General features: G+C 67.4%; 72 protein-coding genes, 2 tRNA genes and 1 pseudogene. 42 read left to right on the forward strand and 33 right to left on the reverse strand.

Features of this window, described 5'->3' with window-relative positions; translation table 11 throughout:
* The 7 genes from dnaE to F4Y45_00050 all read left to right on the forward strand — a co-directional run.
* Positions 1 to 3,001, forward strand: a 3,001-nt coding sequence (dnaE, locus tag F4Y45_00020) for a DNA polymerase III subunit alpha (GenBank protein ID MXY22899.1), incomplete at its 5' end; no start/stop codon positions are given.
* 176 nt (positions 3,002 to 3,177) lie between these two features.
* On the forward strand, positions 3,178 to 3,600 hold the full coding sequence (locus F4Y45_00025) for a hypothetical protein (GenBank protein MXY22900.1): 423 nt from the start codon (positions 3,178 to 3,180) through the stop codon (positions 3,598 to 3,600).
* 45 nt (positions 3,601 to 3,645) lie between these two features.
* Positions 3,646 to 4,524 carry a hypothetical protein gene (locus F4Y45_00030; protein MXY22901.1) on the forward strand — a complete coding sequence of 293 codons (879 nt, stop codon included), beginning with the start codon at positions 3,646 to 3,648 and terminating at the stop codon, positions 4,522 to 4,524.
* A gap of 145 nt (positions 4,525 to 4,669) precedes the next feature.
* Complete coding sequence (locus F4Y45_00035; GenBank protein ID MXY22902.1) at positions 4,670 to 5,485, forward strand: ATP-binding cassette domain-containing protein; 816 nt, start codon at positions 4,670 to 4,672, stop codon at positions 5,483 to 5,485.
* Between the two features lie 2 nt (positions 5,486 to 5,487).
* Positions 5,488 to 8,133: an ABC transporter gene (locus F4Y45_00040; GenBank protein MXY22903.1), complete on the forward strand. Its 2,646-nt coding sequence runs from the start codon at positions 5,488 to 5,490 to the stop codon at positions 8,131 to 8,133.
* Between the two features lie 7 nt (positions 8,134 to 8,140).
* Positions 8,141 to 9,541, forward strand: a complete 1,401-nt coding sequence (gene leuC, locus F4Y45_00045) for a 3-isopropylmalate dehydratase large subunit (protein ID MXY22904.1) — start codon at positions 8,141 to 8,143, stop codon at positions 9,539 to 9,541.
* A gap of 79 nt (positions 9,542 to 9,620) precedes the next feature.
* Positions 9,621 to 10,214, forward strand: a complete 594-nt coding sequence (locus tag F4Y45_00050) for a 3-isopropylmalate dehydratase small subunit (GenBank protein MXY22905.1) — start codon at positions 9,621 to 9,623, stop codon at positions 10,212 to 10,214.
* A 39-nt stretch (positions 10,215 to 10,253) separates the two neighbouring features.
* On the opposite strand, the gene leuB is transcribed toward F4Y45_00050, so the two are convergent.
* Together leuB and F4Y45_00060 are read right to left on the reverse strand one after the other, a co-directional pair.
* A complete protein-coding gene (leuB, locus tag F4Y45_00055) occupies positions 10,254 to 11,321 on the reverse strand; it encodes a 3-isopropylmalate dehydrogenase (GenBank protein ID MXY22906.1) in 1,068 nt (355 codons plus the stop codon).
* Positions 11,322 to 11,335: 14 nt separating this feature from the next.
* Positions 11,336 to 12,538, reverse strand: a complete 1,203-nt coding sequence (locus tag F4Y45_00060; protein ID MXY22907.1) for a 2-isopropylmalate synthase — start codon at positions 12,536 to 12,538, stop codon at positions 11,336 to 11,338.
* A gap of 285 nt (positions 12,539 to 12,823) precedes the next feature.
* Here F4Y45_00060 and F4Y45_00065 point away from each other — a divergent pair, with 285 nt between their 5' ends.
* From F4Y45_00065 to F4Y45_00105, 9 genes are all read left to right on the forward strand, one after another.
* Positions 12,824 to 15,661 carry an outer membrane beta-barrel protein gene (locus F4Y45_00065; protein ID MXY22908.1) on the forward strand — a complete coding sequence of 946 codons (2,838 nt, stop codon included), beginning with the start codon at positions 12,824 to 12,826 and terminating at the stop codon, positions 15,659 to 15,661.
* A 32-nt stretch (positions 15,662 to 15,693) separates the two neighbouring features.
* Complete coding sequence (locus F4Y45_00070; GenBank protein MXY22909.1) at positions 15,694 to 17,097, forward strand: hypothetical protein; 1,404 nt, start codon at positions 15,694 to 15,696, stop codon at positions 17,095 to 17,097.
* Positions 17,098 to 17,103: 6 nt separating this feature from the next.
* A complete protein-coding gene (locus tag F4Y45_00075; protein MXY22910.1) occupies positions 17,104 to 17,625 on the forward strand; it encodes a hypothetical protein in 522 nt (173 codons plus the stop codon).
* 183 nt (positions 17,626 to 17,808) lie between these two features.
* A complete protein-coding gene (locus F4Y45_00080) occupies positions 17,809 to 18,717 on the forward strand; it encodes a LysR family transcriptional regulator (GenBank protein ID MXY22911.1) in 909 nt (302 codons plus the stop codon).
* Between the two features lie 106 nt (positions 18,718 to 18,823).
* On the forward strand, positions 18,824 to 21,901 hold the full coding sequence (locus F4Y45_00085; GenBank protein ID MXY22912.1) for a hypothetical protein: 3,078 nt from the start codon (positions 18,824 to 18,826) through the stop codon (positions 21,899 to 21,901).
* A 76-nt stretch (positions 21,902 to 21,977) separates the two neighbouring features.
* Complete coding sequence (locus F4Y45_00090) at positions 21,978 to 23,117, forward strand: sorbosone dehydrogenase family protein (GenBank protein ID MXY22913.1); 1,140 nt, start codon at positions 21,978 to 21,980, stop codon at positions 23,115 to 23,117.
* 137 nt (positions 23,118 to 23,254) lie between these two features.
* Positions 23,255 to 24,586: an aminopeptidase P family protein gene (locus F4Y45_00095; protein MXY22914.1), complete on the forward strand. Its 1,332-nt coding sequence runs from the start codon at positions 23,255 to 23,257 to the stop codon at positions 24,584 to 24,586.
* A 76-nt stretch (positions 24,587 to 24,662) separates the two neighbouring features.
* Positions 24,663 to 25,091, forward strand: a complete 429-nt coding sequence (locus F4Y45_00100) for a type II toxin-antitoxin system HicB family antitoxin (protein ID MXY22915.1) — start codon at positions 24,663 to 24,665, stop codon at positions 25,089 to 25,091.
* Between the two features lie 21 nt (positions 25,092 to 25,112).
* Complete coding sequence (locus F4Y45_00105; protein ID MXY22916.1) at positions 25,113 to 26,060, forward strand: hypothetical protein; 948 nt, start codon at positions 25,113 to 25,115, stop codon at positions 26,058 to 26,060.
* Positions 26,061 to 26,062: 2 nt separating this feature from the next.
* Here F4Y45_00105 and F4Y45_00110 read toward each other — a convergent pair whose 3' ends face one another.
* Positions 26,063 to 27,241 (reverse strand): ATP-binding protein, encoded by a 1,179-nt coding sequence (locus tag F4Y45_00110; GenBank protein MXY22917.1) that lies wholly within the window; start codon positions 27,239 to 27,241, stop codon positions 26,063 to 26,065.
* A 143-nt stretch (positions 27,242 to 27,384) separates the two neighbouring features.
* Here F4Y45_00110 and F4Y45_00115 point away from each other — a divergent pair.
* Positions 27,385 to 27,478 (forward strand) — tRNA-Ser (locus tag F4Y45_00115).
* A gap of 156 nt (positions 27,479 to 27,634) precedes the next feature.
* Here F4Y45_00115 and F4Y45_00120 read toward each other — a convergent pair.
* Together F4Y45_00120 and F4Y45_00125 are read right to left on the reverse strand one after the other, a co-directional pair.
* On the reverse strand, positions 27,635 to 28,945 hold the full coding sequence (locus F4Y45_00120; GenBank protein ID MXY22918.1) for a hypothetical protein: 1,311 nt from the start codon (positions 28,943 to 28,945) through the stop codon (positions 27,635 to 27,637).
* Between the two features lie 2 nt (positions 28,946 to 28,947).
* Positions 28,948 to 31,146: an AAA domain-containing protein gene (locus tag F4Y45_00125; protein ID MXY22919.1), complete on the reverse strand. Its 2,199-nt coding sequence runs from the start codon at positions 31,144 to 31,146 to the stop codon at positions 28,948 to 28,950.
* 105 nt (positions 31,147 to 31,251) lie between these two features.
* Here F4Y45_00125 and F4Y45_00130 point away from each other — a divergent pair, with 105 nt between their 5' ends.
* Both F4Y45_00130 and F4Y45_00135 read left to right on the forward strand, forming a co-directional pair.
* A complete protein-coding gene (locus tag F4Y45_00130) occupies positions 31,252 to 31,923 on the forward strand; it encodes a hypothetical protein (GenBank protein ID MXY22920.1) in 672 nt (223 codons plus the stop codon).
* 56 nt (positions 31,924 to 31,979) lie between these two features.
* Positions 31,980 to 33,494 carry a beta-lactamase family protein gene (locus tag F4Y45_00135; protein ID MXY22921.1) on the forward strand — a complete coding sequence of 505 codons (1,515 nt, stop codon included), beginning with the start codon at positions 31,980 to 31,982 and terminating at the stop codon, positions 33,492 to 33,494.
* Between the two features lie 141 nt (positions 33,495 to 33,635).
* Here the strand turns inward: F4Y45_00135 and F4Y45_00140 are convergent.
* The 4 genes and pseudogenes from F4Y45_00140 to F4Y45_00155 all read right to left on the reverse strand — a co-directional run bounded on the left by F4Y45_00140 (position 33,636) and on the right by F4Y45_00155 (position 36,467).
* Positions 33,636 to 34,249: pseudogene (locus F4Y45_00140) on the reverse strand (DUF488 domain-containing protein).
* Positions 34,250 to 34,494: 245 nt separating this feature from the next.
* The gene (locus F4Y45_00145; GenBank protein ID MXY22922.1) at positions 34,495 to 34,959 is read right to left on the reverse strand and encodes a hypothetical protein; all 465 of its coding nucleotides are present in this window, start codon (positions 34,957 to 34,959) and stop codon (positions 34,495 to 34,497) included.
* A gap of 4 nt (positions 34,960 to 34,963) precedes the next feature.
* Positions 34,964 to 35,677, reverse strand: coding sequence for a DUF1295 domain-containing protein (locus F4Y45_00150; protein MXY22923.1), 714 nt, complete (start codon positions 35,675 to 35,677; stop codon positions 34,964 to 34,966).
* A gap of 40 nt (positions 35,678 to 35,717) precedes the next feature.
* On the reverse strand, positions 35,718 to 36,467 hold the full coding sequence (locus F4Y45_00155) for a hypothetical protein (protein MXY22924.1): 750 nt from the start codon (positions 36,465 to 36,467) through the stop codon (positions 35,718 to 35,720).
* Between the two features lie 244 nt (positions 36,468 to 36,711).
* Here F4Y45_00155 and F4Y45_00160 point away from each other — a divergent pair, with 244 nt between their 5' ends.
* A complete protein-coding gene (locus tag F4Y45_00160; GenBank protein ID MXY22925.1) occupies positions 36,712 to 37,191 on the forward strand; it encodes a hypothetical protein in 480 nt (159 codons plus the stop codon).
* A 368-nt stretch (positions 37,192 to 37,559) separates the two neighbouring features.
* Complete coding sequence (locus F4Y45_00165; GenBank protein MXY22926.1) at positions 37,560 to 39,254, forward strand: DUF2075 domain-containing protein; 1,695 nt, start codon at positions 37,560 to 37,562, stop codon at positions 39,252 to 39,254.
* A gap of 49 nt (positions 39,255 to 39,303) precedes the next feature.
* Here F4Y45_00165 and F4Y45_00170 read toward each other — a convergent pair whose 3' ends face one another.
* From F4Y45_00170 to F4Y45_00185, 4 genes are read right to left on the reverse strand one after another with little or no spacing between them, the layout of a single operon-like run.
* Positions 39,304 to 41,709: a TonB-dependent receptor gene (locus F4Y45_00170; GenBank protein ID MXY22927.1), complete on the reverse strand. Its 2,406-nt coding sequence runs from the start codon at positions 41,707 to 41,709 to the stop codon at positions 39,304 to 39,306.
* 60 nt (positions 41,710 to 41,769) lie between these two features.
* Positions 41,770 to 42,819 carry a hypothetical protein gene (locus tag F4Y45_00175; protein ID MXY22928.1) on the reverse strand — a complete coding sequence of 350 codons (1,050 nt, stop codon included), beginning with the start codon at positions 42,817 to 42,819 and terminating at the stop codon, positions 41,770 to 41,772.
* A 46-nt stretch (positions 42,820 to 42,865) separates the two neighbouring features.
* A complete protein-coding gene (locus F4Y45_00180; protein MXY22929.1) occupies positions 42,866 to 43,201 on the reverse strand; it encodes a DUF4258 domain-containing protein in 336 nt (111 codons plus the stop codon).
* 52 nt (positions 43,202 to 43,253) lie between these two features.
* Positions 43,254 to 44,171, reverse strand: coding sequence for a hypothetical protein (locus tag F4Y45_00185; protein MXY22930.1), 918 nt, complete (start codon positions 44,169 to 44,171; stop codon positions 43,254 to 43,256).
* A gap of 86 nt (positions 44,172 to 44,257) precedes the next feature.
* On the opposite strand from F4Y45_00185, the gene F4Y45_00190 reads away from it, so the two are divergent.
* Positions 44,258 to 45,175 carry an NUDIX hydrolase gene (locus F4Y45_00190; GenBank protein MXY22931.1) on the forward strand — a complete coding sequence of 306 codons (918 nt, stop codon included), beginning with the start codon at positions 44,258 to 44,260 and terminating at the stop codon, positions 45,173 to 45,175.
* Between the two features lie 37 nt (positions 45,176 to 45,212).
* On the opposite strand, the gene F4Y45_00195 is transcribed toward F4Y45_00190, so the two are convergent.
* Positions 45,213 to 46,634, reverse strand: coding sequence for an amidohydrolase family protein (locus F4Y45_00195; GenBank protein ID MXY22932.1), 1,422 nt, complete (start codon positions 46,632 to 46,634; stop codon positions 45,213 to 45,215).
* Between the two features lie 134 nt (positions 46,635 to 46,768).
* Here F4Y45_00195 and F4Y45_00200 point away from each other — a divergent pair, with 134 nt between their 5' ends.
* Positions 46,769 to 48,112, forward strand: coding sequence for an aminotransferase class I/II-fold pyridoxal phosphate-dependent enzyme (locus F4Y45_00200; GenBank protein MXY22933.1), 1,344 nt, complete (start codon positions 46,769 to 46,771; stop codon positions 48,110 to 48,112).
* A 54-nt stretch (positions 48,113 to 48,166) separates the two neighbouring features.
* Here F4Y45_00200 and F4Y45_00205 read toward each other — a convergent pair whose 3' ends face one another.
* Entirely contained in the window at positions 48,167 to 48,490 is a 324-nt protein-coding gene (locus tag F4Y45_00205; GenBank protein MXY22934.1) for a transcriptional regulator, read from the reverse strand.
* Positions 48,491 to 48,818: 328 nt separating this feature from the next.
* Complete coding sequence (locus tag F4Y45_00210; protein MXY22935.1) at positions 48,819 to 51,017, reverse strand: peptidoglycan DD-metalloendopeptidase family protein; 2,199 nt, start codon at positions 51,015 to 51,017, stop codon at positions 48,819 to 48,821.
* Between the two features lie 150 nt (positions 51,018 to 51,167).
* Here F4Y45_00210 and F4Y45_00215 point away from each other — a divergent pair, with 150 nt between their 5' ends.
* The 3 genes from F4Y45_00215 to F4Y45_00225 all read left to right on the forward strand — a co-directional run bounded on the left by F4Y45_00215 (position 51,168) and on the right by F4Y45_00225 (position 53,264).
* Positions 51,168 to 52,094, forward strand: a complete 927-nt coding sequence (locus F4Y45_00215) for an MBL fold metallo-hydrolase (protein ID MXY22936.1) — start codon at positions 51,168 to 51,170, stop codon at positions 52,092 to 52,094.
* A 135-nt stretch (positions 52,095 to 52,229) separates the two neighbouring features.
* A complete protein-coding gene (locus tag F4Y45_00220) occupies positions 52,230 to 52,448 on the forward strand; it encodes a hypothetical protein (protein MXY22937.1) in 219 nt (72 codons plus the stop codon).
* A 12-nt stretch (positions 52,449 to 52,460) separates the two neighbouring features.
* Positions 52,461 to 53,264, forward strand: coding sequence for a hypothetical protein (locus F4Y45_00225; GenBank protein ID MXY22938.1), 804 nt, complete (start codon positions 52,461 to 52,463; stop codon positions 53,262 to 53,264).
* 113 nt (positions 53,265 to 53,377) lie between these two features.
* Here the strand turns inward: F4Y45_00225 and F4Y45_00230 are convergent, their stop codons facing one another.
* The 7 genes from F4Y45_00230 to F4Y45_00260 form a co-directional block, all read right to left on the reverse strand.
* Complete coding sequence (locus tag F4Y45_00230; protein ID MXY22939.1) at positions 53,378 to 54,724, reverse strand: PQQ-binding-like beta-propeller repeat protein; 1,347 nt, start codon at positions 54,722 to 54,724, stop codon at positions 53,378 to 53,380.
* Positions 54,725 to 54,871: 147 nt separating this feature from the next.
* Positions 54,872 to 55,375, reverse strand: a complete 504-nt coding sequence (locus tag F4Y45_00235; GenBank protein ID MXY22940.1) for a hypothetical protein — start codon at positions 55,373 to 55,375, stop codon at positions 54,872 to 54,874.
* Positions 55,376 to 55,380: 5 nt separating this feature from the next.
* Positions 55,381 to 56,181: a DUF1295 domain-containing protein gene (locus F4Y45_00240; protein ID MXY22941.1), complete on the reverse strand. Its 801-nt coding sequence runs from the start codon at positions 56,179 to 56,181 to the stop codon at positions 55,381 to 55,383.
* A 13-nt stretch (positions 56,182 to 56,194) separates the two neighbouring features.
* Complete coding sequence (locus F4Y45_00245; protein MXY22942.1) at positions 56,195 to 57,226, reverse strand: class I SAM-dependent methyltransferase; 1,032 nt, start codon at positions 57,224 to 57,226, stop codon at positions 56,195 to 56,197.
* Complete coding sequence (locus F4Y45_00250) at positions 57,223 to 58,584, reverse strand: class I SAM-dependent methyltransferase (GenBank protein MXY22943.1); 1,362 nt, start codon at positions 58,582 to 58,584, stop codon at positions 57,223 to 57,225. The genes F4Y45_00245 and F4Y45_00250 overlap by 4 nt, the downstream gene beginning before the upstream one ends.
* On the reverse strand, positions 58,530 to 59,306 hold the full coding sequence (locus F4Y45_00255; protein ID MXY22944.1) for a DUF1365 domain-containing protein: 777 nt from the start codon (positions 59,304 to 59,306) through the stop codon (positions 58,530 to 58,532). Before F4Y45_00255 ends, F4Y45_00250 begins: the two co-directional genes overlap by 55 nt.
* Complete coding sequence (locus F4Y45_00260) at positions 59,303 to 60,634, reverse strand: NAD(P)-binding protein (GenBank protein MXY22945.1); 1,332 nt, start codon at positions 60,632 to 60,634, stop codon at positions 59,303 to 59,305. The genes F4Y45_00255 and F4Y45_00260 overlap by 4 nt, the downstream gene beginning before the upstream one ends.
* A gap of 133 nt (positions 60,635 to 60,767) precedes the next feature.
* On the opposite strand from F4Y45_00260, the gene F4Y45_00265 reads away from it, so the two are divergent.
* From F4Y45_00265 to F4Y45_00290, 6 genes are all read left to right on the forward strand, one after another.
* On the forward strand, positions 60,768 to 61,643 hold the full coding sequence (locus tag F4Y45_00265) for a helix-turn-helix domain-containing protein (GenBank protein MXY22946.1): 876 nt from the start codon (positions 60,768 to 60,770) through the stop codon (positions 61,641 to 61,643).
* 90 nt (positions 61,644 to 61,733) lie between these two features.
* Entirely contained in the window at positions 61,734 to 62,009 is a 276-nt protein-coding gene (locus F4Y45_00270; GenBank protein ID MXY22947.1) for a type II toxin-antitoxin system Phd/YefM family antitoxin, read from the forward strand.
* On the forward strand, positions 62,009 to 62,335 hold the full coding sequence (locus tag F4Y45_00275; GenBank protein MXY22948.1) for a type II toxin-antitoxin system RelE/ParE family toxin: 327 nt from the start codon (positions 62,009 to 62,011) through the stop codon (positions 62,333 to 62,335). The genes F4Y45_00270 and F4Y45_00275 overlap by 1 nt, the downstream gene beginning before the upstream one ends.
* 13 nt (positions 62,336 to 62,348) lie before the next feature.
* The gene (locus F4Y45_00280) at positions 62,349 to 63,047 is read left to right on the forward strand and encodes a class I SAM-dependent methyltransferase (protein ID MXY22949.1); all 699 of its coding nucleotides are present in this window, start codon (positions 62,349 to 62,351) and stop codon (positions 63,045 to 63,047) included.
* Positions 63,047 to 63,655 carry a methyltransferase domain-containing protein gene (locus tag F4Y45_00285; GenBank protein MXY22950.1) on the forward strand — a complete coding sequence of 203 codons (609 nt, stop codon included), beginning with the start codon at positions 63,047 to 63,049 and terminating at the stop codon, positions 63,653 to 63,655. Before F4Y45_00280 ends, F4Y45_00285 begins: the two co-directional genes overlap by 1 nt.
* 90 nt (positions 63,656 to 63,745) lie before the next feature.
* On the forward strand, positions 63,746 to 65,224 hold the full coding sequence (locus F4Y45_00290; GenBank protein MXY22951.1) for an argininosuccinate lyase: 1,479 nt from the start codon (positions 63,746 to 63,748) through the stop codon (positions 65,222 to 65,224).
* A 63-nt stretch (positions 65,225 to 65,287) separates the two neighbouring features.
* Here F4Y45_00290 and F4Y45_00295 read toward each other — a convergent pair whose 3' ends face one another.
* The gene (locus F4Y45_00295; GenBank protein MXY22952.1) at positions 65,288 to 66,514 is read right to left on the reverse strand and encodes a rhomboid family intramembrane serine protease; all 1,227 of its coding nucleotides are present in this window, start codon (positions 66,512 to 66,514) and stop codon (positions 65,288 to 65,290) included.
* 3 nt (positions 66,515 to 66,517) lie between these two features.
* Positions 66,518 to 66,877: an arsenate reductase ArsC gene (locus tag F4Y45_00300; GenBank protein MXY22953.1), complete on the reverse strand. Its 360-nt coding sequence runs from the start codon at positions 66,875 to 66,877 to the stop codon at positions 66,518 to 66,520.
* 110 nt (positions 66,878 to 66,987) lie between these two features.
* Between F4Y45_00300 and F4Y45_00305 the strand changes: the two genes are divergently transcribed.
* Positions 66,988 to 67,437 carry an FKBP-type peptidyl-prolyl cis-trans isomerase gene (locus tag F4Y45_00305; protein ID MXY22954.1) on the forward strand — a complete coding sequence of 150 codons (450 nt, stop codon included), beginning with the start codon at positions 66,988 to 66,990 and terminating at the stop codon, positions 67,435 to 67,437.
* A gap of 14 nt (positions 67,438 to 67,451) precedes the next feature.
* Here F4Y45_00305 and F4Y45_00310 read toward each other — a convergent pair.
* A tRNA-Gln gene (locus F4Y45_00310) sits at positions 67,452 to 67,525 on the reverse strand.
* 42 nt (positions 67,526 to 67,567) lie between these two features.
* Here F4Y45_00310 and F4Y45_00315 point away from each other — a divergent pair.
* Positions 67,568 to 69,064 carry a lipase maturation factor family protein gene (locus F4Y45_00315; GenBank protein ID MXY22955.1) on the forward strand — a complete coding sequence of 499 codons (1,497 nt, stop codon included), beginning with the start codon at positions 67,568 to 67,570 and terminating at the stop codon, positions 69,062 to 69,064.
* On the opposite strand, the gene F4Y45_00320 is transcribed toward F4Y45_00315, so the two are convergent.
* The 6 genes from F4Y45_00320 to mtgA form a co-directional block, all read right to left on the reverse strand.
* The gene (locus F4Y45_00320) at positions 69,048 to 69,896 is read right to left on the reverse strand and encodes a transglutaminase family protein (GenBank protein MXY22956.1); all 849 of its coding nucleotides are present in this window, start codon (positions 69,894 to 69,896) and stop codon (positions 69,048 to 69,050) included. The genes F4Y45_00315 and F4Y45_00320 overlap by 17 nt on opposite strands.
* On the reverse strand, positions 69,893 to 70,675 hold the full coding sequence (locus F4Y45_00325; GenBank protein ID MXY22957.1) for a peptidase: 783 nt from the start codon (positions 70,673 to 70,675) through the stop codon (positions 69,893 to 69,895). The genes F4Y45_00320 and F4Y45_00325 overlap by 4 nt, the downstream gene beginning before the upstream one ends.
* Positions 70,672 to 71,637 carry an alpha-E domain-containing protein gene (locus tag F4Y45_00330; protein MXY22958.1) on the reverse strand — a complete coding sequence of 322 codons (966 nt, stop codon included), beginning with the start codon at positions 71,635 to 71,637 and terminating at the stop codon, positions 70,672 to 70,674. Before F4Y45_00330 ends, F4Y45_00325 begins: the two co-directional genes overlap by 4 nt.
* Before the next feature lie 24 nt (positions 71,638 to 71,661).
* Positions 71,662 to 73,107, reverse strand: a complete 1,446-nt coding sequence (locus F4Y45_00335; GenBank protein MXY22959.1) for a circularly permuted type 2 ATP-grasp protein — start codon at positions 73,105 to 73,107, stop codon at positions 71,662 to 71,664.
* A 61-nt stretch (positions 73,108 to 73,168) separates the two neighbouring features.
* Positions 73,169 to 73,417, reverse strand: a complete 249-nt coding sequence (locus F4Y45_00340) for a ribbon-helix-helix protein, CopG family (protein ID MXY22960.1) — start codon at positions 73,415 to 73,417, stop codon at positions 73,169 to 73,171.
* Positions 73,418 to 73,486: 69 nt separating this feature from the next.
* A complete protein-coding gene (gene mtgA, locus F4Y45_00345; protein ID MXY22961.1) occupies positions 73,487 to 74,272 on the reverse strand; it encodes a monofunctional biosynthetic peptidoglycan transglycosylase in 786 nt (261 codons plus the stop codon).
* A 35-nt stretch (positions 74,273 to 74,307) separates the two neighbouring features.
* Between mtgA and F4Y45_00350 the strand changes: the two genes are divergently transcribed.
* The 8 genes from F4Y45_00350 (at position 74,308) to F4Y45_00385 (ending at position 82,503) form a co-directional block, all read left to right on the forward strand.
* The gene (locus F4Y45_00350) at positions 74,308 to 74,895 is read left to right on the forward strand and encodes a hypothetical protein (GenBank protein MXY22962.1); all 588 of its coding nucleotides are present in this window, start codon (positions 74,308 to 74,310) and stop codon (positions 74,893 to 74,895) included.
* On the forward strand, positions 74,895 to 75,776 hold the full coding sequence (locus tag F4Y45_00355; GenBank protein ID MXY22963.1) for a magnesium transporter: 882 nt from the start codon (positions 74,895 to 74,897) through the stop codon (positions 75,774 to 75,776). The genes F4Y45_00350 and F4Y45_00355 overlap by 1 nt, the downstream gene beginning before the upstream one ends.
* Positions 75,773 to 77,095 (forward strand): CBS domain-containing protein, encoded by a 1,323-nt coding sequence (locus tag F4Y45_00360; GenBank protein ID MXY22964.1) that lies wholly within the window; start codon positions 75,773 to 75,775, stop codon positions 77,093 to 77,095. Before F4Y45_00355 ends, F4Y45_00360 begins: the two co-directional genes overlap by 4 nt.
* A 9-nt stretch (positions 77,096 to 77,104) precedes the next feature.
* Positions 77,105 to 78,040, forward strand: a complete 936-nt coding sequence (locus tag F4Y45_00365) for a BON domain-containing protein (GenBank protein MXY22965.1) — start codon at positions 77,105 to 77,107, stop codon at positions 78,038 to 78,040.
* Positions 78,041 to 78,042: 2 nt separating this feature from the next.
* Positions 78,043 to 78,828, forward strand: coding sequence for an ABC transporter permease (locus F4Y45_00370; protein ID MXY22966.1), 786 nt, complete (start codon positions 78,043 to 78,045; stop codon positions 78,826 to 78,828).
* Complete coding sequence (locus F4Y45_00375) at positions 78,825 to 79,574, forward strand: ABC transporter ATP-binding protein (GenBank protein MXY22967.1); 750 nt, start codon at positions 78,825 to 78,827, stop codon at positions 79,572 to 79,574. Before F4Y45_00370 ends, F4Y45_00375 begins: the two co-directional genes overlap by 4 nt.
* Before the next feature lie 34 nt (positions 79,575 to 79,608).
* Positions 79,609 to 80,988 carry an MCE family protein gene (locus tag F4Y45_00380; GenBank protein MXY22968.1) on the forward strand — a complete coding sequence of 460 codons (1,380 nt, stop codon included), beginning with the start codon at positions 79,609 to 79,611 and terminating at the stop codon, positions 80,986 to 80,988.
* 153 nt (positions 80,989 to 81,141) lie between these two features.
* The gene (locus tag F4Y45_00385) at positions 81,142 to 82,503 is read left to right on the forward strand and encodes a mechanosensitive ion channel (protein MXY22969.1); all 1,362 of its coding nucleotides are present in this window, start codon (positions 81,142 to 81,144) and stop codon (positions 82,501 to 82,503) included.
* Here the strand turns inward: F4Y45_00385 and F4Y45_00390 are convergent.
* A partial coding sequence (locus F4Y45_00390; GenBank protein ID MXY22970.1) for a ferrous iron transporter B occupies positions 82,492 to 83,394 on the reverse strand: 903 nt, incomplete at its 5' end. The two genes, F4Y45_00385 and F4Y45_00390, sit on opposite strands and share 12 nt — an antisense overlap.

The raw sequence follows: 83,394 nt of genomic DNA on the forward strand, positions 1-83,394 counted from the left end.
CTCCAGGCCGGCACCGTCCACCACCACCGCCCCCACCTCCACCTGTGTCCTCCTCGCCGCGACCCGCGCCGGCTACGCCAACCTCTGCCGCCTGATCACCACCGGCCGCCGCCGCTGCCCGAAGGGATCGTCCATCGTCACCTGGCGGGAACTGTGCGAGCACGCTCCAGGCCTGATCGCGCTCTGGGGCGGTGATGGCAGCCTGCTGGTCCACGACAGCGACCCGCACGCCGCCACCGACACGGTCGCCGGCACGGCCGCCGTCGCCGGCATGCTCCGCGACGCGTTCGGCAAGCGCCTCTACGTGATGCTTCCGCGCCACCGCCGCCCGGAGGAGGTACGTCAGGAAGCGTGCGCGCGCCGCCATGCCGAACGTGCCCGCCTCCCCTTCGTGGCCACGACCGAAGTGCTGTACCACACGGCGGCGCGGCGCGATCTGCAGGATGTCCTCACCTGTATCCGGCACGGCGTCACGCTGACCACTTCCGGCCGTTTGACGAAGCCGAACACCGAGCATGACCTGAAGTCGCCCGACGCGATGACGCGCCTCTTCGCCGACGCACCGGCGCTCGTCGAGCGGACCCGCGAGGTGGCGGGGCAGTGCACGTTCTCACTCACCGAGCTCCGCTATCGCTACCCGGCGGAGCGGTTGCCCGACGGCCGGTCCGCTTCCTCCTGGCTGCGCGAGCTCACGCTGCGCGGTGCGCGCGAGCGCTTTGGGGCGGGCGATGTCGGCGGCGCGCCGCGCGCGATCCGCGAGCAGATCGATCGGGAACTGGCGTTGATCGACGAGCTCGACTACGGCGGCTACTTCCTGACGATGCAGGAGATCGTGCAGTACTGCCGGCGCGAGGGGATCCTCTGCCAGGGGCGCGGCTCGGCGGCGAACTCGGCCGTCTGCTACTGCCTCGGGATCACCTCGGTCGATCCGACCCGCGTCGAGCTGCTGTTCGAGCGTTTCCTCTCGCGGGAGCGGCACGAGCCCCCCGACATCGACCTCGACATCATGCACGCGCGCCGCGAAGAAGTGATTCAGCATGTCTACCGGACGTATGGCCGCGACCATGCGGCGCTGACGGCGAACGTCGTCCGGTACCGCGGCCGCTCGGCGGTGCGCGAAGTCGGCAAGGCGCTCGGTGTCGACGCCGGCGCGACCGACCGCCTCGCGCGGCTGCTGTCGCACCATGACCGGCTCGACCAGGCGCAGCTCGCGCGCGCCGGCTTCGACCCGGCGGATCCCGCGCCCCGCCACCTGTTCCGCCTGGCGTCGGAGATTCAGGACATGCCGCGGCACCTGTCGATCCATCCGGGCGGCTTTCTCCTGGGGCACGAGCCGGTGCACACCCTGGTTCCGATCGAGAACGCCACGATGGCGGACCGGACCGTCATTCAGTGGGACAAGCAGGACCTGGAGGATCTCGGCCTCTTCAAGGTGGACCTGCTGGGCCTGGGCGCGCTGACGCAGCTCGATCTCGGCTTTCGCATGCTCGAGCGTCACTATGGCCGGTCGCTGTCACTCGACCGGATCCCGCAGGACGATCCCGCCACCTACGATCAGGTTTGCCGATCGGATACGGTCGGCGTCTTCCAGATCGAAAGCCGCGCCCAGATGGCGATGCTGCCGCGGCTCCGGCCGCGCTGCTACTACGACCTGGTGATTGAAATCAGCATCGTCCGGCCCGGGCCGATCACGGGCGGCATGGTGCATCCGTTCCTCCGGCGCAGGAACGGCGAGGAGCCGGTGATCTATCCCCATCCGTCGCTCGAGCCGGTGTTGCGGAAGACGCTGGGTGTCCCGCTGTTTCAGGAGCAGGTGATGCGGCTGGCGATGGTGGCGGCCGACTACACGCCGGGCGAGGCGGATCAACTGCGGCGCGACATGGGGGCGTGGCGGCAGCGTGGCCGCATCGAGCGGCACCGCGAACGGCTCGTCTCGCGGATGGCGGCGAAGGGGATCGCGCCGGAGTTCGCCGAGCGGGTATTCGAGCAGATCCGCGGCTTCGGCGAGTACGGCTTTCCGGAGAGCCACGCCGCCAGCTTCGCGCTTATCGCCTACGGCGCCGCCTGGCTCCGCTGCCACTACCCGGACGTCTTCACCTGCGCGCTGCTGAATGCGCAGCCGATGGGCTTCTACACGCCGGCGACGATTGTCGATGACGCGATCCGCCACGGTGTCGAGGTGCGCCCGGTCGATGTCACCGCCAGCGAGTGGGACTGCACGCTGGAGGCTGCGGCCTCCACTGGTGCGCCGGCCTCCAGGCCGGCAAGACAGTCCGCCGCGGCCGCCCCCCGCTACGCCGTGCGGATGGGCTTCCGTTACGTGAAGGGCATCTCCGAGAAGCGCGATTTCGCACCGCTGGCCCGGGCGCGCGCCGCGCACCCGTTCACGTCAATGGCGGACGTCGCGCGCCGCGCGCGCCTTGACGAAGCCGCGCTCCGCCGCCTGGCTGAAGCGGGCGCCTTCGCCCCGTTCGAGAAAGCGCGCCGGGCGGCGCTCTGGGAGGCGCGCGGACTGGCCGCCACGCCCGCGACGCCGTTGCGGGTCGTCCCGAACGAGACGACTCCGGCGTTCGATCCGCTCAACGAACTGGAAACGATTGGCTGGGACTATGCCGCGAACGGCCACAGCACCGCCGGTCACCCGCTAGCGCCGTTGCGCGGCACGCTCGCCGCGCAGCAATTGCCCGACGCCTGCACCGTCGCCACCATGGGCGACGGCCAGGAGGTTCGCTACGCCGGCCTGGTGATCTGCCGGCAGCGCCCCGCCACCGCGTCGGGCGTCACCTTCATGACGCTGGAGGACGAGACCGGCTTCGTCAACCTCGTCATCTGGAAGCGGGTGTTCGAACGCTATGCAGTCCTGGCGAAGACCGCGACCTTCCTTGGCGTGACCGGCAGGCTGCAGGCAACCGACGGCGTCGTCCACATCGTCGCCGATACGCTCTGGGCGCCCCGTCTCGAGGCCACGCCGGCCAGTGCCGGCAGCCGCGACTTCCACTGAGAAGACCGGTCGCCTGCGGTGAAATCGCCGCTGCGTTCGAACGGCGCCGCTCCACCGCAGGCAGTCAGGCCCTGGCGCCAATGTTAAATCTCATTTACATATCCGTAACACTATAGTAACTTACGCCCCTGTGGGCGCCAGTGCCTGCCCAGGGCAGGACGACAGGAGGTGAAAGCATGCGTCAGTTGCTGCATTTTGCCCTCTGGATCGGCCTCGTAGCGGTGTTTGCAGCCCCGCTCGCGGCCACGGACCCGATTGCGCTGCAGTTGCAGTTACAGCAGCCGGAGCCGCCAATCGTCACGCGCGTAGCCGAACCTCAGGTGACACCCGCGCCCCTGGTGGTGCAGTCGCCCGGCACGGTCGAGATCGAGATCAAGATCAAGCCGACGGCCGACACCGAGGAGCTCCGCATCACCGCCGAGTCCGGCAATCACTATCGCAGTTCCACCATCTGGCTCACGGGCGCGGAATCCCAGAAGGTGCACACCTTCGAATGGCATGGGTTCCCGGCTGGCGAGTACGAAGTGGTTGGGGAGCTGATTGCCTCCTCCGGCCGCCGGGAAGTGGTGGTTCGCGGCGCGCTGCGCGTCGTCGAGTAGCCGCGCCCTTCCCGCCGGAGCCGCCCATCGGACAGAATGTCTGTCATGCGGCGTGGCACGGCTCGTGCGCTCACGCGCGCCCACAAGGGTGCGCTTGCGCTCATCGGTGCGCTGACGCTCGTCTGGGCGGCTGCCGGCCAACTCTCCGCCCAGTCGCGGGAAGGCGGCGAGGTCGATCGAACCGAGGCGTACGCGCTGATGGAGAAGGTGATCGAGCGCATCAACTGGTACAACGAGACCGAAGTCGATGCTCGCTTCCGCTCCCGCATGAGAAGGGAAGTACGCCGATTCCATGCCAACGGGGATGTAGAGAACGAGAGCTTTGGCGACTACGAGGTGATCCCGATCGAAGGGAAACCGTTCGAGCGCCTCTTCATGATCAACGGCCGCTTGCTCAGCGAGGAGGAACAGGGCTGGGAGGCGGAACGCGAGGCGGAATTCCGCAAGGAAGTAGTCGAACGCCGCAAGGCGGGCACGCTTCCGGAGGATGACGGGAGCACGGACTCGATTGTCTTTGACGACGCGCTGATCGCCCGCTATCACTTCACGCTGGAGGGGGAGGAAACGTTCCGAAACCGGCCCAGCTACCGGATCTCGTTCCGTCCCCGGCCCGGCCGGTTGCCGGTGGTCCGGCGCATCGACTACGCCCTCAATAGCGCGCGGGGTTTCGTCTGGGTAGACCGCGCCACGTTCGAGCCGGCTCGCGTCGAGTTCGAACTCATCCAGCCGGTCCGCCTCTGGTGGGGGCTGCTGGGCGTCATCAACCGTGCGCGGGGCTCGCTGGACCGCCGTCCGATCCTGGGGGACGATGACATGTGGGCTCGCATTCAGCTCGAAAGCTACAGCGACACCCGCGTCCTGTTCAGCCGGACCCTGCGCCGGGAGTTCCGGACATGGCGCGACTTCGAAGCAGTTGAACCCTGACCGCGCGCCTAGCTATGCTTTTTCGGCTGAGATCACGCCGCCGGACTTCATGCTGCCAACGGACGAAACTCCGCCGCCGGACCCGACACCACTCGAGAATCCGACCCTCGACTCGAAGGTTGCGCTCGCTGCGGCGCCGCCGCCGATGATCGAGGCGCGGGGGCTCTCGAAGTACTACGGGCCGTTTGTCGCCGTCGAGAACATTTCGTTCGTCATTCCCCAGGGGCAGGTCGTGGCCTTCCTCGGGCCGAACGGCGCCGGGAAGACGACGATGATGCGGATGCTGACCGGCTATCTCGCCCCCAGCGCGGGATCGGGGGCGATTGCCGGGCACGACGTGCTGGGCGACCGGATCGCGGCATCGCGCCACCTGGGATACCTGCCCGAGAACGGCCCGATCTATCCGGACATGACGCCGCTCGAGCTGCTGCGCTTCTTCGGCGAAGCGCGCGAGCTGCCGGCGGAACGCCTCAAGACGCGGATTGAAGACGTGATCGATCTCTGCGCCCTGGAGCTGGTGGTGGAAAAGCCGATCGGCAAGCTCTCGCGTGGCTACCGGCAGCGGGTCGGCATGGCCCAGGCCCTGCTGCATGACCCCGCGGTGCTGATCATGGACGAGCCTACCGCCGGACTCGATCCCAACCAGATCCGGCAGTTCCGCGAGAACATCCAGCGGCTTGGCCGGACCAAGACGCTGCTCATTTCGACCCACATCCTGCACGAGGCGGAGGCGGTGGCGGATCGCGTGCTGCTGGTCAACAACGGTCGGCTGCTCTTTGACGGGCCGGTGGACGAGCTGGCGGAGGGTGGATCGCTCGAGCGGCCGTTCTACCGGCTGACTGGCGGCGGCGCGGCGCCCGGTGACGGCGGCGAAGACCATGCGTCCGGCGGCGAGCCAGCGCAGGAGGCGGCGGAGGCAGAGGCAGACGCGGGCGCGGAGAAAGAGGAGGCAACGGGTTAACGATGCTGCCCCGAGTAAATGCGGCGGTCGTGAGGGCGGTGGCGCGTCGCGACCTCCGGCTCTACTTCAGCAGTCCGAGCGGCTACGTCTTCATAACGCTCTTCATTTTCCTGAGCGCGGCGGCGGCGTTCTGGCAAGACCGCTTCTTCCTGCAGAATCTCGCCAACCTCGATCAGTTGAACAGTGTCTTTCCCTACCTCCTTCTTTTCTTCGTGCCCGCCCTCACGATGGGGGTCTGGTCGGAGGAGAAGAAGCAGGGGACGGACGAGCTGCTGCTGACGCTGCCCGCGACCGACCTGGAGGTGGTGCTCGGGAAGTACGCGGCCGTGCTCGGCATCTATACCGTCTCGCTCGGGCTCTCGCTCAGCTACGTCCTCGTCCTCTTCTATCTCGGGAGTCCGGACCTGGGGTTGATGCTGAGCAACTACGCCGGCTACTGGCTGGCCGGCGGCGCGCTGATCGCGGTCGGCATGCTCGCGTCGCTTCTGACGCGCAACGCGACAGTGGCGTTCATCGCCGGCGCGCTCTTCTGCACGGCGCTGGTGATGGTAGGCGACGCCGTCGGCGCGGCGCTGCCGGCGCTCGAGGGCCCGGCCAACGCTCTCGGTGTCTTCTTCCACTTCGACGACTTCGCGAAGGGGATCATCAGCCTGACGGCGATCCTCTACTTCGATGCGGTCACCGCGTTCTTCCTTTATCTCAACGTCCTGGTGCTGAGCCGTCGCCACTGGGCGCCCAGAGCAGGCGGCTACCCGCTCTGGCTGCATCACGTCGTGCGCGCGGCGGCGGTAGCGGTGGCGTTGGTGAGCGTCGGCGTGCTCGTCGGCCGCGCGAGCGTCCGGCTGGACGTGACGGCGGAGCAGCTCCATTCACTCAGCCCCGAGACCCGCGCCCTGATCGACGAGCTGCCGGCGGACCGGCCGGTCTTCATCCAGGCCTACATCTCGCCAACCGCGCCCGAGCCATTCGTGCAGACGCGGTCGAACATCATCAGCATTCTGGAGGAGATAGACGCCATCGCGGGCCCGCGCGTCGAGGTTCTCATCCACGACACCGAGCCGTTCACCGACGCGGCGCGCGAGGCGCGCGAGACGTTCGGCATCCTGCCCCGCCCTGTCCGGAACGTCAGCTCGGCCCGATCCGAGGTGGAACAGCTATTCCTGGGCCTGGCCTTCACCTGTGGCGCCGAGGAGCAGGTGATCGGCTTCTTCGACGTCGGGCTGCCGGCCGAGTACGAAATCATGCGGAGCATTCGCGTGGTCGCCCGGACCGAGCGGAAGCGCGTCGGCGTCGTCGCCACGATGGCCAACCTGTTCGGCGGCACCAACTTCCAGCAGAGTCAGTTCACGCCCCAGTGGTCGGTGATCGCCGAGCTGCGGAAGCAGTACGACGTGGTGGAGATCAGTCCTGAGGCGGAGATCCGCCAGGAAGTGGACGCGCTGCTGGTGCCGCTGCCGTCGTCGCTCCAGACCGACGAGCAGGGCTTCGTCGCCGACTACATCCGGTCCGGCAAGCCGGCCCTCATCCTGGTCGATCCGCTGCCGGCGGTGGACCCGACGATCTCGCCCACCGAGTGGGTGGGCGACGGCAACCCGTTCACCTACGGACAGTCGGGCGCCCGGCCCGGTCCGCGCGGCAACGTCCGCGAATGGATCGGCACGCTCGGCGTCGACTGGGAGCCGACGCGCATCGTGTGGGACAGCTACAATCCCCACCCCGACCTCGCCCATATGCCCGAGGACGTCGTCTTCCTGGGGGCGGGAAACGAGAACGAGGCGACGTTCAACACCGAGAACCCGATGACGTCGCAACTGCAGGAGCTGGTGCTGCTCTATCCCGGGTTCCTGCACGCGGCCGACGAAACCGACTGGACGTTCGAGCCGCTGTTGCGGACCGGCCGGATCTCTGGCACCAACGGGTACTTCTCGCTGGTGCGCGGGACGCCGTTCGGGCCGCAGGTGAACCCGAGCCCGCCGCGCGAGCAGGATGACGACGACTACATCGTCGCCGCCCGCGTGCAGTCCGCTGGCAGCGACGAGTTGGACATCATCGTCGTCGCCGACCTCGACATCATCGGTGAGCAATTCTTCCAGATCCGGGAGCAAGCGCCAGGCGGGCTGAACTTCGACAACATCACGTTCTTTCTGAACGCCATGGACACGCTCCTCGAGGAGGACGCGTTCATCGATCTGCGCAGCCGCCGGGCGCGCCACCGGACGCTCGAGCGGGTGGAGGCGCAGACCGCCGAGTTCATCGAGCAGCGGACGGCCGAAGAGCAGCAGGCGGAGGCGGACGCCGAGGCGGCCCTCACCGAGGCGCAGCAGCGGCTGAACGACCGGGTCGCCGAACTGCAGGCGCGGACCGATATCGACGCGCAGACGAAGCAGATCATGGTGCGCAACCTCGAGGAGGTGGAGAACCGCCGGCTGGAGGTGCTCTCGACCAACATCAACACCGAGAAGGAAACGCGCGTGCAGGCGAGCCGCGAGACGATGGAGTCACAGATCCGGCGCATACAGACCACCATCAAGACCTTCGCCATCCTCCTGCCGCCCGTCCCGGTCGTGGCGTTCGGCGCCCTCGTCTTCGTCCGGCGCCAGCGGCGCGAGCGCGAAGGGGCCGCCGCCGCCCGGCGTCTGCGAGAATAGAAGCCGCATGGCACAGACACTCTTGCAGAAGGTGTGGGACCTCCACACGGTACGGAAGCTGCCCGACGGGAGAACGCAGCTCTTCATCGGCCTCCATCTGGTTCACGAGGTGACGTCGCCGCAGGCGTTCGACATGCTGCGCCAGCGCGGCATCGGCGTCGCCTTCCCGGAGCGGACCCACGCGACGGTCGACCACATCATCCCGACGCTCGATCAACGGCGTCCCTTCGCCGACGATCTGGCCGAGCAGATGATGTCGGCGCTCGAGCGGAACTGCCGGGAATTCGACATTCCGTTCTCGGACCTCTCGACCGACCGGCAGGGGATCGTCCACGTGATCGGCCCGGAACTCGGCCTGACGCAACCGGGCATGACGATCGCCTGCGGGGACAGCCACACGTCCACCCACGGCGCGTTCGGCGCCGTGGCGTTCGGCATCGGCACGTCGCAGGTGCGCGACGTCCTGGCGTCGCAGTGCCTGGCGATCGATCCGCTCAGGGTGCGGCGCATCAACGTGACCGGCACGCTCGGCGCAGGTGTCTACGCGAAGGACGTCATCCTGGAGATCATCGCGCGGCTTGGGGTGCGCGGCGGCGTCGGCTACGCGTACGAGTACGGCGGCGCGGCGATCGACGCGATGTCGATGGACGAGCGGATGACCATCTGCAACATGTCCATCGAGGGCGGCGCTCGGATCGGCTACGTCAACCCGGACGAGACGGCGTTCGCCTACCTGAAGGGACGTCCCCTTGCGCCGTCCGGCGACGCCTTCGACCGGGCGTGCGCCTGGTGGCGGTCGATGGCGTCGGACGGGGACGCGGCGTACGACGACGTGGTGACGCTGGACGGCCCCGCGATCGAACCGCGCGTCACCTGGGGAATCAACCCGGGCCAGTCGGTCGGGGTGACGGAGCGGATCCCCGATCCGGCCGCCGCCGGCGTCGACGCCGACGCGGTCGGAGAGGCGCTCGAGTTCATGGGATTCGCGGCCGGCGCGCCAATCGCGGGGACGAAGGTGGATGTCGCTTTCGTCGGCTCCTGCACCAACTCGCGCCTTTCCGATCTGCGCGAGGCAGCGCGGGTAGTGCGTGGACGTCGCGTCGCGCCGCACGTCCGCGCGCTCGCCGTGCCGGGCTCCAAGCAGGTGCGGCAGGCGGCCGAGGCGGAGGGGCTGCACGAGGTGTTCGCGGAAGCCGGCTTCGAGTGGCGTGGGGCGGGCTGTTCCATGTGCCTGGCGATGAACCCGGACCGGCTGAACGGACGCGAGGTATGTGCATCGTCCTCCAACCGCAACTTCAAGGGACGCCAGGGAAGCCCGACGGGGCGGACGTTGTTGATGAGCCCGGCGATGGTGGCGGCCGCCGCGGTCAGCGGCGAAGTGGCGGACGTGCGGGGGATGCTCAACTAGAACTAGCGACGTAGGAGTTTCGCGCCGCCGGGACTTTCACGCGCCCGCCAGGGCGCGCGAGCGTGGAGGAGACGAAGGCATGAGCGAGAGGAAGATCGACCGTATCGAGGGAACCGCTCTCCCGCTTCGGGGCAACAACATCGACACCGACCGGATCATCCCGGCGCGCTACCTGAAGGCCATTACCTTCGATGGCCTGGGCGCGCACGCGTTCGAGGACGATCGGGAGTCGATGCCGGACCACCCGTTCGCGAATCCGGTCCATGACGCCGCGGCGATCCTGGTCGTGAACGACAACTTCGGCTCCGGCTCGTCGCGCGAGCATGCCCCGCAGGCACTGAAGCGGCGCGGCATCGCCGCGTGCGTCGGGGAGTCGTTCTCCGAGATCTTCCTGGGGAACTCGACGACTATCGGCCTGGTCTGCGCCACCGCGTCGGCGCAGGACATCGCCTTCCTGCAGTCGCTGGCGGAGAAGGCGCCGTCGACCCGAATGACGCTGAGCGTCGAGGGGCTCACGATCGTCGCGGCGGGCCGAAGCGTGGAGCTCGCCGTCCCCGACGCCGTCCGGCATGCGCTGCTGACCGGCCAGTGGGACGCGACCGGCCTCCTGCTCGACGACTTCGAAGACGTGCGCGGCGTCGCGGGCTCGCTCCCTTACGCCACCGGTTTCTAAGCCGCGGCGCGTCCTGGCCGCCGCCTTCCCGGACTCGCGTTACGGCAGGCGATCGAGGATCGCCCGGGTCATCGCGGTGCAACCGATCGGCGGCGCCCCGTTGGCCGCCGGCAGATCCGCCGTGCGGCAGCCGTCGGCCAGGGCGGCGCCGATGGCCGTTTCGATGGCGGCCGCCTCCTTGTCCGCGTTCAGTGCGTGCCGGAGGAGCATGGCGGCGGAAGCGATGGCGCCGATCGGGTTCGCCTTGTCCTGGCCGGCGATGTCGGGAGCGGAGCCGTGGACCGGTTCGAACAGGCCGCCGTCGCCGCCGATGCTGGCGGACGGCAGCAGCCCGAGCGAGCCGACCACCGCTCCCGCCTCGTCCGAGAGGATGTCGCCGAAGAGGTTGCCGGCGACCAGCACGTCCATCGACGCGGGCTCGGTGACGAGGCGCATGGTGCACGAATCGACCAGTTGATGTTCAAGCGTGACGTCGGGATAGTCGCTGGCGACGGCGGTCACCACCTCGCGCCACAGCCTCGAGCACTCCAGCACGTTCGCCTTGTCGACCGACGTCACAAGCCGCCGCCGGCCGCGGGCCGCCTCGAACGCCACGCGCGCGATGCGTTCTACCTCGCGCACGCTGTAGCGCATCGTGTCGAACGCCGCGGTCCCGTCGGCGTTCCGGCCGCGGGGCTCGCCGAAGTAGATGCCGCCGATCAGTTCGCGGACGATCAGCAGGTCGACGCCGGCGATCCGATCCGGGCGGAGGGGACAGTCGGCTTCGAGACCCGGCCAGATGAGCGCCGGCCGGAGGTTCGCCCAGACGTCGAGCGCCTTGCGCAGCTCGAGCAGTCCGGTCTCGGGCCGCCGCTCGCGCGGGCCCTCCGAGAATTCCGGATCGCCGACGGCTCCCAGCAGGACCGCATCGGCGTTGCGGCACGTCTCGAGGGTCTCAGGCGGCAGCGGCGGGTCGCCGTTGCGCAGCGCGGCGGCCCCAAACGGTGAGCGGGTAAGGATCAGGGTGTGGCCGTGACGGTCCGCGATGGCATCGAGGACCGCCTCTGCGGCGTCGATGACCTCCGGGCCGATACCGTCGCCCGGAAGCAGTGCAATGGTGGCGTGCATGACGGGCGGCCGGATCAGGCGCGGTCGCCCGCCAGGACGGCGGCCGCCGGTGCATCGCCGAGCGCCGCCCGGACGCGCTCCACGATGGCGGCCACGTCGTCGTCCTCCACCGTCTTCTGCCGGTCCGCGAGCGCGATCACTTCGCGGTAGACACGGTCGAGTTCGAACCGGCTCAACGTGTAGCCGAGGTCCTCGCACCGCTTCTTGACGGCGTGCCGGCCGGAATGCTTGCCGAGGACGAGGGTCGACTCGACGCCGACGTCTTCCGGCTTCATGATCTCGTAGGTTCGGCGATCCTTGATGACGCCGTCCTGGTGGATGCCCGCTTCGTGGGCGAAGGCGTTGCGCCCGACGATGGCCTTGTTCGCCTGCACGGGCTGCTCGGTCAGCTCGGAGAGCAGGCGGCTGGTCCGGACCAGCTCGGTCGTCGTGATCGACGTTCGGAACGGCACGCGCTCCGGCTTCACCTTCGTCGCCATCACGATTTCTTCGAGCGAAGCGTTGCCCGCCCGCTCGCCGATGCCGTTGATCGTGCATTCCACCTGCCGGCAACCGGCCCGCATGGCGGCCAGCGAGTTGGCCACCGCGAGCCCCAGGTCGTCATGGCAATGGGCGCTGAAGATCACCTGGTCGGCGTCGCGCACCTTGCCGCGAACGTCGGTGAAGAACTCCTCTATCTCCTCGGGCGTGCAGTAGCCGACCGTGTCCGGCAGGTTGATGGTGGTCGCGCCCGCGGCGATCGCGGCGTCCACTACCCGGCAGAGGAAGTCGAGATCGCTGCGCGTCGCATCCTCCGCCGAGAACTCGACGTCGTCGGTGTAGCTGCGCGCCTGGGTGACGCCGGCGGTCACCGCGGCGAGGCACTGCTCCCGGCTGATCCGCAGCTTCCGCTCGAGGTGCAGGTCGGAAGTGGCGATGAACGTGTGGATTCGCGACCGGGTGGCTGGCGCAAGCGATTCGCCCGCCCGGTCGATGTCGGCCGGGTTGCAGCGGGCCAGCGCCGCGATCACCGGTCCCTGGATCTCGGTAGCGATTCGCGAGACGGCGTGCGCGTCGTCGTCGGACGCGATCGGAAAGCCCGCTTCGATGATGTCGGCGCCGAGCGTCGCGATTTGCCGTCCCAGCCGGATCTTCTCTTCCGTGTTCATCGAAAAGCCGGGCGACTGCTCGCCGTCCCGCAACGTCGTGTCAAAGATGATCAGTCGGTCTGCTGCCATCACCAAACCCCCGGTGTCCCTGTGCCTTTCCTACTGTAGCCTGTCCTGCGGCCGGTAAGTCAAGGTTATAAATATTACTGTCTAATAAATCTCTATTATTTGACGGCGGCGTCCTCGCCCCCGTACGTCCCGCCTCCGCCGGGGAATACAACCGTTTACGTTGAATTTACCGTCCGGTCACGGACCGGTTACACCGCATAGCTATCGTTTCTTTCAACGACGCTCGAGACGGGCCTCGCCGGGTCCCGGGCGTGTTGCTCGAGGACATTCGGAGGACTGAATCACATGCGCAGGATGGCAGCCGCCCTGTTCGCGTTGACGCTACTCGCGCCGGCGCCGGCATGGGCCCAGGAAACGGGCATCGTGGCCGGGGAAGTGAGCGATCAGAACCTGGCGATCACGTTGCCTGGCGTGCCCGTCGAGGTGGTCGGCACGACCGACATTGCCTACACCGACCTCGACGGCCGCTTCCGCTTCGAGTTACCGGCCGGAACCTACGAGCTCCGCATCGTCATGGCGGGTTACGCGGAGCAGGCGGTGGGCATCGAGGTCGTGGACGGTCAGCTCACGTCGGTCGAAGTGGCGTTGACGTCAAACGTCTTCGCGGAAGAAGTGACGGTGGCCGCCGCGACGATCGAAGCCGATTCGTCGACCGCCGCGGCCCAGATGATGATGCGGATGCGGGCGCCGGCGGTGCAGGACAATATCGGCGCCATCGAGATGTCGGCGAACAACGACTCGAACGCCGCCGACGCGATGCAGCGCGTCACCGGCGTCTCGGTTGTCGAGGGGCAATCGGTCTTCGTCCGCGGCCTCGGCGAGCGCTACAGCAACACGACGCTGGCCGGCGCGACGCTGCCGACGACCGAGCCCGACCGCCGGGTCGTCCCGCTCGACCTCTTCCCGAGCGGCCTGATCGACAGCGTGCAGGTGAGCAAGACCTACACGCCGGACAAGCCGTCGCAGTTCGCCGGCGGCCTCGTCGAGATCGTGCCGATGAAGCTGCCCGACGCCACGTCGTTCGAGATCTCGGCGGGCGGCGGCTGGAACAGCCTGACCACCGGGGCGATGGGCCTCGGCTATCTCGGGGGCGCCAACGACTGGGCGGGCTACGACGACGGCACGCGGTCGCTGCCGGCTGGCTTCCCGGACCGAAAGGTGACCCGCGCGGGCCGCTTCTCGGAAGGGCTTGGCTTCACCGCGGCGGATCTGGAGCGGCTGGGCGAGCAGTTTTCGAATGTCTGGGATCCGGTCCGGCAGCAACTGCCACTCGACCAGTCCTACAACGCGCTGTTCGGCGGGCGCTTCGGCAAGCTGGGCGTGGTCGCGACGCTGCGCCATTCGCAGAGCTCGCAGTACTCGACAGAGCGGCAGACGTTCTACAAGGTGGGCGCGGGCGGCGGCATCGCGCCATTCAACGGCCCCTACGACTTCGAGATAACCGAGCAGGCGGGCACGGTGGGCGGCGTCGCCAACGTCGCCTACCAGTTCACGCCGAACCAGCGGCTCCACTTCGACAATTTCCTGACGCATGTCGGCACCAACGAGACGCGGACGTTCGAGGGGTACAACGCCGACGCCGGAAACGACATCCGGAACCAGCGGCTCTGGTGGGTGGAGGAGCAGATCCTCAGCCACCACTTCGGCGGCGACCACCTGTTCCCCGCGCTGTCGAACAGCCGGCTCGACTGGAAGGTGGCCATCTCGCGCGCCGACCGCGCCGAGCCGGACCTGCGCGAGGTGCTTTACGAGTCCGATCCCGCGCTGCAGGGTTTCGTGCTCGCCGACGAGTCGCAGAGCGGTTTGCGTCAGTTCAACGACCTGACGGATGACAGCCTGGAGTTCGGCGCCAACTGGAGTGCGCTCTTCGAACAGTGGAACGGCCTGGCGTCGCAAGTGAAGTTCGGCGGCAACTACATCGACCGCGAGCGTGACTTCCAGTCGCGGCGGCTGCGGTTCGTGCCGCGGAATACCGCTGGCGGCTTCCGTGCCCAGGCCCTCAGCGATCCGCGCCTCGCGGCTCGGCTCGGCATCGAGCCCGGCGAGGTTTCGAGCATCGATCTGACGCTTCCCGCACAGCAGCTCTTCTCGGCCGCGAACATCGGCGAGGCGTTCGAGCTCAAGGAGGAAACCCGGGGCACCGACCGCTACGACGCGGCGCAGGAAGTCACGTCGTTCTACGGCATGGTCGACCTGCCGCTGTCGGCCCGCGCCCGCCTCGTGACCGGCGCCCGCATCGAACAATTCCGGCAGGATGTCGAAACGCTCGACCCCTTTTCCGGGACCATCGATCAGCGGTCGGCCGACGTGCAGCGCGCGTCGCTCGACGAGACGAACCTCTTCCCGGCGGTCAATCTCGTGTATGCCGTCAGCCCGAACCAGAACATCCGCGCCGGCTACAGCCAGACCGTCAATCGGCCGGAGTTCCGCGAGGTGTCGCCGTTCGAGTTCACCGACGTCGTAGGCGGCCGCGCCATCGTCGGCAACCCGAACCTGAACCAGTCGCTCATCCAGAACGTCGACGTGCGGTGGGAGTGGTTCCCGGGCGCAGAGGAAGTCTTCTCGGCCAGCTTCTTCTACAAGCAGTTCGACGACCCGATTGAGCGGACGGTCGAACCTACGGCGCAGTTGCGGACATCGTTCACGAATGCGGACACCGCGAACAACGCCGGCATCGAGCTCGAGGCGCGAAAGCTCCTGACTCCGTTCGTGCTGACGGGGATCAACTACACCTACGTCGACTCCGAGGTGACGCTTTCCCCTGCCGCCCGACAGGTCCAGACGTCGCTTGTCCGCCCGCTGGCCGGCACCTCGGCGAACCTGTTCAACGCCATGGTCGAAGTGCGCGGCATGGGCTTCTCCGGCCGTCTCCTCTGGAACTGGTTCGACGACCGGATCAGCGACGTCGGGTCGCTTGGTCTGCCCGACATCATCGAGACGGGTCGCCACTCTCTCGACTTCGTCCTGTCGAGACGGTTCGCCCGCGCGAGCCTGCGGGTGGCGTTCACGAACCTGACGGATCAGGACTACAGGTTCACGCAGGGCAGGGGCCCGGATGCTCCGGTTCAGCGGACCTACCACCTCGGGCGTGCGGTGAGCTTCGGCGTCACCTACCACCCCTAGCAGCCCGGACAAGAAAGGCAACGATGAACCCAATGGCTTCGAATTCCCTCCCGAGGCGTGCGGCGCGCCATCTGTTCACGGCGGCACTGATCGCGGTGGCGGCGGCCTGGAGCGGCGGCGCCGTCACATCCCAGTCGAACATCGTCTGCGAGGAGAATCGCTGTCAGCTCAGCGGCCGGATTACCTCCGACACGACCCTTACGGCGAACAATGTCTACCTGCTGAACGGCGCCGTGTTCGTGGAGGCGCCGGCGCGGCTGACGATCGAGGCCGGAACGACGATCTACGGCCAGTCGGAAACCAACGGCACGCTCGTCATCAGCCGCGGGGCGCAGATCCTCGCCAACGGCACGGCGGCCGCCCCGATCGTCATGACGAGTGACCAGCTCGTGGGTGAGCGGGCGCGGGGCGACTGGGGCGGCCTGATCATCAACGGCAATGCGCCGCTCAACGTCCCCGGCGGCGAGGCTGAAGGCGAGGGCGACACCGGCGTTTACGGCGGGACCAACCCCGACGACGACAGCGGGCACCTCTACTACGTGCGCGTCGAGTTCGCGGGCACCGAGTTCAGCCCGGACAACGAGCTGAACGGGATCGCGTTTCAGGGCGTGGGCCGCATGACCGAGGTGGACCATGTGATGGTCAAGCTCAACAAGGACGACGGGCTGGAGTTCTACGGCGGCACGGTCGAGGTGAAGCACGTCGTGTGCTTCGCCATTGCGGACGACAGCTTCGACTGGACCGACGGCTGGCAGGGCAAGGGGCAGTTCCTGCTCGCCCTGCAGATGGGAGATGATGCTGACCAGGGGATCGAGGCGGACAACAACGGCGACGCGAACGATCTGACGCCGCGGTCGAACCCGGCCATCTACAACCTGACCCTCATTGGCGACCCGTACGAGTTTCCCGGTTCGGAGAGCGACATCGGCATCCTGCTGCGCGAGGGCACCGCTGCGACGATCCGGAACTTCATCGTGACCGGCTTCAAGGAGGCGTCGATCGACGTTGACCACGCGGCGACGTTCGAGCAGATTGCCGGCGGCGCGCTTACCCTCGGGAGCGGGCTCATCAACGACAACTGCAGCGTCGCTGGCTGCGAGGGCGAATTCCGTCCCGATAGCGACGATGCCGCGGCAGCGATCTCCACCGTCGACTTTGTTAGCGGCAGTACGGACATTCACATCGGCGTGGACCCGATGATCGGCGAGGCGCCCTCGGACGCCTGCCTTTTCTGCCCGTACTCGCTCCTTCATCCGGAGCGGAACTTCCGGCCCCGCGTCGGTTCGCCGGCCGCCAACGGCCAGGTGCGGCCCTCCATGCCGCCGAACGATGGCTTCTTCGATGCCATTGGCGGTACCTTCATCGGAGCCGTCGGGCCGGTGGGCTCGGGAGAGGAAGACTGGTTCGCGGGCTGGACGGACTGGTCGCTCAAGTAGCGAGTCATGACCGCGCGACTCGTCGGGCTTCCGGCTCTGGCCGTGGTGCTGCTCGCGGCGGCCTGCGGCGGGAGTGTGGCGAGTGACGGCGTGCCGTCTCCGCTGCACCGGACGTTCGACTCGCCCGAAGCGCTCGCCGAAGGCGTGCTCGCGGCCCTGGCGGACGGGGACAGCGCCACGCTCGAGGCGTTGCCGCTGTCGGAACTGGAGTTCCGGACGGTCGTCTGGCCGGAGCTGCCGTCCAGCCGCCCGGAACGCGGGCTGCCGTTCGACTACGTCTGGGGCGACCTCCACCAGAAGAGCAACAACGAGATGCGCCGGTTAATCAACCGGCACGGCGGGAAGCGCTACACGCTCGTCGACCTTGGGTTCGACGGCGAGACGACGCCTTACGAAACCTACCGCGTTCACCGGGAGACCGTCCTCACGGTGCGCGACGAGGCGGGCGCGGAAGAGGAACTCGCCCTTTTCGGGTCGATCCTCGAACGCGACGGCGCGTTCAAGCTGTTCAGCTACGTCGTCGACTGACGCCCGCCGTCGGTTCGCCGGGCCGGCCGCCGGGTGGTCCACTAGCCAGTGCGCCAGCTTGGTACGTTGGCTTGGTGCGCCGGCCTCCAGGCCGGCATCACCGGCGCGCCTTCCGACAATACCTGCTGATAACGTGGGCGCCTCAATAACGGTCGCTTATACTCCTTCGCAGGTGCGGCCCGCATGGATCTCGCGGAACTCGAAGTCTTCCTGACCGTCGCCGCCGAGCGGAGTTTTTCCCGCGCGGCGGAGCGGCTGCACCGGACCCAGCCCGCGATCAGCCAGGCCATCCGCCGCCTCGAGGCGGAGCTGGACGAGCGGCTGTTCGACCGGTCGTCCAAGGGCGGGCGACTGACCGAAGCGGGGGAGTTGCTGCTCGACTATGCGCAGCGCCTCACCACGCTCAGGGGCGAGGCGGAGCAGGCGGTCCGCGAACTGCAGGAGCTGCGCCGCGGCCGGGTGTCCATCGGCGCCAACGAGGGAGCGGTCCACATCCTGCTGCCGGTGGTCGAGCACTTCCGCGCCGAACATCCGCACGCCCACGTGGAAGTGCGGCGCGTCTCGGCGCGGCGCATCACGGAACAGGTGCTGAACCGGACGCTCGACTTCGGCGTCCTGACCTTCGAGCCGCGGGAACGGGGCCTGCAATCGCTGTCGCTCGGCGAGGACGAGCTGGTCATGCTGATGCCGCCGTCGCACCCGCTCGCCGGGCGGAAGCGGATCACGATGGCGGAGTTCGGCCGCCAGACGGTCATCGCGCACAACGAAGCGTCCCCGGCCCGGGAGCGCGTGCTCAGCCTCTACGAGCAGCGGCACACGGACATCAACATCCAGATCGGCCTTCCGAGCCTCGACGGGATCAAACGGGCGGTCGAGATGGGGCTGGGTGTCGCCTTGCTGCCGGCCCGGTGCGCGCGGGAGGAAATCGCGAGGGGCCAGTTGGCCGCCGCCAGTGTGCCGGAACTGCGCCTGCCGCGCCAGGTCCGCCTCGTCTACCGCCGCTCCGGCGAGCAGACGCACGCCGCTACGAAGTTCCTCGCGGCCGCGCGGGCTGCCGGCCTCGGCCGGCGGCGGGCGGTCGGCTCGGAGTAAACACGTGTTCGGCACCCTGCGTCTTGACCGGGTAGGGGTGCGGAGCTTGCGGCGCGGCGGTTCGGCTATCATTAACAGTTCGGGTCGAGAGACCTTCCTGACCAACATGGTGCGGCTACTGAAACGTCCGTTCGCAATGTTCGTGTGCCTGGTGCTTCTGGCGCCCGCCGCGACGATGGCGCAGGCGCCGCCCAGCGTGCTAGTGGCGCCGTTCGTGAACATCTCCGGCGCCGATGCCGACGACTGGATCGGCGACGGTATCGCCGAGACGGTTCTGGTGGATTTCGAGCAACTGGACGCGATTGCCGTCATCCGGCCGGAAGACGCGGAAGGGCTTGCGACGGCCGGCACGGATAACGCGGCGATCGAGGAAGGGAGGCGGCTCGGAGCGGCATGGCTGGTGGCCGGCGGCTACCAGCGGCTCGGCGACTCGATGCGGATCACGGCGCGACTGGTCGATACGGAGACCGGCAACATCGCGGCCGGGATCAGGGTGGACGGCGACGCGGCCGACCTCTTCGGCCTACAGGATCAGGTGGTTGCGCAACTGGGCGACGCGCTGGCGAACGCGTTGGAGCAGGGCCCGATGGCGGCGGCCGGCTCGCCGGAGTTAGCCTCGCCGTCGGCGGAGGGTTTCGGAACGGACGGTTTCGTCGGCGCGGAAAACGCCGCCAGCAACGGTAATGGCAATGGGAATGGCAACGGCGGCAACGCTGCCGTCGACGACACCAGCCGTACCGGTGACCGAAGCGTCGGTGACATATTCGATCGCGCCCTGCGTGGCACGCCCGGGCAACCGTCCGAGGACGACGCCCTCGTGCCGCGACGTCCCGCTCCACCGCGGAACCGGACGGGCGGAGGGCTGGGCGTGCCGCCATCCAGGGTGCCCGCCCGCCCGAACGGCGCCGAGGGGGGCATCGAATTGCCGAGAGCCCCCACCACCGCCGGCTTCGGCGTGGCGGAAGGCGTCGGCATACTCACCGGACGTCCCACCATCCGGCCGCCGCGCGTGGCGGAGCGGCCGCGGATCGACGGCCGGCTGGACGACGCGGTGTGGCGCGACGCGATCCATCTGACCGAGTTCGTGCAGCAAAACCCGGTCGAAGGCGCCCCGGCGTCCGAGGAAACCGACGTCTGGATCGCTTACGACACGCAGAACATCTACATCGCGGTCCACGCGCACTACAGCGATCCGGGCATCATGCGGGCGAACCGGATCGATCGGGATCAGGCATTCCAGGACGACAACGTGTCCATCTATTTCGACACGTTTCTCGATCAGCAGCGCGCCTACCGCTTCTCTGTGAACGGCTACGGCGTCCAGGGCGACGCCGTCGTCAACGCGCGGGGCTTCAGCAGCGGCGGCCGCGGACGGCGCCGGGGCGGCAGCTTCTTTTTCGGGGGCGGCGCCCCGCCGACGGGCGACTCGTCGTGGGACGCGCTGTTCGACAGCGGCGGCCAGATCGTCGAGGACGGCTTTACGGCCGAGATGGCGATCCCGTTCAAGAGCCTTCGCTATCCGCAACGGGAGCGCGACGTCCCGCACCGCTGGGGCTTCCAGGTGGTGCGCGACGTGCGGAGCAAGGACGAATACCAGGTCTGGGCGCCGGTCACTCGGAACGTCTCGGGCTTCCTGACCCAGATGGGCGTGCTGGAGGGCCTGACGAACCTCTCCCTGAGTCGCAACCTGGAGTTCCTGCCCACCTTCACCGCCATCCAGCACGGATCGCTGAACGGCTCCACGTTCGCGACGGGCGACGCGCAGCCCGAAGGCGGTCTGAACGTCAAGTACGGCATCACGTCGAATCTCGTGGCCGACGTGACCTTCAACCCGGACTTCTCGCAGATCGAATCGGACCTGCCGCAGATCGAAGTCAATCAGCGGTTTGCGCTCCGGTACCCGGAACTCCGGCCCTTCTTCCTCGAAGGGGCGGAGATCTTCCAGATGACCGGCCCGATCACGTTTCTCCATACCCGGCAGATCGTCGATCCGGAGTTCGGCGCGAAGCTGACCGGGAAGGTGGGCAACACGACGATCGGCGTCTTTGCGGCGAACGACGAGGCGCCGGGCCGAGTGGATGAAGGGGTGCTCGGTTTCGGGCAGAAGGCGAACAACTTCGCCGGCCGCGCGCGCTACGACCTGTATGCCGAATCGTACATCGGCACGCTCTTCACGCACCGGGCGTTCATGGGCAGCCACAGCACGCTGGGCGGCATCGACGCGAACTTCCGCCTGGGACGGACCCAGTCGGTCGGGTTCAAGGCGATGCAGTCCGACCACCTCGACATGGACGGGATCAGCCGGCAGGGGCAGCTGTTCGACGCGAGTTGGCGCCTCAACAGCCGGCACTGGAGCGCGTCCATCTTCGCGTACGCGCTGTCACCCGACTTCCGGCACGACCTCGGTTTCGTCCGGCGGGTCGATCAGCAGCGGATCTTCAGTCGGCTTGGCTACACGTTCCGGCCGGAAGGGACGATCGTGAGCTGGGGGCCGAGCCTCATTTACGCCTGGAACCAGAACTACGACGGCGTGCTCGAGGACGAAGAAGTCCGCGGCGGCTTCCGGATCCAGTTTGCGAGGAACATCAGTCTGAATGTCGACTACCGGGACGAGATGGAGCGGTTCCGCGGGATCAACTTCGAGAAACGCCTGGTGTCGCTCGGCGGGCAGATCAACACCAGCCGGCGCCTGTCGTTCGGTGGCTATTACCGCCGGGGCGACGAAGTGAAGTACGAATACGACGCGGCTCTCCTCCCCTACCTCGGCTACGGGAGCTCCGGGAGCTTCTATGCGACGGTGCGGCCGGTCTCCCGATTCCAGTCCGACATCAACCTGAGCACGAGCGACTTCTTCGATCCGCGGAGCGGCGAGATCCTCGTATTCGACGTCAAGATCCTGCGCGCGCTCAGCACCTATCAGTTCACGGACCGCTTTCTGCTCCGCAACATCACGGAGTACAACACGTTCGACAAGAGGCTCGGTTTGAACCTGCTGTTCACTTACCGCGTCAACGCCGGCACCGCGTTCTACATCGGCTACGACGATCACTACCGGCAGGGCGACTTGATCTACGACGACCTCGATGGTGACGGCTACACCGAGCAGCTGTTTCCGTCGGTCACGGCGTTGCAGCGGACGAACCGCGCAGTCTTCACGAAGTTCCAGTACCTTTTCCGGTACTGACGCGCCGGGTGCGCACGTCGGTCCGGATGGATGACACTGCGCCAGCCTCGGCGCCGGCAGGAGTGAGGGTCAGGTCATGACGATTCGGACGATAGCGATTCTGGTAAGCGTTCTCGTGCTTGGAGTTGGTCTCCTCGTGGCGGCGCAGGAGGAAGGGGGCAGACCGCAGCTCGATCGGCTGACCCTGCCGCCGGGCTTCTCTATCGACGTGTACGCCGCGGACGTGCCGAACGCGCGGCAGATGGCGCTGAGTCCGAACGGCACGCTGTTCGTCAGCACGCGCCGGGCGGGAAACGTCTATGCGGTGCTGGATGACGACGGCGATCAGACGGCCGACCGCGTGCTGACCCTCGCCTCCGGCCTCAACATGCCGAACGGCGTCGCCTTCCGTGACGGCGCGCTATACGTGGCGGAGGTGAACCGGGTCTGGCGCTACGACGACATCGAGGCGAACCTCGAGTCGCCGCCCGAACCCGTGATCGTCAACGACTCGTTCCCTTCCGATCGAGCCCACGGCTGGAAGTTCATCGCGTTCGGCCCGGACGACCGTCTCTACGTGCCCGTCGGCGCGCCGTGCAACGTGTGCGACCACGAGGCGGAGACGCCCATCTACTCGACCATCACCAGCATGAACCCGGACGGGAGCGACCTGCAGATTTACGCGCACGGCATCCGGAACTCGGTCGGTTTCTCGTGGCATCCGGAGACCGATGAGCTCTGGTTCACGAACAACGGCCGCGACCGCCTGGGCGATACCCAGCCCGCCGACACGCTGCACCACGCCCCGGAGCCGGGCCTCCACTTCGGTTTCCCGTTCTGCCACCAGGGGGACATCCAGGATCCCGAGTTCAATACGCGCCCGTGCAGCGAGTTCCGCCCGCCGGCGCGGAAGCTGGGTCCCCACGTCGCCGCACTCGGGATGCGGTTCTACACCGGCGGCATGTTCCCGTCGGAGTACCGCAACCAGATCTTCATCGCGGAGCACGGCTCCTGGAACCGGTCGGCGGAGGCGGGCCACATCGGCTACCGGATTACCGTCGCCACCCTCGACGGCGACCGGGTGACCGACTATTCCATCTTCGCCGAGGGCTGGCTGGATACCGCGATCAACGACTCGTGGGGCCGCCCCGTCGACGTGCAGGTCATGCCGGACGGCGCGCTCCTGATCACCGACGATCAGGTGGGCGCCATCTACCGGATCACCTACGACGGCTGAGCAGCTCGCGCGCGGCTGAGGCTGCCACCGCCCTATGGAGGCGGCACTTTTGTGTATTAATGGTATTGCCGACAAGTGTTAATACCATGCATCGCCAGACTGCTAGCACATTAAGCACACGAGGCATTCTTATTAATATGGCTAGCGGCAGGTTTCTCGGCCTCGTTGCGCTGGGGCTCGGCGCCGTCCTCCACCTGGCGATCCCGGCCGGCGCCCAGCCAACGCCGGAACTGGTTCGTGAGCGAGTCGAGCGCGAGTGGACAGTCAAGGCGGAGAAGATGCGCGCGAATCTCCTCCCGCTGATGCGCGCCCACGAGATCGACCTCTGGATCATCCTCAGCCGCGAGAACGCGCCCGATCCGGCACTCGAACTGTTCGGCGGCTACGGCGTTACCGGCTGGTACGGCCACCGGAACGCCTACCTCTTCCGCGACGCGGGTGACAGCGGCCTGGAGACCGCGGCCCTCGGCACCCACCTGAGCGATCACCTGGCGCCGTTCTACGACGAGCGCGTCCTGTACGGCGAGGAGGGGCTGGCGCCGCACCTCCGGGAGTGGATCACCGGCCGGGATCCGCGGCGTATCGCCATCAACCAGTCGCGCACCATCAGCATGGCGGACGGATTGACGGCCGAGCTGAAGGATTACCTGATCGACGCCATTGGTGCGCCGTACCGCGATCGCCTGGTCTCGTCCGAGCCGTTGCTCGTCGAGTACGTCTCGACGCGCACGCCGGCCGAGGAGGCGATCGTCCTCGACGCAAGCGCAGCCACGTTCGACATCCTGCGCCGGGCGCTCTCGAACGAGGTGATCACGCCCGGCCGCACGACGCTGATGGACGTCCACTACTGGATCACGGCGGAGTGGAAGCGGCAGGGCTTCGAGTTCAACTTCCCCGCGTCGCTTGACCTGCAGCGGCGCGGCGCCGAGCCGATCGACGACAGCGCCGAGCCCGTCATCGAGCGGGGCGACCTGCTGCACGTCGACTTCGGCGTCCGCAGCTCCGGCCTCGTCACCGATCAGCAGAAGATGGCCTACGTCCTGCGGGAGGGCGAGACCGAGCCGCCGGCCGGACTGCGCCACGCGTTCGACGTCTCGAGCCGGATGGCCGAGATCATCCTCGACGAGTTCCAGGTGGGCCGAACCGGCATCCAGATCAAGACCGCGGCCGAGTCGCGCGGCGCGGACGAGGGGATCGACTCACTCGTCTATTCGCACGCGCAGGGCAACTGGGTCCACGACGCCGGCGTCTGGATGATCTTCGACTGGCCGGAACGCTACGGCGACCACCCGCGCTTCCCGCTGCGCGCCAGGGAGTGGATCTCGCTGGAGTACCGCGTCACCGTCCCGATCCCCGAGTGGGACGGCCAGGCGGTCGACATCATGCGCGAGGAAGACACGTTCGTCGGCGGCGACGGCAGCGTGGAATACCTGTCGGGGCCTCAGACCGAGCTCTGGATCATCCGCTGAGACGAGACTCCAGGCTGCGGTGTTGGTATATTGACGATAGGACACATGTGTCCTGGTTTCTGAGTGCCCTCCGGCGATGCGCTTCATTTATCCAGCGCGCCTACAGCGTACCGGTCCTGACGAGATCGTCGTTTCCTTTCGCGATCTACCGGAGTGCCTGACCTCCGGAGCGAACGAGGTCGAGGCCTTGAGCGAAGCGGCGGATGCCTTGGAAGAGGCTATTGCCGGACGTATCGTAGACGGTGAGGCGATTCCACCACCAAGCGCCCGGCGGAGTGGAGAGCGGCGGGTTGCCGTCCCGCCAACGATGGCTGCGAAGGCGGCACTCGTGCTGGCGTTTCGGGAGAGCGGGCTCTCGCGACTTGCATTCGCCCGGCGTCTAGGCGTCGACGACAAGGTCGTTCGGCGCATGTTGGATCCACGCCACACCACCGCCGCGAACCGGTTGCAGAAGGCGCTCCGGCTACTCGGTCGCGAGCTCATCGTGGAATCCTCGGCGGCTTGACGTTCTAACCGGAGAAGGGCCATGAGGCGGACGGTGCTCGTTCTCGCCGTGCTGGCCGTGGCCGCCGGCGGGGCGCCGCGGCCCCTGGCAGGCCAAAGCGCGACGCCATGGGGCGATCCCGACCTGCAGGGCCTGTGGAACTACTCCACGAATACGCCGCTGCAGCGGCCGGAGGAATACGCGGGCCGCGAGTGGCTGACCGAGGAGGAAGTGGAGGCCGCCAACCTCGAGTCGCGCACGTTCGCGACCTCCGAGCGCCGTAGCGAGTTGACTCCGCTGTTCGACCTCTCCCTCAACTTCAACCAGTTCTGGTGGGACATCGGCGGCTCGACGGGGCGGACGTCGCTCATCACCGATCCCGCGGACGGCCGGCTGCCGCCCAGGACGCCGAGTCGGGAGGCTTACGAGGCCTCGGCAGAGGCGCAACGGCTGCAGGAAGCCAGATGGGGGCTCGGACCGGCGCACGGGCCGGAGGACATGGAGCCCAACGACCGTTGCATCGCTGACCGCCAGGTGCCGGTTCGCGCCGCCGGCGAGAACGACCACGTCCAGATCCTGCAGGCGCCCGGATACGTCGTCATTCTCCGGGAGAGGATCCATGATTTCCGGATCATTCCCGTGACCGACCGGCCCGGCCTGCCCGCTGCGATTCGGCAGTGGCTCGGCGTCTCGCGCGGACGCTGGGAGGGCGCGACGCTCGTCGTCGAGACGACGAACTTCCATCCCGAGGCGCAGTATCTCGGGTCCGGCCCGCACGGCCATGTCGTCGAGCGGTTCACCCGGCGTGGCGAGGACTCCCTCGAGTACGCCTTCACCGTGACCGACCCGAGCGTCTGGACGCGGCCGTGGACCGCTACCTTGCCGTGGCGCGCGACAGACGGACCGCTCTTCGAGTACGCCTGTCACGAGGGGAACTACAGCATGACGAACCTGCTCGTGTCGGCGCGCGCCGTCGAAGCTCGTCGTTGAACCTACGTCCAGTCGGCAAGGGCCTCCGGCTGCCCGAGCGGGATGGCGCGCACGTCGTCGTCAAGGGGATAGGCGTTCGGGGCCCGGCAGAAGATCGATAGCGAGCGAACCGAGCCGGGCGGCAACTCGCGGGCGATCCGGAGGAGTGCGCCGGCGTCCCGGGCATCCGGATGCTCGGTCCACTTGGCCTCACCTAGGTGGAACGTCCCTGCGCGATGCAGCAGGAAGTCCGCTTCGCGCGTCCGGTCGGCCCAGAAATGGAAGTCCCAGCCACCACGGCGGTTGGACTGCGCGCGGCGGATTTCGGCGCAGACGAACGTTTCCCACAGAGCGCCGGCGAGCGGCGAGGACCGCAGCCCCTCGATTGTGTGCACACCGCAGAGGAACGCCGCGAGCCCCGCGTCGCGCAGGTACAGCTTCGGCCGCTTGACCAGCCCCTTCGTCCGGTTCGCGAACCACGGCTCGAGAAGCATGACCTGATGCGATGCGGAGAGCGCGGACAGCCATCCACCGGCGGTGGAGCCGCTGATGCCGGTATCCCTTGCGAGATCAGCCTGGTTGAGCAACTGCGCCGAGCGCAAGGCGGCCGCGCGTACGAAGCGCTCGAAGTCGCGAAGGCTCGCAACCTGCAGCAACTGCCGCAGGTCCCGCTCCAGGTAGGTCGCTACGTACGAACGGAAGAAGCCCTCAGCCTCGATATCGCGGTTCTCGTAGAGCTCGGGGAAGCCGCCGCGCACGAGGAAGTCCTCGGCGGTCAGGTCGGGATGCGCCCCTCTTGCCTCGGCGAACGAGAGCGGTTCCAGCTCGATGACGGCGGCACGACCCGCCAGCGAATCCGAGACCGACTTCATCAACCCGAGCGGCTGCGATCCGGTCAGGAGGAAGGCGCCGTACCGCCCGCGCTCCCGATCGACGGCCGCCTTGACGTGGCGAAAGAGGCCGGGTGCGTACTGCACCTCGTCCAGGATCACCGGCGGTGGGTGTCGCGCCAGGAACGTGTCCGGATCGCGTTCCGCCTGCTCCGCTTCGCTCGGCAGATCCAGCGTCACGAAGGTGTGGTCCGGGAACAGCCGGCGCATCAGGCTGGTCTTCCCGGTCTGGCGGGCGCCCGTCAGCACGACGACCGGGCGGGTTGCGGCCCGTTGCAGCAGAAGCGGCTCGATCTGGCGATCAATCCACATCGTGCATATTCTACGATTCAATCCTACGATTTGCACGATACGATCGCCATGGACACGCTCTTCGGCTTTGAGCGCCCGGGGAAGTGCGATATCGTAGGAAGCGCGGTCGGTTCCCGCGTGGTTCCGGCTCGCACTCTCCTTGCGGTGAGGTGGCCGAGAGGCTGAAGGCGGCGGTTTGCTAAACCGTTGAGGGGGCTTTAACCTCCTCCCAGGGTTCGAATCCCTGCCTCACCGCCATTCCTTCGCGTTGCTTCGGAATGACGGTGAGGCAGGGATTCAGGCCTTCGCCTCCACCCTTCCCACGCTCGCTGCGCTCGCTTGTCCGGGCTCGGCTTTCGGCTCGAATCCTGGCGTTTGTGGCGATTCTACGCGCCCGGAACCGGGCCGCGGTGGTCAGCGCAGCAGATCCCGCATCAACGCGCCAACGGCTCCCGCCGGATCGGCCACGTTGAACGGAAAGCACGCCATCTCCAGATCGAGATCATCCGGAAATCGGAAGATGAGCGGGTGGTGAAACTCCGTCGTCCTCGGATAGAGCAGGACGACACGTGGGCAGCGGTATCTCTTCCCGTAGGCGAAGAGCTGGTACGCATCTTCCTGGCTGACGCCATGGTTGGCAGCGCGGGGATCAAGACGCTTCCATTTCGCATCCAGAATGAACCGGACCTGCCTGCGATCGCTCAGGACGATATCCGGCTTCAGCCAAAAGGCTTCCCTGCCCGCGCCGTCCTTCGCTAGAGCCCGCATCGGCCCCTGAGCACGCACCGTGAAGTCGCGCTGATGTCGTCGAATGGCAGCCGTTACGAAGTCCTCGAACACGTCCTCCATCGGAAACAGCATCGCGCGATTGACGTGCGGCCCGGCGAACGTAGCGAGACCCTGCCCAAACAGGAACAATCCGACCCACGGCATCACCGCGTCGTAATGTCGCATCGACCGGTCCACGCGATGGCGCGCCCAGTCATCATCCAGGTTTCTCGACGATGGCACATCGGAGAATACGACGCGTAACTGTTGCACCCGTTGACGGTTCGCGGGATGGCGAACGATAGCCGTGAGCCGTCGTAGCGCGAGGTGGATAAGGCGATTCGCGGGTCGGTCTGCGGTGAACTCGTCGTACCCGACGTAGAAGCGGGAGCGATCGACCAAGTTCTCGCGGATGTGCGGCGGGAACAGGATCCGGCCCCGCAGACAAGCGAGATTTGCCTCCTGCGTCCGGTACGCCCGGGCGAGGCCACGCCGGGTGAGCAGAACGACGCTCGTCAGGAACAGATGGACGAACGCCTCGAACATGTCGAAGCGCTGAATCGCGCGGATGCTTGCACCGTCAAGCTCGGCTTGCCCGAGGCCGCGCCAGTCCCGCAGCATCGTCAGGAAGACCCGCCGGGTGTTTTCATCCCCGCTGGTCATGGAATCAGGAGGGCCACCCGGCTGCTCGCCGAGGTGTCCGGTCGTACCGCCCCTGTCGTGCGAGAGATCGACCTTCGGCAGAATCTCGATCACGGTTCCGCGGCGCGTTTCGATGACGCCGACATAGTTCTGTGCGTGGAGGCGACCGTTCCGGAGTGCGAGAACGGGTCGCCACTGATCCTGTTTTTCGGTCGGCTGCGTGAGCGCGAATCTCTCCAGATCACGCTGTTCGTCCTCACGCAATCCGGTCAGCGCCTGGTGCTCCTGAACCACCAGCACGCGCGGGGCTGGCATGGTCAGGCGCTCGGTGCCGCTATTCCGTCTTCCGCTGACGCCTTCGTCTCGTAAACTGCCCGGTACGCTGTCGGGGAGATCCAGCGGCCGTCATCGTCTGGCAGTAGGCTGTACACGGCGCGATCGGCATCCACCAGATCCCGTCTGACCAGCTCTTCCGGCGGCTCCGATACTTGGACGAACTCGTTGTCATTGAGAACCGCGCGGATCTTTGCCCAGTCGTCGTAGAAGTACTCCTGCAGCAGCGGAATGATGCGGGTCCGGAACATGCTGGCGAGGGCCGGCAGTTTGTCGACACCCAGAAAGTACGTGTGCCCGATCTGGTGCTCCCGGTCCAGCAGGACCGCGATGCGCCGGTTCATGGCGGCCAGAAGCTTGCGACAATCGACACCGTCCGCGTTCGCGCTGACGCCAGGATGGAATGGGTCCGGCATCATCTCCACGAACACGAACCGCCGGCGGAGCGCAGTGTCCAAGAGAGCGATGGATCGGTCTGCGGTGTTCATCGTCCCGACCACGTGCAGGTTCGCCGGCACGCCGAATTCCGCCTTCGAGCCGGGCAGCGTCACCCGCGCTTCGTCGTCCTCGCCAATCCGCTTCGAGTCTTCGATCAGGGTGATCAGTTCGCCGAAGATCCGGGCGATGTTGCCGCGGTTGATCTCGTCGATCACGAGCACGTAGCGCTGGTCCGGGGCCTGCTTGGCGCGATCCACGATGTGCCGGAACACGCCGCGCGACAACTCGTAGCGGACATCCCCACCGACATCTTCGTTATCGGCCGGTTCAGCCGCGCCGCGGCTCGTGCTGCCAACCAGAACGGGCCGAATGCCTTCAACGAAGTCCTCGTAGGTGGTGTTCTGCGTGAACGTCACCATCTCGATCCGTCCGGCTTCTCTATGCTCATCGAACCGGCGCTTAACGCTGTCGCGATCCTCGTGCGTCACCGCACCAACTGCTAGGTCCTCGACGATCGCCACCGCGCGCGTAACCGTGTGCCACGTCTTTCCGGTACCGGGCGGACCGTAGAGGATCTGGTTCAGAGGATGCGTAGTACTTGGGTCGACCGGCCCATTACGATCGCGTATTGCCTCGTCGGTCAGCGTGAAGGTCGGCCGGTACGCGGTAGCTTGACGAAATGCCCGGTAGGTAGCTAGGTGAGGATTGACCTCCGAGAAAGCCACCCTATCGGTCTGGGTGCCTGGGACGAAATCAGCTTCAGACTTGTTGATCCAGTACACGTGAAGTCTGCTCTTCTCGTTCAGTCCATCGGTTTCGGCATAGTCATTTCGATGGACGATACCGATTGCACGCCCTTTCCGGACGCCAGTACGTACCAGGATGACGTCTCCCCGAGAGGGTTCCGTCAGCGGATACGGCGCGCCCCGACCATCGCTGCCAGCGGCCGCCGTCTCCCAAAGGCCCGTGTCCCCTGCCTGCCTCGACGAGTCGGTGTACACCGCGTTGCTCCGGTCGAAGTCCTCCCAACGATCGCTGCCATAGGCGTTCGTGCTGATCTGGAAGAACCTGGATTCGGGTTTCAGCAGCGGTGAGGTGGACATGTAGTGGCTGTACAGGAACGTGTTGAGCTCGCACCCACGGCATCCGGGGAACGTCCGCTTGGCATTGTTCAAGGCTGCCATGAATCCGTCGTAGTCACAGCCCTTCAGGTTCGTGTCCTTGTTTGCGGGGACGAGCTGCAACGCATCTACCGGCACGAAGTAGTTCGGGTTGATCAGGTACAGCGCGTGGGTCAACTTTACTTGTGCGACGAACTTGATCTTCAGGACCTCTCGAAAGGTAGTTGGGTCGATTCGCGGCTCGTCCGTGATCGCCTGTCCAAACAGACGCCAGAGCAGCTCCGGGCTGAAGTTCCTACTGTCATGGAACACAGCAATTGCAACTGCAGGCGGCACGGGGAAAAGGTAGAGGTCGTCGTTCTCCAAGTCGGGAAGGGGAGCTGTCAACTCAAAGCACGCCGTGACGCTGGGATAGACGCGCGGCCGCTGGTACCGCGTGTTCTTCTGAGCCAAGGTGTAGATGAACGAGAACGGATCGATGCCCCGATCTCCGTGCTTGAGCAGTTCCGGCTCCCCGTTCCAGTCCACCTGCTTGGCCTTCTCGAACAGCGAAGTCTCACCACCCTCCGCGATCCGCTCGGTGAGCTCTCGGAACCAGCGCGCCCAATCGTAGATTTCCCTCACCCGTTACCTCCGCTCGTGATGATATCCGCGACACTCCCTGCAGCGGCGGCGCCCGGGTGAGGGTGGGGTAAGATGGGCTCTCGGGCCATTCTGAAAGGAGCTCAGATGAAGAACAAACGAATCCAGTGGGCGGCTGCGGCGGTCTTCGGTGCGTTGGTTCTGTCCGGGCTATCGGTCATGGCCCAGCAAGAGGAGGAGCCACCGCCGATGGGCTTCTTCGTCACGAGTACCGGCGTCGGCGACGGCGCCAACCTGGGTGGCTTGGACGGCGCGGACGCCCACTGCCAGTCGCTGGCGGCCGCGGCCGGCTCCGGCGACCGCACCTGGCGGGCCTACCTGAGCACGCAGGGCCCCGGAGCGGTCAACGCACGCGATCGGATCGGGGAAGGGCCGTGGGCGAACTCGGAGGGCCTCGTCATGGCCACCAACGTCGACAGCCTGCACTACGACAACTCCAACTTCAACTGGACCCACTCGCTGGACGAGAACGGCAACCAGTTCGCATCCCGCATCGACGGGGACCCCGACTTCACGGAGCACGACGTGCTGACCGGCACACAGATGGACGGCACGGCGTTTCCGGCGGGCGATGACCGCACCTGTGGCAACTGGACCAGCAATAGTGACGGCAGCGCCATGCTCGGCCACGCCGACCGCTATTCCTTCACGACGCCGGGTTCGTCCTGGAACACCGCCCACCCGTCACGCGGTTGCTCACAGGACAATCTGGTGGCTACGGGCGGGGCCGGCCTGTTCTACTGCTTTGCCGTCGACTGATGGACGCTCGATGAGAGGGCGACGCGGCGGCGTCTCGCCAGTTCTGGAGAACCCCGATGAAGCCACCGTCAGCGTTGCGTAACGGGGCCGTCGCCGCGGCGCTTGCACTCTTCCTGCACGCCGCAGTTCCGCTTCACGCGCAACAGCCGCTCGCGGACGATGACGGCGTCGCCGACGCCCTCCATCTGTTGAATGTCTGGATGGATGCGGCGCAGGCTTACCGGGGCATACCCGGCGCGTCGCTCTCGGTGGTGCACGACCAGGAGGTCGTCTGGGCGAAGGGCTACGGGTATGCCCACGTGGAGCGGGAGGAGGCCGCGACGGCGGAGACGATGTACTCCATCTGCTCCATCTCGAAGCTCTTCACGTCGGTCGGCGTGCTGCAGTTGCGCGACCAGGGCAAGGTCGACCTCGACGATCCGGTGGGGAAGCACCTGGAGTGGTTCGAGATGCGGGACCAGGATCCGGAGGAGGGCGCGATCACGGTCGAAGGGCTGCTGACGCACACGTCGGGTCTTCCGCGCGAAGTGGGCGTTCCGTACTGGACCGGTCCGGACTATCCCTTCCCGACCCACGAGGAGATCGTCGCGACGGTGTCCACCCAGTCGATGCTGTATCCCCCGCGGACCTACTACCAGTACTCGAATCTGGCGCTGACGCTGGCTGGCGAGATCGTGGCGGCCGCGTCCGGGCGCGCCTACGACGACTACATCCGCGCGAACATCCTCGACCCGCTCGGGATGACCAGCACCTTCACGGACCTGGAGGACCGGTTCCGGGGAAACCGGCTGGCGAGCGGCTACACCCTGCGCGGGCGGGATGGCAAGCGCCAACTGGTTCCGGACTACTGGGTGCGCGGCATCAGCCCCGCCGCCGGGTTCATCTCGACGGTTGAGGACCTGGCGCGCTTCGCCTCGTGGCAGTTCCGCGTGCTCGATGGAGACGATGAGCTGCTCGACCGTAACACGCTGCGCGAGATGCACCGCGTGCACTGGCTCGAACCGGATGGCGAAACCACTTATGGCCTGGGGTTCTCCGTGTGGAAGTCGGACGGAGACACATTCGTCGGACACGGGGGTTCCTGCCCCGGATACCGCAGCCATCTGCTGCTGCGTCCGCAGGACGAGATTGCCACGGTGTTCATGACCAACGGTCAGGGCGTGAATGCCCGCCGGTTCGCGCAGACCGCCTACGACATCGTAGCGCCCGCCCTCCGCAAGGCGGCCGGGAAGACCGGCGGCGCTGGTGCTGCCGGTGAGTCCGCTGCGAGTTCGGGGGGCCGGGAAACGGCGGCTCGGGAGGCGCTCACGCCCTTCACCGGTACCTACCAGCGGCCTCTCGGCGGAGAGGCCGCGGTGCTCATCCGGGAAGGCGAACTGCAGGTACTGCCGCTTCCCACCGACGATCCGCTGGAAGCGCTCACCCGCCTCCGCCACATCGAAGACGGCACCTTCCGGCGGGTGCGCGACGACGGCGAACTCGGGGAGGAGTTCGTTTTCGAGGAGATGCCCGACGGACGCATGCTGATGTGGCGCAACGACAACTACAGCATTCGCGAACCGGGCATCTGAGCCGCCCGTATCCGCCGCGCGACGTTCTAGGGGACGCCAGTCTTCTAGCTCAAATGCCGGATCTCGACGTCGCCCCAGTGTCGATCTAGGTACTCGGCCACTGCCTCGCACTCTTCTTTGTGAAGCCGATGGTCACTAGTCTCATGACTGCAGGTCCACTGTTTCGCCGGAGGCGCCTTCGTCCACGTAGGCAATCCGTGCGGCTTGTGCGGCGTACGCTTGCTCGATCAGTTCAACCCGTGAGAAGAACAGGTTCGGTTCGGCCATGCCGAGCCGAGCCAACAGGCGGTCCACAGTCTCGTCGTGCGGTTCGAGCCTGCCATCCGCGAGGATGTGTGCGACATCCGTTCCGCGTCGCAACAACTCGCGCCCGACCAGGATCGTTCGGTGGCAGTCAATCGGGTCCTTCTCTGCGCACATGAGCGCCACTCGGTAGTTTCGTGCTTCCTGCACTACGCGGTCCAGGCCGCGCTTGAACAGGACGGTGCGAGCCAATCGCGCGTACTGAATCCGTCCGTCTTCGTAGCAGGCCGGATCCTTCGACCGCACGCCTAGTTCGCGCCCGACAAACACGTACCGAATACGGTGCTCCCGCAGGGCGTCCGAAAACGTCTCCCGATTGAACTGCGGGTTGAACGGCTGTACGGTGCCGAGCGGACGTCCGCAACCGTGGTGACGCCATGCTCTTGAACCAGGGCCACGAAGTCGGCCATCGGGTGCGTCGAGTGGCCAACCGTCAATACGGACGTGCTCATCTGGGGCTCCCCGAACACTCGACGATTGCGGCAATGAGCTTGATCCACAAGTGGTATTCCGCACCATGATGACGGAAACGGCCCTGCACGCGTCTCTTTCGGTTCCCGAACGCTTCGCCGGGTGCAAGAACAGCAACCGTCATACGACTCACTGTTGCAGCTCCGGTCTTGACCCAGTACTGCGCAGGATCGAGCAACGAGTTCTCCTGTTCAGTGAGAACTCGTCGAGGGCAGCGACAAACCCGTCATTGAGGCGTGAACCGGAAAGTCCCGGTGTGGGCCATGGCGCAATCGCGTGTCTCCCACGTGCCCTCCATCCGCGTGGTGGTAGCGATCGCCACCACCATGGAGATCGAGCATTCCGCCGTATCGTACGGCTGAAGCGTCAGGATCGCCGTTGATCCGGCGACCGTCCCGGTCAGGGTGCCGGACCTTGTTCCATCAGCCTCGAATACCGTCCAGAAACCGCTGAGGACGAAACCGGTCTGGAGCAACGTCAACGTTGCTGTCCTGAACTCCGTAGACAGGCTGCTGAACCATCCCAGCCAGGTTCCATTCAGCGACGGACCCGATGGGGCGGTTGGAATGGACGGGCCGAACTCGCCGCAACTGCCGGCCAGGACGGCCAACAGGACCACAGACCGCAACCAGCGCGTCCACAGGCCGACCGCGCCGAGGATCCCGCGGGGCTTTCCCGTCGATGTGGGCATGTTCTCAGAGCACTCCAGGGATCACGGCCTTGCGTCCCGCTGGATAGTCTGCGAACCGTTCCCGATACCACCGGTGGTGGCTGAGCGCCCTGGGGACGAGGTTGGCCGCCGTGTACGTGAAGAACGCGAGCCCGCCCAGCGACCACGTGGCCAGCGCCCACCCGAACCATTCCAGCAACTCCCCTAGGTAGTTGGGGCAGGAGACGTAGCGGAATGCCCCGCCGCGCGGGATGAAGTATCCAGTTCGGCCGGGCTTGCGCAGGCCGAGCAGGATGTTGTCCGAGTGGACATTCAGGGTCAGGCCGGCCGCGAAGAGGGCCAGCCCAGCCAGGAAACGCGGATCTCCCAGCCACGCGGCGCCGTATTCCGCGAACTCCGAGATGAAACGCGCGTTGACGTACGCGTTGACCGCGTTGAAGGCGAACCCGGTGCCCACGACCGCAATGGGCATCCTTTTGCCCGCAGTTCGCGTCCGAAGGGAGTAGACGAAGGTCCGGTGCAGGTAGTGGCATTGCCAGATGCCGAGAAGGACCAGGGGAACCGGCTGACTGGCCGCCCCTCCCACGAAGTAGATGGCCGCGAAGAGGGCGGTCGCGGGAAGTTCCATGACGACCCACCCGGCCCGGTTCGACATTTCCGGGCCCCAGCCGCGCCCCGAATAGTGCCGTCCGTACGGCGCGTTAAGACGTAGCAGGCTCACGAAGGTCAGGACCGCCATCGCGAACACGGCCCACACGAGCGCCCCGTGGAATGTCTGCTCAGTCACCGTCCCGGCGCACCAGCTCGGGCAGCACCTTGCCGATCTCACCGTGCACGACCGCGTCCGCGATGCCGTCGAGGGGGGTCGGGTCGCGGTTGACGATGATCAGCCGCGCGCCGGCCAGCCGGGCTATGCGCGGGATCGATGCGGCCGGTTCGACCACCAGGGAGGAGCCGACCGCGATCATCAGGTCGCAGGTCTCCGCCGCGCTCTGCGCCCGCACCATGACGTCGTGCGGCATCGCCTGGCCGAAAGAGATGGTCGCCGGCTTGAGGGGCCCGCCGCACCGCCGGCAGCGCGGCGCCTTCTCGCCGGCCTCGATGCGCCGGCACGCCTCGTCCGAGGTAATGCGATCGCCGCAGGTCAGGCAGACCGCCTCGGTGGTCGTGCCATGCAACTCGAGGACCTTGTCGGCGGGCAGTCCCGAGCGCTGGTGGAGGCGCTCGATGTTCTGCGTGATCAGCGCGTCGAGCCGTCCCTGCCGGTGGAGCTCGACGAAGGCGTAGTGCCCGGCGTTCGGTTGCGCGTCGCGCATGGCGGGCCAGGCGAGGGCTTTCTGCCGCCAGTACTCGACGCGTCCCGCCTCGCTGGAGACGAACTCCTGGAAGTCGACGATGCGGTTCTGCGCCCACACGCCGTTCGGGCTGCGGAAATCCGGCACGCCGGACTCGGTCGAGATACCCGCGCCGGTGAAGCCGACTATTCGCGCCGCCCGCGCAACCAGCCGTCTGGCGCTGTCCACATCCATGCCGGGATTCTATGTGGACCGCCTGACGCCGAGTGGGGCCGTGCCGCTGCGCCACGCGACCCGCTCACGGAACGAGCATTCGTGTCGGCGCTCTTCGCGGTCACCGATGCGGTGCTCCTCGCCGTGCTGGCCTGCTGGGTTCCCGCGCAGCGGGCGGCGGGCCACAGACCCGTCGGAGATGCTCTGCGGCGGCGAGTGAACCGACGGTCGTCCTGCCTGCACCATCGGCACTGGAAGCACCGTCGTGACTGACACCGGCGAGCGGGCCCACGTAGAGAGAGCAGGTGTGGTCGAGATGGCCCTGCCGTTTACACAGGCGTTCCCGCTATTCAACGCGGAGGGCGAACGACGATGGGTGGCAGCGTGGAACCCGCGTCAGGTGTATCCGCGCGAACCCGGTCCGGGAGAAGGCGTCGTCTTCCAGACCACCAACAAGGGCGTCGGCACCGCGACCTGGGTGCAGACTCGTCACGACCCCGCAGCGGGCGTAGCGGCCTTTGTGTACTTGGTGCCGGACCACCACGTTGCCTTGGTGGACGTAAGCGTGACCCCTGCCGGGAAGGGCCGAAGCCGCGCACTCGTGAAGTACCGTATGACGTCCCTGTCATGCGACGCAGACGACTACGTACGAGCGTTCGGCGACGACTTCGAGGACACCATGGACGAATGGGCCGACGCGATTCAGCGGCACATCGTGGAGGGTGTCCCACTTGCCGATGAGTGAGAGTGGAGGTCATGCTCGACCGGACACAAGTGCGTGGACTGCCTTGAGGCCCTTGGACACCAACTTTCCGCCGGGAGCCGGAACCACCGTTGAGCGACAACACCGATCCACGGAACAGAAATAGGTTAGTAGGACCGGCGGCGGCATCCGAGGCCAAGCGCGGTTGGAACTCTGATTTCGTTCGGTTCAACGCCACACATCGTTCGCGGATTCTCCAACGGCTGCGACTCACCTATCCCGAATCGACGAGGGAAGAACGTCGTTCCTGGGGCGACACGGTACCGAAGCTCCAGCAGGAGGTAGGCGAGGTTGTCCGCTTGGACACTCACTTCGCTCGATGTACGGCGGTTCTCGAGTACGAGTTACCTATGGAATCGCGGCGAGCGGACGCGGTCCTGCTCCTCCACGGAAGCATCGTCGTGATCGAGCTCAAGGGAAAACAAGTCCCATCCGACGCCGACATCGATCAGGCGCATGCCTACGCTCGTGACCTGCGCTGTTACCACCGCGAGTGTCACGACCGACCTGTGCACGCTGTCCTTGTGCCTACGCGCATGCGTGGTCATCACGGACTGGATCGGAATGTGCATGTATGTGGGCCGGACGCTCTCGACACTCTTGTGGGCAACATCGACACGCCGCGGATTGGACCGTCCATTAGTGCACGTCACTTTCTGGCGGCCGATGCGTACAGGCCACTACCCTCCCTGATCCGGGCGGCTCGGGAGCTGTTCCTTCACAAGCGACCGCCACAGCTTTGGCAAGCCGCAGCCAATACCGACGCCGCAGTAGATCACATTGCGCGGATCGTGGCCGATGCGAGTCTCACGAGGACAAGACGGCTCGTGTTGCTAGCGGGCGTTCCCGGTGCCGGGAAGACACTGGTAGGCATGCGTATCGTGCACGATCCGGGGTTGGATCTCTTGAAGCGGGGTGATCGAGGCGCGCCGGCGGTGTTTCTATCAGGCAATGGGCCGCTCGTCGAGGTGCTGCAGTACGTGCTGGGTCAGGCTGGCGGGGCCGGGCGTGCATTCGTGCGGCCCATCCGGGAGTACGTACGCCGCTATGAGCGGCGCCCCGGTCTGATGCCGTCCGAACATGTAGTTGTCTTCGACGAGGCCCAGCGCGCGTTCGACCGGGCGAAGGTCGCTGATACGCACAACCAATCCCTCGCCCACGCCCGTTCGGAACCGGAGCACTTTATTGAGTTCGCGGAGCGAATACCCGAGTGGTCAGTGATTGTGGGCCTTGTGGGTAGCGGGCAGGAGATTCATGTCGGGGAGGAAGGCGGCCTTAGCCTCTGGGCCGACGCGATCCGCCGTAGCAGCAATCCGGACCACTGGACCGTGCACGTACCGCCCAATAGCGCTGACAGTTTTCGCGGACTAACTGTTCACGCGTCGACGGAGTTGACGCTGGACGAAACGCTCCGGTCGCATCGGGCGGTACGCCTGCACGCGTTCATTGCGACGCTTCTGCACAAGAAACCGCCCAGGGCGCAAGCCCTACGAGCACTCGCGGAGGAGCTGCGGGATAACGGTCATGACCTGCGTATCACACGAAACCGCGCGGTAGCCGAACGGTATCTCAGGGAGCGTTACGGGAACCACCCGGATGCGCGCTTTGGTCTCATGGCGTCGAGCCGAGATCGTGACCTCGTTCGGTTCGGGGTGCCAAACGACTACCAGTCGACTAAGCGGGTGCGCCACGGACCCTGGTACAACGATGGTGAATCAGATGCAGGCGGACGGTCGTGTCGTTACCTCCGAGATTGTGTGACTGAATTCGGCGCCCAAGGGCTAGAACTCGACGCAGTCTTGCTCGCATGGGGCACGGACTTCGTCCTGTCTGGAGGCCGGTGGGTGACTGATCGCGCGCGACGGTACCGATCAGCCGGTCACGCTACAGTGCATGATCCGTGGCAACTGCGAGCGAACGCCTATCGCGTGCTGCTCACCAGAGGTCGTGACGCGCACGTCGTCTTTGTACCGCCCTTGGCGGAGTTGGACGAGACATGGACTTACCTGTGTGCTTGTGGTTTTCGACCGCTTAGTGGTTCCTAGTCGCCGGGCGGTGCTGACACGGAGGCGGGACACCGGCTGGCGGACGTCGTCAGAAGTCGAACCGCGTGGAGAGCCCGAAGCGCCGAGGCGGGTTGGTGAGATAGCCCACCCGGGCCAGGGTGCCCCGCTCCTGGTCGAGGGCGAGCAACGCCCGCTCGTCGGTGAGGTTGTTGATGAAGAAGGCGACGTCCCAGGCGCCGGTGAGGACGCCAATCCGCAGGTTGAGGAGGTTGTAGGCCGGCAGCTCGGGCTCGAACCGGAACGTGTCCTCCGTCAGTGGGCCGCCGACGGTGTTCGGGAGGGCGAGCAGGTTGACGGCGCCGAAGCCCGCCGCCTGGTCGCCGATCTGGGTGAAGCGCGATCCGACGTGCTGGAAGGTGCCGCTGAGGTAGCCTACCCGGCTCCCCATGATCCAGCGCCAGGTGGCGGCGGCCGTCGTCTGGAACAGGGGAGTCGTGGGCAGGCGCTTGCCCTCCTCGATGCCCGCGATGATGCCGGTGGAATTGTCGTCGGCGTCGTAGGATTCGAGGGTCGACTGGAGTCTGCCGTCGGCCACGCTGGCGGCTATGGCGAAGTCGAAGAGGGGAGTCGGCTGGGCCGCTATCTCCAGCTCCATGCCGGCACTGCGTGATTCCGGCACGTTGAAGATGATCCGCGACGAGCAGGAGCCGGCGGTCACCGTCGCCTGCAGGTTGCGGATGTCCATGTAGAAGCCGGAGACGTTCAGCGTGCCCTGCCCGCCGAGGAAGGTGGACTTGGCTCCCACCTCGTAGTTCCAGAGTTCCTCGTCCTCCCAGGTGTCTCGGTTGCCGAACGTCTCGAGGTCCCGGGGCGTGCAGATCGGGACGTTGAGCGGATCGTTGATGCCGCCGAGGCGGAATCCCTTGGAGACCTGGGCGTTCATCTGGGTGGCATCGGTTACGTCGTAGCTGGCGATGAAGCGCGGCGCTGCGCCCCGGGCGCTGATGCTGCCCCGATTGGTCCCGGCGTCGGCGAAGATCCCGTCGAAGGTCTGGACGCGGTGTTCGTCGAAGTCGTACCAGCGCAGGCCTCCGGTGAGGTTGAACCGCTCGGTGATCGCCACCGAGACCTCGCCGAACAGGGCTACCTGAGCGAAGTCGTAGTCGAGGTCGGAGAAGAACAGCTCGTCGCGCGCGGCGTGCACCTGCTGGGTGGGAATGCCGGTGGCGGCCTCGAAGCCCGTGATCGGCAGGCTCTGGCCGTAGCGGCGGTCGGCGTCGCTGTAGAAGAAGCCGCCGACCCAGTCGACGCGGTCCCGAGAGCCCGAGAGCCGCAACTCCTCCGTCACGGCGATCGCGGTCGTCGTGTCGATGAGGGGCGCGTCGAGCGTATAGGCGTCCTCGCCGAGTCCGATCGTGCCGCCGATCACGCTGGCCGCCAGCGCGGTGGAGTCGCGGACCACCTCGACGTCACGCTTGGTGATTGAAGTGATCGAGGTCAGCAGCACGCCGCCGAAGTTGTAGTCGACCCTCAGGTCTCCCAGCAGGAATCGGTCGCTGAACGGCTCTTCGAACTGGGTGAACAGTTCGCGCTCGCCCAGCCGGACCGGCGGCCGCGTCGTCGTGTAGGGATTGGCGAGGATGTTGTAGTCGTCGATCCGGTTCCAGCCATCCGTCGACACGTCCTGATAGAGGATGCGCGGCGTGACCGACAACCGCTCGTTCGGCTGGAGGAGAAACGCCAGGCGTGCGCCGGTACGCCGGCCGCTGTTGACGTCCTCGTTGGTGGAGCCGCCGGGTTGCACCGCGTCCATGAAGCCGCCGAGAACGGTGTTGTAGGCGGTGACCCGGGCCGCCGCGGCCTCCCCCATCGGGATGTTGACCGCGAACTTGGCATCGTTGCCGAAGCCGCCGTCGTGCAGCGAGTCGAAGCCGAGCTCGCCGGTGCCTTCAAGAACGCCGAGTTCGGGCTGGTTCGTGATGTAGCGCACCGTGCCGGAGAGCGAGCCCGACCCGAACAGCGTGCCCTGCGGGCCGCGCAGGACCTCGATGCGCGACATGTCGAACAAGTCGAGGTCCGGGGTGAACAGCGAGAGCGAGACGACGGACTCGTCGAGATAGACGCCGACCTGCTCCTTGACGCCCGGCTGGTCGCGCACGATCTGGCCGGCGGAGACGCCGCGCATGGCGATCTGGCTCTGGCCGGGGCCGAGGTTCTGGACCGAGAAGCCGGCGACGTTCGCCGAGACATCCTCGATGCTGTTGGCGCCCCGGTTGCGCAGCACTTGCTGCGTCTGCGCCACCACCGAGAAGGGTACCGACTGGAGGTTCTCCTCGCGCTTGCGGGCGGTCACGCGGACCGTCACCTCCTCGGTGAACTGCGGTGTCTCGTCGGACTCCGGTTGATCGTTCTGCTGCGCTGCCGTGGGCTGCGCGGCGGAGAGCAGGATGGCGACGCCTAGCGCCGCCGTGCCGAACGAAGCGCCGCGAAGCATGCGCGGAGCATACCCCGTTGCGCTGCCGCTGCATGTGGCGGCCGGCGAACCCGGCGGGCTCTACGGCTGCCGCGCCTCCGCCGCGCGGGTGGAACGCAGCGAGAGCTCAGCCGCGTAGTTCCCCTCGTGACAGGCGTACTCGTAGATGACGCCGGTGCCGGGGGCCGGTCGCAGGAAGACACGCGCGGTCCAGGGTTGGGTCCAGGTCGAGGGGTCGTCCAGCGTGAACTCGTACTGCAGCAGCTCGGGTCCGACGCGGCTGAATCGCTCGGTCATCCGGACGTCGGGCGTCGAACCGTGCACGCCGCGCAACAGATTCGAGGTCTCCACCACCAGGGTGTCTCCGTCCCAGCGCCCGCGCGAGCTGCCCACGACGCTCGGCGGCCCGACCCGGCTCGGCGCCGCGTCGCCAATCGGAATCAGCCGCGTTTCGTGATGCATCTCGAGCTGTATCGCGACATAGTCGGGGGTCTGGAAGATCTGGTAGTTGCTGTTGTAGCCGCGCCCGCTCAACATCGGACTGCCGCCCCGACAGCGAACTCCCGGGTCGAGGCGGTCCAGTTCTTCGGCAACCGTTTCCGGGCGATCGGCCGGGATGGTGCGGCGCGCCTCCTGTTGTTGCCGCCTGCGCTCCTCCGCCCCGGCCGCCAGCGGCGGCAGGCGCCCGTTGGGAGGATCGATGATCAGGGACGTGCGGTTGTCGAGCCAGCGGTGACCCATCCACTGCTGGCCGTAGCTGTAGAACGGGTACCTCGCGGGCGGCGGCTCGCCCTCCAGCGAGCCCAGGGCTCTGAGGAACACCTGGTCGCCGAACAACGCGTCGTCCGCGCCGCCGACAACCGCGGCCGCGTGCTCGCCCAGCTCCGCGACCTCCTCATCCGTGAGCGTCGTCCGGTCAGCCAGTGCCTCCGGCCGCTGCAGCGGCGTTGCCGAGTCATTGGCCCAGACTCCCTGCAGATCGGGCCGGCCGTCAGCCAGGCGCGGCGCCTGCCACCCCTCCGGCGCCGCGGTCGAGATGATCGTGACGGACCTCGGATGCTGGGCCGTTACCGTCACTCCTACCGAAGCTGCGACGACCACTGCGAGCGCTGCGATCCACTGCCTGCTCATCTCGTGACTCCTCCGTGAGCCTCCGGACGCCTCACCAGCCAGTAGGTCAGGCACCGGCGCGTCGTCGTCGGCGGCGACGCCGGCGGGGCCGTAATCCGCGAAAGTCGTGGTTGCGGTAGGCGGTCATCACCGCGTCGTTACGGCAGACGACCTGAACGCCTTCCTCTGTGGTCAGGTCGATACCCGCCAGACGGAAGCGGGCAACTTCCTTCCTGCCGATGGCGTAGATGGTGGCGCCCCGGGCATGGAACACCCGGCCGTACTCGAGCACCCGCTGCACGGCGGCGTACGACAGGCGGCGGGCGGAAATCCGTTTCCTTGCATGTCGGGTCAGGTTCTGGAACCCGCGTAGATGGTCGACGTTGCGGGTAATGCTGTTCATGACGGCTCCTGTCATGTTGGCGCAAGCTGTTGCGCAACCCACGTCCGATGGTCTACATCTCGTTTATCGGATCATGCGTGAAGAAGGCCGCGTGCACAACCCCCCCGTCGAGGGTTAGCGCCTGGCCGACGAGCCGCTTGTCGGCCACGCGGCGCTCGACGCCGAGACCTACGCCGGGCGCCTCCTTTCCCGGCGCCAGCGCGAAGCGTCGCGCCAGCTCCAGCACGCGCGTGGCGGACGGCCGACCCTCTACGTCGGGTGACTCGAGCAGGTACGACCGGATGAGCGCCGGCCAGTGTGCCGCCAGCAGATCGGGTGCTCCGAAGAGGTCCATCCCCTGCACCCACCGCCCGTGAGTGACGGCGATGCCGCACTGGCCGGGCAGCGGCCCGCCCGCGGCGAGCTTCTCGATCGCCTGGGCCCGGGACCGATCGCGGCGGTAGGTCTCCCGGCGCATCTCGGCCGCCGCACCGGTAGGCGACTCCACCGACGCGTCGTCCAGCATCGCATCGACCTCGTGCCAGACCCCCGACTGGTCTCCTTCGCGAGAGCCTCGCTGCCTCATGGACCTTGCTACCCCGGCCTGTTGCGCCGCGCGGACCCGGTTGGGAGCGAACGCCTCGTCGCGGCGGTAAGTCTGGCGGCGGCCCCAGCGGCCCCGTTCGAGGCACGACACGGGGATCTCCAGGCCGGCCTTGGCCGGCACGAGGACGGTCGCGTTGAGGGCGCGGTTCTGCTTGCCGCCGATGAAGTGTTCGCCCTCAACGACCAGCACGGGCTTGTCGCCCGGGTTGCGCACCCGCAGCGTTTTCACCGCGGCCTCGTCGAGCTCGTCGATGACAAGGCCCGAGGCCTCGCCCGTGGTGATCGGCGGCAGGCCGTTGGCCGCCAGATACACGGGGAAGAAGGACACGCCGAGCCGGGTGATCGGCGAGCCGATAGCGACGGTTTCGAGCTGCGAGTTCGTCATGGGCACCTCCATCTAGTTATTGTTTAACAGACAATAATAGAGATGGACGCTTGCTTTTGTCAAGAGGACAATATATTTTCAGTCCCGTGGCCCCCGGCGCGCCCTCCGGCTACGATCCCCGCGCCTACCCCCCGTTTGCCGTCACCGTGGACATTGCCGTCTTCACCATCCGGGACGACGCGCTGCACGTGTTGCTGATCGAGCGCGGTCAGGAGCCGTTCAAGGGAGCCCTCGCGCTACCGGGGGGTTTTGTCAAACCGGACGAGGACCTGGATGAGGCCGCGGCCCGGGAGCTGGCCGAGGAAACCGGCCTGCGCGACGGTTCCTGGCACCTGGAACAACTCGGGAGCTACGGCGCTCCGGACCGGGACCCGCGCATGCGGGTGGTCACCGTCGCCTACTGGGCGATCTGCGCCGGGCTGCCGGGGTTGCGCGCCGGTACCGATGCCGCTCTCGCGCTGCTGGTGCCGGTAGAGGAGATCGAGGTGGGCAACGCGCGCCTCGCGTTCGATCACGAACGCATCGTCAGGGACGCCGTCGAGCGGACGCGGTCCAAGCTGGAGTACACGGCCCTGGCCGCGAAGTTCTGTCCGCCGGAGTTCACGATCGCCCAGCTTCGCCGCGTCTACGAAGCGGTCTGGAACACGCATCTCGACCCCGGCAACTTCCAGCGCAACGTTCAGGAGAGCGGGGCCTTCGAGAAGCGCGGCGGGGCGGTGTCCTCCTTCCGCTCCCGCCGCGGGCGGCGCGCGGCGCTCTGGTCGGTTCGTGAATCGGCCTTCAGCATGGCCCCGCCTTCCGCTCCCCTGGACCGGGCGCTCGCCCGGCGACGGCGACCGACGTGGCCCCAGTCACCCGTCATGTCGGGCCCTCCACCTGACCCGAGCGAGGTCGACGCGGCGCCGTCGGCCGACGAATCCGACCCGCCGCAGGCTGCGGACGAGGCCGGCTCACCACCGCCGGGTGAGGCCGGTTCACCGCCGAAGAAGGACGACAAGACCTAGCAGCCCAGGCTGGAATGGCTCGCGCCGGGACCGGTGGTCATCGGCGCGGTCGCTCGAAGGCGCCGCAACTCGCCTGCCGCTCGTTGGAGAACAGGGGAACGGCCTGCGCGTTGGCCTGCAGGAGTTCGTCGTGCTCGAAACCGTATGCGGCGTAATCGACGCAGAGGAAGTGCTCGCCGATGGGATTCCCACACGTGGCCGGCAATTGCGCCGCATCGAACGCGTCGCTGCGCCCGCTAATGAGCTCGCCGTCCACGAAGGTGGCGACGACGTCTGCGGCGGTCGAGTCCACGAGGCCGGCATAGGGGTCGTCCGCTCGATTCTCGAAGACCAACACGTCGGCGGCGAGTCCCGGCTCCAGCTTGCCGGTCAGTCGCTCGATGCCCAGCGCGTAGGCCGCATGCTCCGTCGCCATGCGCCAGAGATCGCGTGCCGAGAGGCTGTCGTCCCACAGCTCTCGATCGACGCCCTCGGCGCAACGAAACTCCTCGAAGAGGTTGTACGAACCCGAGTATGACCAGTCCGTACCAATCGCCACGCGAGCGTCGGCCCGCAACGCGGCCGGTATGTCCACCGTCGCGCCGTACAGCGCCAGGTTCGACCGGGGCGACCAGACGAGGGTGACGTCCAGATCCCCGAGCCGTTCGATGCTCGCCGCGTCCAGTCCGACACCGTGGACGAGCGCGTAGCGCCTCCCCGGGTTCCTCGCCACGTAGTCGAGATAGAACCGGCCTTCGAGCGCGGCCGTGCAGTTCGTTCCTTCGGCGATGTGCGGCGTGTACGGAGCGGCCGGCGGAAAGCCCCGGCCGAGAGCAGGATCGAAAGTGGACGGTCCTTCGTACGGACAGGGCAGGCCCGCGAATGTCTCGGTAGCGACGCCGTACGGAAACGTCCGCGTGTCAGCGGGATAGACATAGGCCGGCTCATCTCGCCAACTCGCGTTCTTGAGCAACCCCGGCACGGCTCCCGAACCGGCCAACGTCGTGGTGCCCGCCAGCAGGTGGCGCAGCTCGATCCAGAACTGGTGGATCGGGTCCTCAGCCGCGGCCCACTGGAGCTCGTAGTGTTCCGCGCCGGCGTTGCCCTGCCACTCGTCGCGGTGCGAATAAGCCGGGCGCATTCCGGAATCGGGGAATCCGCCGCTGGATCGCGGATGCTCGTGCGCGTTGATGAACCCCGGCGAGACATGCAGCGAGCCGCAGTCGATGACGGTGGCCTCGGGGGCCGACGATCGCACGTCTTCGGGTTCGCCGACGGCTGCGATCCGGCCATCGACGACCAGCACCGCTCCGCGGTCGGCTCCCTCCGCGCCCAGGAGCAGGTTCCCGACCACGATCGTCTCGCTCGATCGACCGGGGGACACGTCGCAGCGGTTCGCCGCTTCCGCGATGCTCACGGACAACGGGACGGCGAGAGCGACGGTACTCACGACTCCCGGCAAGCCACCCCTGAACGCCATGGTGTTCGATGATAGCGATCAGACGATCGTCACGTGCACTTGTCCGTGCAAGCCAGTCGCGGGCGCGCCGGGGAGTTGACTCTGCCATCAGTGGAGCTATGCTCTCAGCGAGGCTATACGACGGGAGTTCACACATGTCGAAGCTCACTCGGCTCAACCGGCGCGCCTTTCTGCGTAGCACCGGCTTGACGGCGGTCGCGGGCGCCGTCGGCACAACGGTCCCCTTGGCGGCGGCAGCCGGCGGTGCGGTTCGCCAGCCGGGCGGCCGCTACGACTTCGACACCGTCTACGACCGCATCGGGACCGACTCGTCGAAGTGGGATGCCCAGATCGCCCGTTACGGCCGCGACAAGATCGAGGTCGGCATGGGCACCGCCGATCAGGACTTCCCGATCGCGCCGCCGATCACCCAGGCGCTTCGTGACCGCGTTGCGCACGAGAACTACGGCTACCTGACGATTCCGGACTCCTACAAGGAGTCGATCGTCAACTGGAACCAGCGGCGCTACGGGCTCGCCATCGACCCCGACACGATCCGGCACGCCGCCGGCGTCCACCCCGGCATCATCAGCACCCTGCGCGCCTTCTGCCCGCCCGGCAGCAAGGTGCTCATGCAGACGCCGGGCTACAACGGCTTCTACACCGACATCCGGGTCGTCGGCTGCGTCGCCGAGGAGAGCCCGCTGCGGCTCGTGAACGGCCGGTACGAGATGGATTTCGAGGATCTGGAGCGCCGCATCGACCACGACACGCACGCGTTCATCCTGTGCAACCCGCACAACCCCACCGGCAACGTCTGGTCACGGAGCGACCTGATGACCCTCGGCGAGATTTGCATGCGCCGGCGCGTCGTGGTGCTCGCTGACGAGATCCACTGCGACTTCGTCACGAAGGGCCAAACCTACACGCCGTTCGCCATGTTGGACGACGAGGCCGTCGTCCGCAACAGCGTCACCTACAAGTCGGTGAGCAAGTCCTTCAACCTGTCCATGCTGAAGTGCGCGTACCAGTTCTCGACCAACCCCGACTATCTGGAGCGGATCGAGGGGGTGGGGCAGCACCGGCAGGCGATGAACACCCTGGGGATCGTCGCGGCCGAGGCGGCCTACAACGAATGCGAGGACTGGCTCGATCAGCTCCTGGAGTACATCGACGGCACGCACGACTTCGTCGAGTCGTACGTCCGCTCGAACGTGCCGGGTGTGGAGACCGTCAAGCCGGAGGGCACGTATCTCGCCTGGCTCGACACGAGCGCGGCCATGGACGCGGCCGGCATGCAGCAGGCGGCGGATGAGGCGGAGGAGGACCTGACTCCGGAGCAGGCGTTCCAGCGCTACCTGGTGGACCACGCGCACATCCACCTGAACCCGGGGTCGTCCTACGGGCTGGGCAGCGACGGCCGCATGCGGATGAACATCGCCACGTCGCGCCAACTCGTCGAGCGGGCGCTCGGCAACATGGCGCGGGCTCTGGCCTGAAGCGAAACTGCGCGCCGGGCCGTTTTCGGAACTTGGGGCGTGTACGAGCGCCGTCTACGAGTGATCGTCCAGCGCCGCTATGCCTGTTAGTGCCACCGGAGGCCGGTCCGGGAACTCCACGACGAGACTCAACTTGCCGCCCATCGCCTCGACGTAGCTGCTGAGCGTGGAGAGCAGCAGGTCACTACGCTGTTCGAGGCGGGAGACGTTTTCCTGATTGATGCGGAGCTTCTCGGCGACGCGCACTTGTGTCTGCTTTCTGGCCCTGCGCAGGTCTCGTAGCGACATCTCTTCGGCGATTAGTGCCTTGGCACGGTCCTCCACGCGCTTCCGGCGTGCTGGTGGCAACCGGTCGATCCGCTCCGTCAACGTGCTCATTTCCGCCTCCTCTCGTCCTTCAATCGATCGAGGTGCTGATCGAGGATGGAAGACGACGGCCCAAGCCACCAACAGATTATGATTTAAAAGGCATATGACTACAAGAGCAATTTTTTGGGCGCGCCGGATCAAGGGGCAGTCAGCCAGTTGCCGCTGAACGGATACAATGTTTCGATGGTTCGCCCCAGGGATTTCAAGAGAGATGACGTCGCGCGACGTCGAGCGCCAAAGACGATTCCGTATTCCTTCGGCTTTCGTCCGGGGGTCGATCTCGACAAGCTGAATCAACTCGCAGACGAGTTGGAAGCTGAGGCTAGCGCGGAATCTCTCAGTCGGTCAGTTGAATCATGCCGTGCGCCCGGCCGAACCAGTAGCTGAGCAGGTAGTCGAGGCCGTTCGTCTCGAAGGGCGCTGCCGTGAGCCGGTCGCCACCCCGGTGATACGGGTTGTGGACGAGGAAGCTCCAGGTTCTGCCGCGCTGCGCGATCGGCAGAGGTCCCTCGCCCTCCTGGGGTAGCACCGGGGCCGGCGTGAACGAGAACCCGAAGCGGCGCGAGTAGGCCGCGATGGTGTCGGGGTTCCACTTCATGTCGAGGGGGACTCCGCGCAGCGTGTCGAGCGCCGCCGCGTCGTACGATTCGTCGCCGGTCCAGTGCCGGTGCAGAAACGTGGCCAGGGGATTCGCCTCGACGTCGATGCCTGGGTGGGCGCCGCCGTGGAACCAGCGGTCCGCCGCCCGCTCGTAGTGCACGCGGATGGCGGGATCCTGCTCGAGTTCCAGCAGCGGGTAGAGGGCGATGGCAATCAGCACGTCGTCCGAGTGGTTCGCCTCGCGCGGCGGTCGATCGCGTCTCGCCCCCTCGCCGATGCGGGCGTACCCCAGGTCGAGCAGCCGCTCGTACTCCTGCGTGAAACGCGGCAAACCGGTCAGGGCCTCGGCCACCTTCACCATCTGCAGCATCAGCAGCGCGTTCATGGGCTCTTCGTCGGCGACGTAGGTCGGGTGATAGCGCCCCCACCGGGTTGGCTGGCCGTCGTAGCCGATGATCCGCAGGTCGTTGGCGACGACCGCGTCCACTACCGCGGCGGCCGTGGCGCCGAGCGCCGCCCGCTCGGCGTCGTCCGCGAGATGGGCGCCGTAGACGTAAAGGCCGAACATCATGGCGTCGACCTGATCGGAGCTGACGTTGCCGCGCCAGCGCCGGCCGCCGTCGGCCGTCACCCGCCAGGTCCCGTCGTCGAGCCACGGCTCGTCGACGGGCGCCGACGCCCGCGCGAGGAGGCCGGGACGACCGGTAACCGCCACCAGATGGCGAAGGGCAGAGGCGGCCGCGCGCGCCCGCTCGGCTGCCTCCGGATCGCCGTTGGCGAGGAAGCGCCACGTCTGGGTCGCACAGTACAGGCCGGTCATGTAGGCCGTGTCGGACATGTTGTAGGTCACGTGCGGCTGATCGGTGGTGGGCAGCCGTCGCCTCACGCGCACCTGGCCGTCCGCGGCCAGGAACCGCTCGGCGAGGTCGACGTCGAAGAGCCGGGCCTTCGCGGCCAGCGTCAGGTCGTCGCTCGCATGCACATGAACGACGCGCGCGCCGTTATACAGGCCGTCGCGGAACCCCCCCTCGGGCATGCCGCGGGCGACGAGGCGCCCTTCGTGGCGATAGCCGTGGAAGTGGAACGGGATGCCTTCTCCGAAGTAGGGGCGGGGCGCGTCCTGCAGGTGCAGGTGGACGTGCGGCTCGCTGCTGTTGCCGGAGTTGCCGACGCGCCCGAGCAACTGGCCGGCGGCGACCTGCTCGCCGGCCGACACGGCGACGGACCCGGGCTGCAGGTGGCCGACGAAGAGATACTCGTTCGGCGCCACCTCGATGCCGACGTGGTTGCCGAGGCCGGCCAGCCCCCAGCGCTCGTCGCCTATCTGCACCTCGGGCTCGCCGTCGTGCGATGCGAAGACGACTCCGGGGGCGGGCGCGTAGACCGGCAGCCCGTAGGCGTAGTAGTCGTCGAGGGCTGCGCCGTCGGCCGCGAAGGTGCTTCCGTCCCGCGTCACCACCAGGTCGTAGGCCCAGCGCTGGTCGGGGAGATAGACGTGGTAGTTGACGTCGGAGGTCGCGCCCCCCCAGGCGACCGTCAACGGCTCGTCAAGCGGGAGGCGGAACGTCACGTCGCTCGGCCGCTCGTCGTACGACGATGGATACGGGTCGTACACCGGCAGCGTGAAGATGACGGCGAACAGGCCGGCGTAGGCGAGCAGTTGCCAGACGTTTGCGCCGTGCTTCCAGCGGTAGGCGGAGCGGAGCGAAAGGACGAGCAGGATGGCGGTCGTCAGCGCGAGGACGATCGGCCCCGCGTACCAGAGCCAGAGCGCGAGATGTCCCGGCCGGGCCCAGAGCGTCACCATCAGGAGCACGTGCGCGACGAGCACGGCGGGCACGACGCGCACCCAGCCGTCGACCGCCCGCCGCTCGGCCGGATCGGGCCGCGGCAGCGGACGCAACGGACGCCGGCGTTGATACTGGCGATCGGGCATTCCGGTTCCCTGCGCCCCTATGGTAAGTCGTGCGGAATGCCCCTGCGAGCAGCCCGGTGAAGCCGCTCTCCACGCGAGCGGCGGCGCCGCCACGACCTGCTAGGATGAAGCCTTCGGCGGTGATCCAACGCGATCCAGGGGAGGAACACGATGAAACGCACCATCGTTCTCGCCGTCGTCATGGGTGTCGGCGCGCTCTCGCTCGCGGCCGTGGCCGCGCAGGACGAGCCGATGGTCATCGAGGTCGAGCAGCTCGAGGACAACCTCTACGTTCTGCGGGGGCAAGGAGGCGGTGGGAACACGGCCGTCTTCATCACGTCTGGCGGTGTCGTGGTCGTCGACAGCAAGAACCCCGGCTGGGGGCCCTCGATTCTCGAGGCGATCGGTGAGCTGACGGACAATCCGGTGACCACCCTCATCAACACCCACAGCCATCACGATCACGTGAGCGGCAACGTCGCGTTTCCCGCCAACGTCGACATCGTGACACACGACGTGACGGCGGCGAACATGGCGGTGATGCGGGCCTACAGCGGCCGGACGGAGCCGCCCGCGAACGTCTTCGCGGATTCCATGGGCCGCGGGTTGCCGACGATGACCTTCTCGGAGCGGATGTCGCTCGGCACCGGAGACGACCGGGTCGATCTCTACCACTTCGGGCGCGGGCACACCGGCGGCGACGCCTGGATCGTCTTCCCGGCGCTGCGGACGCTCCATTCCGGCGACATCTTCCCGGGCAAGAACCTCCCCTTCCTCGACGCGAACAACGGCGGGAGCGGCGTCGCCATCGCGGACACGCTGCAGAAGGCACACGACAACATCCGCGGCGTCGACACCATCATTACCGGCCACAGCACGCAGATGACCTGGGCGGACCTGCACGAGTACGCCGCGTTCAACCGGGACTTCCTGGCGGCCGTGCGTGCCGGCCATGACGCCGGCCAATCCGTGGAGCAGATCGCGAACGCGTGGACGATGCCGGCTGCCTACGAGGGCTACCGGGCGCCGCAGCCTGCCGGGCTCGGAAACAGCATTCAGGTCATCGTTGACGAGCTTGAGGGGCACGGCGCGCCGTAGCCGCCCAACATAAGCCGCTTATGATAGGCTGCGATCGTGGGCGCACCGCCGTCGGTTAGGGCGTACTTTTCCCGGATCGGCAGGAAGGGCGGGGCCCGAAGTCGCCGCAAGCTGTCTCGCGCCCAGGCACGGAACATGGTTCGCATCCGCGAGGCGCGACGGGCACTCAGGGAGTTTCACGCCCAGTGCTTCTGGTACTTGCGCCTTGACATGGCGGTGACCCTCGACGACCTCCCGGAGATAATCCGCGGACTGCGACGGAACGGCGGCCGGAGGGGATTCCTCGTCGCGGCGCGGCTGGCCGCACACGGCGATACTCCTCGTGACGCCGAAACCGGCTCGTCACGTGGTTAACGGGCAGCGCCCATGCCGTTGAGCACCGTCCAGGCGGAAGTCCTGCGGCTCATCGCCGCCAACCGCAGCCCCGACAGCTACGTCGCGGGAGCTACCGTTATCAACCGCTCGGTCGAGACACCGCGCTACTCCCTGGATCTCGACCTCTTTCACGATCTGGAGGACAGTGTTGCCCAGAGCGCGGAAACGGACGCGACAACGCTAGTAACAGCCGGCCATGATCTTTCGTGGCTGCTGCGCACGGCTGCGTTCCATCGCGCGGTCGTGCGCCTGGAAGCGGGGTCACTGAAGATCGAGTGGGCGCAGGATAGCGCTTTCAGGTTCTATCCGGTTCAGGAAGATGCCCGGTTGGGCTACCGGCTGCATGATGCGGATGCTGCGGTCAACAAGGTACTGGCCTTGGCCGGCCGGAGCGAGATTCGCGACTTCGTCGATGTCCTCCATCTCGACGACACGTATCTATCGCTCGGGGCGCTGGCGTGGGCGGCATGCGGCAAGGATCTTGGTTTCACCCCGGAGTTCCTGCTGGAGCACGCGGCGCGGCACGTGGCATACACGCAGCGCGATCTCGACCAGTTGTCGCTCCGGGAGCCACTCGATCTGGGGATCCTCAAGCAGCGCTGGCTGGCGGCACTTGCGCGGGCCCGCACGCTGGTGTCGGCTCTTCCGCCGGAAGAGGTTGGCTGTCTGTACCTGGACTCCGAGCAGCGGCCGGTCACGCCGGATCCGACGGCCGCCGCGTTCGGCGGGCTGGTGCGCCACCGAGGATCGGTTCTCGGCGCCTGGCCCACGGTCTCTCCCTACCGCCGCACTTGACCTGGGCGCCAAGCCGGGCGCTCCTGAACAAATGCCGGCCTGGTGGCCGGCGCACCGGTTGCGCATTGAGGCGTCGAGCAGAATCACCGCGCGGTGCGGTTTCGCTATTCGTCCTACTCGTTCCGGATGCTGTAGAGCCTGGAGGCGGTGCGGATCAGCAGCCGGTCGCCGGCGACGGCGGGCGACGCCATCGCCATCTCGTCGAGGGAGTTGACGCCGAGGACCTCGTATTCCTGGCCGGCCCGGATCACGTAGGTGTCGCCCTGCTCGCTCAGCGCGAAGATCTTGCCGTTGTAGGCCCACGGCGACGACGTGAAGCTGGCCCCGACCTGGATCCGTCGCCGCGGGTACACGGGCTCGCCGGTGAGCGCGTCGTAGGCTTCGAAGAAGCCGCGGTCGAGCAGGCTGTAGTAGACGTCGCCGTAGATCAGCGGCGACGTGTTGTAGTTGCCCGCCCGTGGCTGGTACCAGGCGACGTAGTCGTTTGACGTTGCGCCGTCGGCGAGCGAGATATCCCCGCTGGCGCCGGGCTGGATGGCGTACGCCGGCCGGTGATCGTCTCCGAAGTAGCCGGAGTTGACGTAGACCCGACCGTGCGCAGCGAACGGTGTCGGGATTGCGGCCCACGACATCCGCCCGTCCATCTCCCACAGGAGGTTGCCGTCGAGGTCATAGGAGCGGATGCGGTTCACGCCGTTGGTGACGATCTCGGTGCGCAGGTCGTTCTCCCAGACGAAGGGCGTCGCCCAGGTCGACACCTCGTCGCGGGGCGTGCGCCACATCTCTTGGCCCGTCCGCTTGTCGAGCGCGGCGAGCCACGATTCCTCCTCGTTGTCGTACAGGACGAGGAGCATGTCACCGTAGACGACGGGGGAGGAGGCCGAGCCCCACTCGGACCGGGTGCGCTTGTAGGGAATCTCGACGCGCCACACCTCGTTGCCGTCGAAGTCGAAGGCGTACACGCCGAGGTCGCCGAAGCGGACGTAGACATGCTCGCCGTCCGTTGTCGGGGTCTCGGAGGCGTAAGTGCTCTTCATGTGCCGCGGGAAAGACGGAACCGCGGTCGCGACCGACCGCTGCCACAGGACGTCCCCCGTCTCCAGATCGAGGCAGTAGACCAGCCAGTCGTGTTCGATCGGCGGCGGCTCCGGGCGGCCGCGCGGGGCGTAGAGTCCGGGCTTGGGAAGCTCGAAGTCGCCGATGGCGGTGACGGTCGTCAGAAAGACGCGGTCGCCCCAGACCACCGGGCTTGACCAGCCGAGGCCCGGGATCTCGGTCGTCCACTCGACGTTCTCGGTCTGGCTCCACGTCTCGGGCAGATTCGGGTTGTCGGCGACCGCCGCGTTCAGGGTCGGGCCGCGGAAGTGCGGCCAGTTGTCGCCGCCGTCCGCCGCGGACTGCGCCAGCCCCGCCGTGGGAGCCAGCAACACGAGTCCCAGCGCGAGCGCGCTCCATTTCATTGGTGTTCTGGATGCGTAGCTACCGTTTCTCCGCATGATCAATACATCCCTCAAACGAACGGATTGACTATCGTCAGCCCGGCGGGCACGTCAGCCAATACTATGCCGGCCCGTGGGTCAACGTCTTGAGCGTCCGTTCCGCGCGGGTCAGATGCGTCGGCTGTCGTAGGCCCAGTGCAGGACGGCCTGCCGTTGCCGCGGGCGACAGTCGAGTGCCCCCGGCGGACAGTTCGCGCGGATGGCGGAGACATGCCGGCGTATTGCTCTCCAGCGGGCAATCTGCCGCGCGTCGTCGTCACTGCGCCGGCCCATGTAGTAACGGCAGTACCACTGGAACCAGCCGCGCGGGTCCTGGGGATGGATCCAGCCCTTGCGGCGCCATTCCTTCAGTGGCAGCGACGCGTTCACGCCGAAGCAGTTGAGCTTCGGGTCGTGCCGCTCGGAGCACAGCCGTGCGCGGCGAAACCAACTTGCCGGGAACTCGTCGCGGCAGTCGGTCATGTAGCGCCCGCCGAAGACGCCAAGCTCCAGCATCTGCTTCGGCGTGAGTTCGGGGCGGAAGTCGGGATCGAAGTTACGTCCCATCCGTTCGGTCCGGTAGTAGACGTAGCCACGTTGCATCCTGTCGTTGACGACCACCCGAGTCCGCATAGTGGCTAGTCCCGTCCCGGACGGGGCTCACGCGGCCGCCACGGGAGGAAGGCGTTCGTCCGCTCGATATAGTCGCGGTAGGCGGGCCGGCGCTTGCGGAGCCCTTCTTCGAGCAACGACACACCGGAGACTCGAAGGATGAGCACCGTCATCAGCGCCGGGCCGACCAGCGCCCAGGCCCCGCCCGGAGTGGCGAGGGCAAGGCAGCCGAAGCCCCACCACAGCGTGGCGTCGCCGAAGTAGTTGGGATGCCGGGTGTAGCGCCACAGGCCCTGGTCCATCACCTGCCCGGCGTTGGCGGGATCGGCCCTGAACCTGGCGAGTTGCCGGTCGCCGATCGCCTCGAACGCGAATCCGGTCAAGAAGAGCGCCACTCCCAGAGAGTCGAGCCACGACCAGGCGGCATCGGCCGTCTGCACCTGCAGCAACGGCATGGCGACGATCCACATCAGCACCGCCTGCAGCCAGAAGACGATGGGCAGCGAGAGCAGCGGGAAGCGCGGCCCCCAGCGCCGCCGCATCGCGGCATAACGCGGGTCTTCGCCGCGCCCGTGATTGCGCCACAGGATGTAGGCCGACAGCCGGACGCCCCAGATCGTCACCAGCGCCGGCGCCAGCGCCGACCGAATGGAGTCGGCCTCTCCAAGGGCCCGGTAGGACCAGGCCAGCACGACGAAACCGAGTCCCCAGAAGATGTCGACGATGGACGCGTCGCTCCGGGCGAGGCTGAGCAACCACACCAGAAACGTCAGGCCCAGGGCGGCGGCCAGTCCCGGGAGGCCCACCTCGGCGAGCTGCTCCAGCATTTGGGCGCCCTCCTCAGTGCTTCACGATTCGGCCGCGCGACCACAGCGAGTGCGACACGAACCACTCCTCTCCGCCGTCGTAGCCGAAAAGCTCGGCGCAGGCCAGGAAGAACAGCCGCCAGCGGCGCAGCCAGCGGTCGGCGTCGGCGCCGTGCGCCGTCGCGAGGATGGCGCGCACTTCGTTCGCCCGGTAATCGAGATTGGCAAGCCACGCGCGCGCCGTCCGCTCGTAGTGCGTCCCGCTCAGGCGCCACCGCTGTTCCAGTCGCACCGGCCCGGCGAAATGGTCCATGAGCGTCTCCGAGGGCATGACGCCTCCGGTGAAGAAATGGCGGGCCATCCAGTCGCCCGGACCCCGATCCTCGAAGAAGTAGGGCTGTGAGCGGTGACAGAAGACGTGGACGAACAGCCGCCCGTCGCGCCCCAGCCAGTGCGCCACCCGGTCGAGGAGGCGGGCATAGTTGCGCATGTGCTCGAACATTTCGATCGAGATCACGCGGTCGAACGTCCGGTCCGGCTGGAAGTCGTTGAGGTCGGCGACGTGGACGGCGACATTGCGCAGATTACGCGCCCGGACCCGCTCCATGATGAAGGCGCCCTGCGAGCGGGAGTTCGAGACGGCGGTGACGAGGCAGTCCGGGTAGCGCCGGGCGATCCAGAGCGCCAGCGATCCCCAGCCGCACCCCAGGTCCATCACCTGCATGCCGTCTTCGACGCCGGCCCGCGCGCACGCCAGATCCAGAGCGGCGGACTCCGCCTCGTCCAGCGAATCGGTCCCCGGAGGCCAATAGCCGCTGCTGTACTTCAGGTGGCGGCCGAGCACGGCCTCGAAGAACGCCGCCGGCACCTCGTAGTGCTGCGCGTTGGCCGCGCGCGTGTCGATTGCCAGCGGGCCCTGCCGCATGCGTTCGACCAACGCGGCCGCGGACTCCGGGGCCGAGCGGATCTCGTGGAGACGCTCGCGCAGCAGGACGCGAATGCCGTGCCGGAGCACCGGGTCGGGAATCCAGCCGCGTTCGGCGGCTTCCAGCAGCGCCGTGTTCATCGCGTCATCTCCAGTTGCCCGCCCGCGGGGGCGGGCGTGCCCGGCCACCGCCTCGCCGGTACGGCTCCCCGGAAACCGGGTTTGGCATACAGAATCTGCGTGGCGGAGATCGTGCGCTCGAGGAACCCGCCCTCGCAGTAGGCGAAGTAGTAACGCCACTTGCGCCGTTCCCACGCCGACAGCCCGAGAGCGGCCAGAGGCTCGTCCTGCGCTTCGAACCGCGTCCGCCACTCGGCCAGCGTGCGGGCGTAGTCCGCGGTCAGGTCCTCGAGGTCCACCAGCCGCAGGTCGCTGGCCTCGGCGGCGCATGCCTGGAGACGGGCCAGGGAAGGCAGGAGACCGCCCGGGAATATATGTCGCTGGATGAAGTCCACCGACCGGCGGTACTCCTCGTACCAGTGGTCGGGCATCAGGATGGCCTGCAAGAGCGCGAGCCCGTCGGGCGCCAGCAGGTCGCTCACCGCCCGCAGGTAGTCCGGCAGGTAGTCGTGACCCACCGCTTCGACCATCTCGATTGCGGCCAGCTTGTCGAAGGCGCCGCGGAAGCGGGGATTCAGGGCGCGGTAGTCCTCGTGCAGCACGGTCACCCGATCCGAGAGCCCGGCCTCGGCCACGGCGCGGGAGGTGTGGTCGAATTGCTCCTCCGAGATTGTCGTGGTCACCACGCGGCAGCCGTAGTGACTTGCGGCATGAATCGCCAGGGATCCCCAGCCGGTGCCGATCTCGACCAGCCGGTCGCGGGGACCGAGGCGCAGCTTCCGGCAGACGAGGTCCAGCTTCGCTCGTTGCGCGGCGTCGAGCGAGATCTCCTCGCGGTCGAAGACGGCACAGGAGTAGGTCATGGTCGGGTCGAGAAACGTCGCGAAGAAGGCGTTGCCGGTGTCGTAGTGCGCCGAGATGTTCCGCCGGCTTCCTCGCCACGTGTTCCGCCGCATCCGGTGCAGCATCCGGCGAAACGGCTTGAGGAGGGCCGCGGTCCCCGCTTCGACGCCCTGCCGCGCGGCCTGATTCCGCGCGAGCACGCGGACCACCGCGGTAAGGTCCGGCGTCGACCACAGGCCGTCGCAGTACGCCTCGGCGGCGCCGATCGAGCCGCCCCACGCGAGCGAGTCCCAGCACGCGGGATCCTCAATCGTGAGGCGAGCCGCCAGTGGCGGCTCGCCATCGCCGGGGCCGAAGACGTGCCGCGTGCCGTCCTCCAGCACCATGAGGGATCCGGCCTCAATCCCCCGCAGCCGATCGAGCACCAGGCGGCGCGCGAGGCGTCGCGTCCACGGCCGGCGCAGGGCGGTGGCGGCCGAGGTCAGGACGTCGGCCGGCGGTTCGGGTGCGGATAGAACGGTGTTCTCTTCAGCCATAGTCTCAGCGCTTCCCAGTGGATCCAGCCCACCACCCACGCGGTCATCATCGGAAATCGGGTCAACGCCCAGGCGAGGCGCGGGCCGGTGATCTCACGGCGTTCGAGCCGCATCGACGCATCGAACATCCGCGCGCCGTCACGGAGGTTCTCGATGTGCACGGTGAGCCGCTCCCCGGGCAGCGTCGTGTGCCAGACGTGTTCCAGATCCATGTCCATGAAGGGCGAGACATGGAACTGCTTCTTGGCGTGATAACGGATGGCGGTCCCGGCCGGTTCGGCGCCGCCCCCAACCAGAACGTAGCAATGCTGTTCGCCCCACGGCGTGTTGTTGACCTCGGCCACCAGCGCGTCGAGGCGCTCCCCGGTCGCATCGAAGCAGTAATAGAAGCTCACCGGGTTGAAGCAGTGACCGAAGTAGCGAAGGTGCGTCAGCAGCCGGATGGGGCCGTCCGGGCGCCGTCCGGTCACCGATGCCACGAGGTCACGGACCGCCGCGTTGAGCGGCCCCGCCCGCGCGCCGAGGTGATCGCGACGGTCGAACCAGGCCAGGTTCGGACGCCGCGCCGACCAGAACCAGTGACCGTCGAAAACGGTGTCCAGCTCGTCGAGGTCCAGGTACACGAGAAACAGCGGGTACTCGAAAGCGTGGGCGCGTGGTTCGAACCGGCGGTGCCGTACGCGCCCGACGTACAGCGCGCTGTGCCGCGGGCGACCGGTCACGCCGCCACTCCCAGCCGGCGGGCCACCGCCAGCGCGCTCACCACGCCGTCCTCGTGGAAACCGTTGCCCCAGTAGGCTCCGCAGTAGTGGATCCGGTCGGCGCCGCTCACTTCGGCGTGCCGCGCCTGCGCCGCGACGGCCGCCCGCGTGAACAGCGGGTGCTCGAAGTCGAAGCGGGCGATCACGCGACTCTCGTCGATCGCGTCCTCCAGGTTGAGCGAGACGCAGTAGGTGGTCTGCGTCGGCAGGCGTTGCAGACGGGTCATGTTGTAGGTGACGGCCACCGGACGGCCGGGATCGCGCGGCGTCCGGTAGTTCCAGCTCGCCCACGCCCGGCGCTGGCGCGGCAGCACCGACACGTCGGTATGCAGGATCGCGTGGTTGGGCTGGTAGCGGATTGCATCCAGCACGGCCCATTCGAGTTCCGTGGGCTGGGCCAGCATGGCGAGGGCCTGATCGCTGTGGGTGGCAACCACCACCTCATCGAAGACCTCCCGACTCTCGCCGGTCGTCACCTCCACGCCGCCGGGACTCCGGCGAAGCTGGCGCACCGGAGTCCGGGTGCGGATGCGGTCGCGGAAGGGGCGGATCAGGCGGTCCACATAGCGCTGCGACCCGCCGCGGATCACGCGCCAGGTGGGACGTCCGCCGATGTGCAGGAGGCGATGATTGTCGAGAAACCGCAGGACGAATTCGGCCGGCGTATCCAGGATCTGGCGGGGGTCGGTGGACCAGATGGCGGCGGTGAGGGGGATGACGTACTGTTCGGCCAGCCGGCCGCTCAGTCGGTTCACCGCCAGGAACTCCGCCAGCGTGCCGAGCGTTCCCGCGGAACCCTCGGCGAGCGCCAGTCTGGCTGCTCGGTTGAAGCGCAGGATGTCCCCCAGGAACCGGTAGTAGCGGGGACGCAGCAGGTTCCCGCGCTGCGCGAACAGCGCGTTGAGGCTCGTGCCCGCATACTCGATCCCCGGTCGCTCACTCGTTACGCTGAAGCTCATCGACGTGGCGCGTGTCTCGACCCCGAGGTCGGCGATCAGGCGAACGAAGTTCGGATAGTTGGGTTCGTTGTAGACGATGAAGCCCGCGTCGACGGCCAGCGGCCCCTCCGGATCCAGGACTTCCGTGGTGACTGTGTGCCCTCCTATCCGGTCGCCGGCTTCGAAGACCGTGACGTCATGGCGCGACGCGAGCAGGTGGGCCGACACAAGGCCCGCGATGCCGGTCCCGATGACGGCCACCCGGGTAGGCCTGTCAGGCGTCCGGCCGTCGCGCGCCGCGCCCGGCCGTTCACGCGCGGGAGACGGAACGGCTGGGTTAAAAACGGTCATATCATTCACATGATCTATCCGCCATCGTGCCTCTGTCAACCGTAAATTACCGAAAATACCCATTAAAGGTGGCATAAGTTGACGTAGAGGGGCCGGGCGCGGTACGATATAAATCATTCATAACATCCATAGAATGCTCACTACCAGGCAGCTCGCCGACGCCATCGGTGTGAGCGAGTCCTCCGTGAAGCGTTGGATCGACGATGGCCGCATCGGCGCCATACGTACGGCCGGCGGCCACCGGCGCGTGCGCGTGGAGGAGGCTGCCCGGTACGTCCGTGAAGCGGGCATGGCCATCGAGCGGCCCGAGAGTCTGGGCCTGCCGGATCTGGCCGCCCACGCTCGCCGGAAGGCGACCGACGGCGAAGCGGGGGAGATGCTCTACGACTACCTGACCACGGGGCTGGCGGCGGAGGCCACCGGCTTGCTGATGGCCCGGTTCCTCGCTGGCGCGAGTGTCGCCCAGTTGGTGGACGGTCCGCTGGTACAGGCCATGGTGAAGGTCGGTGAACTGTGGCTTTCCGGTCCCAAGGGCATCCTCCTCGAGCATCGCGCGACCGAGGCCGCGATCCAAGCCATGGTTCGGCTGCGTGCGCTCCTCCGGCCGCCGGGGGAGGGGCTGGTGTCGGTGGGCGGTGCGCCGGCTGGCGATCCGTACGTGCTGGCGTCGATGTCAGCCGCCGCGGTGCTTGAGGACGAGGGGTTCCGCGCCACGAACCTCGGCCCGGAAACCCCGCTGGGCACCCTTGGGCTCAGCGTGGAGGAGTTGAGACCGCGTTTGGTGTGGATCAGCGTGAGCGTGGCCAACCACGCGACGGGGCTGCGACGCGAAGTGCTGGGGCTGGCGGATCGCGTGCGGGCGCTGGGCGGGATTCTCGTCGTCGGCGGCGCGCAGGTGGACCGGCTCTCGCTGCCGAGGAAGCAGGCGCTCTACGTCGGCGGGTCGATGGCGGAGCTGAGAGCCATCGCGCATGGCCTGAAGCTGCCGGCCGGCGGATCCGGCGGGTAGTGCTCCCAGGTCAAGGGGCCGCTGTGCCGGTAGTTCGGTCTGCCACTGGACCTTTTTATGGTCTATATTTGGTTCTGAAGAGAGGTGGCGATGTCACTGTCGGAACGCATCAAGCCGATCAGCTACCTGAAGGCTCATGCAGCCGAGATTATCCGCTCGCTGGGAGACCAGCCAGAGCCCCTGATCATCACCCAGAACGGTGAAGCCAAGGCTGTCGTTCAGGACATCAATAGCTACGAGCGGATGCAGGAGAGCCTGGCGTTGCTCCGGATTCTCGCCATGGGTAACCAGCAGATCGAAGCTGGTCGGGTGCAGCCTGCCGCGGACGTCATTGCGCGGCTTCGGGAGCGTCGGCGGACTGGTTGATGCGCTTCGCGGTCCAGTTGACCGACGATGCCGCCCGCGACCTGGAGGAGATCTTCGACTACGTGTGCCGGCAGGGGACTTCCGGAAGGGCGGGCCATGTGCTGAAGAGGATCGAGGAGACCTTCCAGGCGCTATCCGCGTTCCCTGAACGCGGCAGCCATCCGAGTGAATTGCTGGAACTCGGGATTAGGGAATACCAGGAGGTCTTCTTCAAGCCCTATCGCATCATCTACCGCCTCCTGGATGACGCTGTCTACGTGCTGGTGATCGCGGACGGGCGGCGCGACATGCGGGCGTTGCTGCAGCAGCGGCTGATGCGTGCATAGGTCCAGGTGTCCCATGAGCACATCGCAGACTAATCGCTGGCCCCTGGCGACTCACGCTCTCGAGTACCTGGCTCGCGCGGATTCTATTCCGCACCGCACCGAGGGCGAGGCCGAGCTGCTCGAGTGGCTGCCCGACCGGACGACACGAATCCTGGATCTCGGCAGCGGCGACGGGCGCCTGCTCCACCTGGTGAAGTGTGCTCGGCCGGACGCTACAGGCGTCGCAGTCGACTTTTCGGACACGATGCTCGAACGGCTTCGCGGGCGATTCGCGACGGACGACACGGTTAGCGTGATGGCCCACGATCTCAACCAGCCGTTGCCGGAGGTGTTGGAGCCGTTTGACGCGATAGTGTCCAGCTTCGCCATCCACCATCTGCCGCACGAGCGCAAGCGGGCCTTGTACCAGGAAGCGTACGCATTGCTTCGACCGCTCGGCGTCTTCTGCAATCTGGAGCACGTGGCGTCGGCCAGCCAGAACCTTCACGAGAGCTTCCTCGCCTGTCTTGGCGTCGAGCCGGAAGACGAAGATCCGTCCAACGTGTTGCTGGACGTGGAAACCCAGCTCTTGTGGCTCAGAGAGATCGGATTCGAGGATGTTGACTGCCACTGGAAGTGGCGCGAGCTCGCCCTGCTCGCGGGCCGGAAGCCGGCTGCCAGCGGAGAGATGGAGCGAGAACTCTGGAGGACCAGTCCGCGTAGTAGATCGTGATGGTCAAGTCGAAGCGTTTCCTTCTCTGGGTGGCCGGCGTGGTCCTCGCCGGTGCGGCTCTCGTCATGCTGGTTGGCGGGGACGGCGAGAGCGAAGTCGACCTTCTCGCAGCTTTGCTTGAGATCCAGCCGGGTGACACGGCGGCTGACATCGGCGCCGGCAGCGGATGGCTGAGCATCGAGGTTGCGCGGCTGGTCGGTGGGACCGGCCAGGTGTTCGCGACCGAGTTGTCGCCGCAGCGTCGCGACGACATCCAGGAGGCGGTCGCCGCGGCCGGACTGGACAACGTGACCGTGGTGGAGGCCGGGGAGCGGGAGACGAACCTGGCGCCGGCCTGCTGCGACGCTATCTTCATGCGCCGCGTCTACCACCACGTGGGCGACACGGCTGCCCTGAACGCCAGTATCCGCGACGCGTTGAAGCCGGGGGGCCGCTTCGTCGTGATCGAGATTGAATTCAGCGGCCTGCTGAGCTTTCTCCGAGGATGGCCACACTGGACCGACGACGCGCAGGTCGTGGCGGAGGTCACCGCGGCCGGGCTGGACCACGTCACGACCGCCGACTGGCCGATTGGCGCCCACTACGCGGCGGTATTCAGTAAGCCGTAGCCCGGGAACCGCCTCATCGCCATCCCATGGCGATCAGGACCGGGCGTACAATCGCCAGGGACGCGATACCGCTGCATGCAGGAGGACGCCATGTCACGCAACCGCCGCCTCTCCGCGTTGATCGTCGGACTTGCCCTCGCGCCGGCCGGAGTCTCGGCGCAGGAAGCCCGCGACGACTTCCACCGTCTGGGCCAGATCAACAAGGCGTCGATCGTCATGCTGGCGGAAGCCGGGCTCGTGCCCGAGCCGCTCGGGGCGACGATTGCCGCGGGCATCGCGCAGGTGATCGCGGACCAGGGCGAGCCGGGCTCCCGCCGGTCGTCGGACTACCTCGTCTTCGAGGAGCTGCTCGTCGAGGTAGCCGGTCGCGACGCCTCGCGGCTGCACACCGGTCGCAGCCGCCAGGACATCGGCTCGACGTCCCGGCGGCTCGCGGTCAGGGACGCGTTGCTCGCGACCTACGAATCGCTCCTCGCCCCTCGCGAGGCGCTGCTTGCGCTGGCCGAGCAGCACACGGGCACCGTGATCCCCGGCTACACGCACGGCGTGCAGGCGCAGCCGACCTCCCTCGCCCACTACCTGCTGGCCTTCGCCGCCGCGCTGGAACGCGACGCGCAGCGCCTGGAGGAAGCCTACGCGCGGGTCAACCGGAGTCCGCTCGGGGCGGCGGCCCTCGGCACGTCCGGCTTCCCCATCGATCGCGAGAGGCTCGCTACCCTGCTCGGCTTCGACGGCGTCGTCGAGAACTCCTACGACGCCAACCACGTCTCCTCGGTGGATTCCAAGACCGAGGTGGCGTCGGCGCTGGCCGTCTCCGCCGTCGCCGTGGGTCAGTTCAGCGAGGACGTGCACATCCAGTACCACGATCCGGTGCCCTGGATTGTGCTCGACCGCTCCCTGACCGGCATCAGCAGCATCATGCCGCAGAAGCGGAACCCGATCATCCTGGAACGGCTCCGGCAGGTCGCCAGCACCGTGCTGGGCGACGCCCAGACTGTGTTCCTGAACGCGCACAACACGTCGACCGGGATGATCGACTACCGCGGCGCGGATCAGATTATCGAGACCGCGGAGAAGGCGCGCCGGATGTACGAGCTCTACGCGTCCGTCGTCAACGGTCTCGTGGTGAATCCGGAGCGCTCCCTGGCCGAGGTGGATGCCGACTACGCGACGATGACGGAGGTGGCGGACACGCTGCTCCGTCACGCCGACATCCCGTTCCGCGTCGGCCATCACTACGCCTCGGAGCTGACCGAGTTCGGCCGGGCGCACGGGAAGCGGCCCAAGGAGCTCACGGCCGAGGAACTGCTCCACGTCTACGAGGAGACGTACGGCGAGCCGTTGCCGGTCAGCGTCGACCGCATCCGCGAGGCGCTCGATCCGGAGCAGATGGTGGCGGGACGGCGCGGGCTCGGCGGGCCACAGCCCGAGGAAACGCGGCGGATGCTGCGGGAGAGCGGCAGCCGCCTGAACGCGAGCCGCGGCTGGCTGGAGGCGACCCGCGGAGCGCTGCACGACGCGGAGACGGCGCTCGAGACCACGTTCGATCAACTGGCCGCGGCCAGGTAGGGCCGCCGGAAGCCCGCCGCGACACCCTACCGCCTGCGGACGGCGTGCCTCCCGCCTGAGCGGCTAGTGGACGCTCCCGATCCGGAACTTCTGCTGCGCGGCGATGTCCGCCAGCGCCTTTCGGGCGTGTTGTTCGGTGTCGGGGTGCGGGTCGGCGTCGAACACCGCGACGAGGTGCTGATAGGCGGCGGTCGGCTGCTGGCGGGCATGCAGTTGGACGAGGCCGGCGCCGAGGTGCGCTTCGGCGGCGTACGGGCCGAGGGGGAAGTCGCGCAGGTGGCGCTGATAGACGATCAGCGCCGCATCCGCGTGACCGCTGTTGGCGAGCCAGCCCCCGAAGCGGATGGAATCCTCCGGCATCAGCAGGCGGGCGGTGCGGGCGGAGCTCAGGGCGAAATAGTGGGGAGCGGCTTCGGCGTAGCGGCTCTCGGCAATGGCCTGGCGCACGCCGCGGATCGACGCCGGGTCCGCCTCGAAGACAGGTGCTCCTTCGGCCTCTGCCTCGGCTTCCGGCTCGAACTCCTGTTCGAACTCCGGCCGCGGCCGCCGCAGCTCGCGCCGCTCGCGCCACCAGGCATAGGCGAGTCCACCGATGAACCCGCCGATGTGCGCGCCGTAGGCGACGCCGCCCCCCGCCACGCCGCGCGACGCCAGGAACGGCAGCAGGTTGTCGAGGATCAGGTAGATCCCGAGGACGAAGCGGGCTGGCGCGTAGACGATGTGGAAGAAGAACGGTAGCAGGAGCAGCAGCCGAACCCGGTTGCGGGGGAACCAGACGAAGTAGAAGCCGAGCACGCCGGAGATGGCGCCCGACGCGCCGACCGTCGGCAGGGCCGATCCGAAGTCGAGCAGGGCGTGAGCCAGGGTGGCGACCACCCCCGTACCGAGGTAGGCGACGAGGTACGGCAGCCGGCCGAGGCGGTACTCGACGTTGTCCCCGTAGATCCAGAGGAACAGCATGTTCCCGGCGAGATGCATGAACCCGCCGTGCAGGAACATGGCGGTGAAGAGCGAGACCAGGCCGGGGTCCGAGGGGCGGAAGCCCCATTGAAAGACGAACAGGTCATAGGCGGACGTCTGCTGCAGCAACTGCATGGCGGTTACGCGGCCGCCTAACTGCGACGTGATGATCCGGAGGTAGTCGGCGAGCGCCGGGTCGTCCATGGAGGGGCGGACGGAGCTGAGGGGCAGCGTCAACAGCAGGAAGATGGCGACGTTGGTGCCGATCAGGCTGTAGGTGACAACCGGGACGCCGCGGGGATTCGGCTCGTCGCCGAGCGGCAGGAACATCGCTCAGGCCAAGTCCGGCTCCAGCGTGTCGAGTCGCCGCGCGATTTCGTCGCGCACCGCGCGGAATCGTTCCAGTTGCTCCGCCGTGGGACGCCCGGCGCCGACCGGATCCGGTAGCGGCCAGTGAAGCCGCCTCGCCCCTCCCAGGAACGCCGGGCAGACTTCCTTGGCGCAAAGGGTGATCACGACGTCGACCGTGGCCGCGTCGATGGTCTCGACGCTCTTGGACTGCTGCTGGCTGATGTCGATCCCGACCTCATCCAGCGCGGCGACGGCCAGCGGATGGACGAAGGCCGGGCTCGATCCGGCGCTCTGAACCTCGGCGCGCTCGGCGAACCGCGCGCGTGCGAGCCCTTCCGCCATCTGGCTCCGGGCGGAATTGGCGATACAGAGAAACAGGAGCCGCGTCACGGAAAGTACGCTACCACGAACCGATCGGCTAAGCTCCAGTGATTGCCCCGGAGGTGCCTTTGATGCGTCGACGTCAGTTCTCAGTCCACTGTATTCCGGCGCTGTTCGCCGTTTCTTGGTTGCTGGTTCCTATTGCCGGGTGCGGCGACGACTCCCCGACGTCCCCCAGCGTCGGACTGGCCGTTCCTTTCAGCACCCGTGACCTGGTGGTCGGCACGGGCCAGGAGGCGATGAACGGCGACGTGCTTAACGTCGACTACACCGGATGGCTATATGACCCGAACGCGCAGGAAAATAAGGGTACCCAGTTCGACTCCGGGAACTTCACGTTCACTCTGGGCATCGGTCAGGTCATCCCGGGCTGGGACCGTGGCGTCCTCGGCATGCGGGTCGGCGGCCGACGGGTCATCGTAATCCCGCCCGAACTGGGCTACGGCGAGGACGGCAGCCCGCCACGGATTCCGGGTAATGCCACGCTGCTCTTCGAAGTGGAGTTGCTCGACATTTCCTAGCTGCCAGACAGGATTGGCTGGGAGGCAGGGATTCGAACCCCGATTCCACGGTCCAGAGCCGCGTGTCCTACCGTTGAACGACCTCCCAGCAAGAGGACTCGGGTAGGCTGGAACCTCCAATTATAGCCGCATGGCCGCGATGCTGCCTGGCGCGCGCCCTGCCTTCGCCCGCTCCCGCGCGCTGTTTCTCCGCCTGCTCGGTCTCGTCTATCTCGTCGCATTCGCTTCGCTGACGCCCCAGGTCATCGGGCTCATCGGCGATCAGGGCCTGTTGCCGGCCTCCGGATACCTGGAACGCGTATATGACCTGTTCGGGGCCGACGCCTATCGGCAATTGCCGACCCTGCTCTGGCTCTGGCCGTCGGACGGGATGCTGCTGACGTTGTGCTGGGTCGGCATAGCGTTGTCCGTGGCGGCGATGGCCGGGCTCGCCCCGATTTCCGTCTTTGCGCTGCTCTGGCTCTGCTACCTGTCGCTGACGCTCGCCGGACAGGACTTCCTGTCGTTTCAGTGGGACATCCTGCTGCTCGAGGCGGGAGCGCTGGCGGTGCTCTATTCGCCTCCGGCGTGGCGGGCGCCGCTACGGAACGGAGCGTCCGAGCCGTCCGCCGCCGGACGCTGGTTGATCTGGGGGCTCGCGTTCAAGCTCACGTTTCTGTCCGGGGCGACGAAGCTGTTGAGCGGCGATCCGACTTGGTGGGGCCTGACGGCGCTCGACTACCACTACGAGACCCAGCCGATTCCCTCCTGGGTGAGCTGGTACGCGCACAACCTCCCCGAGTTCGTTGGGCATGCGTCCGTCATCAAGATGTTCGCGGTCGAACTCGTCGCGCCGTTCGCGCTCTTCCTGCCGGTGCGGTTCCGCCGGGCGCGGATCGTCGGTTTTGGCGTGCTGTGTTCGCTGCAGGTCGCGATCGTCCTGACCGGGAACTACGGGTTCTTCAACCTGCTGACGGTGGTGCTGTACGCGTCGATGCTCGACGACGACGCGCTGGCCCTTCGCTGGCGCGTTCCCGCCTCGTTCGGCGGCGTGCCGCCGGTTCCGAGACCACGCCGGCGCGGCGCGGGTCACTGGGTGCTGATTGCCGCCGCCGCCGGAATGGCCCTGCTGAGCACGCTCACCCTCGTCCGCGAGATTCGCCGCCCCGCGCCGATGCCGGCCTGGTCGAATACGCTGCTCGGCGCCGTTGCGCCGTTCCGGTCCGTCAGCGGCTACGGCCTGTTCCGATCGATGACGACCGAGCGGCCCGAGATAGTTATCGAAGGGTCGGCGGACGGCACGACGTGGCGGGAGTATCCGTTCCGGTGGAAGGCGGGCGATCCGGCGCGCGCGCCGGGCTTCGTCCAGCCCCACATGCCGCGCCTCGATTGGCAGATGTGGTTTGCCGCGCTCGATCCGCAACGGCAGGCGCACTGGTTGCTGCCGCTTGCCCAACGCCTGCTGGAGAACGATCCGCTGGCCCTTGGCCTGCTCGACCCCGCCGCCAATCCGTTTCCGGACGAGCCGCCGCGGTACGTGCGCCTCCTGCTATACCGCTACCGTTTCACGACACCGGCGGACGCTTCGGACGACTGGTGGGCGCGGGAGCTGTTGGGGCCGCTGACGGAGCCTATGCCCCGGCCGTGATGTCGACTTCGGTCTCGAGCTCGTGGGTGACGTCGTCGCCCCGATAGGTACCGGTCACCGGCGCGGCGGCAGCCGGTTCGGCGGCCGCGGCGAGCGCGATATGCCGGTCGGCGACGGCGAGGCCCTGGCTGGGGTCATAGCCGCGCCAGCCGCCCCCCCTGAGGAAGACCTCACCCCAGGCGTGGAGGTCGGCGGGACGTTCCTTGTCTCCCGTGTAGCAGTAGCCGCTGACGAACCGCGCGGCAAGTCCCATCGAGCGGCAGCAGTCGACAAAGAGCACGGCCAGGTCGCGGCACGCTCCCTCGCCCTTCTCCAACGTCACTTCCGCCGGTTGCGCCGCGCCGTCGTCCCGGCCGATGAAGCCCAGCCGCTGCTGGATCATCATGGCGAGCACCCGGGCGTACATCGCCTGGTTCCGCTTCGATTCGTGTGCCGCCTCCAGCGCCAGCTCGCGCACGGAAAACGGCGCGGCGTCGGGCGGAAGCCGGTACTGTTCGAGCCGTTTGGCGAAGTCGGGCGCGTAGGCGTACGGCAGGGCGCGGTCCGGCTCGGCGATCAGGTAGCGAAACGGGTCGGTGACGAGGGTGTCGACTATCGCGCGCGTTTCGATCGTCAGGTGTTCGGTCTCGCCCTCGAACCACGCGTGGGTGATGACGTTGCCCTCCGGATCGAGGTTGTCGGAGTGAATCTGCGGCGCAGGGTCGATCGACAGATCGTAGTCGACCACCCGGAGCGACGCGTCGGTTCGCGGATGCAGCCGAATGACGTGCGGTTCGAGGCCGACGGGCCGACTGTAGCGGTACGAGGTACGGTGGTGAACGGTTAGTCTCACGGGACGGGTTCCTGCGGCGCGGCGACTCCGGGCGGTTCCGGAGTGTCGTCCATTGCGTTGAACGCCTGATCGAACCACTCGCCAGGCGTCTCTTCCACCGCGTGGCGGAGACGTTCGTCCCACCAGCGCGAGAGTTCTTCGAGGTGGCTTTTCTGGAACCGGCGCTCGACGATGTGGAACGATCCGCGCCGGTACAGAACGACATCGATCGGAAAGTCCACGTCAGCCGCGCTCACCCTCGTCTCATCGAACGATAGCAGGGCTACCTTGAAGGCATGTCGCAGGGAGTCGGCCACCGTCAATGCGCGGTCGATGATCGGCTTGCCGTAACCGGTCGACCCGATGACGTGGTACGGCGTCAGCCGCCCGGTGTCGATCCAGTTTCCTTCCGGGTAGAGCAGGTAGAGCTTGTGCTTCCGATCCTTCGCCATCTGCCCGCCGATCAGCGCGTGGATGTTGAATTGCATCCCCGCCTCCGTGATCGGCTTGCGATCCTCACGGGCTACTTCACGCACCTGGGTGGCCAGCAGATTGACCACCTCGTAGAGCCGCTCGAAGGGCTTCCCGTGTTCCGACCGCTCGGTCAGGCGCTCGTCGAAATAGGTGAGCGTCTTGTCGCGCAACGACCGGAGCCCCGACGTCATGACGAAGAACGTGCCGGTCGGCGGTGAATAGACCGTCACCTTCCGGAGCGAGGTCACCTCCCGGCCGGATGTGATGACGGTGTCGGCCAGCCCGACGAGTCCCTCATCAATGTTCATGCCGACGCAGTACGTCATCCTGGGGCATCCGTGCGCCGCGGTGGCGCAAAGAAGGTGCGCGTGATTTCGACTCCGACCCCGTTGAGCCGGTTCTGGATGCTGTCGAGAAACTCGTGCAGGCCGGTCCGAATCACGTCAGCGATGTCAGTATAGTCGAGGTCCGCGACCAGCCGGCCGAGCGCCCGTTCCGCGCTGTTGGCATAGCGGCGGAGGGGTGTGCCGGTCACGGAGTGCAGCGACGTCTGCGCCTCGATCGCGCAGTGGTGCACCGAGCGGGGGAACTCCCGGTTGAGCAGCAGGAAGCTGGCCACGGCGGGAGCCGCAACGGGGCCGTGCGTCCGACGGTAGGCCTCGAACGCGCTGGCTGAACGGAGCAGGGCGCTCCACTGCAGATCGTCAACCGGCTTTCCCACGTCTTTTGGCGACGGCAGGAGCAGGTAGTACTTCGTGTCGAGGATGCGCGTCGTCTGATCGCCCCGCTCCGTGAACTGACCCATTCGGCTGAAGTGCCACGCCTCGCCGTGCTCCATCGTTTCGTTCTTCGCCCCTTCGATCCGGTAGCTCGATCGCTGGACGTGCTCGAAAAAGGCATGGGCGTCCGCCAGGGCTCGCGAGCGCGCCCCGGGCTCCCGCAGGAACAGGTAGAACGTGTTGATTGCCTCCCACATCTCGGACGAGATGATCTCGCGCACCGAGCGCGCATTCTCGCGAGCGTTCGTCAGGCACGAGACGATCGAATTTGGGTTGTTCGCGTCGAAGGTGAGGAACTCGATGACGTTGGAGCGCGTCGGCCCGTCGTACGCCGCCCGGAACGCGGCGTGGTCGCCGGTCACCTGCACCATCGGATCCCACTGCTCCTCGGCCAGGCCGGGCATCTGAAGCTGCAACTGGTTGTTGACGCCGGCGACGCGCGCCACGTTCTCGGCCCGCGAGATGTAGCGGCTCATCCAGTAGACCGACTCGGCGACGCGGCTCAGCATGGTCTTTGACGGCAGCGGTGTCGGTCAGGCCTCGGCGGGTGGTGCGAGCACCCAGGTGTCCTTGCTGCCGCCCCCCTGAGACGAGTTGACGACGAGCGAGCCCTTCCGGAGGGCGACGCGCGTCAGTCCACCCGGCAGCACGTAGCGGTCGCGTCCGTAGAGGATGTACGGTCGCAGGTCGACGTGGCGGCCTTCGAAGCGCTTCTCGACGCGCGTCGGAACCCGCGAGAGTCCCAGCGTGGGTTGCGCGATGTAGTTGCGCGGCTCCGCCTCGATCCGCCCCGCGAAGTCGCGCAACTGCTCGCCCGTGGCGGCGGGACCGATGAGGAGTCCGTAGCCGCCCGATTCGTTGGCCGGCTTGACCACCAGCTCCGCCAGGTGATCGAGAACGTAGCGGCGGTCGTCGTCCCGCCAGCAGAGGTAGGTCGGCACGTTCGGCAGAATCGGATCCTGGTCCAGGTAGTACCGGATCATCTCCGGCACGTAGGCGTACACCACCTTGTCGTCGGCGACGCCGGTGCCGGGTGCGTTCACCAGCGTGACCCGCCCGCGCTGATACAGGTCCATCAGCCCCGGCACGCCGAGCAGCGAATCGGACCGGAAACACGTGGGATCGAGAAAGTCGTCGTCGATCCGCCGGTACAGCACGTCGACCGGTTCGTATCCGTGCGTCGTCAGCATCTGGAGCCGGTCGTCCACCACGTGGAGATCACGCCCCTCCACCAGCTCGATGCCCATTTGCTGGGCCAGGAACGAATGCTCGAAGTAGGCAGAGTTGAACACGCCCGGCGTCAGGAGGGCGACACTCGGCCGGCCGGCCCGCTCCGGCGCCACTTCTTCCAGCATCGTCAGCAACCGGCTCGGGTAGTCCTGCACCGGCCGGACTCCGAGTCCCTCGAAGACGACCGGGAACGTCTCGGTCATCACGGCGCGGTTCTCCAGGACGTAGGACACGCCGGATGGACACCGCAGGTTGTCCTCCAGGACGTAGATCGTCCCGTCCCGGTCGCGCACCAGGTCGGTGCCGGTGATGTGGCACCAGACGCCGCGGGGCGGACGGAGTCCGATGCACTCGGTCCGATAGCCCTGCGACGATTCCACCACGTCGGCCGGCACGACACCGTCCCGCACGATCTTCCGGTCGTGGTAGACGTCGGCGATGAAGAGGTTGAGCGCTTCGACGCGCTGCATCAGCCCCCGTTCGATGGGCGCCCAGGTGTCGTGCGCGATGATCCGGGGCACGACGTCGAACGGGAAGATCCGCTCCGTTCCTTCCTCGTCGCCGTAGACGGTGAAGGTGATGCCGGTGTGGAGTAGTGCCTGCTCCGCGGCGGTGTGCCTCCGAATGAACTCGCCCTCCGGCAGCCCCTCGATCCGCTCCACGAGCGCACGCGCCTCGGGCCGGGGCGTGCCGTCCGGCCGGAACATCTCGTCGTAGAAACCGCCGACGTCGTAGCCGTTGAAGTTCATCGCGGCTCTGGCCGGTGAGGATCCTACCGTGCGATCGGGGCGGCGGTATCAATGAAGAACTTCATGAATCGAAGACTTCTTCCAGATAGCGGTCATGTTCTTCCGCCAGATCCGGACATCTGGAACGGAACCTCCCGGCGAGCCCGCGCGCGCGACCGGCTAGCTCGGCACGGTCCGACAGCGACCCTCGAGCCATGTAGTCGGCCACGCACTCGCGCACCAGATCGGCCATTGGTCGGGCCTCAAGCCGGGCCTGCTCCTTCAGCGCACGCGCCAATTCCTCAGGCAATCGAATCTGGATCCTGACCATAGCTGCCACGTTAGCCGATCTGATGAGAGGCCGCGCCCGATACGTTACCGCTGACGGCTGCCACGCTGCCTAGTCGAGTGCGGCGACCAAGTCGACGCCGCCGAGCTGCCGCATGTGCCGGCGGATCCACGCCTGCCGTTCGCGGACGTAGGGCGACGGGTCCTCGACGCGCAGCCGCGCCGGGTTGGGCAGCACGGCGGCGAGCAGCGCCGCCTCGTCGGCCGTCAGTTCCGACGGCGTCTTTCCGAAGAAGTGCTCGCTGGCCGCGGTAATCCCGAACAGCCCGCCGCCGAACTCCGCAACGTTCAGATACACCTCGACGATCCGTTGCTTGCTCCAGCAGAGCTCGATCAGGACGGTCAGGTACGCCTCCAGGCCTTTCCGGACGAAGCTGCGCCCGGGCCAGAGGAAGAGGTTCTTCGCGGTCTGCTGGGAGATGGTGCTCGCGCCGCGCAGCCGCCCTCCCTCCCGCGCGTCTTCCAGCGCCATCTGGATCGCCTCGACGTCGAAACCGCTGTGATCGGGGAACTTCTGATCCTCGGAGGCGATCACCGCGAGCGCCGCCTGGGGCGCGATTTTCTCCCAGTCGGTCCACCGGTAGGTCGGCGGCGCGAGGCGCTCCACCTCGGCCGAGGCCTCCACCGCGGTCCCGGAGAGCCACGCGCTGCGGAGCATGAAGGCGGTGGTCGGCGGCGGCGCCCAGCGCAGGAGGACTATCAACGCCAACGGAAGGCCGACGCACAGAGCCGTGCTCCAGAAGCCCGCGCGCCATAGCGTTGTTCGCCACGGCAGGCCCGAGCCGCGACGCCCGCCGCGTCGCCCCCGCCGGCGGGATGGCCGATTGGTTCCAGTCATTTCCCTTGGGATAACCTAGCAGGTCTCCTCCGACCATGGATCTGAACGCGCTGTTCGAGTCGCTCGCCACCTCGGCGGACGGCACGGTTCGGCCACTGCTGACGGCGTGGCTGGTGCAGGCCGGCGTGTTGCTGCCCCGCCTGCTGGTCGCGATCGCGATCGTGGTGGCGGGGCTCATCGTAGGCCGGATTGCCCGGAACGCGGTGACCGCCGGCGCCCGGGCAGGCCGCCTCGCCCGCGCGGACCTGCTCGGCCGGGCGGCGCAGTTTGTGGTGGTGGCGTCCGCCGTCGTTACGGGCATCGATCAGGTGGGCGTCGACAGCCGCTTTCTGACCGCGGTCGTCACTATCGTGCTGGGAAGCGCGCTGGGCGGCACCGCGCTGGCGTTCGCGTTCGGGGCTCGAACTGAGGTAAGCAACCTTGTGGCCATGCACTACATCCGACAGGTGCACCGCCCCGGCCAGCTCATCCGCCTCGGCGACGTGCAGGGGCGAATCCGCGAGTTCACGAAGACCAAGGTGATCGTTGCCTTGGACGACGGTGAGGCGCACTTGCCGGCGCGGCTGTTCAGCGACCAGGTGGCCAGAGTGCCGGCGGCGCAGGCCGACTCCGATCAATCGTGATGCCGGGGCGGATCAACAGCGTGGACGTCGACCGGCAACTGGCGGACGCGTTCTTCGCGCACCATCCGACCGAGGTCGCCCGCACGCTGGACACGGCGCCGCTCGCCGAGATTGCCGCGTTGTTGTCGGAAACGGACAGAGCCCGCGCGGCGCCGGCCGTCTCCGCGATGGACCCGGCTGTCGCGGCCGAGGTGCTGGGCCGGGTCGATCCTGCGGTGGCGGCGCGTATCGTCGAGGAGCTGCCGCCGCGCGCGGCGGGCGTCCTGCTGCGTCGCGCCTCGGCGCCGGCCCGTTCCGCAATCCTGGAACGGTTGCCGTCTCGCACCGCGTCGCGCCTGGGCGCGCTATTGCAGTACCCGGAGGGAAGCGCCGGGGCCCTGCTCGATCCCTCGGTCCGGACGGCTCCTCCCGACCTGACCGCGCAGGCGATGCTCGACCGGCTGCGCGTGGCCGGCGCGACGGTGCCCTCCTATCTGTACGTCGTCGATCGGCACGGCGTCCTGATGGGGGTCATGACACTCCGGGAACTGATCGGCGCGGTGCCGGACGCCCGGCTGGGCGCCGCCGCGAAGCGCCGGATCGCCACGCTTCCGGCAACGGCGGATCGCGCCGCCATCGTGACGCATCCGGCGTGGCGCGACCTCCGGGCGCTGCCGGTGGTGGATCGCGACGGCCGGTTTCTGGGCATCGTCCGGCACGAGACCGTACACGAACTGGCGTCCGGCGCGTCAGCCAGCGGGCTGGAACCGGCTGCGACGGGCATTGCCCTCGAAATCGGCGAACTGGTCTGGGACGAAGGCGTCTCGCTGGTGGAGGATCTGTTCGAAGCACTGCACGATATGTCCGAGCCGGCGCGACCCATCGATACGGTGGCGGGATGATGGCAACGTCGGTCGCCGCACTTCGGACGTCGCTGGCGGAAGAGTACACGCGCCTGTACCCCGGTGAGGCGGCGGCGGTTCTGGAGGAGCAGTCCCCGGACGACCTGGTCGGGCTGGTGGAGCGGAGCGCGATTGCGGGAATCGCACCGGTCTTCGCGGCCTTCACGCCGGCTGCCGCCGCAAGGCTGCTCCCGCTTCTGCGGCTGGAACGGGCGGTCGCCTTGTTGCAGGCGATCGACCCCGCCCGCGCGGCCTCCCTCTGCGCAATGCTCGATCCGGCGCTGCGGGATGATCTGCTGGCAACGTTGCCGGAAGCGGATGCTCGCGAATGGCGCGAATTGATGAGCTATCCGGTCAACACCGCGGGCGGATTGATGACGGTGCGGGTCGAGACCTTCCGCCCGGACACTCCGGCGGAGACGATCATCAGCCGTTTGCGGGCGCGCCGCGCCGCCTCGGAAGGCGGACCCGACGGGGAAGTCGCGCTGGTCGATGCCGGCGGGCATCTGGCCGGCATGGTCGAAGTGGCCGCGCTCGCGGCGGCGGATCCGGCGGCGCCGGCGGCGCAGCTCGCGCGTCACGGGAGTGTCGGCGTCCCGGCGGTGACGCCGCGCGAAGAGGTGGTCGACCTGATGAAGCACACCGGCGCCGGCGCTCTCCCGGTGGTGGACGCCACCGGGCGCCTTCTGGGTATCGTCCGCCATCGCCAGCTCGCGAGGGCCATCGAGGCCGGCGCGACCGCCGGTCTGCAGACGATGGTGGGCGCCGGCGGAGAGGAACAGGCGCTCTCGCCCGTGGGCCTCGCGGTCCGCAAGCGGTTGCCCTGGCTGCAGATCAACCTTGCCACGGCGTTCCTCGCGGCGTCGGTGGTGGGTCTCTTCGAAGCGACGATTGCCCAGGTGACGGCGCTCGCCGTCCTGCTCCCGGTGGTGGCGGGGCAGTCGGGCAATGCCGGGTCGCAGGCTCTCGCCGTCACTATCCGCGGCCTCGCCCTTCGCGAAGTCCGCGTTCGACACTGGCGGGCCGTGGCCATGAAGGAAGGGGCGGTCGGCCTGATTAACAGCCTCGCCGTCGCCGCCACGACGTCGCTTGGCGTTTACGTCTGGAGCCGGTCGCTGGGTCTGGCTGCCGTCATCGCCCTCTCCATGGTGGCGTCGATGGTGGTCGCGGGTCTGGCCGGCGCGGTGATTCCGATGGTGCTCAGCGCCATGCGTCAGGATCCGGCGCAATCGTCCAACATCATCCTGACGACGGTGACCGACGTTGTCGGCTTCTTCAGTTTCCTCGGTATCGCGACGCTGCTCATGTCGATGCTCTGAGTGACGTTGATGAGCATGTCACGTCTGTGGATTTCCGTGTTGGTCCCTCTGGCGGCGGTCGTCCCGACTGCCGCCGCGGAGGCGCAGACCGTCGCCCGGGAGGCGCAGGCCGTCGCCGGGGACGCGGGTACCGCGGTCGCGGACGCCCTTACTGCCGTCCGGGTCAAGACCGCGATCGTCAACGACGCCGCCGTGGGCGAGCTGCCGATCGAGGTGCACGCTCTTGGGGGCGTCGTCACCCTGGAAGGGGTCGTTCGCACCGCGGATCAGGCGGCCCGCGCGGTCGACCTGGCGGCGGACGTGCCGGGTGTGGCGCGGGTCGAGTCGGCCCTCGAGGTCGGCGATCCGGACCCGCTGGCGGAGCAGAGGCGGCCGCGCCTGCCCGCGCTCGCCCCCCGGCCCACCGAAGGGCCTCGGCGGCTGATCGGCGCGGGCGGCACCATGCACCTCAACGGCGCTTCCAGCGCGCCGCTGGATCGGATGCAGTCGATCCGTCCCGTCTTTCGGTTCGGCTCTAGCACTGGCTTCGGCCCGTCGGTGTCGTTCAGGGGAGGCGAGGCGGCGCTCGATCCGGCGGACGGAACCCAGACGGCGCTTGCCGCGGTCCGGCTGCGGCCCGTGATGGCCGGCCTCAACTACAACCTCGTCAGCCGGCGCGTGACGGTCGGGGCGGGAGTCGTCGCCGGCTATTCGTTCAACAGCCTGAATGTCGAGACCGCCCGGGCCGGTCCCGGCCGCGCCATCGCCGTCACGAACTCCTTCGTCGTCCAGCCCAAGGTGGACGTCTGGTTCGACGTGACGCGGCGCATCGGCTTCACGCTGCAGGCGGGTTATCTCGTCAGCCGTCCGAAGGTGACGTTCGGCAGCGACGACGTCGTGACGACCGAGCGGGTCCGGGTGAACACGGTGGTGGTGAGCGCGGGTCTGGCGTACTGGATCTTCTGACGATGCTGCAGGCGTTTCGCGCGTTCGCGGTATCCCACCTGGCCGGCGCCGGCGCGGCGTCGCTCTTCGCCGGGCGCGCGCTGGTCGCCGCCTTCCGGCCGCCGTTCGAGTTGAAGGAGACCGCCCGGCAGATCTACGAGATCGGTTGGCGTTCGCTGCCGCTCATCACGGCGTCCGGTTTCGCGGTCGGCATCGTGCTCTCGATGCAGACGCGGGCGTCGCTCGAACGATTCGGCGCGGAGGCACTCATTCCGACCGGCCTTGCCCTGGCCCTCGTGCGCGAGACCGGACCGCTGGTAACCGGCCTGCTGCTGGCCGGGCGGGTCGGCGCCGGTGTCGGCGCGGAGCTGGGTGCGATGAAGGTGACCGAGCAGATCGATGCGCTGGAGGCGGTGGCGGTCGACTCGTTCAAGTTCCTCGTGGTGACCCGCATGATCGCCTGCATGGTGGCGATGCCGCTCCTGACCGCGGTGATGAACTTCACCGGCATCGTCGGCGGATGGGTGGCCGAAGCGCCCATCTCCGGGATGGACTTCACCGTCTATTTCCGCACGGCCTTCTCGGCGGTCCAGTTCACCGACTACATTCCGAGCACTCTCAAGACGGTCGTTTTCGGCTTCATCATCGCCATCACCGCCGCGTACCTCGGCGTCAACGCCCGCGGCGGCACCCAGGGCGTCGGCTACGCGGCGACCCGGGCCGTGGTCGTGGCCTCCATCCTGATGATCGCGGCCAACGTGGTCCTGGTCCGGTTGATCTTCTTCATCTTCCCCGAGGCGGCAGGGTGACGGACGGCGCTCCTGCCATCCGCCTCGAGCATGTCTCGAAGGCGTTCGGCTCGTTCCGCGTCCTCGACGACGTCTCGCTCACGATACCGCGGGGCGATGCAACCGTCGTGCTCGGCCGGAGCGGCACCGGCAAGAGCGTCATGCTCAAGCACGTGGTCGGCCTGCTGCAGCCCGATGCCGGCCACGTCTTCGTCGGGGAGACGGACATCACGACGCTGTCGCCGGCCGAGCTCTCGACGGTTCGCCGGCAGGTCGGCTTCCTCTTTCAGAACGCGGCGCTGTTCGATTCGATCACGGTGGGCGAGAACGTCGCCTTTCCGATGCGCCGCCACGGCGACTGGCCGGAACGGACGGTGCGGGAACGCGTGGCGCAGAAGCTGGCCGCGGTCGGCCTGGAGCATGCCGCGGACCTGATGCCGTCCGCGCTCTCCGGCGGCATGCGCAAGCGGGCCGGCCTGGCGCGGGCGATGGCGCTCGATCCGATGGTCCTGCTGGTGGACGAGCCGAGCGCCGGACTGGATCCGATCACGTCCGACGAGATCGACATGCTGCTGGTGCGCGTCAAGGAGGATCTGGGCACGACGCTCATCGTCGTGACGCACAACATCCCGAGCGCCCGGCGGATCGGCGACACGCTGCTGTTCCTGCACCAGGGCCGGGTCCTGGCGCGGGGCACGGTGGCCGAAATGGATCGAAACGAGCACCCGATGGTGCGCCAGTTCATGAGATCGGAAGCAGGCGGGTAGAGCCTGCCCGCAGGTCGAAGGAAGGAGATCAACGATGGGTTCCCCACGCCTGGCGCTGGTTGGCGCGTTCGTTATCGGCGGATTGTTGCTGTTCGCGGTCGGACTGTTCATGATCGGCGACCGCCGATTGCTTTTCACCGAGAGCTTCGAAGCGGTCGCGGACTTCGGCAACGTGAACGGCGTCGAGGTGGGCACGTCCGTCCGCCTGTCGGGGCTGGCGGCGGGTGAGGTGATTGCTCTCACGCTGCCCCCGGATCCCGGCGGGCGCTTCCTCGTCAGGATGCGCATCCGGGAGGATCTGCGCCCGCTGATCCGGACCGATTCGGAAGCGGCGATCCTGACCGACGGGCTGCTGGGCGCGGCGTTCATCGAACTCCGGTCCGGAAGCCCCGATGCGCCGACGCTGGAGGACGGCGGCACGATGCAGGGGATCGACGCGGTGCAGGTGGCCGACCTGATAGCCGAGGGGCGCGAGACCTTCCGCGTCGTCGCCGACGAAATGGTCGCCATGCAGGGCCGGGTCCAGGGAACCTTCGACGACCTGGGCGAGACGGTCGACGCCACGACCGAGCTGATTCGTGACGTCGGCGTCGACGTCCGGGAAGTGGGCAGCGCGAGCGTGCTGCTGGTCGATTCCGCGCGCGGCGTGATGGACGAAGCGCAGCGCCTGGTGGAGGGCGTGGCGGAAGGCGAGGGAACGGCCGGCCGGCTGCTGACCGACGACACGCTTTACACGCATCTGGCGGGTGTCGCCCGGGAGACCGAGGCGACCATGCGGGCGGTTCGCGGCAGCGCGGAGGAGGTCCAGATGATGGTCAACGGATGGACCCAGGACGACAGCCCGGCCCAGCAGGTGCTGGTGGACGCGGGAGACGTGGTCACCTACGCGCGCGACGCCATGGCGGACCTCGCCGAGAACACCGAGGCGATGAAGCGCAACTGGCTGTTCCGCGGTTTCTTCTCCGACCGCGGCTTCTACAACCTCGACGAGATGACGCGCGACGAATACCGCGAGCTGCTCGTCGACGATCGCTACACGCCGCTCCGGATCTGGCTGTCAGCCGACGTGCTCTTCGAGGCGGCCGGGGACGGCGAGCGCCTCGAACTTGGCGACGGCGCCGAGCGGCGGCTCGAGGAAGCGATGGGCGAGCTGCTCGACTACCCGCGCAACGCGCCGCTGGTGGTGGAGGGGTACGCTACCGCTGGCGGCCCCGGGCAGCAGTTCCGGGAGGCGCAGGAGCGAGCGTCGGCGGTGCAGGCGTGGCTGACGCGCGTCTTCCGGCGGTCGGCGGAGCTGACCGGCACGATGCCGCTGGGGCCGGACGCGCCGGAGAGCCCGGCCGGCAATGGCCGGTGGGACGGCGTCGCACTGACGCTGTTCGCGGCGACGGAGGAGCTCGAGACCGAAGACTAGCGGGTGCGCCGGCCGGTGCGCCGGCCTCCAGGCCGGCACTTGTGGTCCGCCGGTCTCCAGGCCGCCATTCACGGTCCGCCGGCCTCCAGGCCGGCACTAGACACAACGCTCCGCGCTCCTCTCCGAGAAGCGTACAGATAGGATGGCAACAGGATGCTGACGTTCTTGCAGGATTGGCTGATCGGCCAGGGGGTGCCGGCCGGCGCGGCCGGGTTGCTCGCCCTCGCGGCCGACATCGGCGTGGTGCTGATTCTGGCGTACCTGGCCGACGTGGTGACGCGGCGGTTCGTCGTGCAATACGTCCGGGGTCTGGCCAGCCGGTCGATTACCCATTGGGACGACCACATCGCCCGCCACCGCGTGCTGGTCCGGCTGGCCCACGTCGCCCCCGCGGTGGTGATCTACTACCTGGCGGTCCCGATCCTCGGCGACTATCCGGAAGTGCAGGCGGTGGTCCGGCAGCTCGCCCTCATCTACATGATCGCGATCACCGCGCTTGCCATGGACGGCGCCCTGAATGCGGCGGCGGACGTGGTGAAGGGAACGGGGAAGGCCCGCGGCCTGCCGGTCACCGGCGTGGCGCAGGTGGCGAAGCTGGTCCTCTATGGCGTCGCCGCCATCAGCGTGCTCTCTCTCGTCCTCAACCGGTCCCCGCTCCTGATGCTGAGTGGTCTCGGGGCGGCGAGCGCGGTGCTGATGCTGATCTTCCGCGACGCCATCCTGGGGTTCGTCGCCGGCATTCAGCTCACCCTGAACGACATGGTGCATCGGGGCGACTGGATCGAGATGCCGTCGCACGGCGCGGACGGCGACGTGATCGAGGTGGGACTGACGACCGTCAAGGTGCAGAACTTCGACAAGACCATCGTCACCATCCCGACCTACGCGCTCATCAGCGAGTCGTTCAAGAACTGGCGCGGCATGTCGGAGTCGGGTGGGCGCCGCATCAAGCGGGCGATCAACATCGACATGAACTCGGTGCGGTTCTGCACCGAGGAGATGCTGGCCCGGTACATGCGGATCCGCTACATCGAGGAGTACGTCGAGCGGAAGCGGGCCGAGGTGGAGAACTGGAACACCGAGCACGGGATCGACCGCGAGGACTACGCGAACGGCCGTCGTCTCACCAATCTCGGGACGTTCCGCGCCTACATCGTCGCCTACCTCCACCACCACCCGATGGTGCACGACGACATGACGTTTCTCATCCGCCACCTCGATCCGACCGAGCACGGACTGCCGATCGAGATCTTCGTCTTCAGCCGCGATCAGGACTGGATACGGTACGAGGCGATCCAGGCGGACATCCTCGACCACCTGCTGGCGATTGCCCCGCAGTTCGACCTGCGGGTGTTCCAGAGCCCGTCCGGCGCGGCCGTCGAGCGGGCCCTCGGCGCGGTAGCGCGTCCCACGGGCGCGGTTACGAGTCCACCTGACACGGTGACGCGCCCGGCCGGTGCAGGCGTGGCGACGGACGCGGAGGCTGGTTCCGCCGCGGTGCGCTCAGGCGAGTAGCCGCCAGACCTGCGTCACCAGGAAGCAGACCGTCACGCCGATCGCGACCGGCAGCAGGGCGGCGACCGTGGTCCACCGTGCGCTCCGCGTCTCCTTCCAGATCGTGTAGATCGTCGTGGAGCACGGATTGTGGAGCAGGCTGAAAAGCATCAGGTTGACGGCGGTCAACAGCGTCCAGCCCCCCGCGCGCAGTAGCGACCCGGTGGCGTCCGCACTATCGAGCTCGAACATCACGCCCGCTCCCGCTCCCGCGTCGCCCGTGATGCCGGACGCCGTCAGCACCGTCAGCATCAGCACGGTCGGGATGACGATCTCGTTCGCCGGAATCGCCACGACGTAGGCGAGCAGGATGACGCCGTTCAGGCCGATCAACAGGCCGACCGGATCGAGCCAGGCCACCGAATGCTCGGCGATGCTGACTCCGCCGAAAGAGATGTTCGAGATCAGCCAGATGACGGCGCCGGCCGGAATCGCGAAGATGACGGCGCGCCAGAGCACGATCAACGTCCGGTCGATCACGGACGTGTAGAGCGTCTGCAGGATGCGCGGCGGCCGGTAGGGCGGCAGCTCCAGGCTGAAGCTGGTCGCCTCGCCGCGCAGCACGGTGCGCGAGAGGGCCCAGGACGCGACGAGCATCATGGCGATGCCGAGCAAGGCGATCCCGACGACGGCGCTGGCCGAGACCAGGCCGGCGAGATGCGCCGGGGCAAGCGCGCCGATGAAGATCGACGCGATCAGGATTTGCGTCGGCCAGCGTCCGTTGCAGAGGGAAAAGTTGTTCGTGATGATCGCAATCAGCCGCTCGCGCGGCGAGTCGATGACGCGCGTCGACACGACGCCGGCCGCGTTGCAGCCAAACCCCATGCACATCGTGAGCGCCTGCTTGCCGTG

Source organism: Acidobacteriota bacterium (assembly GCA_009838525.1).
Classification (GTDB): Bacteria; Acidobacteriota; Vicinamibacteria; order Vicinamibacterales; family UBA8438; genus VXRJ01.

What these genes read in the sequence shown, in the direction of transcription:
- F4Y45_00025 (MXY22900.1), top strand. Translation starts at nt 3,178, where the DNA reads ATGCGTCAGTTGCTGCATTTTGCCCTCTGGATCGGCCTCGTAGCGGTG.
- F4Y45_00030 (MXY22901.1), top strand. Translation starts at nt 3,646, where the DNA reads ATGCGGCGTGGCACGGCTCGTGCGCTCACGCGCGCCCACAAGGGTGCG.
- F4Y45_00035 (MXY22902.1), top strand. Translation starts at nt 4,670, where the DNA reads ATGATCGAGGCGCGGGGGCTCTCGAAGTACTACGGGCCGTTTGTCGCC.
- F4Y45_00040 (MXY22903.1), top strand. Translation starts at nt 5,488, where the DNA reads ATGCTGCCCCGAGTAAATGCGGCGGTCGTGAGGGCGGTGGCGCGTCGC.
- leuC (MXY22904.1), top strand. Translation starts at nt 8,141, where the DNA reads ATGGCACAGACACTCTTGCAGAAGGTGTGGGACCTCCACACGGTACGG.
- F4Y45_00050 (MXY22905.1), top strand. Translation starts at nt 9,621, where the DNA reads ATGAGCGAGAGGAAGATCGACCGTATCGAGGGAACCGCTCTCCCGCTT.
- leuB (MXY22906.1), bottom strand. Translation starts at nt 11,321, where the DNA reads ATGCACGCCACCATTGCACTGCTTCCGGGCGACGGTATCGGCCCGGAG.
- F4Y45_00060 (MXY22907.1), bottom strand. Translation starts at nt 12,538, where the DNA reads ATGGCAGCAGACCGACTGATCATCTTTGACACGACGTTGCGGGACGGC.
- F4Y45_00065 (MXY22908.1), top strand. Translation starts at nt 12,824, where the DNA reads ATGCGCAGGATGGCAGCCGCCCTGTTCGCGTTGACGCTACTCGCGCCG.
- F4Y45_00070 (MXY22909.1), top strand. Translation starts at nt 15,694, where the DNA reads ATGGCTTCGAATTCCCTCCCGAGGCGTGCGGCGCGCCATCTGTTCACG.
- F4Y45_00075 (MXY22910.1), top strand. Translation starts at nt 17,104, where the DNA reads ATGACCGCGCGACTCGTCGGGCTTCCGGCTCTGGCCGTGGTGCTGCTC.
- F4Y45_00080 (MXY22911.1), top strand. Translation starts at nt 17,809, where the DNA reads ATGGATCTCGCGGAACTCGAAGTCTTCCTGACCGTCGCCGCCGAGCGG.
- F4Y45_00085 (MXY22912.1), top strand. Translation starts at nt 18,824, where the DNA reads ATGGTGCGGCTACTGAAACGTCCGTTCGCAATGTTCGTGTGCCTGGTG.
- F4Y45_00090 (MXY22913.1), top strand. Translation starts at nt 21,978, where the DNA reads ATGACGATTCGGACGATAGCGATTCTGGTAAGCGTTCTCGTGCTTGGA.
- F4Y45_00095 (MXY22914.1), top strand. Translation starts at nt 23,255, where the DNA reads ATGGCTAGCGGCAGGTTTCTCGGCCTCGTTGCGCTGGGGCTCGGCGCC.
- F4Y45_00100 (MXY22915.1), top strand. Translation starts at nt 24,663, where the DNA reads ATGCGCTTCATTTATCCAGCGCGCCTACAGCGTACCGGTCCTGACGAG.
- F4Y45_00105 (MXY22916.1), top strand. Translation starts at nt 25,113, where the DNA reads ATGAGGCGGACGGTGCTCGTTCTCGCCGTGCTGGCCGTGGCCGCCGGC.
- F4Y45_00110 (MXY22917.1), bottom strand. Translation starts at nt 27,241, where the DNA reads ATGTGGATTGATCGCCAGATCGAGCCGCTTCTGCTGCAACGGGCCGCA.
- F4Y45_00120 (MXY22918.1), bottom strand. Translation starts at nt 28,945, where the DNA reads ATGCCAGCCCCGCGCGTGCTGGTGGTTCAGGAGCACCAGGCGCTGACC.
- F4Y45_00130 (MXY22920.1), top strand. Translation starts at nt 31,252, where the DNA reads ATGAAGAACAAACGAATCCAGTGGGCGGCTGCGGCGGTCTTCGGTGCG.
- F4Y45_00135 (MXY22921.1), top strand. Translation starts at nt 31,980, where the DNA reads ATGAAGCCACCGTCAGCGTTGCGTAACGGGGCCGTCGCCGCGGCGCTT.
- F4Y45_00145 (MXY22922.1), bottom strand. Translation starts at nt 34,959, where the DNA reads ATGCCCACATCGACGGGAAAGCCCCGCGGGATCCTCGGCGCGGTCGGC.
- F4Y45_00150 (MXY22923.1), bottom strand. Translation starts at nt 35,677, where the DNA reads ATGGCGGTCCTGACCTTCGTGAGCCTGCTACGTCTTAACGCGCCGTAC.
- F4Y45_00155 (MXY22924.1), bottom strand. Translation starts at nt 36,467, where the DNA reads ATGGATGTGGACAGCGCCAGACGGCTGGTTGCGCGGGCGGCGCGAATA.
- F4Y45_00165 (MXY22926.1), top strand. Translation starts at nt 37,560, where the DNA reads ATGGAATCGCGGCGAGCGGACGCGGTCCTGCTCCTCCACGGAAGCATC.
- F4Y45_00170 (MXY22927.1), bottom strand. Translation starts at nt 41,709, where the DNA reads ATGCTTCGCGGCGCTTCGTTCGGCACGGCGGCGCTAGGCGTCGCCATC.
- F4Y45_00175 (MXY22928.1), bottom strand. Translation starts at nt 42,819, where the DNA reads ATGAGCAGGCAGTGGATCGCAGCGCTCGCAGTGGTCGTCGCAGCTTCG.
- F4Y45_00180 (MXY22929.1), bottom strand. Translation starts at nt 43,201, where the DNA reads ATGAACAGCATTACCCGCAACGTCGACCATCTACGCGGGTTCCAGAAC.
- F4Y45_00185 (MXY22930.1), bottom strand. Translation starts at nt 44,171, where the DNA reads ATGACGAACTCGCAGCTCGAAACCGTCGCTATCGGCTCGCCGATCACC.
- F4Y45_00195 (MXY22932.1), bottom strand. Translation starts at nt 46,634, where the DNA reads ATGGCGTTCAGGGGTGGCTTGCCGGGAGTCGTGAGTACCGTCGCTCTC.
- F4Y45_00200 (MXY22933.1), top strand. Translation starts at nt 46,769, where the DNA reads ATGTCGAAGCTCACTCGGCTCAACCGGCGCGCCTTTCTGCGTAGCACC.
- F4Y45_00205 (MXY22934.1), bottom strand. Translation starts at nt 48,490, where the DNA reads ATGAGCACGTTGACGGAGCGGATCGACCGGTTGCCACCAGCACGCCGG.
- F4Y45_00210 (MXY22935.1), bottom strand. Translation starts at nt 51,017, where the DNA reads ATGCCCGATCGCCAGTATCAACGCCGGCGTCCGTTGCGTCCGCTGCCG.
- F4Y45_00215 (MXY22936.1), top strand. Translation starts at nt 51,168, where the DNA reads ATGAAACGCACCATCGTTCTCGCCGTCGTCATGGGTGTCGGCGCGCTC.
- F4Y45_00220 (MXY22937.1), top strand. Translation starts at nt 52,230, where the DNA reads ATGGTTCGCATCCGCGAGGCGCGACGGGCACTCAGGGAGTTTCACGCC.
- F4Y45_00225 (MXY22938.1), top strand. Translation starts at nt 52,461, where the DNA reads ATGCCGTTGAGCACCGTCCAGGCGGAAGTCCTGCGGCTCATCGCCGCC.
- F4Y45_00230 (MXY22939.1), bottom strand. Translation starts at nt 54,724, where the DNA reads ATGAAATGGAGCGCGCTCGCGCTGGGACTCGTGTTGCTGGCTCCCACG.
- F4Y45_00235 (MXY22940.1), bottom strand. Translation starts at nt 55,375, where the DNA reads ATGCGGACTCGGGTGGTCGTCAACGACAGGATGCAACGTGGCTACGTC.
- F4Y45_00240 (MXY22941.1), bottom strand. Translation starts at nt 56,181, where the DNA reads ATGCTGGAGCAGCTCGCCGAGGTGGGCCTCCCGGGACTGGCCGCCGCC.
- F4Y45_00245 (MXY22942.1), bottom strand. Translation starts at nt 57,226, where the DNA reads ATGAACACGGCGCTGCTGGAAGCCGCCGAACGCGGCTGGATTCCCGAC.
- F4Y45_00250 (MXY22943.1), bottom strand. Translation starts at nt 58,584, where the DNA reads ATGGCTGAAGAGAACACCGTTCTATCCGCACCCGAACCGCCGGCCGAC.
- F4Y45_00260 (MXY22945.1), bottom strand. Translation starts at nt 60,634, where the DNA reads ATGACCGTTTTTAACCCAGCCGTTCCGTCTCCCGCGCGTGAACGGCCG.
- F4Y45_00265 (MXY22946.1), top strand. Translation starts at nt 60,768, where the DNA reads ATGCTCACTACCAGGCAGCTCGCCGACGCCATCGGTGTGAGCGAGTCC.
- F4Y45_00270 (MXY22947.1), top strand. Translation starts at nt 61,734, where the DNA reads ATGTCACTGTCGGAACGCATCAAGCCGATCAGCTACCTGAAGGCTCAT.
- F4Y45_00275 (MXY22948.1), top strand. Translation starts at nt 62,009, where the DNA reads ATGCGCTTCGCGGTCCAGTTGACCGACGATGCCGCCCGCGACCTGGAG.
- F4Y45_00280 (MXY22949.1), top strand. Translation starts at nt 62,349, where the DNA reads ATGAGCACATCGCAGACTAATCGCTGGCCCCTGGCGACTCACGCTCTC.
- F4Y45_00285 (MXY22950.1), top strand. Translation starts at nt 63,047, where the DNA reads ATGGTCAAGTCGAAGCGTTTCCTTCTCTGGGTGGCCGGCGTGGTCCTC.
- F4Y45_00290 (MXY22951.1), top strand. Translation starts at nt 63,746, where the DNA reads ATGTCACGCAACCGCCGCCTCTCCGCGTTGATCGTCGGACTTGCCCTC.
- F4Y45_00295 (MXY22952.1), bottom strand. Translation starts at nt 66,514, where the DNA reads ATGTTCCTGCCGCTCGGCGACGAGCCGAATCCCCGCGGCGTCCCGGTT.
- F4Y45_00300 (MXY22953.1), bottom strand. Translation starts at nt 66,877, where the DNA reads ATGGCGGAAGGGCTCGCACGCGCGCGGTTCGCCGAGCGCGCCGAGGTT.
- F4Y45_00305 (MXY22954.1), top strand. Translation starts at nt 66,988, where the DNA reads ATGCGTCGACGTCAGTTCTCAGTCCACTGTATTCCGGCGCTGTTCGCC.
- F4Y45_00315 (MXY22955.1), top strand. Translation starts at nt 67,568, where the DNA reads ATGGCCGCGATGCTGCCTGGCGCGCGCCCTGCCTTCGCCCGCTCCCGC.
- F4Y45_00325 (MXY22957.1), bottom strand. Translation starts at nt 70,675, where the DNA reads ATGACGTACTGCGTCGGCATGAACATTGATGAGGGACTCGTCGGGCTG.
- F4Y45_00330 (MXY22958.1), bottom strand. Translation starts at nt 71,637, where the DNA reads ATGCTGAGCCGCGTCGCCGAGTCGGTCTACTGGATGAGCCGCTACATC.
- F4Y45_00335 (MXY22959.1), bottom strand. Translation starts at nt 73,107, where the DNA reads ATGAACTTCAACGGCTACGACGTCGGCGGTTTCTACGACGAGATGTTC.
- F4Y45_00340 (MXY22960.1), bottom strand. Translation starts at nt 73,417, where the DNA reads ATGGTCAGGATCCAGATTCGATTGCCTGAGGAATTGGCGCGTGCGCTG.
- mtgA (MXY22961.1), bottom strand. Translation starts at nt 74,272, where the DNA reads ATGACTGGAACCAATCGGCCATCCCGCCGGCGGGGGCGACGCGGCGGG.
- F4Y45_00350 (MXY22962.1), top strand. Translation starts at nt 74,308, where the DNA reads ATGGATCTGAACGCGCTGTTCGAGTCGCTCGCCACCTCGGCGGACGGC.
- F4Y45_00355 (MXY22963.1), top strand. Translation starts at nt 74,895, where the DNA reads ATGCCGGGGCGGATCAACAGCGTGGACGTCGACCGGCAACTGGCGGAC.
- F4Y45_00360 (MXY22964.1), top strand. Translation starts at nt 75,773, where the DNA reads ATGATGGCAACGTCGGTCGCCGCACTTCGGACGTCGCTGGCGGAAGAG.
- F4Y45_00365 (MXY22965.1), top strand. Translation starts at nt 77,105, where the DNA reads ATGAGCATGTCACGTCTGTGGATTTCCGTGTTGGTCCCTCTGGCGGCG.
- F4Y45_00370 (MXY22966.1), top strand. Translation starts at nt 78,043, where the DNA reads ATGCTGCAGGCGTTTCGCGCGTTCGCGGTATCCCACCTGGCCGGCGCC.
- F4Y45_00380 (MXY22968.1), top strand. Translation starts at nt 79,609, where the DNA reads ATGGGTTCCCCACGCCTGGCGCTGGTTGGCGCGTTCGTTATCGGCGGA.
- F4Y45_00385 (MXY22969.1), top strand. Translation starts at nt 81,142, where the DNA reads ATGCTGACGTTCTTGCAGGATTGGCTGATCGGCCAGGGGGTGCCGGCC.